104 protein-coding genes, 14 tRNA genes and 1 rRNA gene (1 of these 119 running past the window's edge) are annotated in these 115,343 nt (G+C 47.0%); 67 read left to right on the top strand and 52 right to left on the bottom strand.

Translation table 11 applies throughout. The features are described 5' to 3' along the window. The first annotated feature begins 10 nt into the window (after positions 1–10). A 5S ribosomal RNA gene (gene rrf, locus KIO97_RS05585) occupies positions 11–127 on the top strand. A gap of 367 nt (positions 128–494) precedes the next feature. On the opposite strand, the gene KIO97_RS05590 is transcribed toward rrf, so the two are convergent. The 10 genes from KIO97_RS05590 to KIO97_RS05635 all read right to left on the bottom strand — a co-directional run bounded on the left by KIO97_RS05590 (position 495) and on the right by KIO97_RS05635 (position 11,463). Next, on the bottom strand, positions 495–1,484 hold the full coding sequence (locus KIO97_RS05590; RefSeq protein WP_045377146.1) for a GGDEF domain-containing protein: 990 nt from the start codon (positions 1,482–1,484) through the stop codon (positions 495–497). A 227-nt stretch (positions 1,485–1,711) separates the two neighbouring features. Next, the gene (fis, locus tag KIO97_RS05595; RefSeq protein WP_000462885.1) at positions 1,712–2,008 is read right to left on the bottom strand and encodes a DNA-binding transcriptional regulator Fis; all 297 of its coding nucleotides are present in this window, start codon (positions 2,006–2,008) and stop codon (positions 1,712–1,714) included. A 23-nt stretch (positions 2,009–2,031) separates the two neighbouring features. Continuing rightward, positions 2,032–3,000, bottom strand: coding sequence for a tRNA dihydrouridine synthase DusB (dusB, locus tag KIO97_RS05600; RefSeq protein WP_005530866.1), 969 nt, complete (start codon positions 2,998–3,000; stop codon positions 2,032–2,034). Positions 3,001–3,139: 139 nt separating this feature from the next. Next, positions 3,140–4,027 carry a 50S ribosomal protein L11 methyltransferase gene (gene prmA / locus KIO97_RS05605; protein ID WP_005428804.1) on the bottom strand — a complete coding sequence of 296 codons (888 nt, stop codon included), beginning with the start codon at positions 4,025–4,027 and terminating at the stop codon, positions 3,140–3,142. A gap of 130 nt (positions 4,028–4,157) precedes the next feature. Beyond that, positions 4,158–5,501: an acetyl-CoA carboxylase biotin carboxylase subunit gene (gene accC / locus KIO97_RS05610; protein WP_005440401.1), complete on the bottom strand. Its 1,344-nt coding sequence runs from the start codon at positions 5,499–5,501 to the stop codon at positions 4,158–4,160. Between the two features lie 14 nt (positions 5,502–5,515). Further along, positions 5,516–5,980 carry an acetyl-CoA carboxylase biotin carboxyl carrier protein gene (accB, locus tag KIO97_RS05615; protein WP_005530870.1) on the bottom strand — a complete coding sequence of 155 codons (465 nt, stop codon included), beginning with the start codon at positions 5,978–5,980 and terminating at the stop codon, positions 5,516–5,518. A gap of 60 nt (positions 5,981–6,040) precedes the next feature. Beyond that, a complete protein-coding gene (aroQ, locus tag KIO97_RS05620; RefSeq protein ID WP_005428757.1) occupies positions 6,041–6,490 on the bottom strand; it encodes a type II 3-dehydroquinate dehydratase in 450 nt (149 codons plus the stop codon). A gap of 307 nt (positions 6,491–6,797) precedes the next feature. Further along, on the bottom strand, positions 6,798–8,750 hold the full coding sequence (gene acs / locus KIO97_RS05625) for an acetate--CoA ligase (protein ID WP_005428764.1): 1,953 nt from the start codon (positions 8,748–8,750) through the stop codon (positions 6,798–6,800). Positions 8,751–8,968: 218 nt separating this feature from the next. Then, positions 8,969–9,601 (bottom strand): 3'-5' exonuclease, encoded by a 633-nt coding sequence (locus tag KIO97_RS05630; RefSeq protein ID WP_005440406.1) that lies wholly within the window; start codon positions 9,599–9,601, stop codon positions 8,969–8,971. 35 nt (positions 9,602–9,636) lie between these two features. Next, complete coding sequence (locus KIO97_RS05635; protein ID WP_285381434.1) at positions 9,637–11,463, bottom strand: DUF294 nucleotidyltransferase-like domain-containing protein; 1,827 nt, start codon at positions 11,461–11,463, stop codon at positions 9,637–9,639. A gap of 240 nt (positions 11,464–11,703) precedes the next feature. Between KIO97_RS05635 and KIO97_RS05640 the strand changes: the two genes are divergently transcribed. After that, positions 11,704–12,894, top strand: a complete 1,191-nt coding sequence (locus KIO97_RS05640) for a 3-phenylpropionate MFS transporter (RefSeq protein WP_050905318.1) — start codon at positions 11,704–11,706, stop codon at positions 12,892–12,894. Between the two features lie 143 nt (positions 12,895–13,037). Beyond that, entirely contained in the window at positions 13,038–16,469 is a 3,432-nt protein-coding gene (locus tag KIO97_RS05645) for a hybrid sensor histidine kinase/response regulator (RefSeq protein WP_285381435.1), read from the top strand. Positions 16,470–16,525: 56 nt separating this feature from the next. Here the strand turns inward: KIO97_RS05645 and KIO97_RS05650 are convergent, their stop codons facing one another. The 10 genes from KIO97_RS05650 to aspA all read right to left on the bottom strand — a co-directional run bounded on the left by KIO97_RS05650 (position 16,526) and on the right by aspA (position 27,826). Next, positions 16,526–17,911 (bottom strand): lyase family protein, encoded by a 1,386-nt coding sequence (locus KIO97_RS05650; protein WP_077262103.1) that lies wholly within the window; start codon positions 17,909–17,911, stop codon positions 16,526–16,528. Between the two features lie 16 nt (positions 17,912–17,927). Further along, the gene (locus KIO97_RS05655; protein ID WP_050905321.1) at positions 17,928–18,308 is read right to left on the bottom strand and encodes a hypothetical protein; all 381 of its coding nucleotides are present in this window, start codon (positions 18,306–18,308) and stop codon (positions 17,928–17,930) included. Positions 18,309–18,522: 214 nt separating this feature from the next. After that, a complete protein-coding gene (locus KIO97_RS05660; protein ID WP_005428765.1) occupies positions 18,523–19,008 on the bottom strand; it encodes a hypothetical protein in 486 nt (161 codons plus the stop codon). Between the two features lie 94 nt (positions 19,009–19,102). Further along, on the bottom strand, positions 19,103–20,830 hold the full coding sequence (locus tag KIO97_RS05665; protein WP_045370314.1) for a sodium:solute symporter family protein: 1,728 nt from the start codon (positions 20,828–20,830) through the stop codon (positions 19,103–19,105). A 12-nt stretch (positions 20,831–20,842) separates the two neighbouring features. Further along, positions 20,843–21,106: a DUF4212 domain-containing protein gene (locus tag KIO97_RS05670; RefSeq protein WP_005530890.1), complete on the bottom strand. Its 264-nt coding sequence runs from the start codon at positions 21,104–21,106 to the stop codon at positions 20,843–20,845. 200 nt (positions 21,107–21,306) lie between these two features. Next, a complete protein-coding gene (locus KIO97_RS05675; protein WP_285381437.1) occupies positions 21,307–21,933 on the bottom strand; it encodes a MarC family protein in 627 nt (208 codons plus the stop codon). Positions 21,934–22,062: 129 nt separating this feature from the next. Then, the gene (locus tag KIO97_RS05680) at positions 22,063–22,698 is read right to left on the bottom strand and encodes a response regulator transcription factor (RefSeq protein ID WP_005428786.1); all 636 of its coding nucleotides are present in this window, start codon (positions 22,696–22,698) and stop codon (positions 22,063–22,065) included. A gap of 195 nt (positions 22,699–22,893) precedes the next feature. Next, on the bottom strand, positions 22,894–24,729 hold the full coding sequence (locus KIO97_RS05685) for a protein-disulfide reductase DsbD (protein WP_285381438.1): 1,836 nt from the start codon (positions 24,727–24,729) through the stop codon (positions 22,894–22,896). A 161-nt stretch (positions 24,730–24,890) separates the two neighbouring features. Next, positions 24,891–26,198, bottom strand: a complete 1,308-nt coding sequence (locus tag KIO97_RS05690) for an anaerobic C4-dicarboxylate transporter (RefSeq protein ID WP_005428800.1) — start codon at positions 26,196–26,198, stop codon at positions 24,891–24,893. Positions 26,199–26,374: 176 nt separating this feature from the next. Further along, the gene (aspA, locus tag KIO97_RS05695; protein ID WP_005428778.1) at positions 26,375–27,826 is read right to left on the bottom strand and encodes an aspartate ammonia-lyase; all 1,452 of its coding nucleotides are present in this window, start codon (positions 27,824–27,826) and stop codon (positions 26,375–26,377) included. Positions 27,827–28,250: 424 nt separating this feature from the next. Between aspA and KIO97_RS05700 the strand changes: the two genes are divergently transcribed. Then, complete coding sequence (locus KIO97_RS05700) at positions 28,251–28,769, top strand: FxsA family protein (RefSeq protein ID WP_005428762.1); 519 nt, start codon at positions 28,251–28,253, stop codon at positions 28,767–28,769. A gap of 66 nt (positions 28,770–28,835) precedes the next feature. On the opposite strand, the gene trmL is transcribed toward KIO97_RS05700, so the two are convergent. The 4 genes from trmL to KIO97_RS05720 form a co-directional block, all read right to left on the bottom strand. Beyond that, positions 28,836–29,315, bottom strand: coding sequence for a tRNA (uridine(34)/cytosine(34)/5-carboxymethylaminomethyluridine(34)-2'-O)-methyltransferase TrmL (gene trmL / locus KIO97_RS05705; RefSeq protein WP_005428753.1), 480 nt, complete (start codon positions 29,313–29,315; stop codon positions 28,836–28,838). A gap of 130 nt (positions 29,316–29,445) precedes the next feature. Continuing rightward, entirely contained in the window at positions 29,446–30,054 is a 609-nt protein-coding gene (locus KIO97_RS05710) for a superoxide dismutase (protein WP_285381439.1), read from the bottom strand. A gap of 72 nt (positions 30,055–30,126) precedes the next feature. After that, positions 30,127–31,530 carry an envelope stress sensor histidine kinase CpxA gene (gene cpxA, locus KIO97_RS05715; protein WP_285381440.1) on the bottom strand — a complete coding sequence of 468 codons (1,404 nt, stop codon included), beginning with the start codon at positions 31,528–31,530 and terminating at the stop codon, positions 30,127–30,129. Next, complete coding sequence (locus tag KIO97_RS05720) at positions 31,530–32,219, bottom strand: response regulator (protein ID WP_012126504.1); 690 nt, start codon at positions 32,217–32,219, stop codon at positions 31,530–31,532. Before KIO97_RS05720 ends, cpxA begins: the two co-directional genes overlap by 1 nt. Positions 32,220–32,409: 190 nt before the next feature. Between KIO97_RS05720 and KIO97_RS05725 the strand changes: the two genes are divergently transcribed. The 3 genes from KIO97_RS05725 to pfkA all read left to right on the top strand — a co-directional run bounded on the left by KIO97_RS05725 (position 32,410) and on the right by pfkA (position 35,199). Further along, positions 32,410–32,919, top strand: a complete 510-nt coding sequence (locus tag KIO97_RS05725; protein WP_285381441.1) for a CpxP family protein — start codon at positions 32,410–32,412, stop codon at positions 32,917–32,919. A 123-nt stretch (positions 32,920–33,042) separates the two neighbouring features. Beyond that, on the top strand, positions 33,043–33,951 hold the full coding sequence (gene fieF / locus KIO97_RS05730) for a CDF family cation-efflux transporter FieF (protein ID WP_285381443.1): 909 nt from the start codon (positions 33,043–33,045) through the stop codon (positions 33,949–33,951). A 285-nt stretch (positions 33,952–34,236) separates the two neighbouring features. Further along, positions 34,237–35,199 carry a 6-phosphofructokinase gene (gene pfkA / locus KIO97_RS05735; RefSeq protein ID WP_005425040.1) on the top strand — a complete coding sequence of 321 codons (963 nt, stop codon included), beginning with the start codon at positions 34,237–34,239 and terminating at the stop codon, positions 35,197–35,199. A gap of 88 nt (positions 35,200–35,287) precedes the next feature. Here pfkA and KIO97_RS05740 read toward each other — a convergent pair whose 3' ends face one another. Further along, positions 35,288–36,667, bottom strand: a complete 1,380-nt coding sequence (locus KIO97_RS05740; RefSeq protein ID WP_050905328.1) for an MATE family efflux transporter — start codon at positions 36,665–36,667, stop codon at positions 35,288–35,290. A gap of 229 nt (positions 36,668–36,896) precedes the next feature. Here KIO97_RS05740 and KIO97_RS05745 point away from each other — a divergent pair, with 229 nt between their 5' ends. From KIO97_RS05745 to KIO97_RS05755, 3 genes are all read left to right on the top strand, one after another. Then, positions 36,897–37,187 (top strand): co-chaperone GroES, encoded by a 291-nt coding sequence (locus KIO97_RS05745; protein ID WP_005381516.1) that lies wholly within the window; start codon positions 36,897–36,899, stop codon positions 37,185–37,187. Between the two features lie 74 nt (positions 37,188–37,261). After that, positions 37,262–38,908: a chaperonin GroEL gene (groL, locus tag KIO97_RS05750; protein WP_005425042.1), complete on the top strand. Its 1,647-nt coding sequence runs from the start codon at positions 37,262–37,264 to the stop codon at positions 38,906–38,908. Positions 38,909–39,385: 477 nt separating this feature from the next. Then, a complete protein-coding gene (locus KIO97_RS05755) occupies positions 39,386–39,949 on the top strand; it encodes a VC2662 family protein (RefSeq protein ID WP_005425048.1) in 564 nt (187 codons plus the stop codon). Positions 39,950–40,045: 96 nt separating this feature from the next. Here KIO97_RS05755 and KIO97_RS05760 read toward each other — a convergent pair whose 3' ends face one another. Then, positions 40,046–40,543: an MgtC/SapB family protein gene (locus KIO97_RS05760; RefSeq protein ID WP_285381446.1), complete on the bottom strand. Its 498-nt coding sequence runs from the start codon at positions 40,541–40,543 to the stop codon at positions 40,046–40,048. 94 nt (positions 40,544–40,637) lie between these two features. Then, positions 40,638–41,660: an EF-P beta-lysylation protein EpmB gene (gene epmB, locus KIO97_RS05765; protein ID WP_285381448.1), complete on the bottom strand. Its 1,023-nt coding sequence runs from the start codon at positions 41,658–41,660 to the stop codon at positions 40,638–40,640. Between the two features lie 32 nt (positions 41,661–41,692). Here epmB and efp point away from each other — a divergent pair, with 32 nt between their 5' ends. The 3 genes from efp to KIO97_RS05780 all read left to right on the top strand — a co-directional run bounded on the left by efp (position 41,693) and on the right by KIO97_RS05780 (position 44,861). Continuing rightward, positions 41,693–42,259: an elongation factor P gene (efp, locus tag KIO97_RS05770; RefSeq protein WP_005425036.1), complete on the top strand. Its 567-nt coding sequence runs from the start codon at positions 41,693–41,695 to the stop codon at positions 42,257–42,259. Positions 42,260–42,530: 271 nt separating this feature from the next. Further along, a complete protein-coding gene (locus KIO97_RS05775; RefSeq protein ID WP_005425046.1) occupies positions 42,531–43,934 on the top strand; it encodes an SPFH domain-containing protein in 1,404 nt (467 codons plus the stop codon). A gap of 243 nt (positions 43,935–44,177) precedes the next feature. Further along, on the top strand, positions 44,178–44,861 hold the full coding sequence (locus KIO97_RS05780; RefSeq protein ID WP_005425037.1) for a nitroreductase family protein: 684 nt from the start codon (positions 44,178–44,180) through the stop codon (positions 44,859–44,861). 92 nt (positions 44,862–44,953) lie between these two features. On the opposite strand, the gene frdD is transcribed toward KIO97_RS05780, so the two are convergent. The 4 genes from frdD to frdA are packed head-to-tail and all read right to left on the bottom strand — an operon-like array spanning position 44,954 to position 48,308. Next, positions 44,954–45,331: a fumarate reductase subunit FrdD gene (frdD, locus tag KIO97_RS05785; RefSeq protein ID WP_005425034.1), complete on the bottom strand. Its 378-nt coding sequence runs from the start codon at positions 45,329–45,331 to the stop codon at positions 44,954–44,956. A gap of 12 nt (positions 45,332–45,343) precedes the next feature. Then, positions 45,344–45,727: a fumarate reductase subunit FrdC gene (gene frdC / locus KIO97_RS05790; RefSeq protein WP_005425044.1), complete on the bottom strand. Its 384-nt coding sequence runs from the start codon at positions 45,725–45,727 to the stop codon at positions 45,344–45,346. Positions 45,728–45,729: 2 nt separating this feature from the next. Further along, positions 45,730–46,488 (bottom strand): succinate dehydrogenase/fumarate reductase iron-sulfur subunit, encoded by a 759-nt coding sequence (locus KIO97_RS05795; RefSeq protein ID WP_005425032.1) that lies wholly within the window; start codon positions 46,486–46,488, stop codon positions 45,730–45,732. Then, on the bottom strand, positions 46,488–48,308 hold the full coding sequence (gene frdA / locus KIO97_RS05800; protein ID WP_285381450.1) for a fumarate reductase (quinol) flavoprotein subunit: 1,821 nt from the start codon (positions 48,306–48,308) through the stop codon (positions 46,488–46,490). The genes KIO97_RS05795 and frdA overlap by 1 nt, the downstream gene beginning before the upstream one ends. 449 nt (positions 48,309–48,757) lie before the next feature. Here frdA and epmA point away from each other — a divergent pair, with 449 nt between their 5' ends. The 4 genes from epmA to KIO97_RS05820 all read left to right on the top strand — a co-directional run bounded on the left by epmA (position 48,758) and on the right by KIO97_RS05820 (position 51,913). Then, positions 48,758–49,729 carry an elongation factor P--(R)-beta-lysine ligase gene (epmA, locus tag KIO97_RS05805; protein WP_285381452.1) on the top strand — a complete coding sequence of 324 codons (972 nt, stop codon included), beginning with the start codon at positions 48,758–48,760 and terminating at the stop codon, positions 49,727–49,729. 9 nt (positions 49,730–49,738) lie between these two features. Beyond that, entirely contained in the window at positions 49,739–50,113 is a 375-nt protein-coding gene (locus tag KIO97_RS05810; protein WP_285381454.1) for a VanZ family protein, read from the top strand. Positions 50,114–50,134: 21 nt separating this feature from the next. Further along, on the top strand, positions 50,135–50,770 hold the full coding sequence (locus KIO97_RS05815; RefSeq protein ID WP_005425015.1) for a TetR/AcrR family transcriptional regulator: 636 nt from the start codon (positions 50,135–50,137) through the stop codon (positions 50,768–50,770). 186 nt (positions 50,771–50,956) lie between these two features. Beyond that, positions 50,957–51,913 (top strand): DHH family phosphoesterase, encoded by a 957-nt coding sequence (locus tag KIO97_RS05820; protein ID WP_285381455.1) that lies wholly within the window; start codon positions 50,957–50,959, stop codon positions 51,911–51,913. A gap of 97 nt (positions 51,914–52,010) precedes the next feature. On the opposite strand, the gene KIO97_RS05825 is transcribed toward KIO97_RS05820, so the two are convergent. The 5 genes from KIO97_RS05825 to KIO97_RS05845 all read right to left on the bottom strand — a co-directional run bounded on the left by KIO97_RS05825 (position 52,011) and on the right by KIO97_RS05845 (position 56,429). Then, positions 52,011–53,159 (bottom strand): murein hydrolase activator EnvC, encoded by a 1,149-nt coding sequence (locus KIO97_RS05825; RefSeq protein ID WP_285381458.1) that lies wholly within the window; start codon positions 53,157–53,159, stop codon positions 52,011–52,013. Positions 53,160–53,185: 26 nt separating this feature from the next. Next, positions 53,186–54,007, bottom strand: a complete 822-nt coding sequence (gene cysE / locus KIO97_RS05830; protein WP_005425016.1) for a serine O-acetyltransferase — start codon at positions 54,005–54,007, stop codon at positions 53,186–53,188. A 78-nt stretch (positions 54,008–54,085) separates the two neighbouring features. Further along, positions 54,086–55,123, bottom strand: a complete 1,038-nt coding sequence (gene gpsA, locus KIO97_RS05835) for an NAD(P)H-dependent glycerol-3-phosphate dehydrogenase (RefSeq protein ID WP_005425056.1) — start codon at positions 55,121–55,123, stop codon at positions 54,086–54,088. A gap of 205 nt (positions 55,124–55,328) precedes the next feature. Beyond that, entirely contained in the window at positions 55,329–55,793 is a 465-nt protein-coding gene (secB, locus tag KIO97_RS05840; protein ID WP_005425051.1) for a protein-export chaperone SecB, read from the bottom strand. A 201-nt stretch (positions 55,794–55,994) separates the two neighbouring features. Then, a complete protein-coding gene (locus KIO97_RS05845) occupies positions 55,995–56,429 on the bottom strand; it encodes a rhodanese-like domain-containing protein (RefSeq protein ID WP_005425033.1) in 435 nt (144 codons plus the stop codon). A 487-nt stretch (positions 56,430–56,916) separates the two neighbouring features. Here KIO97_RS05845 and gpmM point away from each other — a divergent pair, with 487 nt between their 5' ends. After that, positions 56,917–58,449: a 2,3-bisphosphoglycerate-independent phosphoglycerate mutase gene (gpmM, locus tag KIO97_RS05850; protein ID WP_005425047.1), complete on the top strand. Its 1,533-nt coding sequence runs from the start codon at positions 56,917–56,919 to the stop codon at positions 58,447–58,449. A gap of 119 nt (positions 58,450–58,568) precedes the next feature. On the opposite strand, the gene KIO97_RS05855 is transcribed toward gpmM, so the two are convergent. The 5 genes from KIO97_RS05855 to rsgA form a co-directional block, all read right to left on the bottom strand. Then, positions 58,569–59,456, bottom strand: coding sequence for a DMT family transporter (locus tag KIO97_RS05855; RefSeq protein WP_045370280.1), 888 nt, complete (start codon positions 59,454–59,456; stop codon positions 58,569–58,571). Between the two features lie 122 nt (positions 59,457–59,578). Continuing rightward, on the bottom strand, positions 59,579–61,459 hold the full coding sequence (locus KIO97_RS05860; protein WP_285381460.1) for a methyl-accepting chemotaxis protein: 1,881 nt from the start codon (positions 61,457–61,459) through the stop codon (positions 59,579–59,581). Positions 61,460–61,745: 286 nt separating this feature from the next. Beyond that, positions 61,746–63,161, bottom strand: coding sequence for an SLC13 family permease (locus tag KIO97_RS05865; protein WP_285381462.1), 1,416 nt, complete (start codon positions 63,159–63,161; stop codon positions 61,746–61,748). 175 nt (positions 63,162–63,336) lie between these two features. After that, positions 63,337–64,194, bottom strand: coding sequence for an archaetidylserine decarboxylase (gene asd / locus KIO97_RS05870; RefSeq protein ID WP_285381464.1), 858 nt, complete (start codon positions 64,192–64,194; stop codon positions 63,337–63,339). 116 nt (positions 64,195–64,310) lie between these two features. After that, positions 64,311–65,375: a small ribosomal subunit biogenesis GTPase RsgA gene (gene rsgA / locus KIO97_RS05875; RefSeq protein ID WP_009707840.1), complete on the bottom strand. Its 1,065-nt coding sequence runs from the start codon at positions 65,373–65,375 to the stop codon at positions 64,311–64,313. 128 nt (positions 65,376–65,503) lie between these two features. On the opposite strand from rsgA, the gene orn reads away from it, so the two are divergent. From orn to KIO97_RS05950, 15 genes are all read left to right on the top strand, one after another. Then, positions 65,504–66,049 (top strand): oligoribonuclease, encoded by a 546-nt coding sequence (orn, locus tag KIO97_RS05880; protein WP_005443758.1) that lies wholly within the window; start codon positions 65,504–65,506, stop codon positions 66,047–66,049. Between the two features lie 156 nt (positions 66,050–66,205). After that, positions 66,206–66,281: transfer RNA gene (locus KIO97_RS05885), tRNA-Gly, on the top strand. A gap of 39 nt (positions 66,282–66,320) precedes the next feature. Next, a tRNA-Met gene (locus KIO97_RS05890) sits at positions 66,321–66,397 on the top strand. A gap of 18 nt (positions 66,398–66,415) precedes the next feature. Continuing rightward, positions 66,416–66,491, top strand: a tRNA-Gly gene (locus tag KIO97_RS05895). Positions 66,492–66,530: 39 nt separating this feature from the next. Next, a tRNA-Met gene (locus KIO97_RS05900) sits at positions 66,531–66,607 on the top strand. 2 nt (positions 66,608–66,609) lie between these two features. After that, a tRNA-Gly gene (locus KIO97_RS05905) sits at positions 66,610–66,685 on the top strand. 42 nt (positions 66,686–66,727) lie between these two features. Beyond that, a tRNA-Met gene (locus tag KIO97_RS05910) sits at positions 66,728–66,804 on the top strand. An 18-nt stretch (positions 66,805–66,822) separates the two neighbouring features. Next, positions 66,823–66,898: transfer RNA gene (locus KIO97_RS05915), tRNA-Gly, on the top strand. A gap of 42 nt (positions 66,899–66,940) precedes the next feature. Further along, positions 66,941–67,017: transfer RNA gene (locus KIO97_RS05920), tRNA-Met, on the top strand. 18 nt (positions 67,018–67,035) lie between these two features. Continuing rightward, positions 67,036–67,111 (top strand) — tRNA-Gly (locus KIO97_RS05925). A gap of 42 nt (positions 67,112–67,153) precedes the next feature. Next, a tRNA-Met gene (locus KIO97_RS05930) sits at positions 67,154–67,230 on the top strand. A 2-nt stretch (positions 67,231–67,232) separates the two neighbouring features. Next, positions 67,233–67,308, top strand: a tRNA-Gly gene (locus KIO97_RS05935). 35 nt (positions 67,309–67,343) lie between these two features. Beyond that, positions 67,344–67,419 (top strand) — tRNA-Gly (locus KIO97_RS05940). Between the two features lie 35 nt (positions 67,420–67,454). Further along, a tRNA-Gly gene (locus KIO97_RS05945) sits at positions 67,455–67,530 on the top strand. 158 nt (positions 67,531–67,688) lie between these two features. Further along, positions 67,689–67,765: transfer RNA gene (locus tag KIO97_RS05950), tRNA-Met, on the top strand. 529 nt (positions 67,766–68,294) lie between these two features. On the opposite strand, the gene queG is transcribed toward KIO97_RS05950, so the two are convergent. After that, positions 68,295–69,422, bottom strand: coding sequence for a tRNA epoxyqueuosine(34) reductase QueG (gene queG, locus KIO97_RS05955; RefSeq protein ID WP_285381466.1), 1,128 nt, complete (start codon positions 69,420–69,422; stop codon positions 68,295–68,297). 298 nt (positions 69,423–69,720) lie between these two features. Between queG and tsaE the strand changes: the two genes are divergently transcribed. The 8 genes from tsaE to hflC all read left to right on the top strand — a co-directional run bounded on the left by tsaE (position 69,721) and on the right by hflC (position 78,895). Next, positions 69,721–70,185 (top strand): tRNA (adenosine(37)-N6)-threonylcarbamoyltransferase complex ATPase subunit type 1 TsaE, encoded by a 465-nt coding sequence (gene tsaE / locus KIO97_RS05960; RefSeq protein ID WP_005438321.1) that lies wholly within the window; start codon positions 69,721–69,723, stop codon positions 70,183–70,185. Beyond that, positions 70,179–71,909 carry a LysM peptidoglycan-binding domain-containing protein gene (locus KIO97_RS05965; protein ID WP_081234810.1) on the top strand — a complete coding sequence of 577 codons (1,731 nt, stop codon included), beginning with the start codon at positions 70,179–70,181 and terminating at the stop codon, positions 71,907–71,909. The genes tsaE and KIO97_RS05965 overlap by 7 nt, the downstream gene beginning before the upstream one ends. An 18-nt stretch (positions 71,910–71,927) precedes the next feature. Further along, positions 71,928–73,946: a DNA mismatch repair endonuclease MutL gene (mutL, locus tag KIO97_RS05970; RefSeq protein ID WP_212581846.1), complete on the top strand. Its 2,019-nt coding sequence runs from the start codon at positions 71,928–71,930 to the stop codon at positions 73,944–73,946. Next, entirely contained in the window at positions 73,943–74,875 is a 933-nt protein-coding gene (gene miaA, locus KIO97_RS05975; protein ID WP_005451402.1) for a tRNA (adenosine(37)-N6)-dimethylallyltransferase MiaA, read from the top strand. The genes mutL and miaA overlap by 4 nt, the downstream gene beginning before the upstream one ends. Positions 74,876–75,069: 194 nt before the next feature. Further along, the gene (gene hfq, locus KIO97_RS05980; RefSeq protein ID WP_005438329.1) at positions 75,070–75,333 is read left to right on the top strand and encodes an RNA chaperone Hfq; all 264 of its coding nucleotides are present in this window, start codon (positions 75,070–75,072) and stop codon (positions 75,331–75,333) included. Positions 75,334–75,371: 38 nt separating this feature from the next. Then, on the top strand, positions 75,372–76,661 hold the full coding sequence (gene hflX / locus KIO97_RS05985; protein WP_005532170.1) for a ribosome rescue GTPase HflX: 1,290 nt from the start codon (positions 75,372–75,374) through the stop codon (positions 76,659–76,661). 45 nt (positions 76,662–76,706) lie between these two features. Further along, the gene (gene hflK / locus KIO97_RS05990) at positions 76,707–77,912 is read left to right on the top strand and encodes an FtsH protease activity modulator HflK (RefSeq protein ID WP_045370270.1); all 1,206 of its coding nucleotides are present in this window, start codon (positions 76,707–76,709) and stop codon (positions 77,910–77,912) included. A gap of 2 nt (positions 77,913–77,914) precedes the next feature. Further along, on the top strand, positions 77,915–78,895 hold the full coding sequence (gene hflC / locus KIO97_RS05995; RefSeq protein WP_005432778.1) for a protease modulator HflC: 981 nt from the start codon (positions 77,915–77,917) through the stop codon (positions 78,893–78,895). 112 nt (positions 78,896–79,007) lie between these two features. Here hflC and KIO97_RS06000 read toward each other — a convergent pair whose 3' ends face one another. Next, positions 79,008–79,193: a DUF2065 domain-containing protein gene (locus KIO97_RS06000; RefSeq protein WP_005432777.1), complete on the bottom strand. Its 186-nt coding sequence runs from the start codon at positions 79,191–79,193 to the stop codon at positions 79,008–79,010. A gap of 173 nt (positions 79,194–79,366) precedes the next feature. Between KIO97_RS06000 and KIO97_RS06005 the strand changes: the two genes are divergently transcribed. After that, the gene (locus KIO97_RS06005) at positions 79,367–80,683 is read left to right on the top strand and encodes an adenylosuccinate synthase (RefSeq protein ID WP_005432780.1); all 1,317 of its coding nucleotides are present in this window, start codon (positions 79,367–79,369) and stop codon (positions 80,681–80,683) included. Between the two features lie 232 nt (positions 80,684–80,915). Further along, entirely contained in the window at positions 80,916–81,551 is a 636-nt protein-coding gene (locus tag KIO97_RS06010) for a tetratricopeptide repeat protein (protein ID WP_010648920.1), read from the top strand. Positions 81,552–81,657: 106 nt separating this feature from the next. On the opposite strand, the gene hmpA is transcribed toward KIO97_RS06010, so the two are convergent. After that, a complete protein-coding gene (hmpA, locus tag KIO97_RS06015; RefSeq protein ID WP_285381472.1) occupies positions 81,658–82,842 on the bottom strand; it encodes an NO-inducible flavohemoprotein in 1,185 nt (394 codons plus the stop codon). A gap of 111 nt (positions 82,843–82,953) precedes the next feature. Between hmpA and nsrR the strand changes: the two genes are divergently transcribed. The 11 genes from nsrR (at position 82,954) to KIO97_RS06070 (ending at position 98,208) form a co-directional block, all read left to right on the top strand. After that, positions 82,954–83,379, top strand: a complete 426-nt coding sequence (nsrR, locus tag KIO97_RS06020) for a nitric oxide-sensing transcriptional repressor NsrR (RefSeq protein WP_005432776.1) — start codon at positions 82,954–82,956, stop codon at positions 83,377–83,379. Between the two features lie 117 nt (positions 83,380–83,496). After that, positions 83,497–85,989 (top strand): ribonuclease R, encoded by a 2,493-nt coding sequence (gene rnr, locus KIO97_RS06025; protein ID WP_285381474.1) that lies wholly within the window; start codon positions 83,497–83,499, stop codon positions 85,987–85,989. A gap of 76 nt (positions 85,990–86,065) precedes the next feature. Beyond that, positions 86,066–86,809 (top strand): 23S rRNA (guanosine(2251)-2'-O)-methyltransferase RlmB, encoded by a 744-nt coding sequence (gene rlmB, locus KIO97_RS06030; RefSeq protein ID WP_005432756.1) that lies wholly within the window; start codon positions 86,066–86,068, stop codon positions 86,807–86,809. 125 nt (positions 86,810–86,934) lie between these two features. Then, positions 86,935–87,621 (top strand): phosphoglycolate phosphatase, encoded by a 687-nt coding sequence (locus KIO97_RS06035; protein WP_045370258.1) that lies wholly within the window; start codon positions 86,935–86,937, stop codon positions 87,619–87,621. 115 nt (positions 87,622–87,736) lie between these two features. Beyond that, the gene (trpS, locus tag KIO97_RS06040) at positions 87,737–88,774 is read left to right on the top strand and encodes a tryptophan--tRNA ligase (RefSeq protein WP_010648934.1); all 1,038 of its coding nucleotides are present in this window, start codon (positions 87,737–87,739) and stop codon (positions 88,772–88,774) included. A gap of 465 nt (positions 88,775–89,239) precedes the next feature. Beyond that, complete coding sequence (locus KIO97_RS06045; RefSeq protein WP_285381478.1) at positions 89,240–92,188, top strand: ExeM/NucH family extracellular endonuclease; 2,949 nt, start codon at positions 89,240–89,242, stop codon at positions 92,186–92,188. A 189-nt stretch (positions 92,189–92,377) separates the two neighbouring features. After that, complete coding sequence (locus KIO97_RS06050; protein WP_005532182.1) at positions 92,378–92,965, top strand: aminodeoxychorismate/anthranilate synthase component II; 588 nt, start codon at positions 92,378–92,380, stop codon at positions 92,963–92,965. A gap of 361 nt (positions 92,966–93,326) precedes the next feature. Further along, the gene (locus KIO97_RS06055) at positions 93,327–94,538 is read left to right on the top strand and encodes an aspartate aminotransferase family protein (RefSeq protein ID WP_005432766.1); all 1,212 of its coding nucleotides are present in this window, start codon (positions 93,327–93,329) and stop codon (positions 94,536–94,538) included. A gap of 108 nt (positions 94,539–94,646) precedes the next feature. Continuing rightward, on the top strand, positions 94,647–95,666 hold the full coding sequence (astA, locus tag KIO97_RS06060) for an arginine N-succinyltransferase (protein ID WP_012126464.1): 1,020 nt from the start codon (positions 94,647–94,649) through the stop codon (positions 95,664–95,666). Positions 95,667–95,694: 28 nt separating this feature from the next. Next, on the top strand, positions 95,695–97,152 hold the full coding sequence (gene astD / locus KIO97_RS06065) for a succinylglutamate-semialdehyde dehydrogenase (RefSeq protein ID WP_050914763.1): 1,458 nt from the start codon (positions 95,695–95,697) through the stop codon (positions 97,150–97,152). Positions 97,153–97,416: 264 nt separating this feature from the next. Continuing rightward, positions 97,417–98,208 (top strand): DUF1338 domain-containing protein, encoded by a 792-nt coding sequence (locus KIO97_RS06070; protein WP_285381481.1) that lies wholly within the window; start codon positions 97,417–97,419, stop codon positions 98,206–98,208. A gap of 226 nt (positions 98,209–98,434) precedes the next feature. On the opposite strand, the gene crp is transcribed toward KIO97_RS06070, so the two are convergent. The 6 genes from crp to KIO97_RS06100 all read right to left on the bottom strand — a co-directional run bounded on the left by crp (position 98,435) and on the right by KIO97_RS06100 (position 104,087). Next, a complete protein-coding gene (crp, locus tag KIO97_RS06075; RefSeq protein WP_005381432.1) occupies positions 98,435–99,067 on the bottom strand; it encodes a cAMP-activated global transcriptional regulator CRP in 633 nt (210 codons plus the stop codon). Between the two features lie 239 nt (positions 99,068–99,306). Then, positions 99,307–100,176: a phosphoribulokinase gene (locus tag KIO97_RS06080; protein WP_005432770.1), complete on the bottom strand. Its 870-nt coding sequence runs from the start codon at positions 100,174–100,176 to the stop codon at positions 99,307–99,309. 124 nt (positions 100,177–100,300) lie between these two features. Then, positions 100,301–100,513 (bottom strand): YheU family protein, encoded by a 213-nt coding sequence (locus KIO97_RS06085; protein ID WP_005432763.1) that lies wholly within the window; start codon positions 100,511–100,513, stop codon positions 100,301–100,303. Between the two features lie 70 nt (positions 100,514–100,583). After that, positions 100,584–101,591, bottom strand: a complete 1,008-nt coding sequence (locus KIO97_RS06090) for a hydrolase (RefSeq protein ID WP_045370245.1) — start codon at positions 101,589–101,591, stop codon at positions 100,584–100,586. A 100-nt stretch (positions 101,592–101,691) separates the two neighbouring features. Continuing rightward, positions 101,692–102,171 (bottom strand): TIGR02444 family protein, encoded by a 480-nt coding sequence (locus KIO97_RS06095; RefSeq protein WP_005432772.1) that lies wholly within the window; start codon positions 102,169–102,171, stop codon positions 101,692–101,694. After that, the gene (locus KIO97_RS06100) at positions 102,168–104,087 is read right to left on the bottom strand and encodes an ABC transporter ATP-binding protein (RefSeq protein WP_005432758.1); all 1,920 of its coding nucleotides are present in this window, start codon (positions 104,085–104,087) and stop codon (positions 102,168–102,170) included. Before KIO97_RS06100 ends, KIO97_RS06095 begins: the two co-directional genes overlap by 4 nt. Positions 104,088–104,264: 177 nt before the next feature. Between KIO97_RS06100 and kefG the strand changes: the two genes are divergently transcribed. From kefG to KIO97_RS06125, 5 genes are all read left to right on the top strand, one after another. Continuing rightward, positions 104,265–104,852, top strand: a complete 588-nt coding sequence (gene kefG, locus KIO97_RS06105; protein ID WP_005432767.1) for a glutathione-regulated potassium-efflux system ancillary protein KefG — start codon at positions 104,265–104,267, stop codon at positions 104,850–104,852. Then, positions 104,836–106,632, top strand: coding sequence for a glutathione-regulated potassium-efflux system protein KefB (kefB, locus tag KIO97_RS06110; RefSeq protein ID WP_228906229.1), 1,797 nt, complete (start codon positions 104,836–104,838; stop codon positions 106,630–106,632). Before kefG ends, kefB begins: the two co-directional genes overlap by 17 nt. Positions 106,633–106,667: 35 nt before the next feature. Further along, a complete protein-coding gene (locus tag KIO97_RS06115; RefSeq protein ID WP_005432753.1) occupies positions 106,668–106,868 on the top strand; it encodes a YheV family putative zinc ribbon protein in 201 nt (66 codons plus the stop codon). A gap of 88 nt (positions 106,869–106,956) precedes the next feature. Continuing rightward, on the top strand, positions 106,957–107,496 hold the full coding sequence (slyD, locus tag KIO97_RS06120) for a peptidylprolyl isomerase (protein WP_285381485.1): 540 nt from the start codon (positions 106,957–106,959) through the stop codon (positions 107,494–107,496). Positions 107,497–107,626: 130 nt separating this feature from the next. Next, complete coding sequence (locus tag KIO97_RS06125; RefSeq protein WP_285381487.1) at positions 107,627–108,568, top strand: isoaspartyl peptidase/L-asparaginase family protein; 942 nt, start codon at positions 107,627–107,629, stop codon at positions 108,566–108,568. A gap of 94 nt (positions 108,569–108,662) precedes the next feature. Here KIO97_RS06125 and KIO97_RS06130 read toward each other — a convergent pair whose 3' ends face one another. Together KIO97_RS06130 and KIO97_RS06135 are read right to left on the bottom strand one after the other, a co-directional pair. After that, the gene (locus KIO97_RS06130; RefSeq protein ID WP_005381455.1) at positions 108,663–108,890 is read right to left on the bottom strand and encodes a SlyX family protein; all 228 of its coding nucleotides are present in this window, start codon (positions 108,888–108,890) and stop codon (positions 108,663–108,665) included. Continuing rightward, the gene (locus tag KIO97_RS06135) at positions 108,887–109,873 is read right to left on the bottom strand and encodes a WD40 repeat domain-containing protein (RefSeq protein ID WP_285381503.1); all 987 of its coding nucleotides are present in this window, start codon (positions 109,871–109,873) and stop codon (positions 108,887–108,889) included. The genes KIO97_RS06130 and KIO97_RS06135 overlap by 4 nt, the downstream gene beginning before the upstream one ends. Before the next feature lie 128 nt (positions 109,874–110,001). Here KIO97_RS06135 and fkpA point away from each other — a divergent pair, with 128 nt between their 5' ends. The 8 genes from fkpA to fusA form a co-directional block, all read left to right on the top strand. Further along, a complete protein-coding gene (gene fkpA / locus KIO97_RS06140) occupies positions 110,002–110,784 on the top strand; it encodes an FKBP-type peptidyl-prolyl cis-trans isomerase (protein ID WP_050911061.1) in 783 nt (260 codons plus the stop codon). A 144-nt stretch (positions 110,785–110,928) separates the two neighbouring features. Next, positions 110,929–111,645: a transcriptional regulator gene (locus tag KIO97_RS06145; RefSeq protein ID WP_005438378.1), complete on the top strand. Its 717-nt coding sequence runs from the start codon at positions 110,929–110,931 to the stop codon at positions 111,643–111,645. Between the two features lie 2 nt (positions 111,646–111,647). Continuing rightward, positions 111,648–112,043: a sulfurtransferase complex subunit TusD gene (gene tusD / locus KIO97_RS06150; protein ID WP_005532205.1), complete on the top strand. Its 396-nt coding sequence runs from the start codon at positions 111,648–111,650 to the stop codon at positions 112,041–112,043. Beyond that, entirely contained in the window at positions 112,040–112,396 is a 357-nt protein-coding gene (gene tusC / locus KIO97_RS06155) for a sulfurtransferase complex subunit TusC (RefSeq protein WP_285381490.1), read from the top strand. Before tusD ends, tusC begins: the two co-directional genes overlap by 4 nt. A 7-nt stretch (positions 112,397–112,403) precedes the next feature. After that, positions 112,404–112,679: a sulfurtransferase complex subunit TusB gene (gene tusB, locus KIO97_RS06160; RefSeq protein ID WP_012126451.1), complete on the top strand. Its 276-nt coding sequence runs from the start codon at positions 112,404–112,406 to the stop codon at positions 112,677–112,679. Between the two features lie 178 nt (positions 112,680–112,857). Further along, entirely contained in the window at positions 112,858–113,232 is a 375-nt protein-coding gene (gene rpsL, locus KIO97_RS06165; RefSeq protein ID WP_004399892.1) for a 30S ribosomal protein S12, read from the top strand. A 100-nt stretch (positions 113,233–113,332) separates the two neighbouring features. Continuing rightward, the gene (gene rpsG, locus KIO97_RS06170; RefSeq protein WP_005438390.1) at positions 113,333–113,803 is read left to right on the top strand and encodes a 30S ribosomal protein S7; all 471 of its coding nucleotides are present in this window, start codon (positions 113,333–113,335) and stop codon (positions 113,801–113,803) included. Between the two features lie 138 nt (positions 113,804–113,941). Next, positions 113,942–115,343 carry the 5' portion of an elongation factor G gene (fusA, locus tag KIO97_RS06175; RefSeq protein WP_005532212.1) on the top strand. It continues 698 nt past the right edge of the window, so the window shows 1,402 of its 2,100 coding nt (coding positions 1–1,402); the start codon lies at positions 113,942–113,944; its stop codon lies off the right edge, out of view.

Here is a 115,343-nt window from a genome sequence, read left to right on the forward strand (position 1 = left end):
AAAGAATTTGCTTGGCGACCATAGCGATTTGGACCCACCTGATTTCCATTCCGAACTCAGAAGTGAAACGAATTAGCGCCGATGGTAGTGTGGGGCTTCCCCATGTGAGAGTAGGACATCGCCAGGCTTTAAATTTGAAGAAGCCCACTCGAAAGAGTGGGCTTTTTTGCATTTGGAGCAAAGTAAATTCATTCCAATGACAAGACCTTGTTAAAGGCGATTCTAAACTTCTTTTACAATTGTTCACTATTCTTTGTTCCGCCTAAACAACTGGCTGCGATGTAGTGCTAACGCACTACTTCTCCGTATCTCACCTTGTTCGACTCCGCAATAACTTATAGGCCTTTCTGAGGCTAACCCACAAACTGTATTAAGAAAGTATTCTTGGTTGTATAGAGTACGCTAGAAGGCCGTGTATAACAGTTTTTAAAGAGGGAAGGTGTATAGAGTGAAATGGGTATGGGGTTGATTAATTTGAAATAAGACAGAGAAAGTTAAGAAACCTTTTGGATTCTTAAGTTGGTAGAGTGCTGTAGTTTCACATCAGGAATACTACCGTGGTGAAGCGTTACTTGGTTGCGCCCCGAGTGCTTCGAGTAATACATAGCTTTATCGGCGTTAACCATGAGCTCCGTAGTGCTAGATACTTGCTCATCATATTCTGCGACGCCAATGCTTACAGTTGTACTGATCTCAATACCATCAACTTTACATGGCGCATTTTGAATCGCCTCTCTTATTCTCTCTGCCACATCATAGGCTTGTATTGCACTAGTGTTAACTAAGATCACAGCAAACTCTTCTCCTCCTAAGCGACCAATAAAGTCACTACCGCGAATTGCTCGCTGGCAGATCTTGGCTACGTGATGGATCACTTGATCCCCAGAGAAGTGGCCGACTTGATCATTAATCTCTTTAAAGTGGTCGATATCGATCATTATGCAGGAGAGTGTTTGAGACGGTCGCAAATGCGAGCTCATAGCCTTATCTAGGCTGGTTAAGAATGCTCGTCGATTCAATACACCAGTTAGTTCATCGGTCTCTGAGAGCTCTTTCAAGCGCTTTTCAAGTAGGTGTGTTTTCGTAACGTCACGGACAGACCAAATTACCCAATTCTCGCCACTTTGTAGGCCTTCTACAGGCTTGATGATTGCTTCAAACCAGGTCTCTTCTGGATTGTCTAACGCCTCTAGTTCTTCTATTGGCATTAGTAGGTGATCTTGTAGTGCGATACTGTATTTGACGACTTTTGGCTCGTTAGAGTGGAGTACATCACCAATATAACCAAGCAACTCAGCGGCTTTGCTTGTCGACAAAACATCGTTCAACTTGAGGTTGGTATAGCTTTGCGCATTGAAGTACTTTGAATGATAAGTGCCACCGAAACTTTCGATATAGCGACCTTGTTCATTGAGGATAAAGACATGATCAGGGAGGGTATTCAAAATGGCATGGAGCCAATCTTCCCTTTCTTTGTAAATCACGAGGTTAGTTCCTTTATCCAATGTAAGTCTTTGATTATATCTGTTTATATTGAGTTCACAATCAATACCGATCACAGTTCAATGTATCAGATTTGACTAATGTTTACACAGAATATGAGGAACGCAGAGCTGGATGGCTTAAAGATACCTGCAGATTCTTGAAGGCAATAAAAAAGGCTTAACCATTGCTGGCCAAGCCTTTTTTACAAAAATACTGTATGAACGTATTAGTTCATGCCGTATTTTTTAAGTTTCTTGCGAAGAGTACCGCGGTTGATACCCATCATAGTTGCTGCGCGAGTTTGGTTACCGCGAGTGTACTGCATGATGGTATCTAGTAGTGGCTGTTCAACTTCAGCTAGAACTAATTCGTATAGTTCTGTTACTTCCTGGCCGTTTAGTTGAGCTAGGTAGTTTTTAAGAGACGCTTTAACAGAGTCACGTAAAGGCTTTTGAGTAATCTGGTCTTGTGACGTTACTGTAGTTACTGTTAATGCTTCTGAAGTCAGATTTTGTTCGAACATATTCGGTCTAGCTCTTCTCTTAATTATGATGCAACGTTATCAAAATAACCCTCTAACGCCTCAAGTTGCAGCTCAGCTGCGTCGATAGCGTTGAAGGTACGGCGAAACTCACTCGCTTGCTCATGCTCTTTTAGATACCACCCAACGTGCTTGCGCGCGATACGTGGACCTAAGAACTCTCCATAGAAACCATGCAGAGCGTTAACATGACCAAGCATAATGGCTTTCACTTCCTCACTTGGAAGCTCATCCATTGTGGTGCCGTTTTCCAAATAGTGATGGATTTCCTGGAAAATCCAAGGACGACCTTGGGCAGGGCGTCCAATCATTAAAGCGTCTGCACCGGTGTACTCCAGTACAAACTTCGCTTTCTCCGGGCTATCGATATCACCGTTTGCGATAACCGGAATGGATATAGCTTGTTTAACCGCTTTAATGCTGTCGTATTCGGCCTCACCTTTGTACATACACGCTTTTGTTCTGCCATGCAGTGCAAGAGCCTGTATGCCGCAGTCTTCGGCTAATTTAGCGATGTGAACACAGTTTTTGTTTTCTGTGTTCCAGCCAGTACGGGTCTTTAACGTTACAGGAACGTCTACCGCGTCCACTACCGCAGTCAAAATCTCTTTGATGATGTCTGGGTATTGAAGCAGTGCAGAACCCGCCAGCTTCTTATTCACTTTCTTTGCTGGGCAGCCCATGTTGATGTCGATGATTTGCGCACCGTTTTCAACACTGAATTGAGCTGCATCGGCCATAAGCTGTGGATCGGAACCGGCAATCTGTACAGAGCGAATGCCCGATTCGCCTTCATGCACCATGCGCTGTTTCGACTTTGACGTTCCCCATAGCTTCGGGTTAGCAGACATCATTTCACTGACGGCCATTCCCGCACCATAGCGAAGACACAACTCGCGAAACGGTCTATCCGTTACACCAGCCATAGGGGCTACGATTAGATTGTTCTTAAGTTGATAGTTTCCGATTTTCAAAACGTCATCACAGTTCTGTACCAGCAAGGGCGCGCATTTTACGCATTTTTTTACTGCGTGAAAAGACTAATATTTGAGCATTTACAAATTGTTTTTGTAATTTGTATGAAATTCAAACAATTAGCCCTGAAAACCTTGTCTAGCCTTGCTTACGACCAGAGATGCGACACCATTCACTTTGCTCTGCGATTGGGTCAATGTGAAGCTCGTCACGGTAATGGTTCGCTACATCTTCTGCTTGAGTGTCTAAAACCCCCGACATCGCAAGGTCGCCATTTGGCTTCACTAGGCTTTTAATGATTGGTGCTAGTTCACGAAGTGGACCTGCAAGAATGTTTGCAACCACAACGTCTGCAATTAGACCTTCAGGCTGGTTTTGAGGTAGGAACACTTCAAGTTGATCGGCTACGCCATTACGTTCAGCGTTGTCGCGAGATGCTTGCAGTGCTTGAGGATCAATGTCGATCCCGATAACTTTTTCTGCGCCTAGTTTGATCGCTGCGATCGCTAGGATTCCTGAACCACAGCCGAAGTCGATTACTGTCTTACCTGATAGATCGAGACCCTCTAGCCACTCAAGACAAAGTGCTGTCGTTGGGTGAGTACCTGTACCGAATGCAAGGCCCGGATCGAGCATTACGTTTACTGCGTCTGGCTCTGGAATTTCACGCCAGCTTGGGCAAATCCATAGACGTTCGCCGAACTTCATTGGGTGGAAGTTTTCCATCCACTCGCGTTCCCAGTCTTTGTCTTCTAGCTGTTCTACTTTGTAAGCAAAATCGTCCGCTAGCATGTTGCTTGCTTTGATTTGAGTGATGATGAAGTTTGTATCAGCTTCTGCATCGTACAGTGCCAGAATGTCAGTATCGCCCCATAAGCGAGTCTCGCCAGGTAGAGGTTCGAATACAGGCGTATCCTGCGCGTCTAGGAATGTTACAGACAGCGCACCAGTCTCTTCCATTAGCATGTCGCCGATTTGCTCAGCGTTTTCATTGGTCGCATTGAGTTTGATTTGAATCCAAGGCATTTGTTTTTGCTCTTAAAGTGAATGAAGTGGCGCAGAGTTTACCAGAACTCTACGATTTGTTTGAGTATAGACTTTATACAAAACAAAAATGCCCACAGATGTGGGCATTTATTATGAGGTTAGCGAAGGCTTATTGTAGGCCTAGCTTCTTCTCTAGGTAGTGAATGTTTGCACCACCGTGCTGGAAGTTCTCATCATTCATGATTGACTCTTGTAGAGTAACGTTAGTCTTGATGCCTTCAATGATCATCTCGCCTAGTGCGTTCTTCATACGTGCAATCGCTACATCACGGTTCTCACCGTAAGTGATCAGTTTACCAATCATTGAATCGTAATGAGGTGGTACTGTGTAGCCTGTGTAAATGTGAGATTCCCAACGAACACCCATGCCGCCTGGCGCGTGGAAGCGTTCAATCTTACCTGGTGAAGGTAGGAAACGCTCTGGGTCTTCTGCGTTGATACGACACTCAATCGCATGGCCGCGGATCTTGATGTCATCCTGAGTGAATGAAAGTGGCTGACCTGCTGCTACGCGTAGCTGTTCTTTAATTAGGTCAACACCGGTAACCATTTCTGTTACTGGGTGCTCAACCTGAATACGAGTGTTCATTTCGATGAAGTAGAATTCACCGTTCTCGTAGAGGAATTCGAACGTACCTGCGCCGCGGTAACCGATTTCTAGACATGCACGAGTACAACGCTCACCGATGTACTTACGCATCTCTTCTGTGATACCTGGTGCTGGTGCTTCTTCAACAACCTTCTGGTGACGACGCTGCATAGAACAGTCACGTTCACCTAGGTGGATAGCGCCGCCTTGGCCATCAGCAATCACTTGTACTTCAACGTGACGAGGGTTTTCTAGGAATTTCTCCATGTAAACCATGTCGTTGTTGAACGCCGCTTTTGCTTCTGCACGCGTCATAGCGATAGCTTGAACAAGTTCCGCTTCAGAACGTACAACACGCATACCACGACCACCGCCGCCGCCAGAGGCTTTGATGATTACTGGGTAGCCGATACGCTTAGCGTGAGCTTTGTTTTTGTCTTCGTCGTTATCTAGTGGACCGTCAGAGCCTGGTACACAAGGAACGCCTGCTTTTTTCATTGCGTTGATTGCTGACACTTTGTCACCCATCATGCGGATGGTGTCTGCTTTAGGACCAACGAAGATGAAACCGCTGCGCTCTACTTGTTCAGCAAAGTCTGCGTTCTCAGATAGGAAGCCGTAACCCGGGTGAATCGCAATTGCACCCGTCACTTCTGCTGCAGAAATGATACGAGGGATGTTTAGGTAGCTGTCGATACCACGAGCAGGACCGATACATACGGTTTCGTCTGCAAGTAGTACGTGCTTAAGATCGCGGTCAGCTGTTGAGTGCACTGCCACAGTCTTAATGCCTAATTCTTTACAAGCGCGAAGGATACGAAGTGCAATTTCACCTCGGTTCGCGATGACTACTTTATCTAGCATAAGGCAAGCCCCGCTTATTCGATTACAACTAGTGGTTGGTCGAATTCAACTGGCTGGCCGTCTTCAACTAGGATTGCAGTTACAACACCTGATTTGTCCGCTTCGATTTGGTTCATCATTTTCATTGCTTCAACGATACATAGAGTGTCGCCAGCATTTACGCTCTGACCAACTTCAACGAATGATTTCGCGTCTGGGCTTGGAGAACGGTAGAAAGTACCAACCATTGGAGAAAGAACTTGGTGACCTGCAGGAACTGCTGCTGGTGCTTCTGCTGCCATTGCTGGTGCGTCTGCTACTGGAGCTGCTGCCACTGGCGCAGGTGCTGCTACTGGAGCTGCTGCGTAATGAACTGGTGCTGGAGCTGCAGGGCCACTACGGCTGATGCGTACTGACTCTTCACCTTCAGAGATTTCTAGCTCAGCAATGCCAGATTCTTCAACTAACTCGATTAGCTTCTTGATTTTACGAATATCCATCTTTTCTTTCTCTTTTATCTTGTGATTAAGACAACCCCAAAGGGCTGCAGAGTGTTTGGTTTACTTTGCCTGCAATTTCGCGATTGCTGCAGACAGAGCGAATTCATAACCTTGTGCACCTAAGCCACAAATCACCCCTTCTGCTTTATCAGACAGGTAAGAGTGATGACGGAACGGCTCACGAGCATGAACGTTCGATAGGTGCACTTCGATAAATGGGATGGCTACGCCAAGTAATGCATCACGCAGCGCGACACTGGTATGAGTGAAAGCCGCTGGGTTGATGATAATGAAGTCCACTTTGCCGTACGCAGCGTGGATAGCTTCAATCAGTTCGTACTCACGATTCGATTGCAGGTGTTCAAGTTCCACCCCAGAGTTGTGAGCTTGTTCAGTCAATGCGTCAACAATCTGTGCTAGGGTGTTGTTACCGTAATGTGTCGGTTCACGCAGACCTAATAGATTAAGATTTGGTCCGTTTAGAACTAGAATCCGTGACTTTGCAGACATTATGTTGCTATCTTCCTTTATCGTGAGTGGAACGTTTATATTCCCAAATATACGATACTTCAGCACGATTTTTTTGTTAAAACCGAGCAAATTTTAAAAAATCGACCAAGATTATAGCTAATTCACAGCAATTAGCAGCAATTTACTGGTCTAATCTCCCAATAGCCCCCGTCGTTTCTGTAACCAAGTTAACAAAAACAACATAATTGCCACGTGCTTTTGGTGGTTTATTTTGCGTCCACGCACAAAAAAGCCACCATATGCAATGGTGGCTTTTAGAGCTAGCGTTTAAAACGGAGGCTGGGGGTTATGCCAGTTCTGCTTTCTCTGCAATTAGCTTGTCTACAACACTTGGATCGGCCAATGTCGAAGTATCACCTAGGTTGCTGGTATCACCCGTTGCAATTTTACGTAGGATACGGCGCATGATTTTGCCGGAGCGAGTTTTTGGTAGAGAGTCTGTCCAGTGCAGTACGTCTGGCGTTGCTATTGGACCAATCTCTTTACGTACCCAGTCTTTCACCTCTTTGTGCAGCTCGGCTGATGGGAATTCACCATCATTAAGCGTGACGTATGCGTAAATTGCCTGACCTTTGATGTCATGAGGGATACCTACAATCGCCGCTTCCGCAATTTTATCGTGTGCAACCAGTGCTGACTCAATCTCTGCGGTACCCATTCGGTGACCAGAGACGTTCAATACGTCATCTACACGACCTGTAATCCAGTAATAGCCATCTTCGTCACGACGAGCACCATCACTGGTGAAGTACATGCCTTTGAAGGTAGAGAAGTAGGTTTGCTCAAAGCGCTCATGGTCGCCGTAAACGGTACGCATCTGACCTGGCCATGAATCAAGGATCACCAAGTTACCTTCTGCAGCGGTTTCTTCGATGATGTTACCCATGTTGTCCACTAGCGCTGGTTGTACACCGAAGAATGGGCGAGTTGCAGAGCCTGGTTTTAGATCGGTTGCACCTGGCAGTGGCGCAATCAAGATACCGCCTGTCTCTGTTTGCCACCAAGTATCAACGATCGGTGAGTTTTCATTACCGATGGTCTTGTAGTACCACTCCCATGCTTCAGGGTTGATAGGTTCACCTACTGAGCCCATTACACGCAAACTTGAACGAGATGTTCCGGCTACCGCTTCGTTACCTTTCGCCATTAGGGCGCGAATCGCTGTTGGTGCAGTGTAGAGAATGTTTACTTGATGCTTATCAACCACTTCACTCATGCGAGCCGTGCTTGGGTAGTTTGGTACACCTTCGAACAGAATGGTTTTCGCACCGTTCGCCAGTGGACCGTAAATTAAGTAAGTGTGACCCGTAATCCAACCCACATCCGCCGTACACCAGAACGTTTCACCTTCTTGGTAATCGAACACGTATTTGAAGGTCATGGTTGCGTACACTAGGTAACCACCTGTGGTGTGCAGCACGCCTTTTGGCTTACCTGTTGAGCCTGAAGTGTAAAGAATGAATAAAGGGTCTTCCGCTTTCATCTCTTCTGGTGGGCACACATCAGAAACGACAGCCGTTGCTTCGTGCCACCAAACGTCACGGTGCTCGTGCCAATCAATATCACCGCCCGTGCGTTTTAGAACGACAACTTTGTCGATGGTTTTTACTTCTGGGTTTGTCAGTGCTTCATCAACGTTTTTCTTCAGTGGTACTGCGCGACCACCACGAACGCCTTCGTCAGCAGTGATAACGATTTTCGCATCTGAGTCGATGATACGACCGGACAGGGCTTCTGGCGAGAAACCACCAAATACCACGGTATGAACCGCACCAATACGCGTACATGCCAGCATTGCGATAGCCGCTTCTGGCACCATTGGCATGTAAAGACAAACCACGTCGCCTTTGTGCACGCCTTGCTCTTTTAGTGCGTTAGAGAACTTACACACTTCTTTGTGCAGTTCATTGAATGTGAGGGTTTTGTCGTCGGCAGGATCATCGCCTTCCCAGATGATCGCGACTTCATCGCCACGCTCGGCAAGGTGACGGTCAATACAGTTTGCAGATACGTTCAGCGTGCCGTCTTCGAACCAGCGAATGTCGACGTGACCAGTATCGAAAGAGGTGTTTTTAACTTGAGTGAATGGCTTAATCCAATCGACAACTTTACCGTGTTCGCTCCAGAAGCCTTCAGGGTCGCTTACCGACTGCTGATACATGGCTAGGTAAGTGTCATTATCCGCATGCGTATGGTTTTTAATGTTTTCTTTTACCGGATAAACGTGGGCTTCGCTCATGGCTTCTCTCCTTGTGCCTTTAATTCTCGACCTTCGTCTTTTGTAGGGCTGTTTCCGTTCTTTCGTCTGTGATTCATCAAGAACGTTGCTGTGCATATAACTGTCAGTCACAGCGCGTATTTCCACAATTAGACTTTAGGATGAGAGTGAGGAATGCGCCGCGATATTGCTGAATTTAAAGCGAATGTGGGAGGTGGATCGAAAGCTGCGTATTGAACCTATTGGGTATAAGGCACGCTCAGGTTTGGTAAATCGCCTTTGGTTAGGCGCACATACACCAAAGCAGCGGATTTTGCGTCTTGCAGAGCGTCGTGTTTGTCTTGAATCGGCAGTTCGAGGTGCTTACAAATCGCATCAAGACTTAAGTCGAAGTAGGCGTTAGGCAAATGACGTTCTAGCTTGTCGTGATAAATCTGGCTCACTTCGATGAGCGGGTTAGGTAGTGGAAAGCCTAAATGCCTCAGACAAGCGAGGTCGAGGATCTTTTTGTCATAGCGAATGTGGTAGCCGACTAAAGGACGATTGCCGATAAAGTCGAGCAGCTTAATGAGCGCTTCTTTTTCGCTGATGCCATCCACCAAATCTTGATGGCGGATATGGTGAATTTTTACCGAGCCTGAATCGAGTGATTGCGGGGCGCGAAGTCGAACTTCGAACGGTTTGCTGGTGATGATGCGATTGTCGATGATTTTGGTCGCAGCGATGGTGACCAGCTCGGCTCGATTTGGGTCCAAGCTGGTGGTTTCGCAATCGAGAGAGACAAATTCGCCTTTTTGCGGCGAACAAAACAGTGGCTGATAAGGTGAGCCCTTCAGCTTGTAATGCCAGTATTTCCTTTGTAGCCAATTCATCCCTGTTACCTCTCGTCTTATTTGCCTAAAAGACTCTAATCACGGATTTGATAGTGGAAGCCTAAGAACTGCTTAAACTTCTTCACCACGTGTAAGCTGTGGCGTAGTAGGTCTCGTTCTGTCCTGTCTAACTGTTTTATGTCGATGTTGTTCAGTGCTTCTTGCTTACTCAATTGCTGGTTCAAACGGATCTTGAAGAACAGCTTCAGTGCCTCATTGAGGTTATCTGCAGTTTCTGGTTCTAAGATGCGTTTGTTTCTCAGTGCTTCGATACGCTCGAAGGTGTTCTTCTCTTCAATCGCGTATTCCAATGCCAAAGTGCGAATGCCATGCACGATAGGGAAGATGCCGCCACGCTTGATATCCAGCCCGTCTTTAGCACTTTTTACGTTGCCAAACAGAGTAAGAGGCACGGAAAATTGCAGAGCAGGGCGAGTGAAATCGGACAGAATCAACATGCGATCTTCCATGCTGTCTCTGAGGTGCTCAGCGATAGGCGCGAGCAACTCTCGATTGCCTGCGACCGAATGGGCATCACTGAAGATGGCTAAATCCATGATTTGTTCAGGCTGCGCTTTAGCGATCCAACCACCGAGCGTTTTAATCCATTCTTGCTGCGTTCGAACCCACTTCGGATTGTTAACCATGACTTTGCCAGGGCAGAGTGGATAGCCCAGTTGCTGCAAGGTGTGGGTGAGGGTTTGCATCACTTCAGCGCAATGTTCCCATTCCAATCCGTCTTGAATGATCAGTGCATTGTCTTGATCAGTTTTGAGGACTTGTTCTCCACGACCTTCCGAGCCAAGCACAATCAGACAACAGTGATCGTGCAGTGCTGGTGGCACCACAAGTTCAAACGCTTTTTCGATGATTTGTTCATTTACAGCAGATATCAGCTCCATTATGAAGCGAGTGCGAATACCGTTGGTCAGTAAGCTGTCCACCAACTGACGCTGTCGATTGGAGGCAAGAGCTAACTCTTCCACGCTACTGGCTCGTGCAATACTGAGTGTCAGTACGTGTGAGTGAGTGGAAAACGCACTAAGGATTTGCGTCATATCCAACATACCGACCGCTTGATTGCCTTCGCACACCATTAGACGTTTCATGCGATTGCGTGTCATGGTGATCATGGCGTTAAACAAGAAGTCACCATCATCCACGTGATAAACAGGGAAGGTCGCAATCTCACTCACTGGCGTATCGAGTGGGTGGCTGTCAAGCATCACGGCATGGAGCATATTGGATCGCGTCACTATCGCGTAGGGATGCGCCGATGGATGTTGCTCTAGGCGTGGGTCACCTTGGTTAAGCTGAACCAAAGCAGCGTCAATGCCATTGTCTTTGAGTGTTTTGGTGACCTGATTGATGGGCATATCAGCAGCTAATAGCATCGGTGGATGATAGATGCTGCTATCGACTTTAGTCAGAATGAATTCGGCAAGGTTTTGCTGTTGCTGAGCCGCTTCAATGAGGGCTTGGCGTTTGGATAAGTTGTTATCGAAGTAGGCGGCGAATTGTCCGTTCTCGTTATACAGCTCAAGAAACACGTCCTTGGGCAGCAAGTACGACAGGGTATCCTCCAGTGCCACATACTGATGGCGCACGCTTTCTTCAAACAAAGAGCGCACATCAAACATGTCGTCATTAGCGTAGTGAGCAAACACTTCGTCTTGATCTTTGGAGCGCTCTTCCACTGCGCCTTTAATTAGCACGTGTAGGTGAGGGTTGTCTTGCCCACAAGCTAAGATGACATCTCGCGTTCGGTAGTACGCCACATCAAGAGACGAACGCAGTCGATTTTGCTGCGAGTCAGTTAGGCGGTCGAACGGTGGAGATTGCATGTTAAATTTGTCAGGCATGAGAGCACCTAAATTTGGTGGGAACACATTCCAAGTCTGACAAATTTCCCTGCCGAAGCCAGACGACTTTGGTCTAAATCGTCACAATCTAATTTTGCATTTCGAGATCCTGTGCCATTGAGGAAACGGTAAGTTGCCGATTCTTCCCTTTTTCTATTACGCATTGCGATCCATAATTCCGCGTCCCAAACGTTTACGTGTCGGAAGTCGTTAGTTTTTTCGTTTTTTAGGATGTCAGTGATGTTGAAACCCTCTCCGTATGGCTGGATTTCCCAGTACTTTCTCGGATTCTTTTTTGCGTATGGCGTGTATCTGCCATTTTGGTCGTTGTGGTTTAAAGAGCAGGGTGTTTCTCCGACGGATATTGGTCTGTTGGTCGGTTTGGGCTTAGCGACGCGCTGTGTGGCGAACATGGTACTTACGCCACGTTTGCATAAGGTTGAGCACATTATGCCAGCGCTACGCTGGTTAAGTTTTGCTGCCCTCGTTTTTGTTGGTTTCCACTTTTTCACTGGCGGTAATTTCTGGTTAATGGCGCTTGCCACCGTCTTATTTAACTTGTGTTGTGGTCCTGTCGTTCCTCTGTCTGATGCGATGGCGAACTACTACGCTCGTTTGAAGATGCTCGATTACGGTCGCACCCGTTTGTGGGGCTCGGTTGCCTTTATTGCTGGCTCGACTGTGGTAGGTTACTTAGTGGCGGAGTTTGGCTCGGACATGATTTTGTACACTGCAATGGTCGGTGTGTTTGTCTCGCTATTGTTTGCGATGCGTAACACCAATCCAATGCCGGTGACACGTGGCGGTCAACATTCCGAGCGTCCAAAACTCTCAGCGTTGCTGACGGATAAACCAGTTGTAAAGTTCCTTGTATTAATGGCGTTAATCCAAGGCAGCCATGCGGCATACTACGGTTTTAGTGCGATTCACTGGAAAGCGGCTGGTCACTCAGAAGACGTGATTGGTTACTTGTGGAGCCTAGGCGTGGCAGCTGAAGTTGCTGTGTTTGCTTTGAGTAAGCGTCTATTTGCTGGCTGGTCTCTGCGTACTTTGTTTGTCGTGGCGGCTGGTGGCGTGATGCTACGCTGGGGAATGACAGCTGCAACAACCTCTATTTTGGCGCTGGTAGTGGTGCAAATGCTTCACGGCGTTACGTTTGCCATGGCGCACATTGCTGCGATTCAATACATCCAGAACTCAGCCGAGAACAAGATGGTGGCATTGCAGGCACTATATAACGCAATTCCACTGGGTGCGTTTATCGCGTTGATGACAGTGATCAGTGGTTGGGGCTACGAGCACTGGGGTGCGAATATCTTCTGGTTGATGGCGGCGATGGGCTTCATTGCACTGTTTATCAAAGTTGAGCCTCAAAATGATGAAAGCAACGTGGTTGATCTCTCAGCCAATACGCCTGAAGCACAGAATTAAGCTTCTGTGACAGAGATTAAAAACTAACCTTTGTCTCTGTTGTGAAAGCAGTGTTAAATGAAACCTCTCCCTTATGGAGAGGTTTTTTTATTCTTTGCTTTAAAAACAGCAAGAAAGGCAAGAAAAGTAAGAAAGGATATCGGATGCAAGGATGGCTGGTGATTCCCGTTTCTTTGGCGTATTTGGGAATCCTGTTTTTAATCGCTTGGTACGGTGACAAACAAAAGAGATGGTTAGCGCGTTGGCGACCATGGATCTACAGTTTGTCGATTGCGGTGTACTGTACGTCGTGGACCTTCTATGGCACGGTCGGACAGGCGAGCAACAACCCTTGGTCCTTCCTACCCATCTATATCGCGCCGATCATCGTGTTTACTATCGGCTGGCGCGTCCTCGCTCGGCTGATCTTGATTGCCAAGCGCGAGCACATCACCTCCATTGCCGACTTCATTGCCGCCCGCTATGGCAAATCACAAGGCTTGGCGGTGGTTGTCACTTTAATCGCCGTGGCAGGCATTCTTCCATATATCGCTTTGCAATTGCGTGGCATCACTATGGGGTTGGAGATCATCGCGCCAGATTTAGCATCTGATCTCAGTTATCAAAACTACAGCGTGTCTTGGTTTGTGGTGGGGGCGATGGCGATCTTCACCATGTTGTTCGGTACGCGTCATATCGATAACACCGAACATCACCGCGGCATGATGATGGCGATTGCGTTTGAATCAGTGCTCAAGTTGGTGGCGTTTTTAGTGGTGGGTGTGTTTATTGTTTGGCTCGCGATGGATACCGAGAGCTTCCATCTCGCTGATATCGCCGCTGAAACCTATGAGTCACCCAACATTCCAACCTTGCTGATTCATACTATTCTGACCATGTTGGCGATTGTCTGTTTGCCACGTCAGTTCCATACCATGGTGGTTGAGAATGAACGTGCGCAAGACTTGCACGTCGCGCGTTGGTTGTTTCCACTGTATCTGATTCTGATGGGCATTTTCGTTCTGCCAATCGCGTGGGTAGGGCAAAGCCTATTGAGTGGTAGCCCTGCCGATACGTACGTGATCAGTGTGCCGATGGCGGTGGGTGCGAATGACATTGCGTTGCTGGCATTTTTGGGCGGTACTTCCGCGGCAAGTGGCATGGTCATCGTCTCGACCATTGCCTTAGCGATCATGGTCTCGAACGATTTGGTGATGCCGCTGATTCTGCGTCGGATGAAGTTATCAAAGCGTAATCATCACCATTTTTCTACGCTGTTATTACGTATACGTCGTGGACTTATTCTACTTCTTTTGATTGGTGCATGGGGCTTTTATCAGGCTTTAGATAGTATCCACTCACTCTCTGCGATAGGTTTTCTCTCGTTTGCTGCGATTACCCAGTTCGCTCCGTCTCTGCTTGGTGGTATGTATTGGCGTCAGGGCAACAAGAAAGGCGTGTATGTCGGTTTGCTGGTGGGTTTCACCATTTGGTTGATTACTTTGATGAGCCAAACCGACATGCTGGCGGGCGATGCAACCAACAACTTGCTGATTTGGCTGATCACGCCACCAGATTTATTGGCAGGCTTTGATATTGCCGTTTCTGACTGGGGTATGATCCTCAGCGTGGTGGCGAATGCTGCCTGTTTTTTTGCGGTATCGCTAGCTACGCGCCCAAGCATAAGTGAACGCTTACAATCGGCTTCATTCGTTGGTACGCCGTTGCCTGAAAGTGAAAACATCAGTTTGTATCAGAGCCGTGTGACGGTCAGTGAGCTGGAGATGTTAGCGTCACGATTTGTGGGGCGCACGCGAGTGAAATCCGCCTTCCAAACCTATTGGAGTCAGCAACGCGAAGAGCTGCTTCCCAATCAACAAGCCCCCTCTACCTTAATTCGACACACCGAACGTGTACTTGCCGGTGTGTTTGGTGCTTCTTCAGCTAAGTTAGTACTTACTTCTGCTTTGCAAGGCAGAAACATGCAGCTTGAGGAAGTGGCGACCATCGTTGATGAAGCCTCAGAACTGTACGATTTCAGTCGTGGCTTACTGCAAGGGGCGATTGAACACATTGGACAAGGCATCGCAGTGGTCGACAAGCAATTAAGGCTGGTGGCGTGGAACCAACGTTATCTGGAGTTGTTTGTCTTCCCTCCGGGGTTGATTCAGGTCGGGCGTCCGATTGCGGATGTGATTCGCCATAATGCTGAGCAAGGTTTATGTGGTCCGGGTGACCCTGAAGACCACGTTCGTCGCCGTGTTTATCACCTTGAGCAAGGCACGCGACATACTTCTTCTCGTGTGCGTCCAGATGGTCGCGTGATTGAAGTGCAAGGTAACCCAATGCCCGGTGGCGGTTTCGTGATGAGCTTTACCGATATCACCGTGTTCCGCGATGCGGAGCAAGCTCTGAAAGACGCTAATGAGACACTAGAGGAACGCGTTCGTGCTCGTACTCGTGAGTTGGAACAACTGAACAAACAACTAGTGGCAGCGACGCAACGTTCTGAACATGAGTCGCAGTCTAAGTCGCGCTTCTTAGCCGCGGTGAGTCATGACTTGATGCAGCCGCTGAATGCCGCACGACTGTTTGCTTCTTCGTTGTCGGAAGTGGCCAAAGACAGTGAAACCCAAAAGCTATCGACCCACATTGAGAGTGCGTTGGGGGCGGCGGAAGATTTGATTGGTGACTTGCTGGATATTTCACGTTTGGAATCGGGCAAGTTGGACGTCAATGTGCATGGTTTTGCGGTTAATGATGTGTTGGCAAACTTGAATGCTGAATTCAGCGCACTAGCGAAACAACAAGGCATTGAGTTCACCATGATCCCATCGTCTTTGATGGTGAAATCCGATCCGAAATTGCTACGCCGTGTGGTACAGAACTTCCTTACCAATGCATTCCGTTATAGCCCGAGTGGTAAAGTGGCGCTTGGTGTGCGTCGCGTACAAGGCCGAGTGCGTATCGATGTGTGGGATAACGGCATGGGCATCGAAGAAGAGAAGCAACAAGAGATCTTCGAAGAATTTAATCGCGGTACTCAAGTCCGTTCAGACCAAGGTTTGGGGTTAGGTTTGGCTATTTCGAAAGGTATTGCTCAAGTGCTGGGGCATGAAATATCCATGCGTTCTTGGTTCGGTAAAGGCAGTGTGTTCTCGATTACCTTAGATAAGGCAGAGAAGGTGCACATTCCGGCGGTCAAAGCGGTGAAGAGTGCACAATCCGATTTAAGCCATATTCGTGTCCTATGTGTTGATAACGAGCCGGATATTCTTGTTGGGATGGAAAACTTACTCTCGCGCTGGGGCTGCGACATTCGCATTGCGACTGATATTGTCGAGAGTCTTAAAGCATTGGAAGACGACTGGCTGCCGGATGTGATCTTCTCCGATTACCGTTTAGATAATGGTCGAACGGGATTGGAAGTGTTGCAGCAATGTCGTTTGCGTCTTGGGGACCGCTTTGAAGGGGTGATCATCAGTGCCGATCGAACCGATGACATGATGGAAGGCATTAAAGCCAATGGGTTCAGTTTTATCGCCAAACCGGTGAAACCTTTGAAACTGCGTTCGGTACTCAATCGAGTCGCCTAGAAAAAAAGACCTCCGATTGGAGGTCTTTTGCTTTAAAGGGGTAATCGGCCAGTGACTTATTCTGCCACCCCGCCTTGAGTCAGTTTGGCTGGATCGAGCAGTCTTTCTAATGTTGCACGATCCAAGTCCGTTTCTTCTTCTGCGACATCAATGATAGCGCGACCTTGTTTGTAGGCTTTCTTCGCTACTTCGGCTGCTTTTAGGTAGCCAATCACGGGGTTAAGTGCGGTGACCAGAATCGGGTTCTTCGCCAGTGCAACATCAAGGTTGTCTTGGCGCACTTCAAACGTCGCGATGGCTTTATCTGCTAAAGCTACGGCGCTGTTCGACAACAGTTCAATGCTTTCTAGTACATTGTGCGCAATCACTGGCAGCATCACGTTTAGCTGGAAGTTACCCGATTGACCGGCAACGGTAATGGTCGCGTCGTTACCAATCACTTGTGCAGACGCCATAGCAGCTGCTTCTGGAATCACTGGGTTCACTTTGCCTGGCATGATAGAAGAGCCCGGTTGCAAACCTTGCAGTTCGATTTCACCCAAGCCTGCGAGTGGACCTGAGTTCATCCAGCGAAGATCGTTTGCGATCTTCATGATCGCAACTGCTGCTGTTTTGAGCTGTCCCGATAGGGCAACGATCGCATCCTGACTACTGAGATTGAAGAAGAAGTTTTTGCTGGAAGAAAACTCGATGCGCGTTGATTGCGCTAGGTTATCCGCAAAGAGATCAGCAAAGCGCGGATCGGCGTTGATCCCTGTGCCCACAGCTGTTCCACCTTGGGCTAACGCTTTCACTGCTGGCAGTGTTTGCTCAATGGCTTGCTTAGCATGCTCAATTTGGAACTGCCAGCCGCCAAGCTCTTGGGCGAAGGTAATTGGCATCGCATCCATGAGGTGCGTGCGACCTGTTTTCACCACATCTTTCAGTGCTTGCTGCTTAGTCTCTAGTGTTTCACTTAAGTGAGACAATGCAGGCAGTAGCTGTTTTTCAATCGCAATTGCAGAGCTGACTTGAATCGCAGTAGGCACTACGTCGTTACTGCTTTGACCCATGTTGACGTGATCATTTGGATTGACCGTTCCGCCTAGATGCTCAGACGCCAGTGTTGCAATCACTTCGTTAGCATTCATGTTTGAGCTGGTGCCCGAGCCAGTTTGGAATACATCGATAGGGAATTGGTCGAGGTGTTTACCATCAATGATGGCTTGCGCAGCATCGGCGATGGCATTGGCAATATCACCTTCTAGCAAGCCAAGTTGGGCATTGGTGAGCGCAGCGGTTTGTTTGATGTGGGCGAGTGCTTGGATAAAGCCGGTCGGCATGGTGTGTTTGCTAAAAGCAAAGTTATCGACAGCGCGTTGAGTTTGGGCTTGATACAAAGCGTTGGCTGGGACTTTGACTTCGCCCATGCTGTCCGCTTCGATACGGAATTCCGTGGTCATGGTAGGTTCCTTTTGTTTAATCGAGAGGCGTCTGTATCAGACGTAATTGTTGTTGTAATGAGAGAAATTTCACGTCGCCATCCTCAAATTGGTAGTAGTAACGTTTGAGGCAAAGTAATGGTGTGTGAACAGAGTCGAGGCAGACTCGGCGGAAGATGCGGCTACGGGCTGGGTCTTGAATGGCATCCAGTAGATGGAAGTAGACTCGGCGCAAATACAGTTCACACAGCAACAGGTTCTGGTGCTCTGCATCGTGATCGTAGATGGATGACAGCACCATTCCCCAATGGACGTAATCATGAATCACATCGGGTTCGAAACCACTTGGCGCATACACGTGTAGGAATCGGTCTTGCGCTTTAAAAAATGCATTGTAGATGGCTTGGCTGCTGTCCATAGTTACCTCGATACTTTAGATAATGATAATTATTATCAATAAATTGTCGATTAGCAACCACAGCTTTTTTAAGGAAATAACACAACAAAAAAAGCCGATACTCGGACTCAGTATCGGCTGAAGTAAATGAGCTCAATCCCTACAACTGAGCTCGGTAGTTTTCGCGAGATAGGGCCGACCTCAAACAGCAGTGCTTGTTCAGAGGCCGATAAACTTACTGCTCTGTAAACAAGGTCTCGTATTTCACAAACGCGGTTTGCGTTTCACCGTAGTAAAGTGTGCCTTCCGATTGAATCGCAACACGTAGCCAACTGTCTGCTGATGCTGGCTTAGGTAAAGTGATGATCCAGTTTTGCCCGTCTTGGCCCGCTGGCGTCATATCGATGGGCTGTGCGTTTTGCTCTTGGCTATCCACCACTGATAGCTTCACCCCTTCCAGTGGATAAGCCGCATGCAAAGACAACTCTAAGCTATCTTGCGTCAGCTTTTCTGAGCGAAACTTCACTTTAAAGTCGCCGTTCTCCATATCACACAAGCCACTGGTATAACGGCAATTCGATTTGCTGATCAGCTTGTAGCTTTCCCCTTCTTTAGCGGCATGAGGCTTTTCACTCAGAGCCATGTCAGTACCGAAATAAGCTATCAAAGACAAAATTGGGGCGATCAACAGAGCGATAATAAAGTGCTTGTTTTTGAACATGTTGGCTTCCTTGCTACAACGTCATAAGGTTAAATTAACCTAATCTAGCGAATAAAAAAGCCCCAAGCGGGGCTTTTGTGGTTTGGGTTATATTTTAGTGGTCTACTGCACCGCCAGCGCCTGCTGGTACACGTACGTGCTCGACAAGGTCTTTTACTTCTTGTGGTGTTTCTGCTGTTACTCTTGATACAGCGAACGCCACAACAAAGTTAAATACCGCACCAATTGCACCAAATGCGTTTGGCTCGATGCCTAGGAACCAGTTCTGACCCCAGCTTTGTAGGTAAGTCCAGTCAGATACAAACAAGATGCCTTTGTGCTGGAACACGTAGAATAGCGTGATACTGATACCAGCAATCATACCTGCGATTGCGCCTTCTTTGTTGATGCTCTTACTGAAGATACCCATCATCAACGCAGGGAAGATGGAAGATGCTGCCAGACCGAAGGCGAGGGCTACCGTACCGGCGGCAAACCCTGGCGGATTCAAGCCTAAGTAACCGGCGACTGCGATGGCGACTGCCATGGAGATTCGACTCGCGAGTAGCTCTTTCTTCTCGGATATATTCGGATTTATCACACCTTTGATTAAGTCATGGGATATTGCGGACGAGATGGCTAGTAGTAGGCCTGCCGCCGTCGATAGCGCTGCCGCTAGACCACCTGCTGCGACAAGTGCGATTACCCAGTTAGGTAGCTTAGCAATCTCTGGGTTTGCCAATACCATGATGTCACGGTCAACTTTCAGCTCGTTGGTTGCTGGGTTTGACGTGTACTCAATCAGACCGTCGCCGTTCTTGTCATCAAAGCCTAGTAGACCTGTTTTCTCCCAGTTCTTGAACCAGTCAGGACGCTCATCGTAAGCAAGGTGCTGACCAGGAGCTGGGTTAACGGTATCCATTAGGTTTAGACGCGCCATTGCAGATACTGCAGGTGCTGTAGTGTAAAGGATAGCGATGAACACAAGTGCCCAACCTGCTGATGTACGAGCATCACGAACCTTAGGTACAGTAAAGAAACGGATGATTACGTGTGGTAGACCCGCAGTACCGATCATCAGTGACATGGTGTACACAAACATGTTTAGTGTGTCGCCACGAACTTGGGTGGTGTATTCACTAAAGCCGAGCTCGGTGACCACTTGGTCGAGCCTATCGAGCAGATAGACATCGGTGCCTTGGATGGTACTACCCAGACCGATCTGTGGTAGTGGGTGACCTGTGAGTTGCAGAGAGATAAATATTGCAGGAATAGTGTAAGCCAAAATGAGTACGCAATATTGAGCAATCTGCGTGTAGGTAATGCCTTTCATGCCGCCCATAACCGCGTACATGAATACGATACACATACCGATCAGTAGACCTGTTGAGTAATCCACTTCTAGGAAACGACCAAACGCCACGCCTACGCCTTTCATCTGACCGATAACGTAAGTCACCGATGCGATGATAAGACACACAACCGCTACGATACGCGCTGCGTTAGAGTAGAAACGCTCACCTACGAACTCTGGCACGGTAAACTTACCGAACTTACGTAGGTATGGGGCAAGCAGGAGTGCAAGCAGTACGTAACCGCCTGTCCAGCCCATTAGGAATACCGAACCGCCGTAACCCATGAAGGCAATCAAGCCCGCCATAGAGATGAACGATGCTGCTGACATCCAGTCTGCTGCGGTCGCCATGCCGTTAGCGATCGGGTTGACACCGCCACCTGCTACATAGAATTCTTTGGTTGAGCCCGCACGAGCCCAAATTGCAATACCGATGTAGAGGACGAATGTCGCGCCAACCACTAGATAGGTAATAGTTTTCAAATCCATCTGAGTTACTCCTTACTCATCTACGCCGAATTCACGGTCGATTTGGCGCATCTTCCACGCGTAGTAGAAAATAATACCTAGGAAGGCATAGATGGAGCCTTGCTGAGCAAACCAGAATCCGAGTTTGTATCCACCTAATTGAAATTGATTGAGTTCGTCGACAAATAAAATGCCGCAGCCGAAAGACACCACGAACCAGATGACCATCAGGGTAATCATGAGCTTCACGTTTTTGTCCCAGTAGGCTTTGGCTCTTTCTTCGCTTTCAAATGCCATTGCCGTCTCCTTACGATTGGTATTGTTGTTAAAAAAATGTTTCAACATGAACATTAGCAAGGTGGTGGCAAGAACTCTTTTCAACTTTAGTCGGGACGCTAAAAAGCAAAAACGCCCATTTTTAGGGCGTTTGAGAGGAGGTGGAGATAAAAGTGTGATGTTAATTTGATGTTAAATTAGCCAAAGGTCTAAGAGTTTTATCAATTAACATAGAAATCTTTTATACCAAGCAGCAAATTATTCAGTGCAACGGCAGCAAGGATAAGCCCCATCACGCGGCTGATGATGGCTGCGCCAACGTTACCAATCACTTTTTGAATTGTGTTTGCACCCAGTAACAAGAAGAGGGTAACCAGAAGGACTGCCATCATGACGCCTGCGGTCATCGCCTGGTCGACAAAAGAGTAGCGGTTGTTATCGGTGAGCATCACGATGGCCATCATTGCTCCCGGTGACGCAATCGAAGGGATAGCAAGAGGGTAAACGGCTAAGTCAGCAAGATCAGAGTGGCTGATTTCTTCACCCAGCTTTTGTTCTTGTTCTGGTTTGCTCTCACCAAAGATCATCGACAGTGCAAACAGCAATAACACTAAACCACCAGCGGCTTGAAAAGCAGGTAATGGGATTTGCATTGCTTCCAGTAACAACTGACCGGCAATAAGAAAGAACAGCAATACACCCATCGAAATGGCAATGGCTTTTAACGCGACGAGACGACGCTGTTTTGCCGTGAGGTGTTGAGTTTGTGATAGGTAAACGGGTACTGAACCAATCGGGTCAATGACAGCCCAGAGAACGACGAATTGAGTGACGAGAATACTTAGCAAAGTATGACCTCCCAGAGTTAGCGGTTTAACAGAGGGATGAAAAAGGCTGCGTGGTGCAGCATTATTATTTTAACGTTTGTTGTTCTTTTTGCGTCATATAAATGTGAATTAGATATATTTACTAACACATTACTGCTCGGGTTCCATTTGCTGCAGTAGGATGACGGCTTGAGTTCGATTCTTCACGCCCAGTTTGCGGAAAATTGCGGTCATGTGCGCTTTGATAGTTGCTTCAGAGACATTGAGCTCGTATGCGATTTGCTTGTTGAGTAAGCCATCGGAAAGCATGCCTAGCACTTTGTATTGCTGAGGGGTAAGTGCGGCAATTTTCTCTGCCAAGTCATTACACGCCGCGTTATTGGTGATCAAGCCTTCTGGGAAGTATGGATCGCCATTAAGAACTTGGTTGAGGGCATTGACCAGCTCACGCATGTCACTCGATTTTGGAATAAAGCCAAATGCACCGTGGCTTTTCACTTGCGTGACCACGCTTGACTCTTCGCTGGCAGATACCACCACCACCGGAATATCTGGGTATTCAGCGCGAAGGTGAATCAACCCCGACATGCCATTTGCGCCGGGCATTTTGAGATCCAATAACACCAAATCTGGCTCTTCTTCTTTTTCCAGCAACGCGAGTAGAGCATCCAGCGTATCCGCTTCGAGTAGGTTGGCACCACTCACTGCCATGTGTACTGATTGGAACAAGGCATTGCGGAACAGGGGGTGATCATCAGCGATGATAATGGTGTAGGTCGAATCCATGACGTTAAACACTTTTGACTATTTAGTTAATGGAATTATTGTCCACCTTTAAGAAGGTGGACAATATTTATCCGCTAAAAGTCTGAACTAAATCGACTTTTATTAGAAAAATTGCATATAAACGCAACTTTCGCGGTTTTATTGGAACAACAAAAAACGCCAGTGAACAATCACTGGCGTTTGAATGATTCATAATCAGAATCGATTAATGTGCTCTAAGAAAGGCTCTGCTTGCATAAAGCCCGTCAAACGAGCGTTTGAAACGTGTTCGCCATTGGCATCCCAGAACTCAATCGTTGGTAAACCAAGTACATTCATATGCTTAAGCAGCTCGATGTCTTGCACTTGGTTCTTGGTCACGTCCGCTTGTAGAAGAACAAAGTCTTGCAGCTTGGCTTCGACACTTGGGTCATGGAAGGTGTACTTCTCAAACTCTTTACATGCCACACACCAGTCGGCGTAGAAATCCAGCATTACTGGTTTGCCAGCTTGCTTCGCTTGAGCAAGTGCAGTCTCAAGTTCTGCCACGTTAGCAATGCGAGTAAAGCTCACTGTTGCTTGCTGAGTTTGTGTAGTGGTGTTGCCACCAAACCAGTAATTCAACGCTGGTTGAGCAGAAGCAAACAGACCTAGTACTGCGATGATACCCACAGCGCTTTGTTTCCAGCCACCAAACTCTAGACTGTTTTTGATGTGGTATAGCCAACCAAAAGCCGCGATGCCCAGTGCAGACCACAATGCCGTTGCCCACATTTCTGGCATGATGCGCTCAAGTAAGAAGATAGGCGCAGCCAAAAGAATGAAGCCGAATAGGGTCTTAACGCGATCCATCCAACCGCCTGCTTTTGGCAGAAGTTTGTTGCCGAATACAGCAACAAGAATCAGTGGAATACCCATACCCATTGCCAGTGCGTAAAGCGCGATACCACCCGTCAGCAAGTCACCACTTTGTGCAACGTAAAGTAGCGCACCAGACAGAGGTGCAGTGGTACATGGTGAGCACACCAGACCTGAAATCGCACCCATGGCGAATACGCCTGCGCTGCTTCCGCCTTGTTGTTTGTTGCTGAGGTTGTTTAACCACGTTTGGACGCCACTTGGTAATTGCAGGTTATAAACGCCAAACATAGACAGTGCGAGTGCCACGAACAGCACACTCAAACCAATCAGTACATAAGGGTGCTGCATCGCTGCTTGGAACTGCATGCCCGCAGAGGCGACGACAAGACCGAGTAGGGTGTAAGTCAGCGCCATGCCTTGCACATAAACAAACGACAAGCCTAGCGCACGGCGTTGGCTCAGTTTGCCACTGCCAAGCACGATGCTAGTCAGGATCGGGTACATAGGCAGGACACATGGCGTAAACGCCAAGCCCACACCAAGTGCTAGGAACAATAATGGCGTCCACCAGTTATCTGCTAAGTTGGCGGCAAGGCTATCTTGCTGTGTTACTGGCGCCGATAATGTATTGCTAGACGTAGATGATTGCGCCGCTGGTGGCGTTACTGTTGGTGCTTGCTCTGCTTTTGGTGCAGTTGTCGCCGCTGTTGAATCTGAGTTCGATGAAGTAAACGCACTGATAGGTATCACGCGAGTTTCTGGTGGGTAACAGAAGCCTGCTTTGGCACAGCCTTGGTATTGCACCACCACGCGTGCACCGTCTTGCCAGTCATGCATTGGCACGTTAACAAACAGTGGCTGGGTGTAGATATGCACATCACCAAAGAATTCATCTTTATGCGGCGTGCCTTCTTCCATTTGCAGTTCGCCTAGCGACACCTTCTCGCCCGCGACTGACAAACGTTCTTGATACAGGTAGTAACCATCACGTACCTGCCAATCGAGCATCAGTTTGCCGTCTTGCTGGTAGTAGTTGAACGGGAAAGCCTGATCGACAGGCACAAAAGAATCGTTGCTGCTGCCAAAAGCGTTGTTTTGGTTATTACCAAACTGGTCGTTACCAAACAAGGCCATGGACGGCGCAGAAAAAGTAATAAGCCCTAAGAGTAAGACGGAGAGTAATGCACGCATAAAAGGTTCAATTCATCTTAGATAATTGCCGTTAGTGTAACTCAATCAGACCCGCTGGCTAGCCAATAAGTTTCATGGAAGTGAAGATTTGTTAAGCAAAAACGTGAGCCTCAGGCAATAAAAAAGGGAGCCGAAGCTCCCCGAGTAAGACTCTGTTTCTACTAGATCAGTAGACCACCGAATGCAAAGCCAAGTGCAACCGCTGAAGCGATGGTTGCTACACCTGGTACAAAGAATGGGTGGTTGAATACGTACTTACCAATACGAGTTGAACCCGTGTCGTCCATCTCAACCGCTGCTAGAAGCGTTGGGTAAGTTGGCAGTACGAATAGCGCACTTACTGCTGCGAAAGACGCAACTGCGGTAAGTGGCGCCACGCCGATTGCTAGTGCTGCTGGCATAAGCGCAACAGTGGTTGCACCTTGCGAGTAAAGCAGCATTGAAGCGAAGAATAGAACAAGTGCTAGCATCCATGGGTAATCTGCTAGTAGAGCGCCAGCCACTTCTTTGATGCCGTCAACGTGTGCGTTAACGAACGTAGAGCCTAGCCATGCCACACCAAGAACACACACACACGCTGTCATACCAGAGCGGAATGTTGCTGCTGCTGGGATTTTACCTGCATCGATTTTACAGCTCATTACGATAGCTGCCGCTGCTGCTAGCATTACCGTCATGATCGCTTCGTTACGACCAAGCGCTGGGTTTTCGATAAGACCAACAGAGCCAGAGATTGCTGCTGCGTAACACACTACGAATGCGATTGCGCCTAGGAAGATGAAAGTTGCTTTCTTTGCTGTTGGCAGGATTTCGCGTTTCGATTCTGTGTTTAGCTTAATAAGGCCTTTTGCTAGACGGTCTTGGTATTCAGGATCGTCTTTCAGCTCGCTACCCATGAAGTTCGCAACAAATGCACCGATCATACAAGCGATAAATGTAGTTGGGATACATACCGCTAGTAGCGTTAGGTAATCAACGCCAAATGGGTGCAACATTGCTGCAAACGCCACAACAGCCGCTGAGATAGGCGACGCTGTGATAGCGATTTGCGAGGCAACTACCGCGATAGACAGTGGACGAGAAGGACGAACACCTTGGCCTTTCGCTACTTCTGCAATAACTGGCAAAGTAGAGAATGCTGTGTGACCTGTACCCGCAAGTAGTGTCATTAGGAATGTCACGATAGGTGCGTAAAAGGTGATGCGTTCGGGATGTTTACGCAAAAAGTCTTCCGCAACCTGAACCATCCAGTCCAAACCACCCGCTACCTGCATTGCAGCGATAGCAGTAATTACAGACATGATGATCAGTATTACATCGACAGGGATGAAAGACTGGCTTGTCGGTACGCCTAGGATTAAAGACAATGCAATTACCCCAGCACCACCGGCAAAACCAATGCCGATACCACCGATTCTTGCTCCCAAATAAATGAAGAGCAGAACCACGAAGAGTTCGACCATTACCATATTGATACCTCTTTTAGTTTTTAATGATTCTGATTTTTTGAACACTCAGGAACAGGTGTAAATGTTCAGAAAATCAGAACCCGATCGGCTTACGGCAATAAAAAGCACATAAAAATTGTGGTTAACCGTATCAGAGCCTAAAAAAGGGCCCCGTTTGGGACCCCTTTCACCAGCGATTACTCGTAGCGTTTCGCTTTATAAGTCGGATGCATGAAGTTTTCAACCGATAAGATGTCATCTAGCTCTTCAGCAGTTAATAAACCGCGTTCTAGAACCACATCACGTACGCTCTTACCTGTTTCAGCACAGATCTTACCAACGATATCGCCTTCGTGGTGACCGATGTATGGGTTTAGGTAAGTCACGATACCGATAGAGTTGTAAACGTAGTTTTCGCAAACTTCTTTGTTCACAGTGATGCCATCGATACATTTGTCACGCAGGTTCACACACGCGTTGTGTAGCAGAGAGATAGACTCAAACACGCTTTGTGCGATAACTGGTTCCATTACGTTAAGTTGTAGCTGACCGCCTTCTGCTGCAAAAGAAACCGTGTTGTCGTTACCTAGAACTTTGAAGCAAACTTGGTTTACTACTTCTGGGATAACTGGGTTTACTTTAGCTGGCATGATTGAAGAGCCTGCTTGCATTTCTGGTAGGTTCAGTTCGTTAAGGCCTGCACGTGGACCAGAAGAAAGTAGACGAAGGTCGTTACAGATCTTCGATAGTTTCACCGCTAGACGTTTCAACGCGCCGTGCGTCATTACGTAAGCGCCACAGTCAGACGTTGCTTCGATTAGGTCTTCTGCTGCAACCACTTCAACGCCAGTTACTTCTGCTAGGTGTTTCACTGCTAGCGCTTGGTAACCTGTTGGTGCGTTTAGACCAGTACCGATTGCGGTTGCACCTAGGTTGATTTCTAGTAGTAGCTTAGACGTGTAGTCTAGGGCACGAATTTCTTCGTTTAGCGTTACTGCCCATGCGTGGAACTCTTGACCTACCGTCATAGGAACCGCGTCTTGCAGCTGAGTACGACCCATCTTCAACACGTCTTTGAATTCTTGTGCTTTAAGCTCGAATGCGCCTTTTAGGTATTCGATCGCTTCCATCAACTGATGAACACTGTTGTAAACCGCGATACGGAAGCCCGTTGGGTACGCACAGTTTGTTGATTGGCTCTTGTTAACGTGATCGTTCGGGTTGATGAACTCATATTGGCCTTTTTCTTTGCCCATCAGTTCAAGTGCAACGTTCGCGATAACTTCGTTAGTGTTCATGTTCACTGACGTGCCTGCACCGCCTTGGAATACGTCCGAAGGGAACTGATCCATGCACTTACCTGTTTCAAGGATCAAATCACACGCTTCTAGGATGTAGTTAGCAACGTCTTTTGGAATTGCGCCTAGCTCTTTGTTTGCTAGTGCTGCGGCTTTCTTAGTCATTACCATGCCGCGTACAAATTCAGGTACGTCAGAGATGGTAGTGCTTGAAATGTTGAAGTTTTCGATAGCGCGAAGTGTGTGGATGCCGTAGTAAGCATCGGCAGGGACATGACGTTGGCCTAATAGATCTTCTTCAATACGAGTGGCTTGGTTTGCTGTCTTTGGAGCATCAGATAGTGTAGCCATAACAGGATCCTTAGATAATAATTCTGATATTTAAGTTATTTATTAGCCATTTCTGCAATCTAGAATCCGTTCATCAGAGTTTTTGGCTGGGAAAACCGTCCTGACTTATGTGGCACATCATACTGCACCTAGCGCATAAAAATAGTAACTTGATCACCTTTTTCGCTTTTAATGCGTCAATAATTTGCAAAGTATGAATGGGATATTAATAACCCTTTGGTGGTAGGTGTTTTTCCTCGACAAACATGGATTTTAAGAGTGCGAAATTAGCACTTTTCAACGACCCATTTTTATATATGCACCTTTGTTCAAAGGGCAATTTTGCATCAATGGATTCTCCTAAGTGTGAACACGCTTTTTTACAACGATTCGTTTGAGCTTAGTAGGCTTTTGCCATTACACTGAATTGAACAAAGGAGGGCATGTGTTTCCTATCTTATTATTGGCGTTTATTTTCGTCCCGATCATCGAAATCGGCCTATTTATTCAGGTGGGGGGCTTTTTAGGTCTCTGGCCTACGATTGCTTTGGTATTGATCACGGCATTTGTCGGTGCGTCTTTGGTACGCAGCCAAGGCATCCAGACCTTGATGTCAGTGCAAGGTCGTTTAGAGCAAGGTGAAATTCCGGCTCAGCAAATTTTTGAAGGCGTAATGCTGGCAGTTGCTGGTGTGTTGCTATTAACGCCAGGCTTCATGACCGATGCATTAGGAATGTTAGTGCTGCTGCCTGCACCACGAGCAGCGATTGCGAAATACTTAATGAGTAAGATGGTAGTGAAGACCATGAACGGTGGCGGCTTCCACGCTAATTACTCAAATCAAGGTCCATTTGAGCAGGACCCGTTCCGTCGTGACCCATTTGATTCTCAATCGGATAACGGTAATACCTTTGAAGGTGAGTACGAGCGCAAAGACGACGATGATCGTAACAAGCTCAACTGATTCATTCAGTAAGAAAAACAAAAGGGCGCATATAGCGCCCTTTTTGATCTCTGTAGTTTGCAGCGCTTACATTGCGCCTTCAAAACCCATTTGACGCCACGCTTCAAACGCAATGATAGCAACAGCGTTAGATAGGTTTAGGCTGCGAGCATCTGGCATCATTGGAATGCGGATACGTTGCTCCATTGGCAAACTTTCAATCACTTCTGCTGGTAAGCCACGCGTTTCTGGACCAAACATTAGCACGTCACCTTCTTGGTACTTCGCATCTACATGATGACCTGTTGTTTTGGTCGTGCATGCAAACAGGCGGTAGTTGCCTTGTTTCTCTTTCTCTAAGTATTCCAAGAATGCTTGATAATCTTTATGACGCGTCACGCGAGCCAAGTCGTGGTAATCCAAACCTGCGCGGCGGACTTTCTTCTCTTCTAGATCGAAACCCAGTGGCTCAATCAGGTGGAGATTCGCACCACAGTTAGCACACAGGCGAATGATGTTGCCGGTGTTCGGCGCGATTTCTGGTTCGTATAGAGCGATATCAAACATGGTATTGAATTAGATTGGTCAAAACAGGCGAGCAGTATATACCCAAGTCACCATGATAAGCGAGATTCAACACAATGACGGGTTATAGAAGAGGACAACCACTCCAGTGTGTTGTCCTTATTTCGATAAATTAACTCAGAGCGCGAGCATAGTTCTCTTCCACTGCGCGCCAGTTGACGACATTCCACCATGCGTCGATGTACTCAGGGCGACGGTTTTGGTAGCTGATGTAGTAAGCGTGCTCCCAAACATCCAATGCTAGAACTGGTTCGCCTTGTACCGCGGCCACATCCATTAATGGGTTATCTTGGTTGCTGGTGGAGGTAATGTGAATCTCGCCATCCTTTACGATTAACCAAGCGAAGCCTGAGCCAAAAGTATTGATAGCTGCTTGTGCGAATTCATCTTTGAATGTTTGGAAGTTGCCAAACTTGTCGTTGATGGCTTGTGCTAGAGAGCCTTGAGGTTCACCGCCACCATTGGGTGACATGCAGTTCCAGTAAATGATGTGGTTGTAATAGCCGCCACCGTTGTTGCGAATTGCTGGGCTGTGTCGAGAAATGCAAGCGAAGATGTCATCGAGGGGCTGAGTCTCGAGATCACTGCCTTGAATGGCAGCCATAAATTTATCGTAATAAGTCTTATGATGTTTGCTGTAGTGAACTTCCATGGTTTTCGCATCGATGTACGGCTCTAACGCGTCGTAGCGGTATGGAAGCTCTGGGAAAATATGCGCCATTGTAAATCCTCCTAAATGGAGGATTTACTTTAATGTTAATGAAAATCATTATCAACTTTGATCTTTGTAGGGTTATTTCGCCTCACTGATCAACGGCAGGGTAATGGTGACGCGTAAACCACCCAATGGACTGCGACTTGCGATGATCACGCCACTGTGCTGGCGGATAGCACTTTCGGTAATGGTTAAACCTAAGCCTGTGCCTCCTGAGTGACGATCGCGCGCGGTCGATACCCGATAGAAAGGACGGAAAATCGCTTCGAGCTCTTCTTCAGGAACGCCTTCACCATTGTCATCGACCACAATGCTGAGAGTGTCAAATGAATCCTGAATGTCGATCTTCACTTCGTCTTTACCATAGTAAATCGCGTTGCGGATGATGTTCTCTACCGCGCTCATCAACAGTTTAGGGTTCCCCGAGATACTGCGATCAGGTAAAGCTGAGTAGCTAAGCGTTTTACCCATTTGTTCGGCTTCAAACTGCGCGTCTTTGATGATCTCTTCCCACAGACTGGCAATGGGCTGAGTCTCACGCGTCATATGACTGTTTACTTGCATACGTGATAGTTCAAGCAGTTCAGCAATCATCTGTTCTAAACGCTGAGCTTCGGTATCAATGCGAGTTAGCTCTGGGCTTTCACCTTGCTTACGAGTTGCTAAAGCACTTGCCATGCGCAGACGAGTCAGAGGTGATCGTAGCTCGTGTGAGATGTCTGAAAGCAAACGTTGCTGACCAGAAATCATCTGATTTACCGCTTCAACCATTTGGTTAAAGCTGGTACCCGCTTGGCGAAACTCCGTTGTGCCTTTTTCTAGGTTCGGGTCGATAACAAACTCACCTTTGGCCACACGCTGTGCCGCGGTTTCCAATCGTCGGGCTGGTTGGCTCAATGCCCATGCTAACCATAACAATAGTGGTGTACTTACCAACATGACGGCGAGGAGCAATTGCAATGGGTGGTCGAACAGACGCAGCATGATCGGTGGCGGTTCATTCCATTTAAAGCCGACGTACATCAACAGGTCAGAATTGGCGATGTTGATCGGCACAGGGCCTGCAATCATGTAGCGACCGTAGAGTTTTTGTTTCGGCTGTGATTGATCTTCAATGCTGGTGACAAAGTTTTGCAGTGCACGAAGCTTAAAGTCTTTGTGGCTCGAGGTGCTCAGTACATTCCCTTCGTGATCGGAAAAGAAGATGCGTGGACGCGGATCATGTTTACTGCGTCGTTGCCCTTCGAGGCTGAACAAGATCTTACCCAGGTTATCTTGCTTGCGGTATTTCTTCTCAATACCGTCACGTATTTCAAGCATGCGCTGATAATGTTCTTTCGGAATGTCGCGAGCTTTACGTGGATCCAAGTGCGGTAATGACAGCACCGCCATCAGAACCAAAAACATGGTGAACCAAAAGATGGCAAAGATGCGTCCATACAGGCTATTAATCTTCGGCAGTTTGAAGCGTGACGGGCGCATTAATCCTCCTCAATCAACATGTAGCCACGCCCACGTAAGGTTTTAATGCGCGGTTTACCGTTGCTTTGATCTGGCAGTTTCTTACGTAGGTTAGACACATGCATATCGATCGCACGGTCAAAAGCGGCCAAGCGCTTGCCAAGTACATCAAGACTCAGTGCTTCTTTGGTCAACACTTGCCCTGGGTTTTGCACAAAGTGGGTTAGAAGGGCGAACTCTGTGGTGGTTAAGTCCATTAAAGCATTGTCGCAATAGGCTTCTTGCTTACCTGGGTAGAGTTTGATTTCTTGGTACTCAATGCAGTCACTGTTTTTGCTGCTCTTTTGAGTGCTGCTGGTACGACGCAAAATCGCACGGATGCGCGCCAGTAATTCGCGGTCACTAAATGGTTTAGGTAGATAATCATCGGCGCCAAGCTCTAGGCCGATAACGCGGTCTATCTCTTCGCCTTTCGCCGTTAGCATAAGGACTGGCGTTTCCCAGTTTTCTCGCAGGCGCTTTAGGGTTTCCATTCCATTGAGTTTCGGCATCATGACGTCGAGCAAGATAAGATCGATCTCGCTATTTATAGCTGCTAGGCCAGCTTCGCCATCATTTGCTTCCGTGACGTCAAAACCTTCAAAGCTCAGCACTTCTTTCAGTAAGCTGGTTAGTTCGGTGTCGTCATCAATCAAAAGAATCTTCGCCATTTCAGTTCCTGTTTATCAATCTGGTCGCTTTAATATTACATGCTAATGATGAGCAACGATGAGTGTGAAAATCACTCTTTACGATTCTTTACGCTCTCTATACGTCGCTTTACCTAGCAGGTCGTATTCTACACTCAAGCGCTGTGAGAACAGCTCAGAAGAATCACTAACCTGTGTAAGGAATCTCATTATGAAAACTGCAAAGAAATTAGTACTAGCGGCTGTTGTTCTACCTCTAACTTTAGGTACAGCGAGTGCATTCGCATTCGGCGGTAAAGACCACAAAGGTGGCCATGGAGACTGCGGTAAAGGTATGGATCGTGGCATTATGCGTCAACTAGACCTAACGGATGCACAAAAAGACCAACTAAAAGAAATGCGTGAAGCAAACAAAGCAGAAATGAAAGCGAAATTCGCGGATGGTAAAGAAGCACGTATGGCTGAGCGTCAAGCGCACCACGAAAAGGTTCAAGCGCTATTATTGGCTGATAACTTTGATGAAGCCGCAGCGAATGACCTAGCAAAAGAGATGGTTGAGAAACAGACAGAACGCCGCGTTGCGATGCTAGAGAAGAAGCACCAAATGCTGAGTGTTCTGACTCCTGAGCAAAAAACAAAATACGTTGAGCTACAGAAAGAACGTCATCAAGAGTGTGGTGAGAAGTTCAAAAAGCTTACTAAGAAGCACCATGAAAGCTAATTGCTAATAAATCAAATGAAAGAGGTAGCCAGAGTGCTGCCTCTTTTTGATCTTGGCGATTTCATACTCATTACATGATTCTCAAGGTATACTCAAAACAAGGTTTGAGTTAACTATTTGATTATGAAACAGCAATACGCACGTTTAGTCACGACGGCTGCTTGGACGGCTACTATTGTCGCGACACTTCTTTTGATTGTTAAAGTCATCACTTGGTGGGTCACTGGCTCGGTCAGTCTACTTGCATCCTTAATCGACTCGATGCTGGATATCGCGGCTTCGGTAGTAAACCTTATTGTGGTGCGCTATTCCTTACAACCTGCCGACAGAGAGCATACATTTGGTCACGGTAAAGCAGAGTCTTTAGCGGCCTTGGCGCAAGCCATGTTTATCTCGGGTTCTGCCGTGTTCTTGATTCTTAATGGTATCGAACGCTTCTTCCGTCCACATGAACTCAACGCTCCAGAGCTCGGTGTTTACGTCTCTCTATTCGCTATGGTGGTGACCTTTGGACTTGTGATGTTCCAAAAGCATGTCGTGCGCGTCACGGGCAGTCAGGCGATCGCCGCCGACTCGCTGCATTACCAAACTGACTTGTATATGAATGGCGCCATTATGGTGGCATTGGGTCTAAGCTACTTTGGTGCCACTCAAGCCGATGCTGTTTTCGCGATTGGTATTGGTATCTTTATTTTGTACAGCGCTTTCAAGATGGTCAGCGAAGCGATTCAGACCTTGTTAGACAGAAAATTGCCTGATGAAGAACTAGAACAAATCCGCTCAGAGTGCTTGAAAGTGAATGGGGTATTAGGTGTGCATCAGTTGCGTACGCGTATGTCTGGTCCAACGCGTTTTATCCAGTTACACCTAGAATTAGATGACAATTTACGTTTGATCGAAGCACATCATATTGCCGATAAAGTAGAAGACAATTTGCTGGCTCTTTTCCCTGAGGCGGACGTATTGATCCACCAAGATCCATTATCGGTTGTGTTTGGGCCAGAGAAAGAGCAGAAGGCGCAAGATTGGTAGCGGTCGAAAAATCAGACGGTGTCTGACGACAAACAGGCGCTTATTGGCTATCTTTCCATCACTACTTATTAAGAATCGTGATCCTGATGTGAATCAACGAAGTTGCAAAGAGAAACTGTAATACTCTTACATAAGTAGAAAAGTTACATAAAAAAGTGTGTTTTCATTGGTATTCCTGTAGAGGAAATGTAACATAACGCACAGTTCTGGATTATGCAGGTTGCTTGGTAACAAGGGGCCTAGAAGAAAATTAAATAAATTGATTGCCAAAGATCGAGGGTGAGCATGATTAAGAAGATCGGTGTTTTAACAAGTGGCGGTGACGCACCTGGTATGAACGCTGCAGTACGCGGCGTAGTTCGTACAGCACTATCTGAGGGATTGGAAGTTTACGGTGTTTACGATGGCTACCTAGGTCTATACGAGGGCCGCATCGAGAAGCTAGATCGTTCTAGCGTTTCAGATGTGATCAACAAAGGTGGTACATTCCTAGGCTCTGCTCGCTTCCCTGAATTCAAGGAAGTGGAAGTACGCGAACAAGCGATTGAGAACCTGAAAAAACACGGTATCGATGCACTAGTTGTTATCGGTGGTGACGGTTCTTACATGGGTGCTAAGAAACTGACTGAAATGGGTTACCCATGTATCGGTCTACCAGGCACAATCGATAACGACATCGCAGGTACAGATTACACAATCGGTTACCTAACAGCACTAAACACAGTTATCGATGCAATCGACCGTCTACGCGACACGTCTTCTTCTCACCAGCGTATTTCTATCGTAGAAATCATGGGTCGTCACTGTGGTGACCTGACTCTGATGTCTGCAATCGCAGGTGGCTGTGAGTACATCATTACTCCAGAAACAGGCCTAGATAAAGAGAAGCTAATCAGCAACATTCAAGATGGCATCTCGAAAGGTAAGAAACACGCAATCATCGCGCTAACTGAGCTGATGATGGATGCAAACGAACTAGCGAAAGAGATTGAAGCGGCGACAGGTCGTGAAACTCGCGCAACGGTTCTTGGCCACATCCAGCGTGGTGGTCGTCCAACAGCATTCGACCGTGTTTTAGCATCTCGCATGGGTAACTACGCCGTTCACCTACTGATGGAAGGCCACGGCGGCCGTTGTGTTGGTATCGTGAAAGAGCAATTGGTTCACCACGACATCATTGATGCAATCGAGAACATGAAGCGTCCAGTACGCAACGACCTATACCAAGTTGCTGAAGAGCTATTCTAAGCTCGCTTGATAAAGTCAAAATCAAAAAAAACCGCGGTCATCCGCGGTTTTTTATTATCTAACATTCAGTTAGGTTGGCGTTTCTGGATTAAGAACCTGATGGTTCAGTTAATGCTAAGCGACGCTCACGTAGAGCGAACAGATAACCCAGTAATCCACCCAGTATGTTGCCCAGTGCAATACCAATAAATAAACCTTCGATGCTGTACAGTTGGCTGCCAATCCATGCCGCAGGCAAAGTGAAGACAAATAAGCGCATAAAGCTCCATTGGAAGGCTCGCAGCGGTTTGTGCATCGCGTTATAGCCACTGACTAACATCATCACAATGCCTTGGAAACCATAGCTAAATGGCACGACTAAAAGGTAATGCCACAGCAAGTCTTTTACTGCCGTTTCTTGGGAGAACAGCGCGGCGAGAGGAATACTGAGAGGCACCATCATCAAGAAGATAAAGCCTTGAAACACCACCGCAAAGCGCATACTGAGGAACCAGCCTGCGAATGCTCTTGCAGGGTTATTGGCACCAAAGTTTTGCGCCATAAACGGGGTGAGTGCAGAGGTAAGGGACATCAGCACCAGAATCAAAATTGACTCAATACGCTGCGCCGCGCCATAAGCGGCCACCGCTGCGGTACCGTGACTGGAAAGTATCATCATCAGAATTGCCCCAGAGAGTGGCGTCATGGCATTCGATAGGGCGGCGGGTGTGCCTATCTTAAGTGTTTGCTGCCAGTCTTGTTTGATGAGCGACCATTGCGGTGCGGCAAGCAGTTTTTCGCGTTTGATCAATACATAGAAAGAACCGCATAACGCACCAAACCAACTGAATGCACTAGCAATCGCGGCGCCTTGAATGCCGAGCTCAGGGAAAGGGCCATAGCCAAAGATCAGTAAAGGGTCGAGAATGCCGTTAATCAGCCCTGCGAGCATCATGATCTTCGCAGGAGTTTTGGTGTCACCTGTGGCTCGAATGGCACTGTTGCCCGCCATTGGAATCACTAACAGAGGAATGGTCAAATACCAAACCTGCATATACTGCTCAATCAGTGGGATGGAGTCTTCTTTTGCGCCTAGGAAGCTAAACAAAGGTTCGATAGTAAAGAAGCCCAATGTCGAAGCGATAGTGACTAGAGCAACGGCAAGCAGTAAGCCATGACTGGTAAAGCGAGCGGCTTGGGAAGATTGCCCTTGGCCAAGTAAGCGGCCGATATTGGTCGACAGGCCCATCCCAATGCCCATGGTGATGCAGTTCACCGCAAAGGTGACTGGGAAGGTATAACTGATCGCCGCCAGCGCTTCGGTACCCAATAGCGAGATGAAAAAGGTATCGACCAAGTTAAACATCAAAATCGCGATCATGCCCATCGTCATCGGGATGGTCATTTTGCGTAATGTGTCGGGAATGGGCGCGGTCAGCAAACCATGTTTGTCTTGGGCCTGATTGTCCGGCTTGTTCTTTTCCAGCATTTTTGATGTCTATCTGGTGAGGGAAGTGCAAGGATACAAGAAAGCCGTTGCCTCGGCGAGTGAGCATTTCGCGCGCAAACCGTTGCTTGGCTGCTGGTTATTTTAACTAAGTCACAAAAAATTCACGTCTACCCCTTGGGATCGCTGGGTTTGCCCCTTATATACAGATCACGTGCCCCAGAGCGGGCAATTATCAAATAAACATGGAAACTTTCAGGAGAGACGACCGATGAACATTCGTCCATTACATGACCGAGTTATCGTAGAACGTAAAGAAGTTGAATCAAAGTCAGCGGGTGGCATCGTTCTAACTGGTTCTGCTGCGGAAAAATCGACACGTGGTGTTGTTCTAGCTGTAGGTAAAGGCCGCATCCTAGAAAACGGCACAGTGCTACCATTGGACGTTAAAGTTGGTGATACCGTTATCTTCGCTGAAGGCTACGGCACTAAGACTGAAAAAATCGACGGTAAAGAAGTGCTAGTAATGTCTGAAAACGACATCATGGCGATCGTTGAGTAATAGCAATCATTGAGTAATTTTTTGCTCAGATTCAAAAACGAAATCGAAAACAGAATTTAGAAAGGAAATCAAAGATGGCTGCTAAAGACGTTAAATTTGGTAATGACGCACGAGTTAAAATGCTAGAAGGCGTAAACGTTCTAGCTGACGCAGTAAAAGTAACACTGGGTCCTAAAGGTCGTAACGTAGTTCTAGACAAATCTTTTGGTGCACCAACGATCACTAAAGATGGTGTATCAGTAGCGCGTGAAATTGAACTGGAAGACAAATTCCAGAACATGGGCGCACAAATGGTTAAAGAAGTTGCGTCTAAAGCAAACGACGCAGCGGGTGACGGTACAACAACAGCAACCGTACTAGCGCAAGCAATCGTAAACGAAGGTCTAAAAGCAGTTGCAGCGGGTATGAACCCAATGGACCTTAAGCGCGGTATCGACAAAGCAGTTATCGCAGCGGTTGAGCAACTAAAAGAGCTATCTGTTGAGTGTAACGACACTAAAGCAATCGCACAGGTTGGTACTATCTCTGCGAACTCTGACTCAAGCGTAGGTAACATCATTGCTGAAGCAATGGAAAAAGTTGGCCGCGACGGTGTTATCACTGTTGAAGAAGGTCAAGCACTACAAGATGAGCTAGACGTAGTAGAAGGTATGCAGTTCGACCGCGGTTACCTATCTCCTTACTTCATCAACAACCAAGAAGCAGGCAGCGTTGAGCTAGAAAACCCATTCATCCTTCTGATCGATAAGAAAGTATCGAACATCCGTGAACTTCTTCCAGCACTAGAAGCAGTAGCAAAAGCATCTCGCCCACTACTGATCATCGCTGAAGACGTAGAAGGTGAAGCACTAGCAACACTAGTTGTGAACAACATGCGTGGCATCGTTAAAGTAGCAGCAGTAAAAGCACCTGGTTTCGGTGACCGTCGTAAAGCAATGCTACAAGACATCGCTATCCTAACGGGCGGTATCGTGATTTCTGAAGAAGTGGGTCTAGAGCTAGAAAAAGTAGCACTAGAAGACCTAGGTCAAGCGAAGCGCGTTGCAATCACAAAAGAAAACACAACCATCATCGATGGCATGGGTGAAGAAGCAATGATCCAAGGTCGTGTTGCTCAAATCCGTCAGCAAATCGAAGATGCAACTTCAGACTACGACAAAGAGAAACTACAAGAGCGCGTTGCTAAGCTAGCAGGCGGTGTTGCAGTAATCAAAGTTGGTGCAGCAACTGAAGTTGAAATGAAAGAGAAGAAAGACCGCGTAGAAGACGCACTACACGCGACTCGCGCAGCGGTTGAAGAAGGCGTAGTTGCTGGTGGTGGTGTTGCGCTGATCCGCGCTGCATCTAAGATTGTTGACCTAGAAGGCGACAACGAAGAGCAAAACGTTGGTATCCGCGTTGCACTACGTGCAATGGAAGCACCAATCCGTCAAATCACGAAGAACGCAGGCGACGAAGAGTCAGTAGTAGCGAACAACGTGAAAGCGGGTGAAGGTTCTTACGGCTACAACGCCGCAACAGGCGAATACGGCGACATGCTAGAGATGGGTATCCTTGATCCAACTAAAGTAACTCGTAGCGCACTACAATTCGCAGCATCAGTAGCAGGTCTAATGATCACAACTGAAGCGATGGTTACTGACCTACCACAAAAAGATGGCGCAGGTATGCCTGACATGGGTGGTATGGGCGGTATGGGTGGTATGGGCGGCATGATGTAATTTGCTGCTTGTCTTGTCACTCTAACGCCTGATAGCGGCATCGAAAGTGCTCATTTACGTGCGTAAACTCCGCGCTTTCTCTTTGCTCTAAGACGTTATAGCTTAAAGACAACCGACCAAACCAAACTATTAAGCCGAGGTGAATGCCTCGGTTTTTTTGTATCTGCGTTTTTGGTGTGAGAAAGGAAAGTAGGTGCTAGAGGTGGTCAATCTCCACTTTTGCTTCCAAATATGAAATTTTATCCCTTTATTTACTAAGTGTAATTGTGTGAGTGAAATTGGTTTAAAAATACGCAATTGTGTGGCTATTGTGCGCAAATGGTCAGGGAAAAAGCAGAAAAATAAGTTTGGTGAATTAATTGCTTTATTCTTCAAGCGGTTAAATATGACTTCCAGCTAACATTTATCGAGATAAAGTGGAGCAAAATCTGTACATTACACTATGTTGTAAATTAACAATCCCCAATGGAGATGAAAATGAAAAAGCTAATGACGTCACTGGCTGTTGCAGCCGCTATTGCTTCACCTGTTGCCCTTGCTGACAGCACGCCAGTTATGTTCTCGACTATCGATAACACTAACGCACCTTCTAACTCTTCTGTTGGTGGTGTTCGTCTTGCGGTTCTTCACGGTCAAGTGAACGAAGTGAAAGGTGTCGACTTCTCTCTACTAGGTATGTCTGAAACAGACCGCACAACGGGTGTTAACTTCGGCCTTTTCTTTGGTGCGTCTAAAGTAAACCAAGAAATGAAAGGTGTTTCTCTAGGTCTATTCAACTGGAACCAAGGCCAAACTACGGGTCTTAACCTAGGTGCGGTAAACGTGACTAACAACGTTGAAGGTCTAAACTGGAGTGCTGTGAACTACTCTGAAGGTTACACAATGGCAGACATCGGTCTGGCAAGTATCTCTAAAAAATCTAACTTCCAGCTAGGTTTCTTCAACATGACAGACCAAATCGACGGCGTTCAAATTGGTCTTCTAAACTGTGCGGACAACGGCTTCTTCAAGTGTTTCCCAATCGTGAACTTCGCTAAATAATCAGCGAGCTTCGCCAAAAGTTAAGTAACCTTCCTAACTTAACGCCAGATACAAAAAGACCCCAGCATGATGTTGGGGTCTTTTTTATTGAGCTGCCTATTTGATTAAACGCGTTGATGTTTTTCGTTGCTGCATTTTCTGGTGCACACCACGACGTAGCGCTTTGACCCGATTTTCGGCTCGGTCCACGCCGAGCAAAACGGTCAGTGCCAATACGGTAATGATGATCGACTGCGATAAGTAACCTAAACCAATCATCAAGCCCAATCCTGCCAATACCCAAATCACGGCTGCAGAAGTTACGCCATGGATTTTGCCGTCTTGAGTCATCATCACACCGGCACCTAAAAAGCCAACACCCGTGATGATTTGACCCAACACGCGAGCTTGATCTAATGTATTTGGCGAGAGCGATACCGCCATTGACATAAATAGGTAAGTACCTGAGATAACTAAAATTGCGGTACGAATACCAACGGGTTTACCTCGTGTCTGACGTTCTATACCGATCATCAAACCATTGATAGCACAGCAAAGTAATGCCGCCCAACTGAATGGGCCAAGATCGAAATAGTGTTCAAAAGTTGTTTGCATCTTAACCTCCAAATTTGCGGAGTATGCATAGATAAGACCGTTCGATCGAACAAAAGCTTTTGCTCGTAACGACAACCTTTATACGGCTAGCAACTTACTCTAGATGCAGATCCAGAGGTGTTTTACTTGGACGACCGCCAATTTCACGGGTTAGCTTAGGTACTAGGTAACCGGAAACTCGCGTGACCACACCACGCATGATTGTTTTGGCTTCTTCATCGGAAATAAAGTAGTGCGCCGCACCTTGGACTTTATCTAATACGTGCAAGTAGTAAGGCAAAATGCCCGCATCAAACAAGGCTTCGTTTAATGCAACTTGTGCTTCAATGCTGCTGTTGACGTCTTTAAGCAATACGGCTTGGTTTAGCAATGTCACTCCGGCTTGCTTAAGTTTCGCCATTTGAGCGGTAAATTCAGCGTTGATTTCGTTAGCGTGGTTGATGTGCGTCACCAACACGATTTGCAGACGAGAAGCGCGAAGTAGTTGGCATAGCTCATCAGTGATACGAGCAGGAATCACCACTGGCAAACGGCTGTGAATACGCAAGCGTTTGATGTGTGGGATTTGTGCGATGTGCTCTAATAACCAGTGGATCTCATCGTCTTTTGCCATCAAGGGATCGCCACCAGAGAAGATCACTTCGTTAAGCTCTGGTTGCTGCGCCATGTACTCTAAGCACTTTGTCCATGCTTGCTTGCCGCTTTTATTCTCTTGATAAGGGAAGTGACGACGGAAGCAGTAACGGCAATTCACCGCGCAGCCACCTTTCACGATCATCAAGGCGCGGTTGCGGTATTTGTGCAGCAAGCCTGGGATGTCGTTGTCTTGTTCTTCCAAAGGATCATTGGAATAGCCTTCATGGACCTCAAACTCTTCGCTCAAAGGTAAAACTTGGCGCAAAAGTGGATCGTAAGGATTGCCTTTTTCCATCCTATCGACAAAACTTTGCGGTACACGCTGTGCAAACAGCTTGCGTGCAGCAAACCCGTCTTGCCATGGCGATGGATCTATTTCCAACATTTCCAGCAATTTTGCAGGATCAGAGATCCCATTCGCTAACTGTTTGAGCCAGTTTTGCTCAACAGATTCGACTTTTCGGGTTATTATGTGCGGCATTGAATTTAGCTCTAAGAATGTAAGAGGAAAAAATGGCTACAGTTAGCACCAATGAATTTAAAGGCGGCCTTAAGTTAATGCTTGATAACGAGCCTTGTGTAATTCTGGAAAACGAATACGTTAAACCAGGTAAAGGCCAAGCGTTCAACCGCGTTAAAATTCGTAAACTTCTTTCTGGTAAAGTGCTAGAGAAAACATTCAAGTCTGGTGACACTTGTGAAGTGGCAGACGTAATGGATATCGACCTAGATTATCTATATTCAGACGGCGAATTCTACCACTTTATGAACAACGAAACTTTCGAGCAGATCGCTGCAGACGCGAAAGCAGTTGGCGACAACGCTAAGTGGTTGGTAGAAAACAACACTTGTATGATCACGCTTTGGAACGGTAACCCAATTACTGTGACTCCACCAAACTTCGTTGAGCTAGAAGTTACAGATACAGATCCAGGCCTAAAAGGTGATACTCAAGGTACTGGTGGTAAACCAGCGACGCTATCAACTGGCGCTGTTGTACGTGTTCCACTATTCATCGCAATTGGTGAAGTGATCAAAGTTGATACTCGTACTGCTGAATACGTAGGTCGTGTGAAGTAATTCACCCAAACGTACTCGATGAAAAAGGTCGCTTCGGCGGCCTTTTTTATTACCTGTCATTCTCCTCACCCTCATCCCTACCGTCAAAAATCGATATCTGCCGCAAATTATCGGTGATTTTGTATTATTCGTAAAAATCTTATTAATTCCATGAATCTTTCGATTATTTCTTAATGTCACAATTTGATACATTAGTCCTCGTTGTCAGAGAGTTGCATAGCAATTTGATTTTTATCGATTTAACTCAATGACAACCCAAAAGGAGAACAAAATGGAAAGCAGAGGCTTAGGACGAGGTTTAAAAGTGGAAGAGAGACGTCAGTTACTACATAAAGGATTGAAAGCAGCCGTATTTGGTATTCCGCTGCTGGCAATCGGCTTAACGATTAATAGCTCAGTGCTGATGACCGATGCGGGTTACAGCTATGTGCACCAGAACAACATTACCGGTGAATTGGACGTATTCACGGAGCCGGGCATTCATTTTCGTATGCCGTTTTTGTCCAAAATCACCAAGTATGACCAAGTGATCACCGTGTCATTTGGTAACAGTAAGGGCGAGGATTTTTATCAACGCCTTGATGCAGTGCAGGTTCGCTTTGCCGATACCTATATTGGTCAGATCCCAGTGACATTCCGCTTCAAGCTCAGCAATGACCCTGAAGCGGTTAAGAAGATGCATAAAGAGTTCCGTAACAACAGCAACCTTATCGATGCACTGCTGGTGAAGAACGCGCGTAATGTGACGGTGATTACCGCAACCCAGTACACGGGTGAAGAGTTCTTCCAAGGTGGTTTGAACCAGTTCAAATCCAAATTGGGTGACCAGCTGCGTGAAGGTATTTATCTGACTGAACGTCGTCAGGTCGAAGTGGAAGAGCTAGACCTTGCTCCAGTAGGCGCGAATCAGTCGAACGCGAACCAACTGCAACGTACTAACCAATTGGTGTGGAAAACGGTTCCGGTTGTGGATGGAACGGGGCAACCAATCCGACAGGATAACCCGCTACAGCAATACGGTATTCAAGTGACGCAGGTGACCATCGGTGACCCGCAGCCAGAGAAACAGCTTGATCAGTTGTTGGCAGATAAGAAGCGTCTAGTTGCCGACCGTATTCGTGCGATTCAGGAGCAAGAGACCTCCAAAGCACAAGCAGAGACTGAGCAGTTACGTAAAGAGATTCAACGTACTCGTGAAGTACAAGATGCTCAGCGTAGCAAAGAGCTCGCGATCATCGCACAGCAAAAAGAAGTCGAAGTTGCGCGTCAAATTGCGGAGCGTGAAATTGTTGAAGTAGAGAAAACTAAGCGACTGGCTGAGGTGGAGAAAGAGAAAGAGCTAGCAGTAGCGGAAGCTAACCTAGCGATTCAAAAAGCCAATGCTTTGTCTGCGGAATTTGAAGCAAAAGCGATTCTTGAAAAAGGTCGTGCAGAAGCGGAAGTCTTGAAAGCGAAGTATGCGGCACTGGGTGCAAACCGAGAAGTGTACTTGGCAGAGTTGAACCGAGATGTGGCGAACTCGCTGTATAACAACCTGCAAAACTTCCAAGTGCAGATGCCACAAAACTACATCGGTGGTGGTGAAGAAACAGGTCTTAAAACCAACCTTGATGTCATTACTGGCTTTGGCGCATTGGGCTTAATGGACCAAACCAAGAAGGTCACACAGCAATAAGATCATGGGTGGTCAAAAGCTAAAAAAGCAAAAAGATCATGGGTGACCAAAAGCTCTGACAACTGTACAAATCAGAGTAATGCAGAGGCTGATACGTGTTATCGGCCTCTCTTTTTTGTTGGTTATCTATTGCTGAATATTTGCGCTTTATCTCAATATCACATTGATTTTAAGAAGATAAAAAGGCGAGGGTGAAATTTGTGGCTATAGTAAATCGACACCCAACAAGCGCAAGGAAGCACTATGTCGAATCAAGAACAACATCACCCACTCAATGATTTTGTTGAATACCCACCACAAGAAATGGCAGCAAGAGCTGTACATAATCTTGAGCAACTTCAACGCCGTCATTCCATTCGCAGTTTCTCTGATCGTCCAGTGGCGAAAGAAGTGATTGAGCACTGCATTCGAGCAGCAGGTACAGCTCCGAGTGGGGCAAACCATCAGCCTTGGCATTTTGTTGCGATTAACTGTGCGGAAGTGAAAGGGCAGATCCGCCAAGCCGCTGAAGAATTAGAACGTTCTTTCTATGAAGGTCGAGCTGGGCAAGAATGGTTAGATGCACTGAAGCCACTCGGTACCAATGCCAGTAAGCCTTATCTAGAAAAAGCACCGTGGTTGATTGCGGTGTTTTCGCAGAAGAAGGGCGGCATGAGTAACGATGGGGAACAAACTAACTATTACGTGCACGAGTCAGTCGGGATTGCCACAGGCTTTTTACTTCAAGCACTGCACAATGCAGGTTTGGGGACGTTGACACACACGCCAAAGCCGATGAGCTTCTTGAGTAAGATTTGTGGGCGAGACAACGATGTCGATCGTCCATATATGTTGATTGTGACCGGTTATCCGGAAGAAGACGCAACCATTCCAGAACATGCAATGCACAAAAAGTCACTGGATGAAATCGCGACCTTTATTGAATAGTGTCTAAAACGAATAGCGCTGACGATAAACACAAATAACAGGCAATAAAAAAGCTGGCGAGGTGCCAGCTTTTTTCATTTTCCGTCAGCGTCTTAAATCATGAAGATAAAGACAACAGCCAGTGCAGAGATAAGACCTGCAAATGCGTAACATGCGATCTTACCTACCACACCTGTGTGGAATTTAAGGTCGTGCATGCCGTGGTGTACACGGTGCATTGCATGCCACATTGGCAACGCTAGCGTACCGATGATGAACAGTGCGCCAATGATGCTAGTTGCGAATTCAGACACGCGCTCGTAGCTCATTGCTTCTGCATCAATCACACCTAGTGGAACTAGGATGCCGAGTACGAGTACCGTGATTGGCGTGATCATTGCGAACCAAGTACCACCGGCACCAAATAGACCCCACCAGATTGGCTCATCAGAACGTTTCGGTGCTGTATTAACACTATAATTCGGTTTCATTACTCAAGCTCCTTACATCACGATGAGAACGATCAGTGAGATGAACGCAACTGCTGCCCACTGAGTCAGAACGATGATTTTCTTATCCACTGGTTTGCCTTTCAGACGAATTGGCATAACTTGTGGCATCATGCTGAAGAAAGTTTGTGCGTGGAATAGGCTACCTAGTAGTGCAACGATGTTGATCGCTACCACGATAGGGTTTGCCATGAACTCCAACCAACCTTGCCAAGCTTCTGGGCCTTTCACTAGTGAACCTAGACCGAAAGTCAGGAAGATAGTGAATAGGATAAGAGGAAGCACAGTTGCTTCACGTAGCATGTAGAAGCGGTAGAAAGGATGGTTCTTCCACCAAGTGCGTTTTACTTCACGAACGTAAGGTTTACGGTTGCTCATCCTTATGCCTCCACTTTTTTCGGTGAACCATCAGGTTTCAACATAGCAATTACGAAGTCCATAGAAGACTCTACTTTGCCTTGGTTTACTGCCGCTGCAGGATCTACGCTCTTCGGACAAACTTCAGAACAGTAACCTACGAATGTACAACCCCAAGCGCCGTTTTCACCATTGATCAGCTTCATGCGCTCATCTTTACCGTTGTCACGGCTGTCTAGGTTGTAACGGTGTGCCAGAGTCAGCGCTGCAGGACCGATGAACTCAGGGTTCAAACCGAACTGAGGACACGCTGCGTAGCAAAGACCACAGTTAATACAGCCAGCAAACTGCTTGTATTTCGCCATTTGCTCAGGCGTTTGCAGGTTTGTGCCGTCTTCTGGTTTGCGGTCGTTACCAATGATGTAAGGTTTGATAGCTTCTAGGCGCTCGATGAACGGCGTCATATCAACGATCAAGTCTTTCTCGATTGGGAAGTTTGCTAGTGGCTCGATAGTCACGCCATTCGGGTAATCACGTAGGAAGCTTTTACAAGCTAGCTTAGGCACGTTGTTTACCATGATGCCGCAAGAACCACAGATCGCCATGCGACAAGACCAGCGGTAAGACAGATCTTTATCTAGGTGATCTTTGATGTAGCCAAGCGCATCAAGCACAGACATGGTTTCATCAAATGGAACTTCGAATGTTTGCGTGTATGGTTCCGCGTCCTTCTCAGGGTCGTAACGCAGAATGTCTACTTTTTGAATGCGGTTTGATGACATTATGCTTGCTCCTCTGCCTTCTTCGCTTCTGCTTCAGCGGCTTTTTCTGCTGCTGCTGCTTTCTCTGCTGCTTCACCGTATAGACGGGCTTTAGGCTGAGATTTAGTGATCTTCACGTTGCTGTAGTCGATGCTTGGTGCAGCATCTTCTTGGAAGAAAGCGAGTGAGTGTTTTAGGAAGTTCTCGTCATCACGTTCAGTGCAACCGTCGTCTAGACGTTGGTGCGCACCACGAGATTCTTTACGCAGGATTGCAGAGTGAACCATCGCTTCTGCGACTTCTAGACCGTAGCCCACTTCAATAGCGTATAGAAGGTCAGTGTTGAACACTTTGCCTTTGTCTTTGATGCTGATTTTCTTGTAACGCTCTTTCAGCTCAGTGATCTTTTCAATCGTTGCTTGCATCAAATCTTCTTGGCGGTAGATACCACAACCTGCTTCCATGGTGTGACCCATTTCAGTACGGATATCTGCCCAGTTTTCATCACCTTCTTGGTTCATTAGAGCAGCAATGCGGTCTTCAACTGCTTTCACCTGAGTCGCGATAGACTCTTCGTTCCAGCCTTTGAATTCTGCCGCGCGTTTCACCGCTTGTTCACCTGCAACGCGACCGAATACTACGAACTCAGCCAGTGAGTTAGAACCTAGACGGTTTGCACCGTGAAGACCAACAGACGCACATTCGCCAACCGCGAATAGACCTTTAATACGAGTTTCACATTCGCCGTTGGTTTCAATACCACCCATGGTGTAGTGAACCGTTGGACGAATTGGAATTGGCTCTTTTGCAGGGTCAACGTTCACGTAAGCTTTCGCTAGCTCACAGATGAACGGTAGACGCTCTTGTAGGTACTCTTCACCTAGGTGGCGAAGGTCTAGATGCACTACATCACCAAGAGGGTGTTTAATGGTGTTGCCTTTCTGTTGTTCGTGCCAGAAAGCTTGAGAAACTTTGTCACGTGGACCAAGTTCCATGTATTTGTTCTTAGGTTGACCCACTGGAGTTTCTGGGCCCATGCCGTAGTCTTGTAGGTAACGGTAGCCGTCTTTATTGACGATGATACCGCCTTCACCACGACAACCTTCAGTCATCAGGATACCTGTGCCAGGAAGACCTGTTGGGTGGTACTGAACGAATTCCATATCACGTAGAGGAACGCCGTGACGGTAAGCCATCGCCATGCCGTCGCCCGTTACGATACCGCCGTTGGTGTTACAGTGGTAAACGCGACCTGCGCCACCTGTTGCTAGTACGACAGACTTCGCCTTAATCGTTACTAGTTCACCTTCAGACATGTGGATTGCAATCAGACCTTGTACTTCACCTTCATCAACAAGCAAGTCAACAACAAAGTACTCATCAAAGCGCTTGATGTTGTCGTACTTCATCGACGTCTGGAATAGTGTGTGAAGCATGTGGAAGCCAGTTTTATCTGCAGCGAACCAAGTACGTTCAACCTTCATACCACCAAAGCGGCGTACGTTGACTTCACCGTTCTCTCTACGACTCCATGGGCAACCCCATTGCTCCATTTGGATCATTTCGCGAGTCGCGTTCTCTACAAAGTATTCAACAACGTCCTGTTCACATAGCCAGTCACCACCGCCAACAGTGTCGTTGAAGTGGTTGTCTAAGCTATCTTCATCCTTGATAACTGCTGCTGAGCCACCTTCTGCAGCAACCGTGTGGGAGCGCATTGGGTAAACTTTAGAAATAAGTGCTACTTCTAAGTCCGGGTTTGCTTCAGCCGCTGCAATAGCAGTACGAAGACCAGCGCCGCCTGCGCCGATGACTGCGATATCTGTGGTGATAATTTGCACAGTTATCCTCCAGTGTGTGATTGCGGAAATCCGCTTGTTATTGTGAGTGTGAGGGAAGGGTTTTAAGGCAATCCCTCAAAAGTAGTAGGGTTAGTGTAGGGGAGCCTTATGGCAGAAAAATTGATGTATTTGGGTTTTTTCTCCGGTAATGCACACAAGAGCATAGAAATTCTAGGTTATGTGACTGCTATCACGGCACGAAACGGTTGAGGCATAAACGTAAACTCGGTCAATGTTACATAGGTGTTGCGCGACATTACCCTCATTGATAATAGGATTAATTGTGAGTGTTTTTTGTACTGTGGAACGTGAAATACTTGCTTCAATTTTAATCGAGTTTTATTCGTATTTAGACGGATGAAATTAAGATGAATCCCCTATCGATGAACTAGGCAAAGCGTGCCAAAATTGCTATTTTCCTCGCTCACTAATGTATTGAGAGTCTTGTTATGCAAACGACCTGGCAACCTACCGCTTCTATGGAACAACTTCGTCAACGTGCTGCGTTGATCACCGCTATTCGTCAATTTTTTGCCGAGCGACAGGTGATGGAAGTTGACACGCCAGCCATGAGCCACGCCACGGTGACCGACATTCATTTGCATACCTTCCAAACCGAGTTTGTTGGACCGGGCTATGCCGATGGCAGCAAACTGTTCTTTATGACCAGCCCTGAATTCCATATGAAGCGCCTGCTAGCAGCGGGCAGCGGCTGTATCTACCAAATCAACAAAGCGTTTCGTAACGAAGAGAATGGTCGTTATCACAACCCCGAGTTCACTATGCTGGAGTGGTACCGGATTGGTTTTGATCATCATAAGTTGATGGATGAGATGGATAACCTGCTTCAACTGGTGCTGAAGTGTGGCGCGGCAGAACGTATGACTTACCAGCAAGCTTTTATTGATGTGCTAGGCGTGTGCCCATTAGAAGGCTCGATGCAAGACCTAAAAGTGGTCGCGGCTAAGCTAGGGCTAAGTGACATTGCCGAGCCTGAAGAGGATCGCGATACCTTGCTGCAACTACTGTTCAGCATTGGTGTCGAAGCCAAGATCGGTCAGCAAGTGCCAGCATTTGTTTATGACTTCCCTGCATCGCAGGCGGCGCTGGCCAAGATCAACCCGCAAGACAACCGAGTGGCGGATCGCTTTGAGGTGTACTTCAAAGGTATTGAGTTGGCGAACGGCTTCCACGAGTTGGATAACCCGAAAGAGCAATTGGCGCGTTTTGAACAAGATAATGCTAAGCGTCTGGAAATGGGCTTGAAGCCACAGCCGATTGATTACCACTTGATCGGCGCATTAGAGGCGGGCTTACCAGAGTGCGCAGGCGTGGCGCTCGGCGTTGATCGCCTGATCATGTTGGCATTGGGTTGTGACCATATCGATCAAGTGACCGCTTTCCCATTCCCTATTGCTTAAGGATTGACGATGAACCAGACCGCTGCCCGTTTAGTATTGCTTAGCTACGCGACATTAATAACGTACTTGTCTTTGAGTTCAGGAGAGTTGCAAGATTGGGGTAACATTGCTTACTTGGACAAGATGCAGCATGCGATGGCATACAGTGGTTTTGGTTTCTTGGCAGGCTTCTGTGTCGCAAATTGGCGTCAGCGTTGGATTGTGGCACTGAGTATTCTGTTATTCAGTGCTGTGATTGAAGTTTTACAAGGTTATGTGGGGCGCCAAACGTCTTGGCACGACTTGATTGCGAACTCGATTGGCATTCTAACTGGTCTGCTATGTTACCGTATTTGGAGCCTCTATCGACCTAGGTTGGTGAAGTCGCTATACTCGATTCGATAATGAAGAGGGAATACGATAACCATGAAAACGCGCGACAAAATCGTCTATGCCGCACTGGAGCTGTTCAACCAACATGGTGAGCGCAATATCACAACCAATCACATTGCTGACCATATTGAAATTAGCCCAGGCAACCTTTACTACCACTTCCGCAACAAGCAAGAGATTGTGCGTGAGATCTTCGCGCTTTACTCTGCGGAATTGCTAGAACGCTTTACCCCAATTCAAGGTTCTCAAGAGAGCCTGACCATGCTGAAAAGCTACCTCGACTCGATCTTCACTTTGATGTGGAAGTACCGTTTTTTCTACGCGAACCTTCCAGAAATCCTTTCTCGAGACGAGCAACTGCATGATGAATACATTGATGTTCAAGAGAAGTTGCAAGCCAACCTCATTGCAATCATGCAAGAGTTTGTGTCTTTGAAGCTGTTGAGTGTTGATCAAGAGCAGCTAAAATCACTGGTTTGTACACTGCACCTTATCGCGTGTAGTTGGTTAGCTTACCAATCGGCGATGTCACCAAAGACTCAAATCACTGAGCAAATGGTGAAACAAGGCATGCTGCAAATGCTTAACGTCGTTAAGCCAGTGGCGACCGAGCAGGGTATGGAGCAATTGCTGCTGCTTGAAGAAGCGGTGAGCCGACTGCACAGTTAATACTATTTTCCCTCCTTATTAAATCTAGAAAATGAGAGTATGGCTCTACGCTTAAAGTTTAGAGCACAGCTCTCATTTTCAGCTCCTTCCTTGAGTTGACTTGCTGTGTTCATTTCGCACAATAGGATTCATACACCCTAAAAGCATCCGTTGGGGTATGACTCTCGATAAAGGAACTATCGTTCAATGAACTACGACATTTTTAATGGCGATGCCGACGGCATCATCGCATTGCTGCAATTGCGTTTGGCGGACCCTATTGGCGCTGAATTGGTGACGGGCGTAAAGCGCGACATCAAGCTGGTGGAAAAAGTGGAAGTGCAAGCGGGTGATGAGCTAACAGTGTTGGATATTTCAATGGAAAAGAACATGGTAGGTCTGGAGCAAGCTTTGGCTCAAGGCGCGCATGTTTTTTACGCCGATCATCATAAAGCGGGAGAGATTCCTCAACACGGAAATTTGGACGCGCACATCGACCTTGATGCCAATATGTGTACCGCTTTGATTGTCGACCAGTTGCTGGAAGGGCGATTCCATACTTGGGCGATCACTGCGGCTTATGGCGATAACTTGATTGCTAAAGCCGATGCGTTGGCAGATAAAGCTGGACTCAGCGCAGAGCAAAAAGCGCAGTTAAAAGAACTTGGTACACTGATTAACTACAACGGTTACGGTTCTAAAGTCGATGACCTTCATTTCCACCCGGCGGATTTGTACCAAGCGTTAAAGCAATACGTTTCACCATTCGATGCGATTGCAGATAAAGCCTCACCTTACTACCAATTGCAATCGGCTTATCAGCAAGATATGGATGCGGCACTCGCCGTCCCTGCGACTCATGAAAGCGCTAAGCTTAAGTTGTTTGAATTGCCAAACAATGCGGCATCACGCCGAATCAGTGGTGTTTATGGCAACTGGCTTGCAAACCAAAATCCAGACTCTGCACATGCGGTGTTAACGGAAAATGCCGATGGTACTTACACCGTTTCTCTTCGTGCCCCGCTGAATAACAAGCAAGGTGCCGTGGCGGTGTGTGGGCAGTTTCCAACGGGCGGTGGTCGAGAAGCCGCTGCGGGCATCAATGCATTAAGCAAAGACGATGTCAGTGCTTTCATCGACGCAGTAGAGACTTACTACGCCTAGCATTGTTCTGAATGCGAATACGATAAAGGAGCCGAGTGGCTCCTTTGTTTTTTGGTTTCGTTATGGCACTGCTTAGCGCCGCGATGATAAACGGCTGCTATAAACGCTTTAACCAAGATTTCGGGTTTTGCGCTTCACTGTTACGGCGAATCTCGAAGTAGAGTGAGGCACGGTCTTGACCTCCGGTATCACCCGCTAGGGCAATCACTTCACCCGCAGTCACCTTATCGCCTTCTTTCTTAGTTAACGCTTGGTTGTAGCCGTAAAGTGTCATGTCGCCTTTGCCGTGGTCGAGCAGTACCACTAAGCCATAGCCACGTAAGTATTCGGCGAAAACGACAGTGCCTGGGTACACCGCTTTAACTTGTTGACCGTAGCTGGCGGACAGCACTATACCTTTCCAGTTAACTTGACCGGTTTGTTTGGTGCCGAAGTTATGCAGCACGCGGCCTTTCAGTGGCCATGGCAGCTTGCCACGTTGTTTCGCGATACCATCCATTGGTACTGCGTTACGTTTCGCGGCCTTGGCAATCTCTGCTTTTAGACGGGTTTCGTTGCGTTGTAATTCGGCTAGGTAACGCTTGTCGTCTTTGATGCTTTTTTGAATCTTGTTCAGCGTACCTTTGCGTTGCGACTGTGTGCTTGCCAAAGATGAGCGCTTTTCCGATTGCTGCTTAAGCAAGGTTTCAATTTGTGCTTTCTCTAGCTCAAGCTGATTCTTGTTGTGTGCCAACTCTTGGGTCGTTTGGGTGATCGCATCAATGACTTTTGCTCGCGCTTTAGCAAGGTGCTGGAAGTACTGGCTGATGCGGTCTTCCTCGACGCCTTCATTAAGAAGGTGTCCATTGGCTTTGGCTCGCTCGGTCACATAGTAGGTTTGCAGCAACTGTTTCAGCTCTTCTTCTTGCGCCTGACGCTGAGCTTCTTGCAGAGCAATCTTCTCTTCCAACTTATTGATGTTTTGATCGGCTTGCGCCAAGTCGGTTTTGGTCTGTTTGATCTCGCGTTCTAATTTAGAGATACCAAGTTCTTGGTTTTTCAGCGACTTTTGCAGATCGTTAAGTTGCTTTTCTTGAGAAGTCAGCGATTTTTTCTGGCGATTGATTTCGCTAGATACGCCTTTGAGCTCTTGCTGGCTGGCAGCAGAAGAGGTGAGGGGATATGTGGCAGATAAAGCACAAGTTAATAAAATAGCCGAGCGTAGCACTGGGTGATTTTGTTTTCGCACTTGAGAGTTACCTACCACATTATTGTCAAAGGATCAGATGACGATTAAATACCATCCCCGTGGATAAAGCTTTGCGATTTGCCATTAAAGCCTTGATCCATATCGAGAGAAGGTTTGTCCGTTTTCGGACGACCAACAATTTTTGCAGGCACACCAGCCACGGTTGTGTGTGGCGGCACTGCTTGCAATACCACGGAGCAGGAGCCAATTTTGGCGCCTTCGCCCACTTCGATATTGCCAAGAATCTTTGCACCTGCGCCGATCATTACGCCTTCGCGAATTTTCGGGTGACGGTCACCGCACTCTTTGCCGGTACCACCAAGGGTGACGTCCTGCAAAATAGACACGTCGTTTTCGACAACGGCCGTTTCACCAATCACAATGCCGGTTGCATGGTCTAGCATGATACCACTACCAATGCGCGCTGCAGGGTGAATATCAACCTGACATGCAACAGAAATCTGGTTTTGTAGGTAAGTTGCAAGAGCGTGACGACCTTGCTTCCACAACCAGTTAGCCACTCGGTAGCCTTGCAGGGCATGGTAGCCCTTTAGGTACAACAACGGCATTGAGTACATTGAAACAGCTGGGTCGCGATTCACCGTGGCACAAATGTCACAAGCGGCGCCGTCCGTAATCGTTGGATCAGCGGCAAAGGCTTCTTCTACCACTTCACGTACTGCCATTGCTGGCATGGAGGCGGTGTTCAATTTGTTGGCCAGAATGTAGCTCAATGCGGCACACAAGCTGTCATGCTTGATGATGGTTGCATGATAAAAGCTCGCCAGCATCGGCTCTTGCTCTGACATTTCACGGGCTTCTGAAACGATCTTGTCCCAGACTTTTTGTTTTTCGCAGTGTTTCATTCTCAATATCCTGAGTGGTTCTTCCGTGACCCGACAACTTCTATTCTTCTCAGATGAGGTGCAAAGGGCGGTAGATTGCTACTTTCCTTCGGCTTTTTTGTCACGAGCAAGTAAATCTTGCGCTGCCAGGCGTGCATCTTTTCCTTGATACAATACTTGATAAATTTGGTCAACAATTGGCATCTCTACGCCCATGCGCTGAGATAGCATCCAAACTTCCTTGGTGTTGCGGTAGCCTTCGACCACCTGACCGATTTCTTCTTGTGCTGTGTCGACGTCTTTACCTTGGCCTAGTGCCAAACCAAAACGGCGGTTACGTGATTGGTTATCGGTACAAGTTAAGACGAGGTCGCCCAAGCCAGCCATACCCATAAAGGTTTCTGGTTGTGCGCCTAGTGCGGCACCAAGACGGCTCATTTCTGCCAAACCACGTGTAATCAGTGCTGTACGGGCATTGGCACCAAAACCGATACCATCAGACATACCTGCACCAATGGCAATAACGTTCTTCACTGCACCACCAAGTTGCATGCCGATAAAGTCGTTGTTTGCGTAAACACGGAAGGTTTTGCTGCAGTGGATTTTCTCTTGTAGGTCGGCAACAAAAGCTGAATCTGGAGAAGCCACTGAAATTGCGGTAGGCATGCCCATCGCTAATTCTTTAGCAAACGTAGGTCCAGACAGTACCGCTAGCGAATAGCTGTCGCCAATGATGTCGAACGCCACTTCTTTTAGTAGACGACCCGTTTCTGGCTCAAGGCCTTTGGTTGCCCAACAGATACGAGAATCTTCACGTAGGAAAGGCTTACAGCTGTTGAGGACGATACCAAAAACGTGGCTAGGAACCACAACTAACAAGTCACGGCTTGCTTGAACGGCTTTTTCTAAATCCGACTCAATAATCAAGCTTTCTGGGAAATCAATACCAGGTAGGAATTCGTGGTTGGCACGATCTGCTTCAAGGCGTGCCATGTGCTCTGGCTCGTGACCCCATAGGATGACGTTCGCGCCGTTACGAGCAAGGGAAATTGCCAAAGAAGTGCCGTATGAGCCAGCACCAATCACCGTCATTGCGATGTCTTTACCGTAAGCATTGTTGGTATTTGCTTGTGTCATGCTACCGCCTAATTGTCTTTCTACTAGTAGAATCTAGTCCATAATCGCTAGAGTTTACGCTCTCAAGGGGTTAGGAACTAGGAACTTTTATCAGAAATAAAAAATGCACATTGCATCGCAGAGAGGACGCTTTGTGCATTTTCTTCAGGTATATGACGTGTGCTCATTCTTTATGAAGGGCAACACGCCACTTACAAAACGTGAATTACGCTTCAGCTTCGCCTTGTTGAGCTTGCTGTTGTAGGTAGTTCATGAATAGTGCGTCGAAGTTAACTGGCGCTAGGTTCAGTTGAGGGAACGTACCTTTAACTACTAGGCTTGAGATAGTTTCACGAGCGTATGGGAATAGGATGTTCGGGCAGAATGCGCCTAGGCAATGTGCAAGTTGACCTGCTTCCATTTTCTCAGCAGTGAAGATACCACCTTGTTGAACTTCACATAGGAACGCAGTTTCTTCTTCGTTCTTAACAGTAACGGTTAGACGTAGAACAACTTCGTAAACCCCTTCACCAAGCTCACGGCTTTGAGTGTCTAGGTCTAGTTTAACGTCTGGGTTCCACTCTTTTTGGAACATTACTGGAGAGTTAGGCGCTTCGAAAGAAACGTCTTTTAGGAAGATGCGTTGAATTGCAAAGTTTTGTTGTGCGTCTTGTGGTGCTGCTTCAGCCATTTTTAAATCCTTAATAAACATTTGTTGGGTCTAGGATTCTCTAAACCCAGAAATATGGTTTGTCCTGAGACTAACTGAGCAAATCTACCTTGACTAGATGAAGCGCGTATTACGTGCAAAGCATCACAACTTAGTGCTTCAACTGCTTTCTATTTGCTCAGTTTATATAAACGAGGCTGGCAAAATTGTTTTACCGCGACCTTATTTCTTACCACGTACTAGTGGAAGGTTCGCTTCGTTCCATGCAATCAAACCGTTTTTCAGTAGGCTTACGTTTTCGAAGCCTGCTTTCGCTAGTAGGTTTGCACTTTCTTGAGCGGTTTGACCCGTTTTGCATACCACAATGATTGGGTCTGATTTGCGGTTTTCAAGGCTACCAAAGTTACCTGCTTTGATATCAGACGGCAAAATGTGAAGTGCGTCGGTGATATGACCTTGTTTGAACTCATCCTTAGAGCGGATATCCACCACAACACCGTTTTCACGGTTCATAAGGTGAGTCAATTGGTTTACGTTAATCTCTTTGTATGCGGCTGTCGCTGATTTCACGAGGTTCATGATAAATGCGACAAGAAGACCTACCCAAACCAAAGATAGAATCATGTTCTGTTGGAAAAAATCAATGTACTCTTGCATGTCTTGAGCTCTTGCAATGTTGACGGAAAAATAAAGCAGGAGTATAGCGGGGATAGTCGCCTTAGGCGAGAGGGTTAAAATTTTCTAACGAATAATTGAGATCTAAGCGCTTCAGGTGAGCCTCGTACGGGCTGTGCATTCCTGCAATCTTATTATCGCTTCCTCCTATCAATTCAATTGGCGTAATTGACTTCACTTCTGGTTGAAAAAGCGCACAATGAATGACAACAAAAAGTTTTTCACCAAAGTATTTCGGTGGTCGTACAAAGCATCTTGAAAGTGACTATGCTTGTGGAACACGTTTGCTGACTAGGTCGGATTGCTTGCTAACTTGTAAGATAGCAACAATAAATCGCAAACATTATTTGATCTTAACCTACAGTTTTGGTTAAAAAGTGTAGTAAAATTACGCTAGTTTTGTTTCAAGGTTAGATGGAGCAGCGAAGCTCTACACCGAAAGTTACTTAAATTTGATGAGGTCATCACTATGTCTGCTAAGAAGCCATTGGCTCTAGTTATCCTTGACGGTTACGGTTACCGTGAAGACACAGCAAGTAACGCAATTGCAAATGCTAAAACACCAGTAATGGATGCACTGATTGCGAATAACCCTAACACTCTAATCTCTGCTTCAGGTATGGACGTTGGTCTACCTGATGGTCAAATGGGTAACTCAGAAGTTGGTCACACCAACATCGGTGCAGGTCGCGTTGTATACCAAGATCTAACTCGTATCACTAAGTCTATCGCTGACGGTGAATTCGCTGAAACAGCAGCACTAGTAGAAGCTATCGACTCTGCAGTTAAAGCTGAGAAAGCAGTACACATCATGGGCCTAATGTCTCCAGGTGGTGTTCACTCTCACGAAGATCACATCTACGCAGCGGTTGAAATGGCGGCAGCTCGTGGCGCTGAGAAAATCTACCTACACTGCTTCCTAGACGGCCGTGACACGCCACCACGTAGTGCTGAAAACTCACTACAACGTTTCCAAGACCTATTTGCGAAACTAGGTAAAGGTCGTGTTGCTTCTCTAGTAGGTCGTTACTACGCAATGGACCGTGACAACAACTGGGATCGCGTTCAAGTTGCTTACGATCTTCTAACTCAAGCTAAAGCTGAGTTCACAGCAGAAACGGCAGTTGCAGGTCTAGAAGCGGCTTACGCTCGTGAAGAAAACGATGAGTTCGTTAAAGCAACGGCTATCAAAGCTGAAGGCCAAGAAGACGCAATCATGCAAGATGGCGATGCAGTTATCTTCATGAACTACCGTGCTGACCGTGCACGTCAAATCACTCGTGCATTCGTTCCTGCATTTGACGGCTTCGAGCGCGCTGTATTCCCAGCAATCAACTTCGTGATGCTGACTCAATACGCAGCTGACATCCCTCTAGCTATCGCATTCCCACCTGCGTCTCTAGAAAACACTTACGGTGAGTGGCTATCTAAACAAGGTCAAACTCAGCTACGTATCTCTGAAACAGAGAAATACGCGCACGTAACCTTCTTCTTCAACGGTGGTATTGAGAACGAATTCGAAGGCGAAGAGCGTCAACTTGTTGCTTCTCCAAAGGTAGCAACTTACGACATGCAGCCAGAAATGAGCTCTCCAGAGCTAACAGAGAAGATGGTTGCGGCTATCAAGTCTGGTAAGTACGACACTATCATCTGTAACTACCCGAACGCAGATATGGTTGGTCACACTGGTGTTTACGAAGCGGCTGAGCAAGCTATCGAAGCACTAGACGAAAGCGTTGGTAAAGTGGTTGAAGCAATCAAAGAAGTTGGCGGTCAGCTACTGATCACTGCGGACCACGGTAACGCAGAGATGATGATCGACCCAGAAACTGGCGGCATCCACACTGCTCACACTAACCTACCAGTACCTCTAATCTACGTAGGTGACAAAGCGGTTGAGTTCAAAGAAGGCGGTAAACTGTCTGACCTTGCACCAACAATGCTTTCTCTAGCAGGTCTAGAAATCCCTGCAGAAATGTCTGGTGAAGTGCTAGTTAAGTAATTAACTGACGATTCAGAATGATAAAAGCCCGAGCTCGACTCGGGCTTTTTTATGTCTACGATTCTGTGTTTAGTAAGGTGGCGGGTGACTATGGTCAACAGACTCCAATTAAACCTGAGCTATTGCACTAGGATGCCAGTGCCTATGACCGCCAGAGCAGCGCCAAACCAAGCGAATCGATTCGGGCGTTTCTTGGTGTAAACCCACAGTAGTGGCAGCAACATGATCGGCGTTGTTGAAGAAAGCAGAGCCACCATCCCGACGTTACCTTCACGCAGGGCATATAGAATCAACGTCATACCCACCGCCATGGCTAAAAAGCCGTTTAATGCGGTAATGCCAAAAACTTTCCATGTGATGGTTCGAGTCGCGCGAGCGACTTTTGCGCCAATTAACCAAAGTGCGCAATGTGCGACGAAAGCACTGATCATGCGAATCGCGGAAGCGGCGACTGGATCAACACTGGTTTGCATGACAGGTTTAGCGATGATGCCGCCTAGAGCCTGACACATAGCGGCAGTTAAACCGAGCCCGACGCCAATCCAAACGTTGCCTTTGATCTCTTCTAGCGCGTTGCTGGTTTGCCCGCGTCGACCATAGAAAATTGCCATCACTACACCGCTGAAGACCAAGGCTGCTCCAATCAGCTCCATACCCGTCATGCTTTCGCTAAACAGGAAGTAACCCAGAATGGCAGAGAAGACGGCATGACAAGAAAACAACAAGCCTGCTTGGCGTGGCCCCATGCGGTTCAAACAAGCGAATAACGCGGTATCGCCAATAAAGATACCAATCAAACCGGACGCCATCATCGGCGTAATGTGTTCTGCCGATACACTGAACCAGCCACCCGTTATCCACGCCATTGTGGAGAGGATTACTGCGGTACAGCCCATACGCCAACGGCTATAGGCAAACGCACCGAGATGTTGAGCGGGAACAACAGAAATTAAGCTAGAAACAGCCCATAGGAAAGCGGCACACAGCGCCAGCCATTCATAACCCATGATTGCGAGACATCCTTGTAGAGCAGGGTAAGGGTCTAATATGCATCAATTTATAGAGATGTAAAAGAGCATCTTATCGCTAATAAAAAAGCAGCTCGTTGAGCTGCTTTTGATAGGGCGCGTTACACTTTAAAGCGACTGATGTTCTCACGCATGGTATTAGCGGTATCGTACATCTGGCGTGCGCCTTCACTGCTCTTAAGCGATTGTTCGGCAATCATGTCGGCATCGTCTTTAATGCCTTGTGTGTTGCGGCTGATATCTTCACTTACCGCGCGTTGCTCTTCTGCAGCGCTTGCGATTTGCATCGCCATGTCGTTGATCTCAGTAATCGAGTTAGTAATGCTGGTTAAGCTGTCGTGTGCTTGCTGAGCGTAGTCCACGCTGGTATCCGCTAAACTGGTGCTGGTCTGCATGCTATTGACTGCCAGCTTGGTGTTGTTTTGCAACGTTTCGATCATGGTGCGGATTTCTTCCGTTGAGCCATGAGTGCGCTGGCTAAGTACGCGTACCTCATCAGCAACCACAGCAAAACCACGGCCTTGCTCACCAGCACGAGCCGCTTCAATTGCTGCGTTGAGTGCTAACAAGTTGGTTTGCTCGGCAATACCCTGGATCGTTGATAGGATTTGGTTGATGCTCTGCGTGTTCGCTTCTAGCTCTGAAATCACGCTCGCAGCATCACTGACTTGTTCAGCCAGTTCTACAATCGCTTCACGGTTTTTCTGGATGACGTTTTGCCCTTCCATACAAGCAGATGCGGAGTTTTGCGAAGCACTTGCTGTTAGCTCTGCGTGGCTCGCTACTTCTGCTGCTGTCGCTGACATCTCATGAATAGCAGTAGCAATTTGGTTGACGTCATTTTGCTGATGTTCAACACGACCCGCTGCCATTGCAGATAGCTCGTTTGCTTGATTTGCTTGTTCCGAAAGTTGCTCACTGTTTTCAACAATATTCTTCAACATGGTCTGCATTTGAGCAAGGAACTGGTTCACGTGAGTGGCAAGTTCCCCAATCTCATCCATGCGCTCGATCTTGATGCGCTGAGTAAGATCTCCTTCGCCCTGTGATAACTCTGAAAGCGCATCAGACAGCGTTTGAAGTGGCTGCAATAAACGAGTGATTATGTAAGTACTGATTGCCGCAATAATCAGATACAACATAATCGAAGCAATAGCGGTAAATGTCACTTGCTCAGAGACAGAAGCAAACGCCATTTGTTTGTCTTGAACAATACCTAAAGACCAATCGGTGTTCGGCACTTTCGCCACGTAAATCAGCTTATCGCCTTGGCTCGGCCATTGAATCGTGTCTAGCTTCGCATCACCGGCCAGCGTCATCATCGTGCTATGAGTTAAGGCTGGGTTGAGTTCTGTCAGCGGTTTTTGGCTGAGCTTTTCATCTTTGTAAGCCACTAGGTTATTGTTGCCTTCAACTAGGAAAGCAAAGCCATCGTTATCAAGCTGAATGTTAAGCACTTCAGTGATGATGTCAGTTACCGCTAAGTCAGCGGCAAGCACGCCTTTCTTACCTTGATTAAAAGCTTTGGCAAAGCTAACCACAATGCTGCCATCGAAGTCTTGGTATGGCTCTGTGATGATCAACCCTGATTTTGCCATCGCATCTTGGTACCAAGGACGAGTGCGTGGATCGTAATCTGCAGGCCATGATTCCGTCTTATCACCGTAGGCGATTGAGCCGTCAGAGAAGCCAGCGTAGACCGATAAAAACTTACCAGCGCGCTTGGTCAGTAGCATCTCGCGATCGGCGTTATCAGTGCCAGCGATTATGTTTTCATTCGCGAGCATCATGTCGCTGCGAATCGCTAGCCAATCGCTGATATAACGGTTGGTCGATTGAGAGATGTTTTGAATTTCTCGATTAAGGGTAGAAGTGGTTTCTTCGCGTAATTGATTGACGGAAACCCAAGCTTGAACGCCACTAACAATGGCGATAATGACTGCAATCGCAATCTGTATTTTAAGTTTGATGGTATTTCTCATTGCCTTACCTTCATAAAACAGACAAAAAGATCAATGTCACGAGTCGTGACTTCAAAGGGTGTGAGACGATTCAAGCACTGAAAGTTACATGAAAGGCTGTAGCTAATTTATCGACGTTTTACGTGAAAACTTGAGATAAATAGCGTGATTTCTATTCAATGTTTTGATTATAAAAGTGATTTTTCTAGATTCGAAAATCGATATGGATTTCGCAAATATCGCTGTGGGTTGAAAGTGCTGGAAGGAAAGAGTCTGGGGTGGCGTGAACCACCCCGAAGTTAGCGTGTTAGAACAAGATAATCACAGCGCCATAGACGATGAACAGGCCAACCAAGCCGATAATCAAACCGACTTTTGCCATGTCTTTGCTTTCAATTAATCCTGTTGAGTAAGCAAGTGAGTTAGGTGGTGTAGAGACTGGCAAAATCATACCAAGTGATGCCGAGAAGGCGACCACAACCAACAAGCCTTGTAGGCCACCGATAGCAACCAGACTCGGCATAGAAGCTCCAATTGCTGCTGCAATCGGCATCAACAAGTTCGCGGTAGCAGTGTTGGACATAAAGTTGGCCATCAGCCAACACACGATCGATAGGGCGACGACGACCGCAAATGGAGACAGGGACTCATAATCTATTGCGTGAGCGAGGGCTTCTGCCAAGCCAGTTTTATCTAGTGCAATACCAATGGCGATACCACCGGCTACCAGCCATAACACATCCCAGTTGATAAGCTTGAGCTCTTCTTTGCCCATGATGCCCGTCAAGGTGAACACCGCAAGTGGAATAATGGCGACGACATAGGTATTCATGCCGTGCACTTTGGTTGTCATCCACAGCAGGATGGTCATGGCGAAGGTGACGTAAACCACGATCGCGCGCCAGCTTTTCTTAAATTTACCATCCAAGCGCAGCTTCATTTCTGGTTCGCTAGAAGGGAAGAGCTTTTGCAATAGGAACCAAGCCAGCGTCAGTTGCACTAGGACAAAAGGCAAGCCCATCATCATCCAAGATAAGAAATCGATGCTGTTTTCTCCGGTTAAATATTGCAAGGCAATCGCGTTAGGCGGGGTACCGATTGGCGTTGCGATACCACCCGTATTAGCGGCAATAGGAATACACAAAACCAGCGCTTTGATCCCCAAGTCTCCTTTTGGTGCTGAAGCAACAATGGGACCAAGGAGTGCTAGCATCATAACGGTCGTCGCAGTGTTCGACATAAACATCGAGAACACGGCGGTGATCAGCATTAAGCCTAACATGATGAACTTAGGCTGAGTGCCAAACGGCTTAAGTAGTACACGAGCAAGGTTGTTATCAAGCTCGTATTTAGAGGCCGCAATAGCGAGAGCGAAGCCGCCCATGAAAAGGATAATGATAGGAGAGGAGAAGGCGGAGAAAATATCGGTGTAAGCAATTAACTCACCCAAATCATGCCCCGCTGGTGGATTGCGAAATAGGTGTAAGCCTTTGTCCGATATCATGATCAATTCAAGTGCGATGATAAGAATCGAAGTAGCGAATACGGGAACTGGTTCTAAAACCCAAAGTAGTGCAGCAAGAAGGAAAATAGCCAGAAGGCGATGTTGAATTAGAGTGAGATCTTCAATTGGAATGGTATCTATCGGCATCATTAAGACACCGAGTGGAATCAAAAAACACACCAGTAACTTGACCAGTGTGTCTGCACTCATCTTTGGCATTGGCAGCCCCTTTTATAATCATCCCTCGACGCAGAATAATTGATTGCGCTTTTAGGTACTTAGAGGCAAGTACGAGTTTGAAAAAGAGAGGCGAAATTTCGAACAGAGTTTTGCTTTTCGTCAATAAAAAAGCCCCTGCGAGCGGAGGCTTTAAAATCAGTTTGAGCGGAAAAGCTTACTGCTGGTGGGCGTAAGGAGTACCCATTACGGTTGGCTTACCATTTTCCATGCTTTCATCGAATGCGATAGCATCTTTTGCGAACAGGTTGATAACGGTTGAGCCAAGCTTGAAGCGACCCATTTCTTCGCCTTTCTTCAAGATAACTGCTTTATCACCTTCTGCAGGGTAATCCCATTTGTAAACCGAGTTTCCACGTGGTGGCGTGATAGTGCCAGCCCATACTTGTTCGATGCTACCTACGATGGTTGCACCAACCAGTACTTGTGCCATTGGACCAAACTCAGTTTCAAAGATACATACCACGCGTTCGTTACGTGCAAATAGGTTTGGCACGTTCTCTGCGGTTAGTGGGTTTACCGAGAATAGGTCACCAGGTACGTAAATCATCTGACGCAACGTGCCGTCACATGGCATGTGTACACGGTGGTAATCACGAGGTGATAGGTACAAGGTTGCGAAAGAACCGTCTTGGAACTCTTCCGCTAGTTTTGCGTCACCGCCAAGTAATTCTTGTGCCGAGAAGTTATGACCTTTAGCTTGGATAAGCTGGCCGTCTTCAATTGGACCGAATTGGCTTACACATGCGTCCGCAGGGTGAGTAATCACGGCATCGCCTTCAGCAATTGGGCGTGCGCCTTCCTTTAGCTCACGTACAAAGAACTCATTGAAGGTTTTAAAGTGTTTAGGATCGGAGTGCTTCGCCTCATCCATGTTCACGTTGTATTGCTTGATAAACCAGCGAATGATTGCTGTTGTTAGACCGCCAGCCTCAGCTGAAGCCAGTTTGCCCACTAGGCGTGTCAACCCATGTTGTGGGATCCAGTACTGCAGTCCAACTTTAATCTTGTCCATCTTTAATTCCGATACTTCTGTTTGATTCTCGCTTTAGGGCGCGTGATGTTACTGAAATTTAATCTGCTTGTCAGTATTAGGTGATGATTTCTTACACAGTTGCAGTCTTAACTCAGCTACAGATCCGCTTTCTTACTGCGTGAGTACTGACGGTTTGCTTTGTTTTCACTCATGCTTTCTAGGATGCGATGGTAGTTTTCAAAACGGACTTCACTCACTTCGCCTTTTTCCACGGCTTCTCGCAAGATACAGCCAGGATCGTCGTTGTGCTTACAGTCGCGGAACTTACACCCACCAAGATAAGGACGGAATTCAACGAACGCTTTGGTCACTTCTTCTGCTTCTAAGTGCCACAAACCAAATTCACGTACCCCTGGAGAGTCAATCAGATCGCCGCCAGTAGGGATGTGGTACAAGCGAGCAGCTGTAGTGGTGTGTTGACCTAAGCCTGAGTTCTCAGAGATCTCGCCTTCTTCAACTTCTTGCTCAAGTTCTGGCATTAACGCGTTCACTAGACTTGATTTACCTACACCAGATTGCCCAACGAAGATGTTGATACGGTCGCGTAGTTGCTCTTCAAGTTCTGCAATGCCCTCACCTGACTGCTTACTTACAAACAATACTTTGTAGCCAATACGTTTGTATTCTTCTAGCCACTCTTCGTACATTGCTCGATCTTCATCAGCAAGCAAGTCGATTTTGTTGAGTACCAACAGCGGGGCAATGTTCAATGTTTCGGACGCTACTAGGTAGCGGTCGATGATGTTGAGTGAAAGCTCTGGCAAAACCGAAGAAACGATCACCATTTGATCGATGTTCGCGGCGACGGGTTTCAAACCATCATAGTAGTCAGGGCGAGTCAGCATGGATGTTCTAGGTTCAACGGCTTCAACAACACCAGAAATACCAGCCATTGATTCTAGACCTTCGCGCCATAGCACGCGATCGCCTGATACCAGTGATTCGATACCACGACGAAGGTTACAGCGCTGCACTTCACCAGTTTCTAAATCTTCGATGTCAGCGTGCTGACCGAAACGAGTGATAACGAGACCCTGTTTACTTGCGCCTAGCATGTTCTCATCCCACTGGATGGACTCTTCTTGCTTCTTTAGGCGTTTTTGTTGGTTGCTGCGTACGCGGCGCACCTGACCTTTGGTTAACTTTTTCTTTTTTGCCACAATCTTGTACTTAATGTGAGTTAACTCAGTTGATTAAACGGAATCTTCGTCAATCGAGTGAGTATCGTGTTTCAAGTATTTTCAGGTATAGTACCTCTTTTATCGATAAACAAATAGGCGGCGTAATCATGTCCTTTAGCGATCAAAACCTGATTTGGGTGGATTTAGAGATGACAGGGCTCGATCCTGAAACGCATAAAATCATCGAAATTGCTTCTATCGTCACGGATAGTGAATTGAATATTTTGGCTGAAGGTCCTGTTCTTGCTGTCCATCAGCCAGAAGAAGAATTGGCTAAGATGGACGACTGGTGTACTAATACACATACGGCAAGTGGTTTGGTTGAGCGTGTTCAAAACAGCCAAATTTCAGAGCAAGATGCTGTTGCGCAGACCATTGAGTTTCTCGAAAAATGGGTACCAAAGGGCGTTTCTCCAATTTGTGGTAACAGCATTGGTCAAGACCGTCGTTTCTTGTACAAACATATGCCTGAGTTGGAAGAATACTTCCACTACCGCTATTTGGACGTGAGTACGCTAAAAGAGCTGACTCGCCGCTGGAAACCAGAAGTGTTAGACGGTTTTTCGAAGCAGGGCACGCATCTGGCATTGGATGATATCCGTGAGTCGATTGCTGAGCTAAAGTACTACCGCGAAACGATCTTTAAGATCTAACTGTTAAGGCTGCGATCCAAATTGTTGTAATTAATGAGCGTTTTGCTTGCTTTTTCATCTGTCAGCAAAAAAATAAAGTTTTTTTGAACGAAGGACTTGCATCACAAAAAAATGCTCTTATAATTCGCAGCCCTGAACGACGGAAACGTTGTTGATGCGACACTAGCTCAGTTGGTAGAGCGCAACCTTGCCAAGGTTGAGGTCACGAGTTCGAACCTCGTGTGTCGCTCCAATTTAATAGCTCTCATTGTGCTTAACAATGAAATACGGACGCGGGATGGAGCAGCTTGGTAGCTCGTCGGGCTCATAACCCGAAGGTCGTCGGTTCAAATCCGGCTCCCGCAACCAATTCTCTCTCGAGAATATGCGACACTAGCTCAGTTGGTAGAGCGCAACCTTGCCAAGGTTGAGGCCACGAGTTCGAACCTCGTGTGTCGCTCCAATTTGATAGCTCTCATTGTGCTTAACAATGAAATACGGACGCGGGATGGAGCAGCCTGGTAGCTCGTCGGGCTCATAACCCGAAGGTCGTCGGTTCAAATCCGGCTCCCGCAACCAATGCGACACTAGCTCAGTTGGTAGAGCGCAACCTTGCCAAGGTTGAGGTCACGAGTTCGAACCTCGTGTGTCGCTCCAAATTAAGAGGCCCTCATCATGCCTAAAATGGTGAATTACGGACGCGGGGTGGAGCAGCTTGGTAGCTCGTCGGGCTCATAACCCGAAGGTCGTCGGTTCAAATCCGGCCCCCGCAACCAATTCTCTTTTGAGAATATGCGACACTAGCTCAGTTGGTAGAGCGCAACCTTGCCAAGGTTGAGGTCACGAGTTCGAACCTCGTGTGTCGCTCCAAATTAAAAGGTTCTCATCATACCTCAAATGGTGAATTACGGACGCGGGGTGGAGCAGCTTGGTAGCTCGTCGGGCTCATAACCCGAAGGTCGTCGGTTCAAATCCGGCCCCCGCAACCAATTCTCTTTCGAGAATATGCGACACTAGCTCAGTTGGTAGAGCGCAACCTTGCCAAGGTTGAGGTCACGAGTTCGAACCTCGTGTGTCGCTCCAAATTAAAAGGCTTTCATCATGCCTCAAATGGTGAAATACGGACGCGGGATGGAGCAGCCTGGTAGCTCGTCGGGCTCATAACCCGAAGGTCGTCGGTTCAAATCCGGCTCCCGCAACCAATGCGACACTAGCTCAGTTGGTAGAGCGCAACCTTGCCAAGGTTGAGGTCACGAGTTCGAACCTCGTGTGTCGCTCCAATTTGATAGCCTTCATTGTGCTTAACAATGACATTGCGACACTAGCTCAGTTGGTAGAGCGCAACCTTGCCAAGGTTGAGGTCACGAGTTCGAACCTCGTGTGTCGCTCCAATTTGATAGCCCTCATTGTGCTTAACAGTGACATTGCGACACTAGCTCAGTTGGTAGAGCGCAACCTTGCCAAGGTTGAGGTCACGAGTTCGAACCTCGTGTGTCGCTCCAGCTTTATAGCTTTCATTGTGTTTAACAATGAATTGCGACACTCGCTCGTTTATAGAGTAAAAACTTGTCAAGGTTGAGGTCACGCCTTTCTGTTATAGATAGGGTAACCTCGTGTGTAGCTCCAGTTTCTATTATCGTATTAATCGATAATACACGGACGCGGGATGGAGCAGCTTGGTAGCTCGTCGGGCTCATAACCCGAAGGTCGTCGGTTCAAATCCGGCTCCCGCAACCAATTCACATCGCTCTTTTCATAATGCTGCGAAGCATGAACCCCTGAAAAATAATATTTTAATCCGCATCAGTCGATGTCGGACGATTTCGTTTGTGTTTTAAACATGAGACGACTTGTCTGAGCTGCGAATATTCTGGTGTTCGGAGTGCTTTCTGCTTATTAATTAACAGAGTTATCCACATATCTTGTTCTGTGGATAAGTTGGTTGATAAAGTGTTTTCAGCTTGGATTTTATGGGCTAGAAAGAAAGATCTTTTCTTTATGCAAAAGCCATGAAAGTTTCCCTTTATTGTATAAGTGTATGTTTTTTAAAGGTAAACTTTGTTTTATTGCGGATCGGGTGCGTTAAATCAGGATCATTATTTTGTGTTTTTTTGATCCTAATCATTTCTTCAGGTTGTGTTTAACTTTTTTCTCTTCCCTGAAATCTTGCAATTCTCTAATTTTTTTCCACATTACAGAATTGAGAACAAGGTCATAAATTGATCATGTAAAAAGAGTTTTCAATCTCTTGCATATGAGCTACGCGTTATGCGTCTCTCGGAAGGCCTTTTTCGACGATTCTAATTAAACGCTTCTTCTTCGTCTCGATAGAGTCTGATTCAGCGGTAGGAATTTGGCTGAGTTGTTGTCCTAGAGCCCAATTAATATGTTTATCCAGTAACTCACTTTCACCACGACGGGCCTCTAGAGCGTCAATCGTTCTTTGGCTGTATTCTGTATTACCAAGTGCGACAGAAATATTACGCAGCCATTGCAAGTGTCCAATGCGACGAATCGCAGAACCTTCCATTTGTTTTAGGAAAGTTGGTTCATCCCAATTAAACATGGTGACGAGATCTGGGTCTTCAAAACTGTCGCGGCGATGGAAGTCTTCTTGCTCGGTTATGTCTGCGTATCGATTCCAAGGGCAAACGAGTTGGCAGTCATCACACCCGTAGATGCGATTTCCCATTGGCTTGCGGAACTCTTCAGGAATAACACCATCAAATTCGATAGTGAGATACGAGATACATCGTCTAGCATCCACGACTTTTTCATCGACGATTGCTTGTGTCGGACATGATGTGATGCACGCTTTACACTTGTCACATTGGTCAACACTTGGTTCGTCTACTGGTAATGGTAAGTCGATAAGTAACTCGCCAAGGAAAAACCAAGAGCCACAGTCCTTATCCAATATGAGAGAGTGCTTGCCCGTCCAGCCTAACCCGGCTTTTTGAGCCAGTGGGCGTTCAAGGATAGGGGCTGAGTCGACAAAGGGGCGATAGCCATATTGGCCGACTTCTTGCTCAATAAGTTTGCCAAGTTTATTAAGCTGCTTTCTGACCAACTTGTGATAATCACGGCCAAGCGCATAGCGACTGATGTATGCGTGGTTCTTATTTGCCAAATTGGAAGCAAACTTGGCTTCTGGTGGTAGGTAATCCATGCGCACGCTGATGACGCGTACTGTTCCCGGTAGAAGTTCATTTGGCCTGGCGCGCATCATGCCGTGACGAGCCATCCAGTCCATAGAGCCATGATAGCCAGCATCAAGCCACTTTTGCAGAGCGGCCTCATGTTCACTAAGATCAACATCGCAGATACCGACTTTCTGGAAGCCGAGCTCTTTACCCCAAATTTTGATTTGTTGAGCGAGTTGTTCGTAGTTCATGTTTTATCACCGAGATAAAAGGGGGGCGGATCTTACCGGATCTTATGGATGGGCGCCACCAGAAAGTCTAGACAGAAAGTCGAGAAATAGGTTTTGAAACCATGTCATCAAAAGTTGACGTAGGCATGAGTAATTTTGCTTATGCATTCAATAGAATCAGGTAATTAGGTTTTGTCTTTTTTGGTCATTTTTTCGCATATATGACATTTGAGAGCTTGTCTCTCAAAACCAACACAGTTTACTATTCCTGTTCTTTTGATTTTTATATAGTCAACGATCATTAGTTAGAGAAACATCAATGAGCACGAAACAATTTAATCTTAAAGATGAGCATGAAACGGTAGCACTGGGCACCGCATTGGCTCAGCTTTGTTCTCAACAAACCACCATTTATTTGCATGGCGATCTGGGTGCAGGTAAAACAACCTTCAGTCGTGGTTTTGTCCGTGCTCTTGGTCATCAAGGAAATGTAAAAAGCCCGACCTATACTTTGGTTGAACCTTATCAATTGGATAAGTGGCAAGTTTACCACTTTGATCTTTACCGACTGGCTGATCCGGAAGAATTAGAATTCATGGGGATTCGCGATTACTTCACGGATGATGCGATTTGTTTGGTGGAATGGCCAGAAAAAGGGCAAGGAATGCTGCCACAACCGGATCTTGATGTGGATATTCGCTACCAGGGCGAGCAGCGCGTAGCCGAATTAACGGCGAACAATGAATATGGTGTGCAGTTACTCAGTCGATTGGAGCTATGTTGAGTCTTTCAAAATTTAGAGTAGTGGCGGCATTTGTCGCCACTTTTCTCCTTATCATCCCCAATTTAGCATTTGCTAACGTCGTAAAAAGTTTCCGAGTTTGGCCTTCACCTGATGAGACTCGTGTCGTCATCGATCTGAATGCGGAAGCTGACTATTCCTATTTCTCTTTATCTAGCCCGGATCGCTTAGTGGTGGATCTCAAAAACACCTCTATGCAAGCTAAGTTGCCTGTTACGGTAACCGACAGCCCAGTGTTAAAGCGCGTTCGTAAGAGTTCGCCGCCCAACAAAGACACATTCCGTTTGGTGTTCGAGCTGAAGAAGAATGTTAAAGCGGAGCTATTCACGCTTAAACCAACACCTGCTGGACAATATGGCCACCGCTTAGTGATCGATTTGCCGCATGGTGCAAAGAAATCCACACCAGCAACCAGTGCGACTAAACCGAGTAAGCCAGCGACACCGAGCAAAGACATGAGCACGGTGCAACGTGCACAAGAAATTCTTATCGTGATTGACCCAGGTCACGGTGGTGAAGACCCAGGCTCGATTGGACCATCACGCCGCAAATACGAAAAAGACGCGGTACTGAGCATTTCTCGCAAGCTTTCTGCTCAGTTAAATGCAGTACCGGGGATCAAAACACGAATGACGCGCAGCGGTGACTACTTTGTTAACCTTAACCGACGCGTTGCAATTGCTCGTGAGAACAATGCACACCTGCTAATTTCAATCCACGCTGATGCATTTACTTCACCAAAGCCGCGCGGTGGTTCGGTGTTCGTATTAAACACGCGTCGTGCAAACACCGAAATTTCACGTTGGGTCGAAAACCACGAGAGACAATCTGAATTGCTCGGCGGATCGGGTACGGCGTTTGTGAGTAATTCAAATGACCGCAACGTCAACCAAACCTTATTAGATCTTCAGTTCAGCCATTCGCAGAAGGAAGGCTATAAATTAGCAACAAACATTCTAGGTGAGATGGGCAAAGTTGCTCGTCTACACAACTCGAAACCAATCAATACCAGCTTGGCAGTTTTGCGCTCTCCGCAGATTCCGTCTGTTTTGGTTGAAACGGGCTTTATCTCGAACCCAACGGAAGAGAAGCTGCTGTTCCAACGCTCTCACCAAGACAAGTTAGCGCGAGCGATCACTAAAGCGGTAGTGCAATACCTGAAAGATAACCCGCCAGAAGGTACGGTGTTCTCGTCTTCTTCTAAGCCTTCGGTTCACACAGTAAAGCGTGGTGAGTCATTGTCTGTGATTGCTCAGAAATACGGTACGTCGACCAAAGCAATCATGAGTGCGAACAAGCTTAAATCAAGCGGTTTGGCGGTTGGTCAGAAGTTGAAAATTCCTGGTACTGGTGCGGTGTCGGTTTCTGTTCCGAATACCCCAAATACTGTTGAGACCGAGACGATCACACATACCGTTAAGTCTGGTGAGTTCCTCGGTAAGATCGCTAGCCATTACAAGGTGAAGATTGCGGATATTCGTCGCGAGAACAATCTGAAATCAGACACAGTTTGGGTTGGTCAGAAATTGAAGATCACGGTCGCAGTGAAAGACAAGCCAATCCGCAAGCACAAGGTTGCTCGTGGTGAATACCTAGGTAAGATTGCGTCGAAATACGGCGTGAGTGTTTCCAGCATCCGCAAAGCGAATAACCTGCGTTCTGATGAACTCGCCGTGGGACAGGTGCTGATCATTCCAAATAAATAAGTGAGCTTATAACTCATCATGACCATTAAGATTTTGCCTGCTCGGCTGGCAAACCAAATCGCGGCAGGGGAAGTGGTTGAAAGGCCCGCCTCTGTCGTGAAAGAACTGGTAGAAAACAGTCTCGACTCTGGTGCCACTCGAATTGATATTGATATCGAGAAAGGGGGCGCTAAGCTGATTCGCGTGCGCGATAACGGCAAAGGGATTGTGAAAGATGAGTTAGGTCTGGCGTTGAGTCGTCATGCCACCTCTAAGATCCACACATTGGACGATCTTGAAGCCATCATGAGTTTGGGTTTCCGTGGTGAGGCGCTAGCGAGTATCAGTTCGGTATCGCGCCTGACCATGACCTCTCGTCCAGCGGCACAAGAACAAGCTTGGAGCGCCTATTCGGAAGGGCGCGACATGAAGGTTAAGTTGCAACCGACCGCACACCCAATTGGTACGTCGGTTGAAGTGCTCGATTTGTTTTTTAACACCCCCGCTCGTCGTAAGTTCCTTCGTACTGAGAAAACTGAATTTGCTCATATCGATGAATTATTGAAGCGCATTGCATTGAGCCGCTTTGATGTCACTATCAACGTGCGCCATAACGGCAAAATGATTCGCCAATACCGTGCGGCAAAGAACCAGCTTCAAACCGAAAAGCGTATTGCTGCAGTATGTGGTAATGCCTTTGTGCGTAATATGCTACGTATCGAGTTGGAGCATCAAGGTCTTAAGCTGCATGGCTGGATTACCACGCCAGAAGGGGCGAGACAGCAGAGTGACTTACAATACTGCTACGTGAATGGTCGCATGATGCGTGACAAGTTGATCAACCACGCGATTCGCCAAAGTTACGAAACCAGCTTAAAGCCGGATCAGTTCGCCGCGTATGTATTGTTTATTGAGCTCGACCCGCACCAAGTGGACGTTAACGTGCACCCTGCTAAGCATGAAGTGCGTTTCCATCAAGCCCGCTTAGTGCATGACTTTATCTATCAAGCTTTGGCAGATGCGCTTGCACAAAGCTCAGTGATTGATAAACCCCACGTCAACGAATCCGCGTTCCACCATGCCGATCCTGTTGAATCTTTTGAGGCGAGCACGGCAAATCAAGAACCAGTCAGCGCACCAGAGCCTGTGACCTCTCCTGTGCCAGAGCAAGTCTATCAAGCGATTGATAACACTCCAGCTTATCCGGGGCGTTCAGACTATGAAGCGAAACCTCGCGATAGGGCACCAAGTGACGCTTCTGTACGAGAAGCGCGAGCGGTGGATTCTTTTAAGCGAACAGATTGGATTGAATCAAAGCCTGCGCCTAAACCAGCTTCAAGTAAAGAACAACGTCATGCCGAGCCTGCACCAAGTAAACAAGAAGTTCGTGCTTATCACGAGTTGCTTCAGACGCCTGATTTTGAGCCTCAAAAAGAAGCGCCAAAAGCGTCAGTTAGCCCATCGGCAGAAGCTGCTTTACCGCCAGTTACGGCATTAAGTAAAGCGCTGGCTGTGGTGGACGAGCAGTTTGTCTTGATGAGCAGCGATAGTGGTGTGGCTTTGGTTGCACTGCCAAGAGCAGAGTTCTATCGAACCAAAGGTCAGCTCACACCGAGCGATGGAGCGTTAAAAGCTCAACCGTTACTGGTGCCATTATCGGTGAAGCTAGAGCCTGAGATGGTTCAGCTCGCGCAGGATTATCAGCAAGACTTTGCTCAGTTGGGCATCCAGCTTAAAGCGAGAAATGATAAAGCTCTGATGGTTATGGGCGTGCCATCACCACTGCGTCAACAAAACTTACAAAACTTGATACCAGATCTGTTATCTTACGCGCAAACTCGCGTGCGGGGAGAGGGAGCAACGGCTCAGCTGTTATCAGAGCTGATAGATTGGCTTGCTTTGCAGGTCACCACTGTTAAGAGCCACTATACTCTTTCCGAAGCCATTCAAATTATTGCGGAACTTGAACAGTTAAGACATGGTCAATTGCCATTAGAAGACACAAAATTTGTGTCTGCTGTTGATTTCTCTGCCACGATTGCCAAATTAAGACCATGACAGACAAACTACCTTTGGCGCTATTCCTAATGGGGCCAACCGCATCAGGTAAAACAGAACTAGCGATTCGCCTTCGCCAAAAGTATCCGGTTGAGATCATCAGCGTGGATTCGGCGTTGATCTACAAAGACATGAACATTGGTACGGCGAAACCTGATGAGCGCGAGCTGAGTCTAGCGCCACATCGTCTTATCGATATTCTTGATCCAAGTGAATCATACTCTGCGGCGGACTTCCGTCGTGATGCACTACAGGCAATGGATGACATTGTTGCAGAAGGAAAAATTCCGCTACTAGTCGGCGGAACCATGTTGTATTACAAGGCCTTACTTGAAGGCTTATCACCACTTCCTGCTGCAAATCCTGAAATTCGTCAGCAAATTGAGCAAGAGGCATTGACTAAAGGTTGGTCGGTGTTGCACGATGAGCTGAAAGAGATTGATCCTGTGTCAGCTGCGAGAATCCATCCTAATGATCCTCAACGTTTATCTAGGGCATTGGAAGTATTCCGCATTTCAGGTAAAACTCTTACTGAGTTGACTCAAACAAAAGGCGACAGCTTGCCTTACCGAGTCAAACAGTTTGCAATAGCTCCCAAGGACAGGGCAGAACTTCACCGTCGAATTGAACTACGTTTCGATAAGATGATGGAAGCGGGTTTTGAAGAGGAAATGAAAGCGTTGTATGCGCGCAAAGATCTTCACCCTGATCTTCCTTCTATCCGTTGCGTCGGCTACAGACAGATGTGGGAGTACTTAGATGGGGACTGCACACGTGACGAAGCCGTTTTTCGTGGCATATGTGCAACTCGTCAATTGGCCAAGCGTCAAATCACCTGGTTACGCAGCTGGAATGATTTAACTTGGTTGGATAGCGATAACATTGAACAGGCACTTGAAACCATGTCAGAAGCAATAGCATCTGATTGAGATAGCTGTGTATAATGTGATCGTTTTTGCGTGAACGCACTCTCAAAGGATCTGTTATTGGCGGTTTTTATACTATGCTGCTAATTACTTAGAGTGCATTTTTGATTCGTTTAGCTCAGATGCAAAAAGCAGTACCTTTTGCATTGCACCACTAGCTAAATAATTACAACTACAAATTAAATAAGGAAAATAAAATGGCTAAGGGGCAATCTCTACAAGACCCATTCCTAAATGCGCTACGTCGTGAGCGTATCCCGGTATCTATCTACCTTGTGAACGGTATCAAACTGCAAGGTCAGATCGAATCTTTCGATCAGTTCGTGATCCTATTGAAGAACACTGTTAACCAAATGGTGTACAAGCACGCAATCTCTACCGTTGTTCCGGCTCGTCCAGTGAGCCACCACAGTGGTGATCGTCCTCAAGGTGACCGTCCACAAGAGAAATCTGAAGATTAATTCTTCATTTAGTATTGCTAAAATAAGGAGTTGATTGCTTGTTTGACCGTTATGAATCCGGTGAGCGAGCCGTACTTGTTCATATCAACTTCACGCAAGAAGGTGAATGGGAAGACTTGGCTGAATTCGAAATGCTGGTATCTTCCGCTGGGGTAGAGGCGCTGCAAGTTGTGACTGGCAGTCGTCAATCCCCACACCCGAAATACTATGTCGGAGAGGGTAAGGCGCAAGAAATTGCTACTGCGGTACAATTAACTGGTGCTGAAATTGTGATTTTTAATCACTCCCTCTCTCCTGCCCAAGAACGTAACCTCGAAGCACTGTGCAAATGTCGAGTCCTCGACCGCACCGGTCTCATCCTCGATATCTTTGCTCAACGAGCACGAACACACGAAGGTAAGCTGCAAGTCGAGCTAGCCCAACTTCGTCATATTTCTACTCGTTTAATTCGCGGTTGGACGCACCTTGAAAGGCAGAAAGGCGGCATCGGTCTACGTGGGCCAGGTGAAACCCAGTTAGAAACCGACCGTCGTTTATTGCGTGACAGAATTAAAGCTATCCTTCGTCGTCTTGAAAAAGTCGCGAAGCAGCGTGAACAAGGGCGTCGTGCCCGAAACCGAGCTGAAATCCCAACGGTTTCTCTCGTGGGCTACACCAACGCGGGTAAGTCTACACTCTTCAACCGTATTACAGAAGCTGGCGTTTACGCGGCAGATCAACTGTTTGCTACTCTTGACCCAACTTTACGTAAGATAGAGTTAGCAGATGTAGGGCCTGCAATACTTGCAGATACCGTTGGTTTTATCCGACACCTACCTCACGATTTGGTTGCAGCCTTCAAAGCGACCTTGCAGGAAACGCAAGAAGCTGACATTTTGTTACATGTTGTTGATGCCAGTGACGAGCGTTTTCGTGAGAATATTCAAGCTGTTCATGAAGTCTTAGAAGAGATCGACGCACATGAAGTGCCGACACTCGTAGTAATGAACAAGATTGACAATCTAGAAGAACAGAAACCACGTATAGAACGTGATGAGGAAGGCGTGCCTCGTACGGTCTGGGTTTCCGCGATGGACGGATTAGGCATTGATCTTCTGTTTGACGCGCTGACCGAGCGTTTAGCGTCGCAAATGGTTGAGCATCAGTTGCGAATTCCTCCACAGTATCAAGGACGATTCCGTAGTACATTCTTCCAAATGAAGTGTATTCAACGTGAGGAATATGACCAGGAAGGTAACTTGTTGATCAATATTCGAATGCAACAGGTAGATTGGTCTAGACTTGAAAAAAGAGAAGGGGCAGTTTTAGTCGACTTTATAGTCACTTAAAGGACTGCTACAGTATAACGTCATATCAAATGATGGAGCTTTCTAATGGCGTGGAATGAGCCTGGAAATAACAACGGCAACAATGGCCGCGATAATGACCCTTGGGGTAATAATAATCGTGGTGGCCAGCGTCCTGGTGGCCGAGATCAAGGTCCGCCAGATTTAGATGAAGTGTTCAGCAAACTGAGTCAAAAGCTGGGGGGCAAATTTGGTAAAAAAGGCGGCGGCGGTGGTTCACCTATCGGCGGTGGCGGTAGTGCGATTGGCTTTGGTGTCATTGCAGTTATCGCGATTGCGGTGTGGTTCTTCGCTGGCTTTTACACCATCGGTGAAGCAGAGCGCGGTGTCGTGCTGCGTTTAGGTAAATACGACCGTATCGTGGACCCAGGTCTGAACTGGCGTCCTCGTTTTATCGACGAATACGAAGCGGTTAACGTGCAAGCGATTCGTTCGCTACGTGCATCAGGTCTAATGCTGACTAAAGATGAAAACGTAGTAACGGTAGCGATGGACGTTCAATATCGTGTTGCTGACCCATACAAATATCTATATCGCGTAACCAATGCGGATGACAGCTTGCGTCAAGCAACGGATTCTGCGTTACGTGCGGTAATTGGTGACTCACTGATGGATAGCATCCTAACAAGTGGTCGTCAGCAAATCCGTCAAACGACACAAGAAACGCTAAACCAAATCATCGATAGCTACGATATGGGCATCGTGATTGTTGACGTGAACTTTCAGTCTGCGCGTCCGCCAGAGCAAGTGAAAGATGCGTTTGATGATGCAATCGCAGCACGTGAGGATGAAGAGCGTTTCATCCGTGAAGCAGAAGCTTACAAGAACGAAATCTTGCCTAAAGCAACTGGTCGTGCAGAGCGTTTGAAGAAAGAAGCGCAAGGTTACAACGAGCGTGTAACTAACGAAGCACTTGGTCAAGTAGCTCAGTTTGAAAAACTACTACCTGAATACCAAGCGGCACCGGGTGTAACTCGTGACCGTCTGTACCTAGACACGATGGAAGAGGTTTACTCAAGCACATCGAAAGTGCTGATTGACTCTGAATCTAGCGGTAACCTTCTTTACCTTCCAATTGATAAATTGGCTGGTCAAGATGGTCAAACAGACACTAAACGTAAATCGAAATCGACTTCAACGTACGATCATATCCAATTGGAATCTGAGCGTTCGCAAGAAGACACTTCGAACACGCAGTCTCGTTCAACTGGTACACGTCAAGGGAGATACTAAGAATGCGTAAGTTAATGATCCCTGTACTGGTCATCGCACTGGCATTAATGCTGATGTCACTGTTTGTGATTCCTGAAGGTGAACGCGGTATTGTGGTTCGATTCGGTCGTGTCTTAAAAGACAATAACGACATCACTCGAATTTACGAGCCGGGTTTGCATTTTAAAATGCCGCTGTTCGATCGTGTTAAAAAACTGGACGCACGTATCCAAACAATGGATGGCCGTGCTGACCGTTTCGTAACGTCTGAGAAAAAAGACGTAATCATCGATACCTACGCGAAGTGGCGTATTGAAGATTTCGGTCGTTACTATCTAGCAACTGGTGGCGGTAACACGCTGACAGCTGAAGCACTTTTAGAGCGTAAAGTAACTGACGTTTTACGTTCAGAAATTGGTTCGCGTGAAATCAAGCAGATTATTTCAGGGCCACGTAAGAAGAGCCAAGATTTGGTCGGCGAAGTTGAAGGTGAACTAACGACTGAAGCCGCTCTTAAAGCTCTAGAAATTGATGGTGAACGTGATGTGATCATGTCTGAAGTTCTCAGCGATACGCGAGAAAGTGCGATGAAAGACCTTGGTGTTAGGGTTGTTGATTTTCGTATTAAGAAAATCAACCTACCTGATGAAATCAGTGAGTCGATTTACCGTCGTATGCGTGCAGAACGTGAGTCAGTAGCGCGTAAGTTCCGCTCTCAAGGTCGTGAGAAAGCAGAAGTCATCCGTGCACAAGCTGAGCTTGAAGTGGCAACGATTCTTGCAGAAGCAGACAAAACAGCTCGTGTAACACGAGGTGCAGCAGATGCAGAAGCGGCGAAGATCTACGCAGATGCGTACAATAAAGATCCTGAGTTCTTCAGCTTCCTACGCTCTCTAAAGGCTTACGAGAAATCGTTCAGCTCTAAGAGTGACATCCTTGTTCTGGATCCGAAGAGTGAATTCTTCCAATACATGAACAATGCGAAAGGCGCAGAAGCGAAATAAGCTCAGCGTTCAAGCAAATTGAAAAGGCTCCGTGATGGAGCCTTTTTTGTATCTCTATTTTGCACCTATCGGTGTGTGCTAAACAGACTTGAGATAGGATTCAGAAGTGCGATTAACTCATCATGATAGCGATGACAGCACCGGCCACTACTAAGCAACCACCAATGCGACGTAAATGGTTATCAGGTTGTTCACTCAACTGAGCCACCATGTTACGCCAGCCATTTGGGGCGACCAACGGCCCAATACCTTCAACAATCAATACTAGCCCTATCGCTAGCCAAATAGACTCAGACATCATGATTCCTAGTTGAGTTATGAAAAGTAAATATTATCAGTGATGTAGTGATTTCGAAATGAACAAGGTTGGCGAGTTTGCATTCTAGTATCAACTCTGTGAACAAAAAATGACTGCAAGAAGAGTGATTCGGTGCTAGAATCCATTTTTAACTAGCAATCAGACTTGGAAAGATGGGAAATAACGTAGTCGTTCTAGGCACCCAATGGGGTGACGAAGGTAAAGGTAAAATTGTAGACCTTTTAACTGAAGATGCAAAATACGTGGTACGCTACCAAGGCGGTCACAATGCAGGTCACACACTTGTAATTGACGGTGAAAAAACCGTTCTTCACTTAATTCCATCAGGTATCCTTCGCGATAACGTAAAATGTGTTATCGGTAATGGCGTTGTACTATCGCCTGAAGCACTTCTGAAAGAAATGAAGCCTCTTGAAGAGCGCGGTATCCCAGTACGTGAGCGTCTTTTCGTTTCTGAAGCTTGTCCTCTAATTCTTCCGTACCATATCGCTATCGACAACGCGCGTGAAATCGCTCGTGGCGCGAAAGCTATCGGTACAACGGGTCGTGGTATCGGTCCAGCATACGAAGATAAAGTTGCTCGTCGCGGTCTACGCGTTGGTGACCTTTTCGATAAAGAAATGTTCGCTGAGAAACTGAAAGAAGTAATGGAATTCCATAACTTCCAACTAGAGCACTTCTACAAAGCTGACACAGTAAGCTACGATGAAGTTCTTGAGCAGTGCATGGGTTACGCGGATCTACTAACTTCAATGGTTATGGACGTAACTGACGAACTAGACGCAGCACGTAAGCGCGGCGACAAGATCATGTTCGAAGGTGCTCAAGGTACGCTACTAGATATCGACCACGGTACTTACCCGTACGTAACTTCTTCTAACACGACTGCTGGTGGTGTTGCTGCAGGTTCTGGTTTTGGTCCTCGTCACATCGGTTACATCCTTGGTATCACTAAGGCGTACTGTACTCGCGTTGGTTCAGGTCCATTCCCTACAGAACTATACGACGGTCTAGATAAGCAAGATCCAGTTGGTAAACACCTAGGTGATGTTGGCCACGAGTTTGGTGCAACGACTGGTCGTCTACGTCGTACAGGTTGGTTTGATGCAGTAGCAATGCGTCGTGCAATCCAAATCAACTCTCTAACAGGTATGTGTCTAACTAAACTAGACGTTCTTGATGGTCTTAAAGAGATCAAGATCTGTACTGGTTACAAGATGAAAGATGGCGCTATCCTAGAAGTTTCTCCAATGGCTGCTGAGTCATTCGAAGAAGCAACGCCAATCTACGAAACAATGCCTGGTTGGTCTGAGACAACATTTGGTGCTAAATCAATCGATGCGCTTCCACAAGCTGCTCTTGATTACATCAAACGTATCGAAGAACTAACAGGTGTACCAGTAGACATCATTTCTACAGGTCCTGACCGTAACGAAACAATCATCAAGGTTCACCCATACGGTGCTTAATTCCTGATTGTTCAGACAGTTGTAAAAGCCAGCGTTTATCGCTGGCTTTTTTGTATCTGTGAGTTAGGTTCATTACTGAAAAATGCGACTCACTGTGGCAAATATTTGCCGTTAAGCTTAGGTAGGAGGCAAAAATTGCCTAAAGCTTAACTGACCTTTGCCGATAAGGTTATCAAGCAGAGGAGATCCTTGGCTGATCTTTGGTTTCTTAGATACCTTAAAGAGTACATTTATGAAGTTACGAACAGTGGCTGCTTCACTGTTATTGATGCTGAGTGCGACATCGGCTAAGGCAAATGTTGCCGATGTAGGGGCGCCTGTCCCCATCTACACCGAAGCAGAGCTTATAAAGCTTATTGAGCAGAATAAGCACCTAGAGCGCGTGCGCGCTGATAACTGCCAGTTGGTAGAAGATATCGTGGCACGTGCGACGCGCATTAACTTGCCGTCTTATGAATTCCTTTATGGCGATATGTTGGCGTGGGGCGTGTGTGTAGAACAAGACGTAGAACTCGGTCTTTACTACATGGAAAACGCAGCCCACCAAGGTTTGCCAGCTGCACTAGAGCAGCTAGGTCGCTATTACTCTCGTGGTACTTTAGTCCAACAAGATAAGGAACGTGCAATCCCATACCTGCGAGAAGCGGCGGCAATGGGCAATCTAAATGCGCGTATTCATCTTGCTGAGCTGCTGTTGCGTGATTACGGCAGTCCGCTCGACTACGAAGATGCTTACCGTTGGTTGTACAACTCGGTGACTGCCGATCAAAGAAAACACAAGCGTATTGCGATGCTGAGAAGTGGTCTTGAGCAACGTATGCCGCAAAACATTATTGCGCGTGCTAAGCGCCGCGACACCTTCTGGTAGATGTACTCTTAAAATACCAGTAACTTCATAAAGCTCTGCCAATACATACAACAAAGCCCACATCATGTGGGCTTTGTTGTTTTTCCCGAAGCGTAATCGTGAGTGATTAAACGACTTTGTGTGGGCCGAAGCACTCGTAGTGGAATTGGTCTTGCGCTACACCAAGCTCAAGCAGCTGCTTCGCGACGTGCTGCATAAAGCCAACAGGGCCACAGAAGTAGACTTGCACGTTGTCTTGCTTAAGGGCGGCTTCAATTTCCTTCAGGTTTACAAAACCACTGAAGTGGAAATCTTCACCCATCTTGTCATCTGCTGTTGGTTGGTTGTACCACACTAGCGAGTTCATGTTTTCTTTTGCATTCACAAGCTGGTTTACGTGCTGTTTGAATGCGTGCTGTTGACCGTTTTCTGCTGCATGCACCCAGGTTACTGACGCTTGGTGCTCAGAAAGGCTCTCAAGCATTGATAAAGTCGGAGTTAGACCAACGCCCGCTGACACCAAAACAACTGGTGTAGAAGCATCTACGTCCATAAAGAAGTCACCTGCCGGTGCTGCGAGCTGCACTTTGTCGCCGATGTTCAGATCATCGTGCAGGAAGTTAGACACTTTGCCGCCTTGTTCGCGTTTTACCGAGATACGGTAAGTGTTCTCTTGAACTGCAGAGGATAGGCTGTATTGGCGAATCTCTTGGTTTTCAAACTTATCGCTGTTGATGTAGATACCTAGGTATTGCCCCGGTTTGTACTCAGAAACCATTTCACCATCGGTTGGTTTGAAAACAAAGCTACAGATGTTTTCACTTTCAAGCTGCTTGCCCACCAACTCAAATTCGCGCAGCCCACGCCAGCCGCCTTGAAGTGCCGCATTCTCTTGGTAGATTTGCTCTTCACGTTGAATGAACACGTTCGCAAGCACGCCATAAGCTTCTGCCCATGCATCAATCACTTCCTGACCCGGAGATAACAATTCGTCGATCGTCGCCAGTAGATGTGTGCCAACGATTTGGTACTGATCTTTAGTGATCATAAAACTGGTGTGCTTGTGGGCGATCTTCTCTACTGCACCAAGCAGTGCTGGCAGGTTATCGATGTTGGCAGCATAAGCACAGATTGCATTAAATAGAGCTTCACGTTGGTCACCATTACGCTGGTTACTCATGTTGAAAATGTCTTTTAACTCAGGGTTATGGGTGAACATGCGATCGTAAAAATGAGCAGTTAACTTCGGGCCAGTTTCAGCGATAATAGGGGCGGTTGCTTTCACGATATCAATGGTTTGGTTGCTGAGCATAATGGATTCCTATTTAAAGTTGTATTTGTAATGCATGTTTAAAGTTGTATCTCAAATGTATCTTTTGATCAAGAAAAGAATTACAATTTTGCTATTAGAGAGGATAGCAATATGCAGTTAACCAGCTTTACCGACTACGCGCTCAGAACCTTAATCTACTTGGCATCATTGCCAAAAGATGAGCTAACAAATATTACCGAAGTGACTGATTTATTTGGTGTATCACGTAACCATATGGTGAAAGTGATCAACCGTCTTGGACAGCTTGGTTATGTACATACAGTGCGCGGTAAGAACGGTGGCATTCGTTTAATGAAAGCACCGCAAGAAATCACAGTCGGTGGTGTGGTGCGTGATTTAGAGCCATTAGATTTGGTGAATTGCTCTGTTGAATTCTGCCATATCACGCCGGCATGTCGTCTAAAAGAAAAGTTAGCGAAAGCGAAATTGGCCTTTCTTGCAGAACTGGATGACTGCACGATTGAAGAGCTACTGAGCGATAATTCAGAACTGCTGATCTTACTTGCTCGTCCTTAGCCTTCTTAACGCTTTATAAATCTTCTTACTGACACTCTTTTTTAAAGCAATTTCTGTAGCTTATCGAGAGACTCGGATATACTAGCTCTATACCTTCCTTGCTAGATAGGCGTGCCTATGTCAGACAACATTCCAAACGATCCTTTCGCAGATCGTGAATCCAAAAATTACGAAAATCCAATCCCAAGCCGAGAGTTCATTCTTGAGTTTCTAGAAGAAGCAGGCGTACCGATGAATCGCAATGATTTGTTCGAAGCGCTGAAACTTAAAGGTGAAGAGCAGTACGAAGGTTTACGTCGTCGACTGCGCGCAATGGAGCGTGATGGCCAACTCGTGTTTACGCGCCGTCAGTGCTACGCGTTACCAGAAAAACTCGAGATGGTGAAAGGTTACGTAATTGGCCACAAAGATGGCCATGGTTGGGTTCGTCCAGAAGGCAGTGTCGGCAAGGATAATGACATTGTACTGCCGCATCACCAGATGAAGCACATCATCCACGGTGACTACGTGCTAGTGCAACCAACTGACAACAGCAAGCGTGGTCGTCGTGAAGGTCGTCTTGTGCGTGTTTTAGAAGAGCGCAATATGCAGATTGTGGGTCGTTTCTTCCTTGAATACGGCTACTCATACGTTGTGCCTGATGACTCTCGTATCAGCCAAGATATTCTGATCCCAAATGAGCACAAAGCGGGGGCTCGTATGGGTAACGTGGTCGTGATTGAGATTACTGACCGTGGCTCTCGTTCACGTGGCATGATGGGTAAAGTGGTTGAAGTCCTTGGCGAAAACATGGCGCCGGGCATGGAAACGCAAATTGCAATTCGTACCCACCAAATTCCACACGATTGGCCAGAAGCGGTTGATAAGCAAATTGAAAACCTGGGCGAAGAAGTTCCAGAAGAAGCGAAAGTAGGTCGTGTCGACCTGCGTGACTTACCGTTGGTGACCATCGATGGTGAAGACGCTCGTGACTTCGATGACGCCGTTTACTGTGAGAAGAAAAAGAGTGGCGGTTGGCGCCTATGGGTTGCGATTGCTGACGTAAGTTACTACGTACGTACAGACTCTGCGCTGGATAAAGAAGCCATCAACCGTGGTAACTCGGTGTACTTCCCATCGCAAGTGGTGCCAATGCTACCTGAAGTGCTATCAAACGGTTTGTGTTCACTTAACCCACAGGTAGATCGCTTGTGTATGGTGTGTGAGATGACCATCTCTGACACTGGTAAACTATCGGGCTACAAGCACTACGAAGCCGTGATGAACTCGCACGCTCGTCTGACTTACAACAAAGTGGGCGCGATTCTAGAAGGGGATGAAGAACTACGTATGCGTTATCACGCTGTCGTTCCTCATCTTGAAGAGTTGCACGCGATGTACAAAGTACTTAAAGAAGCGCGTGATAACCGTGGTGCGATCGAATTCGAAACCGTTGAAGCTAAGTTCATCTTCAACGCGGATCGTAAGATTGAAAGCATCGAGCCAGTGATTCGTAACGACGCACACAAGATCATCGAAGAATGTATGATCCTCGCGAACATCGCTTCAGCGTCTTATGTTGAGAAAGCGAAAGAACCAGCGTTGTACCGTGTTCACGAATCTCCGGGTGAACTGCGTCTGCAAGGTTTCCGTGACTTCCTAAGTGAGTTAGGTCTGGATCTGAAAGGTGGTCTAGAGCCATCACCAACCGACTATGCCGATTTGGTAAAACAAATCGCAGAACGTCAGGACAAAGAGCTGATTCAAACCATGTTGCTGCGCTCAATGAAGCAAGCGGTCTACAACGCAGACAATGCAGGCCACTTTGGTCTAGCGCTGAAACGTTACGCGCACTTCACGTCGCCAATTCGTCGTTACCCAGACCTGCTGTTGCACCGCGCAATCAAGTACCTGATTGCTAAAGAAGAAGGCCGTAACCAGGATCGTTGGACGCCAACCGGCGGTTACCACTACTCGTTTGACGACATGGACTTCTATGGTGAGCAATGTTCGATGACAGAGCGCCGTGCAGACGACGCAACTCGTGAAGTGGCTGATTGGTTGAAGTGTGAATACATGCAAGACCATGTTGGCGACGAGTTGGATGGTGTTATTGCAAACGTGACCAGCTTTGGTTTCTTTGTTCGTCTGACAGAGCTGCACATCGATGGTTTGGTGCATATTTCGACGTTAGCGAACGACTATTACCAATTTGATCCGATTGGTCAAAGACTTATCGGTGAAAGCTTCGGTAACATCTATCGCCTAGGCGATGCGGTGAAAGTGAAAGTGCTTGCGGTTAACTTAAATGACAAGCAAATTGACTTTGAATTAATCGAAACAAGCCGTAAGCTACGCGGCAAAGGTAAGACTGCGAAGAAACGCGCAGCAGATGCCAAACGCAAAGCGAAAGAGAAAAAACGTGCGGCAACAAAAGGCGGCACTCGTGCAACACCTGCGATTGAACCAACCAAGCGACCAGAGCCTGCAGTAGCAGAAAAGCCTCGCCCAAATGGAGCAAAACGCAGTGACACTGAAGGCGCTAAAAAGCCGAAAGTGAAAAAAGCACGCAAGAAAAAGCCACACAGTAAGCCGAAGAAGACTAAGCGTACTAAGAGTGACGCAGAGTAGGCTGAATCGCCAATCTAGTCTGGATTTAAACGGGTAGATTGGCGCAGGCAATACGACCAGAACAACAGGTTAAACAATGAGTAACGAATTTATCTACGGCATTCACGCAGTGAAGGCGGTATTGGAACGCGAACCAGAGCGTTTTATCGAAGCGTATGTTTTAAAGGGTCGTCAAGACGATCGCCTAATGCCAATCCTGAACGATCTTCAGGTGTGTGGTGTTTCGATTCAACAAATGACACGTAAAACGCTGGACGACAAAGCGAACGGTGCTAACCACCAAGGCATTATTGCTCGTGTTAAAGCGGCGAAACAGCTTAATGAAAATGACATTGATGGCATCCTAGCGCAGCACGAATCACCGCTACTATTGGTATTGGACGGCGTGACGGATCCGCACAACCTAGGTGCTTGCCTACGTAATGCAGACGCAGCTGGCGCTGCGGCGATCATCGTACCGAAAGATCGCTCTGCACCAATGAACGCAACCGTAAGCAAAGTCGCTTGTGGCGCGGCTGAAGTCGTGCCATTGATCCGAGTGACAAACTTGGCTCGTACTATGCGTACACTGCAAGAGCAAGGCATTTGGTTTGTGGGCACGGCGGGTGAAGCAACGCACGACATCTACCAAGCAAAACTGACGGGTCCTCTTGCTATCGTAATGGGTGCAGAAGGTGACGGCATGCGTCGTCTGACTCGCGAAACCTGTGACGATTTGATTAAGATCCCAATGGCTGGTAGCGTTTCAAGTTTGAACGTATCTGTGGCATCAGGTATTTGTTTGTTTGAAGCGGTTCGTCAGCGTATTGCAGCAAAGTAATTGCTAGACAAACTTCTAATAAACAAATAGTTACTGCAAAGTCAGACATAATGATAAAAACAAAGGATGGGGTGCCATCCTTTGTCGTTTTCACCGATTTATAAATAAAAATCTTCAGGGAAGTTATGACTCAACAAGATATTAAATTCATCGCCTTCGATCTTGATGGTACGTTGCTTGATAGCGTGCCAGATCTCGCAGTCGCGGCTGACCAAGCAGTGCAAGCGCTTGGCTTTCCATCGGTTTCAGAAGAGCAAGTCCGTGATTATGTGGGCAACGGCGCAGACGTGTTGATCGGTCGTGCATTGAGCCAGAGCTTAACCATCAACCCAGATCTGAATGCAGAGCTTCGTGCTAAAGCACGTGTACTGTTTGATGACTACTATGATCAAAGCGGTCACAAACTAAGCCACCTTTACCCAACGGTAAAAGAGACACTGGAAGAGTTACACAAAGCCGGCTTTGTTATGGCATTGGTAACCAACAAGCCTTCGAAGTTTGTGCCAGATGTTTTAGAAAAGCACGACATCGCAAAATACTTTGTTGATGTGCTAGGTGGCGACGCGTTCCCAGAGAAAAAACCAAACCCAATCGCACTGAACTGGTTGATGGAAAAGCACCAAATCCAGCCAAGTGAAATGCTGATGGTCGGTGACTCGAAGAACGACATTCTTGCAGCGAAGAATGCAGGTTGCGCCTCATTTGGTCTGACTTATGGTTACAACCATGGCGAGCCAATTTCAGCGTCAAATCCAGATTTCGTCGCTGACAGTTTGGCAGAATTATTGGACGTTGTAGCGGTTTCTGCATAACGGCTACAAAAGAGCTTCCAAAATACTCGTTAATGAGTACACTGAGTAAACCGTGCGCCTATCGCTGCACGGTTTTTTCATTTAATTAGATTAAGAAGTCAAAGGAATCATTCTAATGAGCAAACCCATTGTATTGAGTGGTGTTCAACCTTCAGGTGAACTAAGTATCGGTAACTACTTGGGTGCTCTACGTCAATGGCAGCAGATGCAAGACGATTATGATTGCCAATACTGTGTGGTAGACCTTCACGCGATTACGGTTCGTCAGGACCCTAAAGCGCTGCATGAAGCGACTCTAGACGCACTGGCGATCTGTCTGGCAGTTGGTGTTGACCCGAAGAAGAGCACGCTATTTGTTCAGTCACACGTACCAGAGCATGCTCAACTTGGTTGGCTTCTTAACTGTTACACCCAAATGGGTGAACTGGGTCGTATGACGCAGTTTAAAGACAAATCTGCACGTTACTCAAACGACAGCTCAAGCCAGTTTGGTGATGTAAACGTTGGCCTGTTTGACTACCCAGTACTGATGGCGGCAGACATCCTGCTTTACGGCGCACACCAAGTGCCTGTAGGTAGCGACCAGAAGCAACACCTAGAGCTAGCGCGTGATATTGCTAACCGCTTCAACAACATCTACTCACCAGAGCAGCCAATCTTCCAAGTGCCAGAGCCTTACATTCCGACGGTAAACGCGCGCGTAATGAGCCTTCAAGACGCAACCAAGAAGATGTCTAAATCTGATGACAACCGTAAGAACGTTATCACGCTGTTGGAAGAGCCTAAGTCGATCATTAAGAAGATCAACAAAGCGCAAACCGACACAGAAACGCCACCGCGTATCGCTCACGATTGGGACAACAAGGCAGGTATCTCTAACTTAATGGGTCTGTACTCTGCGGCAACAGGCATGAGCTTTGAAGAGATTGAAGCGAAATACCAAGGCGTTGAAATGTACGGTCCATTCAAGAAAGACGTTGGTGAAGCGTTGGTGACTATGCTTGAGCCAATTCAAGCTGAATACCATCGCATCCGCGCTGACCGTACTTACATGAATGAAGTGATGAAGCAAGGCGCTGAGAAAGCATCGGCACGTGCGGCTGAAACGTTGAAGAAAGCGTACGAAGCAGTAGGTTTTGTTGCTCGCCCATAGTTGCTAAAGAACATTCAGAATTGAAAAGCTCCACCATTGGTGGAGCTTTTTTTATGTCTAGAAATCTGAGATCTTAAATAACAGAAAGGTTATTTTTAACCGTACTGAAAAAGGAAGGAAATAATAATTTCCTTTATTCTAAATTAGTATTGATTAATGCTTTAAATTGCGTTGCTAGAATGGAATGAATTCAGATTAAATACTCATACATTCACATAACATACTGAGTGTTATAAAACCGAGTAATAAGTCTAATTATTGATATTTATATCCTTAGTTGCTGTATTTGTTACAAAAGCTGTTTAAAGGGGCAGCCCTGGCATAATTTTGCGTATTCACGTGTGATATATTTCACGGCTTTTGCTGGTGTTTCTTATTTATTTCATAAATAAACCTGATAGTAGGCACAAATGGTGGGCTCTGCTCAGGGCTTAGTTTGCATTTAAATAAATATCAGGTACGACAATGGATACGTTAATCAAACCCTCTTTACTTGCACTGACGATTGCCAGCGCGCTTAGTGCCAATGCTAACGCAGAAATTATTCTCTCCCAGTATGTTGAAGGCGGTTCCTACAACAAAGCGGTGGAAATCGCGAACACGGGTGATGCAGCGGTAACGCTAACCGGTTACGAGCTGGCGAAATCATCAAACGGTGGTGGTACTTGGAGCAGCACATTCGATCTTAGCCAAGTGACGCTACAAGCTAACCAAGTGTATGTACTGGCGCATGGTGACGCTAGCGACGCCATCAAAGCCGTTGCAGATCACACGGAGAAAAGCGTCACGAACTTTAACGGTGACGATCCGATCGCACTGCTTAAAGATGGTGAAGTGCACGATATCATCGGTGTGATGGGTGACGTAGATTTTGGTAAAGACACCACATTGGTTCGTAACAGTGATGCACTAACCCCTTCGGCTACCTATGATGCATCTCAGTGGACAGCATTTGAGAAAGACAATATTGACGGTCTTGGTGAGCTAAATGCGACTGAGCCACCAGCACCATTCGCTTGTGAAGTCGACGGTCAGCAACCTAACTTCACTACCATCCAAGATATTCAAGGTGAAGGCGATACGTCTCCATTCATTGATGGTTACCCATACATCACTGACGAAGATCATTTCGTAACGGGCGTCGTGACTGCTGTTACCACTGGCCTAACCAAAGGTTTCTACCTACAAGCACTAGAAAGTGACAACAACGATAAGACCTCAGAAGGCTTGTTTATTCATACTGATGCGGCAGACACGGCGCTGAAAGCTGGTGACGTTGTTTGTGTTAAAGGTAAAGTTCAAGAGTACTACAGCAATACTCAGCTAGCTTCTGATGCTAACAGCTATGTGAAAACAGGCACATCAGATATTCCTCGAGTTACCGATCTTGTTATCAAAGAAGGTGAGACACTGCGTGATGCGCTAGAGCGTCATGAAGGTATGCAAGTTGAACTAACCTCGGCAAGTGACTTGTTTGTAACTCGCAACTTCTCTTACGACTACGACTCTCGCCGTAACAACATGATGTTGTCTCATGAAGCGCCATTGTTTAAGCCGACTCAATTACACGCAGCAGAGAGCGATGCAGCCGTTGAGCTAGCAAAAGACAACGCAGCGAACCGCGTATACCTAGAATCTGATGGCAAAGCACCAAACGGCCAAATTCCTTACTACCCAGATTTTGCTAAAGACGCAGACCAAGATGGCTCTTCTGAGCAGCACATTCGTCTTGGTTCGCGAGTAGAGGGTCTACAAGGCGTGGTGGCATACAGCTACAACGAGTACCGCCTGATTGCGACCAATGAAGTCGATAACACCAACTTCGTCACTTCAGGTGAAGGCTTCGACGTGGCTCGTAAAGATGCGCCAGCGATCGCGGATTCAGATTTGCGCATCGCCAGCTTCAACGTACTGAACTATTTCAACTCTGTGGCTGACAGTGGTCATGAAAACCCAACTGGACAAAACCGTGGTGCGACTAACCTAGACGAGTTCCTGATCCAACAAGCGAAAATCGTTGCGGCGATGAACAAGATGGACGCTGACATCATTGGTCTGATGGAAGTCGAGAACAATGGCTTTGGTGATAGCAGTGCTGTGAAGAACTTGTTGGATGCATTGAATGCTGAAATCGAAGACACAGAAGATCATTACACTTACGTTGAAATCGCGGATCAAGACAAATACCAAGATGAGTACTTTGGTAGTGATGCGATCATGGTGGCGATCCTATACCGTGCAAACGAAGTGACGCCAAAAGAAGCAGCGAAAGTGATTGTGACGCCAGAGCAGCACATCGAAGAAAACACCATTACACGTGGTGACGATGCAGAAGGCAACCCAGCTTACGACAAATACCAACGTCATAGCTTGCTACAAACCTTTACGGTGAAAGAGACAGGTAAAGATCTATCTGTTGTTGTTAACCACTTCAAATCGAAAGGTTCTGAATGTATTGAAGAGTGGATCGCAGGCGTAGAAGACTCTGAGCCAGCGGATCTGCAAGGTAACTGTAACAACTTCCGTGTTTCTGCTGCTAACGTTGTGGGTGATGCTCTGAAAGGCATTGAAGGTGACGTGCTAGTGATGGGTGACCTAAACGCCTACGGCATGGAAGATCCTCTGCTTACACTGACCGATTACTCGAAAGAGAAATACGGCCGTGACATCTACACTGCTGCTTACACAACCATTGGTGGTGGTGAGCTTCAAGTCGAGAAGACCAAAATTGAAAAAGGCTACGGTTACCATAACCTGAATACGGTACTTCACGGCGCAGACACTTTCTCATACACCTACTCTGGTGAGCTAGGTAACCTAGACCACGCATTGGCTAGCAACAGCTTGGCACAAAAAGTGGTGGCGATTGAAGATTGGCACATCAACTCACTAGAAAGTAACTTGTTCGAATACAGCAGCAAGTACACCGGTGATATGCCGAAGTACAAAGATGCGTTCTCGGCGTCTGACCACGATCCAGTGATCATCGCGATTGATTTCCCAGATACAGATATCGACCTTCCAAGCTCAGGTGAAAACCTAGCAGTGGAAGTACGCCTGCCGCCAAACGCAGTTGTCGGTGACATCGTGACAGTAAGCCTAACGGAAGCAACTCAAGCGGCGTCGTCAACCTCTGATGCTGATGGTTACGAAGCGAGTACAACTCTGACACAAGCGGACATTGATGCTCGTAGCGTGAGTGTGGAGTTCGACAAAGCACCAACAGAAGGTCAGTACGTTCTAGAAGAGAAAGTGACAGACTCTACGGGTAATACGGTTAAGTTCAGCGATTCTCGCGATGTTACGCTAGAGCCGTCGAGCACGAACCCATCAGACGATGATGATGGTGGTTCATTTGGCTTTGGCGCGCTAATTGCGCTGTTAGGTCTAGGCTTATTCCGCCGTCGCCGCTAAACGAATTTATTTCCTGACAAACAGTTCCTAAATAGCTGTAAAGACCAAAGGCCAGCCTATGCTGGCCTTTTTATTCAGCAAAAACTTGCCTTTCTTGCTTGGTATAGCAAAATACCGCCCTTGATTGTCACGAACGTGGCGATTCACTACGTAAGCATTGCCAAAACGGATTGGAGCAACCGACCTTTTATGTTGTTGATCATCGATAACTACGACTCTTTTACCTACAACCTTTACCAATACTTCTGCGAGCTTGGTGCAGACGTAAAGGTGGTGCGTAACGATGAAATCGATATCCAAGGCATTGAGGCGCTCAACCCAACTCATTTGGTGATCTCTCCAGGGCCATGTACCCCTAACGAAGCAGGTATCTCTCTACAAGCCATTGAACACTTTGCTGGTAAGTTACCTATCTTGGGCGTTTGCCTTGGTCATCAGGCGATTGCACAAGTGTTTGGAGGGGAAGTCGTACGTGCTCGACAAGTGATGCACGGCAAGACATCACCAATTCGTCACAACGGTCGCAGTGTGTTTAAAAACCTTAATAACCCATTGACGGTAACCCGCTACCACTCTCTGGTGGTGAAAAACGGCACGTTACCAGATGTGTTTGAATTGACCGCTTGGACAGAGCTGACTGACGGAACCATGGATGAAATCATGGGCTACCAGCATAAAACCCTGCCAATTGACGCGGTACAGTTTCATCCTGAGTCAATTAAGACAGAACAAGGCCACGAACTACTCGCAAACTTTCTCGCGCGTAAAACGATCTGATCGCGATCACCTTTCTTAACAAATTCTTCATATTTTCTATCTGAGAAGGCGAATGCAAAACTATGCGTTCTGCCAATTAGGTGGGGTCTATTCATTTTTCTCATTTCTTTCTAGCCATTGTCATACATGGTTTTTATAAAAAATTGCTTCTCTATTTGCGTTTCTTGGTGCATAAATAATCATAGATAGTGAGTATGAGGTGTTGCGCTTGGATGCGAAAAGAATAAATCACTATTGAAATGGTTAATCAAATGTAAATACAATGCCGTATTAGCTTAAATGCAAAACATTATTTGCTGGCAAAGAGTGCCGGTTAAATTCGCTTATCTGCTAGGCATGCGGTATCAATAAGGAATGTGCAATGACAACGGAAAACAAAGTAGAGCGCGGTTTATTCGATGAGGTAATGGTACCTTGCTATAACCCGATGGAAATGATCCCTGTAAAAGGTGAAGGTTCACGCATTTGGGATCAGAACGGAAATGAATACATCGACTTTGCTGGTGGTATTGCGGTGAGCTGTCTTGGTCATTGTCACCCAGTTATGGTGAACGCATTGACTGAGCAAGGTAACAAGCTTTGGCACCTAAGTAATGTTATGACTAACGAGCCAGCACTGCGATTGGCGAAGAAGTTAACAGAAGTCAGCTTTGCTGAGCGCGTGTTCTTCGCTAACTCTGGCGCAGAAGCAAACGAAGCGGCACTAAAGCTAGCACGTCGTTACGCAGCAGACGTTCATGGTACAGAGAAATCTGAAATCATCGCATTCAAACAAGGTTTCCACGGTCGTACTTTCTTCACGGTAACAGTAGGCGGTCAAGCGGCTTACTCAGACGGTTTTGGTCCTAAACCTGGCGATGTGACACACCTTCCTTACAACGATATCGAAGCACTTCAAGCACACATGTCGGATCGCACTTGTGCCGTAATGATGGAGCCTCTGCAAGGTGAGGGCGGCATCATTCCACCAACACCTGAGTTCGCTCAAGCAGTTCGTGAACTGTGTGACAAGCACAACGCACTGTTGATCTTCGATGAAGTTCAAACTGGTAACGGTCGTACGGGTCACTTCTACGCATACCAAGGTCTAGGCATCACGCCAGACATCCTAAGCACAGCGAAATCACTGGGTGGTGGTTTCCCTATCGGTGCTATGCTAACGACGGCAAAACTGGCTGAGCACATGAAAGTGGGCACGCATGGTTCAACTTACGGCGGTAACCCACTAGCGTGTGCGGTTGCAGAAGCGGTTGTTGATGAAGTGACAAAACCAGAAGTATTGGCTGGCGTACTAGAGCGTGAAGCGATGTTCCGTGAAGGTCTGGAGAAGATTAACGCGAAATACAACATCTTCTCTGAAGTGCGTGGTAAAGGTCTACTGCTTGGTGCAGCACTGAATGAAGAGTGGCAAGGTCGTGCGCGTGACGTACTGGTTGCTGCAGGTAAACAAGGTCTCATGGTATTGGTTGCGGGTGCCAATGTCGTACGTTTCACACCATCACTCGTTATCACACAACAAGAAATCGAAGAAGGTTTGGCTAAGCTGGATAAAGCGATCGCTACGCTGGTTTAAGCGCGATCTCCGCTTATCGTCAACCTAAAAACCCCCATCAAGGATCTCTGATGGGGGTATTGTTCCTACAATATAGTTAGGATCTTCTTGCATCTGGAGGGAGTATTGATGCTAGTAGTTCGCCCTATCGCAATGTCGGATTATGACGCGCTGCACACCTGTGCGGTTGAGTCAGGTCATGGATTTACATCTCTACCGGTTAACGAAGAACTGTTAACCAATCGAATCAAGCACTCAGAATACAGTTTTGGCAAACCTGACGTGAACGAAGCCGGTGATGAAGGCTACCTAATGGTGGGCTTTGAATCTGAAACTGGTGAAGTCGCAGGTACCACAGGTATTGAAGCTTCGATCGGCTGGGATGTGCCTTTTTATTCTTACCACATCAGCAAAGTGGTGCACTCGTCACCAAAGCTTGGCGTAAACAACGTGGTGAAGTTGCTGACGTTTGGTAATAACTACACGGGTAACAGTGAAATCTGTACCTTATTTCTACGTGAGAAATTCCGTGGTGGCTTGAACGGGCGCCTGATGTCCAAGTGTCGTTTCTTAATGATGGCAGAGCACCCAGAACGTTTCTCGGAAACCATCTTTGCTGAAATGCGTGGTGTTTCAGACGAGGAAGGTAATTCACCATTCTGGCAGTGGCTTCAAGAGCATTTCTTCTCTATCGATTTTACGCTTGCGGATTACCTAACAGGTATCGGCAAGAAAGGCTTTATCGCCGACTTGATGCCGAAGTTGCCAATCTACATCAACCTACTGAGCCCAGAGGCACAAGCCGTGATTGGCAAAGTGCACGATAACACGCGTCCAGCATTGAAGTTGCTTGAGCGTGAAGGCTTTACCAACCGTGGCTACGTTGACATTTTCGATGGTGGCCCAACGGTGGAGTGTGACCTACGCAATATCGAATCGGTACGCCACTCATTCCGCGCGCAAGTCAAAATCTCGGAGCACACCAGCACAAAAGACTTCTTGATGTGTAACTCGTCATTCGAGAACTTCCGTGCCGCCGCTGCAAAAGCGGCGTATGACGCAGAAACGCAAAGCGTAGTGCTAGCCCCAGAATTGGCGGATGCACTCTTGGTTGAGGAAGGGGACTTTGTTCGCCTTCTTCCGCAGTAACTGACGACAGAATTTAAGGATAGAAACAATGACACATTGGATTGCAGGTGAATGGGTACAAGGTCAGGGTGAAGCATTTACGTCTCTGTCGCCTTACAACCAAGAAGTGATCTGGCAAGGCAACGGCGCAACAGCAGAGCAGGTTAACCAAGCGGTATCTGCGGCGCGTGAAGCGTTTGTTGATTGGAAGAAGCGCCCATTTGCAGAACGTGAGGCTATCGTGTTGGCTTTTGCCGAGAAAGTAAAAGAGAACAGCGAAAAAATCGCCGAAGTGATTGCCAAAGAAACGGGCAAACCAATCTGGGAAACTCGCACTGAAGCGGCTGCAATGGCAGGTAAAATCGCGATCTCTATTCGTGCTTACCACGATCGTACTGGCGAAGCTGCACGTGAAGCCGCGGGCAACCAAATTGTATTGCGTCATCGCCCATTAGGCGTGATGGCGGTGTTTGGTCCTTATAACTTCCCAGGTCACTTACCAAATGGCCACATTGTGCCAGCACTACTGGCAGGTAACACCGTGGTCTTCAAACCGTCTGAGCAAACGCCATGGACGGGTGAACTTGCTATGAAGTTGTGGGAAGAGGTTGGTCTACCAAAAGGTGTGATTAACCTAGTCCAAGGCGCAAAAGAAACTGGTATTGCGCTGGCGGATGCGAAAGGCATTGATGGCGTGCTGTTCACTGGTAGTGCAAACACAGGTCATGTTCTCCATCGTCAATTTGCTGGTCAGCCGGGTAAGATGCTGGCGCTTGAAATGGGTGGCAACAACCCGATGGTTATCTCGGATAACTACGGCGACCTAGACGCAACGGTTTACACCATCATCCAATCTGCCTTCATCAGTGCAGGACAACGCTGTACCTGTGCTCGTCGTCTGTACATTCCATTTGGCGACAAGGGTGATGCAGTCATTACTAAGTTGGTGGAAGCGACACGCAATATTCGTGTAGACCAACCATTTGCAGAGCCTGCGCCATTCATGGGACCGCAAATTTCGGTAGCGGCAGCCAAGTTCATTCTCGATGCACAAGCGAACTTGCAATCACTGGGTGGCGAAAGCTTGATTGAAGCGAAAGCGGGCGAGGCGGCGTTTGTTTCTCCAGGCATCATCGATGTGACGAACATTGCCGAATTGCCAGATGAAGAGTACTTCGGTCCACTTCTACAAGTAGTACGCTACGAAGGGCTAGAGAAAGCGGTAGAACTGGCGAACGATACGCGCTTTGGTCTATCGGCAGGTCTGGTTTCAACCGACGACCAAGAGTGGGAATACTTCGTGGACCACATTCGTGCCGGCATCGTGAACCGCAACCGTCAGTTAACGGGTGCAAGTGGTGATGCGCCATTTGGTGGTCCGGGTGCCTCAGGTAACCTACGTCCAAGTGCTTACTACGCAGCAGACTACTGTGCGTACCCAATGGCATCAATGGAAGGACAAGAGACGGTCTTGCCTGCAACATTGAGCCCAGGTGTAAGCCTGTAATAGAGAAATACGAAGCGGTGACAAAGTATCGCCGTTTCTCTCTGCCGGAGCTATTTACCAAGTTAGGATTCTGGTAAGCGCGCTGGCAAACGCCAAAGGCGAGCTTAAGACTCTCCAGCGCGTGTTGACTGACTGGCACTTATGCCGCACATACCGTCACAGGTTGATGACCGCTCGTTCGTGATTCTGGACAGCCCACGGGCTGTGAACGAGCGGTCAACTTCTTCTTACCCCTAACTCTACATTTCATAACAAGGAGTCGTTATGACGCCCGATGTGTTATTTGAACCGCTATGGCAAGACTACATTCAACGTCTGTGCCCTTCTGCTGCTAAAGTCCATCAACTTCTTCAAGAAGATGAGCCTCTGATTAATGACCATATTGCGCTACGTACGTTTAATGTCGCTCCCCTAGGCATTGAAACGTTAGCGAAGCCATTCTTGGCGGTGGGTTACAAAGCCTGTGGTGACTACGTATTTGAAAGCAAAAAGCTGGTGGCAAAACATTTTGAGCACCCAGATCCGAAGCAGCCAAAAGTCTTCATCAGTGAATTGAAAGTGGATGAGTGCTCACTAGAGCTACAAGCCATCGTTCATAAACTGGTAGAGCAGGTTGATGCTTCTAAACTGACAGGCAGTGACTTCTTGTACGGCGGACGTTTGTGGGACCTAAGCTATGCTGACTTCCAAACCTTGGCGAAAGAGAGTGAATACGCTTCTTGGCTTGCAGCGCATGGTTACGGAGCGAACCACTTCACAGTGAGTGTGAATCAACTCAATCAGCATGAAGAAGTGAAGCAAGTGAACGACCACCTACGCACAGTAGGCTTTACCATCAACGAGAATGGCGGTGAAGTAAAAGGCACGCCAGAGGTACTACTAGAGCAATCGTCGACCATGGCAGACAAAGTGCCAGTGACCTTCACTGAAGGCGTTGAGGTGATTCCCGGAGGTTTCTACGAGTTTGCTAAGCGCTACCCAATGGATAACGGTGAGTTGTACCCAGGATTTGTGGCTGCATCGGCAGATAAGATCTTCGAGAGTACTAACGGTTAAAGAAGAGGCGAGAACGGGCTACGCCCTCTAGATGCGGGAACGCTTCGCTGCGGGAGGTTTTAACCCTCGGAATCTGAGAGGGCTATATCTCGAAGGACGAAGTCCGATCCCGAAGCGCAGCGTTCCCAGTTCTCGATTCTTTGTCTTCCGTTCTCGTCTCTTAAAAACAAAAAAGCCACCAAACTTGCATTTGGTGGCTTTTAAATTTTTTAAACGTTAATCGAGATTAACGAGTCCCGTAAACAACGATAGTTTTACCGTGCGCAGAAATTAGGTTCTGCTCTTCTAGCATCTTCAAGATACGGCCTACTGTCTCACGAGAACAGCCAACAATTTGACCGATTTCTTGACGAGTGATCTTGATTTGCATGCCGTCTGGGTGCGTCATCGCATCTGGCTGTTTAGCAAGGTTCAGAAGAGTCTGAGCGATACGACCAGTTACGTCTAGGAACGCTAGGTCACCCACTTTTTGGCTAGTAACTTGTAGACGACGAGCCATTTGCGCAGAAAGGCGCATTAGGATGTCTGGGTTAACTTGGATAAGTTGACGGAATTTCTTGAAAGAAATCTCTGCCACTTCACAAGGAGATTTAGCGCGAACCCAAGCTGTACGCTCTTGGTCTTCTTCGAATAGACCAAGCTCACCAATGAAGTCGCCTTGGTTTAGGTAAGAAAGGATCATTTCCTTACCTTCTTCGTCTTTGATAAGAACCGCAACAGAACCTTTAACGATGTAGTACAAAGTCTCTGCTTTTTCGCCCGCGTGAATTAGCGTGCTCTTTGATGGGTACTTATGAATATGACAGTGTGAAAGAAACCACTCTAATGTTGGGTCGGTTTGAGGTTTACCTAGAACCATAATATCTCACTTCCTCTGCAGGGTACGCTTGCGCTATCCATATTTTAGCTAAGCCTGAATTGGCTTACTAGAATAAGAGCACTTTTTATATGCTGCAAGCTCTCTTGTGTTTCGGTTAGAAATAGTATCCTTTTTCGGAAACGATTTCTTGATTTTAATCGTGCCATGATTGAGATTTTGTAAGCAAAACTGTGCACATGATCACGGTATGAAAAGTAAACACTCAATTAACGAGGTTTTTAGCCAATTTTCCCAGTTTCGATGAGTTGCTGCAGAATCGGCCTCACTATGAGCTCCATTGCAAAGCTCATCTTACCGCCTGGAACCACAATGGTGTTATGGCGAGACATGAATGAGCCATCAATCATCGCCAGCAAATACGGGAAGTCGACATTCTTGATACCGCGTAGGCGGATCACCACGAAGCTTTCATCCAAACTAGGGATGCCTTTGGCGTTAAGTGGGTTGGAAGTATCAACGGTCGGTACACGCTGGAAGTTGATATGTGTGCGAGAAAATTGCGGGGTAATGTAGTTCAGATAATCGTCCATCGAGCGCACGATCGAATCCATTACCGCTTCTCTTGAGTGGCCACGATCGCGCGTGTCACGAACGAACTTTTGAATCCATTCCAAGTTCACGATTGGCACCATGCCAATCAGAAAATCAACGTGACGCGCCACATTAACATCGCCATCCACCACGCCACCGTGTAAACCTTCGTAGAACAGTACATCGCTGTTTTCAGGCAGATCTTGCCAAGGTGTAAAGGTGCCCGGCATTTGGTTGTATGGAACGGCTTCATCAAAGGTGTGCAGATAGCGGCGCACGCTACCAGTGCCATCTTCACCAAACTGACGAAAGAACTCTTCTAGGCCCGGAAAGTCATTGGCTTGTGGCCCAAAGTAGCTGATGTGTTTGCCTTGCTCACGCGCTTTACGGATTTCGACATCCATCTCTGGACGTGTAAAACGGTGGAAGCTGTCACCTTCAACCCACGCTGGTTTGACGTTCATCATATTGAACATCTTGCGGAAGGCTTCAGAAGTGGTGGTAGTACCGGCACCGGACGAACCAGTAACCGCAATGATTGGGTGTTTCGCTGACATGACAAACCTTGTCGAAAATTACTTACCTGTAAAGTGCAGCACGCGTATGCTGCACGGTCGATAACCCACTATAGCACGTAACAAGCCCTTGTCATCGAGTGGGATACGGTAAAATGTGAAGGGTCTAAAACTTTGCTTTTAGTTGGATATCAACCGTTTCATGAAGCTCAGAAAATACGATGACCGCTTCGCCTTTCTCTAATTGGGATTTGACCTGATCGATTTTACTCTGCAGTGAAACTTCAACTGAGCCGTAGTCGGTGCCTTCACGAAGAACGAATTCGCGGATCAGGTTTTCTAGTGTCTCTGGCGCAATGTCTTGCCATGGAATGATCATAAATACCTCAAACTTTTATGATGTTTAAGCGCGCCTCTTAGGTTATGGATGTCTCGCGCGCTCAGGTAGTTTACTGTGTTCGCGGCACGGATACAGCAGAAAGGTACTCAGCGGCGATACTTTCGTAGTAAGCCGGCAGTGCTTCTTCTAGCCAGAACTTCGGCTTTAATGCGCTACCTGTTAGGAAGCCTACGTGACCACCATGTTCGTAAAGTCGGTAATCGATGTTGTCTGGCAATACGAATTTCGGGATCACTTCTTCGGTCATAAAGGGATCGTCTTTGGCGTGGATGATCAAGGTTGGCAAGGTGATCTGCTGCAGCTTGCTTAAGCCTGAACATTGATCGTAATAATCTTGCGCGTCCTTAAAGCCATGCAGAGGCGCGGTGATCAAGTCATCAAACTCATACAAGCGAGTGACGCGTTTGATCGAGTTGTACGACAGGGCTAACTCTCCGTGGATCAAATCGTGCTTCTGTAACGCATTGCGCTTGAGTGAGGAGAGCAAGTAACGTCGGTAAACTTTCGAGAAGCCTTGCTCAATACGATTTGCACATGCTGCCAAGTCCAGTGGTGCAGAGACAATGGTCGCGGCACTTAAGATGGGATCGTCTTTGTACTCAGCCAAGTAGTTCGCCAACATGTTACCGCCAAGGGAAATGCCGACCGCAACTTTAGGGTTGTTAGGGAATTGCTGATTGAGCTGCTCAAGAAAGAAGCGAGCATCCGTTACTTCGCCGGAGTGATAAGCGCGGGCTTTTTTGTTTGGCTTCCCGCTGCACCCACGAAAGTGCATCATCACTGACAGCCAACCCGATTTAGAGAAGGCATTCATCAAACCATTCGCATACGGGCTATAGAAGCAGCCTTCCAAGCCATGAAAGAGGACGAAGATTGGTTTATTGTGAGCGGCTTCAGAATCTGGCTGCTGTGACCAGGCCAAATCAAGGAAGTCACCATCTGGTGTATCGAGTGTTTGCCAAACAGGCGTAAATAACGCTTTCTTGCGGATAAAGCGCGGCAATAGCGTCTGGAGATGCGGGTTCTTAATCCCGGCGGCTGCGAAAAATTGTGTCATACCTAACTGCTCTTATATGGTCCTTCAATGTTCGCCGAAGAACTTATTAATATAATCCTTTACAGCTTTAGTATAGATATTTTACTGGTTTATGACTGATTTATGGATATTGAATGTTTGGAACTGGCATGGAGAATGCCTGTTGTAAATGTTCACCACCCAACTGGCGACAGTATCTCAGCGTCAGTGGTTCGCCGTCATTCTTGACTAATTTGAGTGAGTTGACGCAGTCGACTAGGTCGGACTGTTGCTGTTTTTCGAGCTGCAATTCGAACTGTAATGCTTCGCGATAAAGCGCATCATTAACTTGTGATTTGAGGTGGCGACGAAGTTCACGGTAAGAGTGGAGCAGGGTTTCACTTCGACCAAGACAGCCTTGCACCAAGTGCCAGTCTTGCTCTTGGAAAATTACCTGCTGCTCATCGAGCCATCTGAGCAGCAGTAATAGGTTCACGTTACCGTGATAGTTGTTTTGCAATGATAGGCACGCTTCCTTCACTTCTCGCACACCATAAAATTGCAGACTGAACTGCCAAAGGTGTTCTAGGGTGAGAGTGTATTCTGCGTGCTCGTTTGTCATTGATTAAACTCTAGTTCCATCTGCTCAAGTGTTTCTTGGGCAGACATCCATTCCATTTCTACTTCTTCAAGATCTGCTTTGCTAGAAGCTTGAAGCGCCAACACTTCGTTAAGTTTAGCTTTGTTTTCGGCTTCATACAGAGAGTTATCCGATAACTGTTCTTCTGCTTTCGCCAGTGCTTCGCCTAACTTATCCATTTTGTTTTCCAACTGTGTCAGCGTTTTGCGAATTGGTGCGGTCTGCTTACGAAATTCTGCTTCGCGTCGCTTTTGCTCTTTTTTGGCCGCTGCACTGTTGGCGTTATCTTTCACTGGCTGAGCTGCTTGTGCTTCTTTACGCTCGGCTTTTTGTTGCTCGGTCAACCACTTGTAGTAATCGTTCAAGTCACCGTCGAATGGTGCGACTTGGCGATCGTGCACAAGGTACAAATCATCTGTTGTTGCACGCAATAGGTAGCGGTCGTGCGAAACAATCACCATGGCACCTTCGAATGTTTGCAGTGCCATGGTCAATGCTTGGCGCATGTCCAAATCTAAGTGGTTGGTCGGTTCATCGAGTAGCAACAGGTTCGGTTTCTGCCACACAATTAATGCCAATACCAAACGTGCTTTCTCACCACCAGAAAACGGTGCAACTTTCTCAAGCGCTTTATCACCTTGGAAACCAAAGCTACCTAGGTAATCACGTAGTTGCTGCTCGGTTTGATCCGGCGCGATTTGCATCATGTGCTGAAGCGGTGTTTCTTCTGGGTGCAGTGTTTCTAGTTGGTGCTGAGCGAAGTAACCGATCTTCACGCCTTGCGAGTAAGTTAGATCGCCGCCTTGCGCTTTTAGCTCACCAGACAGCAATTTGATCAAGGTTGATTTACCTGCGCCGTTACGACCAAGTAGGCCAATACGGCTACCCGGCACTAGGTTAAGGCGGATCTTCTCTAGGATCAGGTTGTCACCGTAGCCTGCTGATACTTCATCCATCATCATGATTGGGTTTGGTAGCGCTGCAGGATCGCGGAACTGGAAACTAAATGGGTTATCGAACTGCGCTGGCAGTACCTTCTCCATACGCTCCAGCGCTTTAATACGGCTTTGTGCTTGGCGCGCTTTTGATGCTTTGTAACGGAAGCGGTCAATGTAGCTTTGCATGTGCGACATCTGTTTCTGTTGCTTCTCGAACATCGCCTGTTGAAGCACCATCTTTTGTGCGCGTTGGTTTTCGAATGACGAGTAGTTACCCGTGTATTCGTTCAACTGCTGGTTCTCGATGTGAATGATGCGACCAACGATCGGGTCCAAGAAGTCACGGTCGTGCGAGATCAGAATCAGCGTACCAGGGTAGTTTTGTAGCCAGCGCTCTAGCCACATTACCGCGTCCAAATCCAAGTGGTTGGTTGGTTCGTCGAGTAACAGTAGATCAGAACGACACAATAGCGCTTGAGCCAAGTTAAGGCGCATACGCCAACCACCCGAGAACTGAGTTAGGTTCCAGCTCATTTGCTCTTGGCTAAAGCCCAGACCATCAAGCAGCTCGGCAGCACGTGCGCGAATGCTGTAACCGCCAATGGTTTCAATCTTGCCGTGGATCTCCGCAACTAAGGTGCCGTTGTCTTTCTCTTCGGCGACAGCCAGTTGAGCTTCAAGATCGCGGAACTCACGATCACCATCAATCACGTATTCCAGTGCACTACGGTCGAGTGCTGGCGTTTCCTGTGCAACCCAAGCCAATTCCCAATGTTGAGGTTGGCTAAATGAGCCTGCATCAATCGACAGTTCATCTTTTAGTAGGGCAAACAGAGTTGATTTACCACAGCCGTTTTTACCAACCAGACCCACTTTGTCACCCGGGTGAATGGTTGCAGATGCTTGGTCTAAAAGAGGTTTACCGCCACGCAGTAACTGAATATCAGAGAAGGTAATCATAGAGTTTTAATTCACTTTGCGCAGTGCGCGTTTCTTGGTCGTTGATCTCGCGGTGAATAGTAGGGGTATTGGCGGGAAAAGTCGATCTCTGCGCTTTAATTGCATTATGCTATACAAAAAAGTATAACAAACTGATAACGATAATTTTCCCTGAGAAATCAACACAAGGACGACCATTTGGCTGTTGCTACGCCCATTCCTCCGAGGGTTCTGGTTATTTATGCTCACCCAGAACCGCAAAACTCCATTGCCAACCAAGTGATGATTAAAAAAATCGAATCACTGGGTCATGTCACCGTGCACGATCTTTATGGCGCGTACCCTGATTTCTTTATTGATGTGAACTACGAACACGATCTGCTGATGACGCACGATGTGATCGTTTTTCATCATCCCCTCTATATGTATTCCTGTCCCGCACTGTTGAAAGAATGGATGGACCGTGTGTTGGGCAAAGGCTTTGCGTTCGGTGATGGTAGCGCATTAGCGGGTAAGTACTGGCGCAGTGTAATCACTACTGGCGGTAAAGAGGATGCGTTCAGCCCGATGGGGTACAACAAATACCCGTTGGAACAAATCCTCCAGCCGTTCGAACTGACCGCAGCTTTGTGTCAAATGCATTGGATTGAGCCTTTAGTGCTGTACTGGTCGCGTAATGTATCGGATATCGAACGTTATCAGCATGCTGAACAATATCGTCAATGGCTGAACAACCCCCTTAGAGAGTGGGATGAGCAAGGAGGTCGACATGGCGATAACCAGTGAGTTTCTTCAAAGTAGTGTGGTATTCCTTTCTGCTGCCGTTATTGCGGTGCCGATTGCCCAGCGGCTGGGGCTGGGGTCTGTGCTTGGCTACCTGATTGCAGGTGTTCTAATTGGTCCTTGGGGGCTGGGGTTAATCAGTGATGTGGATGCGATTCTGCACTTTGCCGAACTCGGGGTGGTGTTGCTGCTGTTCTTAATTGGTTTGGAACTGAACCCTAAAAAGTTATGGCAGATGCGCGGACCCATCCTCGGTCTGGGTGGCGCCCAAGTTATTGTCACCACGGCGGTGATAGGCAGCATTGTCAGCCTGTTTGGATTGAGCATGCAAGTGAGCTTAGTGATCGGTATGGGCTTGGCACTCTCGTCCACCGCGATTGCACTAAAAGTGATCGAAGAGCAGGGGCAAGCCGGCACGGAAACCGGACAATCTGGTTTTGCTGTGTTGCTATTCCAAGATATTGCCGTCATCCCGATGCTTGCCATGTTGCCATTACTTGCTGGTGGGCAAGGTGGTGGCGATTGGTTAGATGCTATTTGGGTGTTAGGCAGTGTGGCTGCGTTATTAGTTGGCGGTCATTTCCTCTTACGTCCTCTGTTCCGTTTTGTGGTGATGAGTGGTGTGCGAGAACTCTTCACCGTTGCCGCCCTCTTAGTCGTACTTGGCATTTCTGTTGCGATGCAAAAGCTGGGATTGTCGATGGCACTCGGTACTTTCTTAGCAGGTGTGTTACTGGCAGAAAGTGAATACCGTCATGAACTAGAAATCGCGATTGAACCGTTTAAAGGTCTGCTACTTGGCTTGTTCTTTATTGCTGTGGGTATGGCAGTGAACTTGGGCTTATTAGCACTTCAGCCGTTTGCGATCATTAGTGCCGTGATTGCCCTTGTTGTAGTCAAAGGTTTGGTGCTGTATGTCTTGGCTCGCACTGCTCGAGTTCGTGCGAAGTCGCGCAGTCGTATGGCGGCGATTTTGAGCCAAGGTGGTGAGTTTGCGTTTGTGATTTTCACTGCGGCAAGCCAAGAAGGTATCTTAACCAAAGAACAAGTTGCTTTCTTGTTGGTGGTGGTGAGCTTGTCGATGGTGACCACGCCGCTGTTGCTCATGGGGCAGAAGAAGTGGTTTGCGCACACACTTAACCAAGAAGAAGAGAGCGTGACGACCAATGTGGTGGATCGTCGACCACGAGTGATCATCGCGGGCTTTGGTCGTTTTGGTCAGATTGTCGGCCGCTTGATGTACGCCAATAAGATCAAAGTAACAGTACTAGAAAGTGACGCGAGCCAAATCCACTTGCTGCGTAAATACGGTTATAAGGTGTTTTATGGTGATGCGACTCAGATTGATTTGTTACGTGCCGCGGGGGCAGATAAAGCAGAAGCTTTAGTGATCTGTACCGACTCACCAGATGAGGTGATGGCGATTGTCGACATTTGCCGTGCGCACTTTCCGAAGTTGAAGATCCTTGCCCGTGCTCGCAGCCGCGTAGAAGCCTACCAGTTAATGAACCACGGCGTGCAGAATTACTCGCGTGAAACCTTTTTGGGTGCTTTAGATCTAGGTCGCCAAGCGCTCGTAGAATTAGGCATGCACCCGTATCAAGCAAAGCGGGCAGAAGCACATTTTCGCAAGCTAGATAATGCTATGCTCAAAGACTTATTGCCTCAGCACAATGAGGACAAAGAACTTGCTCAACGCTCGAAAGAAGCACGTAAAGAACTAGAAGAAATCTTCGGTCGTGAAATGGAAAGCGACCAACAGTCGCCAAATCATTGGAAGTAGTACCCGCGCAGCATCAAGCGGGAAAAGGAACAAAAGTGAAAGCCAAGAAACGTTTTATCGCGGGTGCAAGCTGCCCGCAATGCAGTCAGCAAGATACTCTACGCTGGTGGATTGATAACAACATTGAGCTGGTTGAGTGTGTCGACTGCGATTATACCGAGCAGCGTAAACCGCAATCTGTAGAAAAAAATAAACACTCAGAACAAGAAATGATCGGGATTTTTAAGCCTGAGTAATTGAACTTCGTTAATTGATCCCCATAATACTATCATCTCGGTACTTAACCCCATTCTGGTTAGGTCAATTAATCTCCCTGGAGTTAGTATGAAAATTGAAAAGAACGTTGTTGCAAGCCTTGCATACAAAGTAATGTTGGAAGACGGTGTTGTTGTTGATCAATCAACTTCTGAAGCACCTCTTGATTACCTTCACGGTCACAACAACCTAATCACTGGTCTTGAGAAAGAACTAGAAGGTAAAGTGGCTGGCGACAAGTTCTCAGTAACAGTAGCTCCTGAAGATGCGTACGGCGACCACAACGATGCACTAGTGCAACGTGTTCCTGCAGACGTATTCCAAGGCGTTGACCAAATCGAAGTTGGCATGCGTTTCCTAGCAGATACTGACCAAGGTCCAATCCCTGTAGAAGTAACTGAAGTAGACGGCGACGAAGTTGTTGTAGACGGTAACCACATGCTAGCTGGCCAAACACTAACTTTCGAAGTAGAAGTTATGGCTACTCGTGAAGCGACAGCTGAAGAGATCGAACACGGTCACATCCACCAGGGTGGTGGCTGTTGTGGCGGTCACGACCACGATCACGAAGGCGGCTGCTGTGGTGGCGGCGGTTGCGGTTCTCACTAATCGCACGCTCTTCACTAGATAACGCTATCTAGCAAAGCTTTAAAAAGCGCAAGTTGAGGTTTCAACTTGCGCTTTTTGTTTATCTGGGGTGTAGTGCCAACCATACAAGGAATAACAGTTGGACAAAGCGATGACGAAACCTTTCTCGATTGCCATTCATGGCGGTGCAGGCACTATCTTACGTGAACAGATGAGTGATGAACTGCAACAATCCATCTTGGCGGATTTAGAAGCTGCGGTAAAAGCGGGGCATCAAATCCTAGCAACAGGCGGTGAAGCCTTAGATGCGGTCGTGGCGGCAGTGAAAGTGTTGGAAGACTCTCCCAATTTTAATGCGGGTAAAGGCTCTGTGCTGACCCATAACGAGATGGTCGAAATGGACGCTTCTTTGATGGATGGTCGACACCAAGCCGCAGGAGCAGTCGCTGGAGTTCGTCATATCAGAAACCCAATTGAACTCGCTCGTGACGTAATGCAAAACAGCAACCATGTATTGTTGATGGGTGAGGGCGCAGAAAAGTTTGCTTTTGAACAAGGTCATGAGTACACCGAGCAAGATTACTTCTTTACTGATCGCCGTTATGAGCAGTTGCTGTCTATGCGTGAGAAAGGATTGTTTGCTCTGTCGGAATCTCGTTACCCAGATGACCGTAAGCACGGCACGGTTGGTGCGGTGGCATTGGACCAACAAGGCAACTTAGCCGCTGCGACCAGTACTGGTGGCGTGACCAACAAGAAATACGGACGAGTGGGAGACTCCGCTCTGATTGGGTGTGGCACCGTGGCAGAGAATGGTGTTGTTGCGGTTTCCACTACGGGTGTTGGTGAGTTCTTTATTCGTAAACGTGTTGCCGAAGACGTTGCAGCACGCATGCGTTATTTGCAAGAAAACGTCCACACGGCTTGTGAACATATTATCCAAGGTGAACTTAAAGAGATGGGCGGAGAGGGCGGTCTAATCGCTATCGATGCACAAGGTGAGTTGCACTTTGCGATGAACAGTTCTGGCATGTACCGAGCTGGCATCAATACGCAAGGTGAGTTGAGCGTGAAAATCTACGCAGACGAATAGTTTCCTCCCCCTCATTCCTAAGCTGCATTTTGAAGTAGCTAATACAACAAAGCCCAGAACTCGTTCTGGGCTTTATGCAATTTGTACCTGCACTTTAATAATGCGGTGGTGGTGTTTCTTCCGATGGATCGGCTAAATTCGACGAGTCCATATTTTTCACTTTACCTACCACATATTTCATCTGATCGAGCATCTTGGTAATTTGCAGTTGCTGCTGCGACAAGGCGCCGTTCAGATCTTCAATAGTCTGTTCTTGGAACGCAAGCTGACATTCTAAGTCATTAATGCGTGCTTCCAATTGCTGAATGATTTTCTCTGTCATGATTCGTTCTCTAGCTGCCAAGCTTGGGCAATGCCCGCAGAAGTGGCAGTAATTACACGTTGCTTGGAATCAAAGGCTGCATCATACACGACCGCACGGGGAGGGCGAGTATCTTTTTTCGGCTCAACTTCAAATCCATCCACGCGTTTGCCTGTTTGGGTATTCCACACCATCACACGACCGGAAGGTGTGCCAGTTACTAACCAGTTGCCATCATCGGAGAAGCGCGCCGTCGAGAAGATTAACTGACGAGACCAACTGCTCAGTTGCGTGACTTCTTCGCCAGTCTCTAAATTCCAGATGATGGCTTGGTTGCCACCGTCTGAGGTCATGGCCAGTTTTCCATCTCTCTGCAAGGCGACTCGAACAACGCGCTGGTCGTGTTCAAAGGTACGCAATACTAGCCCGGTTTCGGTATCCCACAGATACGCTTTGTAGTCGTTGCCACCAGTTAGAGCGAAGCGACCGTTGGGCGAGATAGCGACAGAATTGACTTTTTCTTGGTGCGCAAGGAACTCTAGCCGACGACCAGTGACTAAGTTGACGTGAATCGCTTTACCGTTGGACAGTCCAAGTAACACCTGTTCACCGTTACTGGTGATATCAACGTCTCGAATCAGCGCGTCATCGATAGACCAAAGTCCTTCGGCTTGAGTCCACCCGAGATCCCACACAGCGAAGTTCATTTGGCTAGCTGTGACTGCATAACGACCATTGTCCGAAATGCGAATATGGGAGACAACATTGGCAGCTTGATCGAGTTCACCCAGCTTTGCGAGTTGTTTGTTTTGCTCCAAATCCCAAAGAACCAATTGGTGCTCTTTGGAGTACAGCAGCGCAAATCGACCATCTCGGCTGAGCGCAAAGCTGGTGGAACCTTGTGGTTCGAGTGACCAACGTTGAACATCGCGATCGGTAAAAAAGCATCCATTTAACGTGGTGATGACAATTAAATATAGGAATAAATGAGAAATTCTTTGCATCACATCTAATAATCCGGTTTGTGTCTTAAGACATATAGCTAGTATATTGGTATAACGATTGTCTTCACTAGTCTCATAGAAGATTTGTGCACAACAACCAGTGGCTAAGCCATTATTGGGAGAATTTAATGAAATCAGTTTTAAAAGTGTCGCTACTTGCTGCAACAGTAATGCTAGCGGTAGGTTGTCAAAAAGAAGAAACAAAACCAGAAGCAGCACCTCAAGCAGAGCAAGTTCAAGCAGAAACTGGTAAAGCAGTTCACTTTAAAACAGACGATGACAAAGCGGCTTACGCGATCGGTGTTTCATTTGCTAACTACCTAAGCACTAGCATTGAAAAACCAAGCGAGATTGGCATCGACCTAAACAAAGACCTGGTTCTTAAAGGTATTGAAGACGTATTCAAAGGCAACGCAGCGCTTAACGAAGAAGAAACTCGTGCCGCTCTAGAATCTCTAGACAAGCGTGTTGCTGAAACAATGCAAAAGCAAGCGGCTGAGAAAGCAGCTGAAGCGAAGAAAGCTGGCGATGATTTCCGTGCTGAATTCGAGAAGCAAGAAGGCGTAGTGAAGACAGAATCTGGTCTTCTATACCAAGTAGAGACTCCAGCTGAAGGTGAGAAGCCAAAAGATACTGACACAGTTCAAGTACACTACAAAGGTACTCTGATCGATGGTACTCAGTTCGACAGTTCTTACGATCGTGGCGAACCAGCAACGTTCCCACTAAACCGCGTAATCCCAGGTTGGACTGAAGGTGTTCAGCTAATGCCTGTAGGTTCTAAGTTCAAATTCGTTATCCCGCCAGAGCTAGCATACGGTGACCAAGACACACCAAGCATCCCTGCTAACTCAACGCTAGTATTCGAAGTTGAGCTACTGAAAATTGAGAGCGACAACGCTGCTCAATAATTATCCTTAGCGATAACTCAATGAAAAAAGGTCCGTTTTACGGGCCTTTTTTGTTCTAGGTCACTAGTTGGTGAGTTTGCTAGGTTGCCTTTCAAATTTTCTGATAAACTTACACCAATTTGTTGATTTTTCGCTCGAAGGCTTATGACAACTACAGAAACAATAAATGCGGAAATGTTGCTCGAAATGGAATCTGTCAACGTGATGCCATTTACCGAGCACGATAAAATCATCTTGAGATCTTACGAAGCGGTCGTTGACGGCATTGCCAGTCTTATCGGTCCGTTCTGTGAGATCGTTCTTCACTCACTGGAAGACCTCAATACCTCTGCAATCAAAATCGCTAACGGTGAGAACACCGGTCGTCAGGTAGGTTCTCCTATCACTGACTTAGCACTTAAGATGCTGAAAGACATCGAAGGTTCTGAGCGTAACTTCTCACGTTCGTATTTCACCCGCGCAAAAGGCGGCGTATTAATGAAGTCGATCACCGTTGCGATTCGTAACGGCGAAAACCGCGTGATTGGTTTGCTTTGTATCAACGTCAACCTTGATGCGCCTTTCTCTCAAGTGCTGCAATCTTTCATGCCAACGCAAGAAGCGAAAGAAGCGGCGTCATCCGTTAACTTCGCAAGTGATGTTGAAGAACTCGTAGACCAAACGGTTGAGCGCACGATTGAAGAGATCAACGCCGATAAATCGGTATCGAACAACACCAAAAACCGTCAGATCGTCATGGAGCTGTACGACAAAGGTATCTTCGATATCAAAGACGCCATCAACCGCGTAGCAGATCGGCTGAACATCTCTAAGCACACCGTTTACCTATACATTCGTCAGCGTAAAACTGAGGACGAATAAGCGTGAGTGGATTAACTTACACACTGGTCGTGAATGGTCCGGTTTACGGCAGTCAATCGGCACGCAGCGCATATCAATTCGCACAAGCGGTCATTGAACAAGGGCATACTCTGGTGAGTGTGTTCTTTTACCAAGATGGCGTCACTAATGGTACGGCTTTGAGCGTGCCTGCCAACGACGAGTTTGACCTAACCAAAGCTTGGCAATCACTCGCACAACAACACGATATTCGTTTGGAAACCTGCGTTGCAGCAGCTTTACGTCGCGGCATCGTCAGCGAAGATGAAGCGAATCAACATGGTCTTGAGCAGAACAACCTAGCTACAGGATTCGAGCAAGCCGGTTTGGGAAGCTTAGCCGAAGCCATGTTAACCCAAGATAGAGTGGTGCAGTTTTGAGTCAGCTAACTTACCTATTTCGTAGCGCGCCTCATGGTAGCAATGCAGGACGTGAAGGTGTGGATGCGCTGCTAGCGGCATCTGCGTACTGTGAGGACATCACCGCCCTATTTGTTGGTGATGGTGTTTACCAATTGCTGCTTGGGCAAGAGCCTAATGGCATCTTAAGCAAAGACTACGCACCAATGCTCAAGCTGTTCGACTTGTACGATATTGAGCAAGTATTTGTTTGTGCCGATTCGCTTGCCGAGCGTGGCTTGGCTCAAGCCGATTTAGTCATTGATGCAGAGGCTCTAAATACTGAGCAACTAAAAGTTAAACTGCAACAAGCGGGCAAACTGCTGTCATTCTGAGGAAGCCATGTTACATATCATCAAATCCGTAGCTGCATTAGACGATGCAATGGCACTGTACAGTGAGCAAGATGATGTCTTGTTGATTGAAGATGCCGTGTACGCTGCGAACCCTCAGCATAAGGCGTTCAGCAAGGTAAAAGGTCCATCAGTGTATGCGCTGCAAAGCGATATTGAAGCCCGTGGCATGAGCAATCGCATCAGCCCATCTATTGAAGTGGTTGGCTATACTGGCTTTGTTGAACTAACAGCAAAACAAGCCAAATCTCTGACTTGGGATTAACCCTTCTTTCCTGTCGATTGAGCTTTACGGATTAATTGTCCTAATTGAACAAAAAAGATCCGTATATTTCTTGACACACCTCTCACTGCTGCATAGAATTTTGCGTCCCTAACTGCCAACCGCTGTTAGGGATAGATTTTTCACAAAGCTTACTTTCAAGTAAATCAGGAGCTAGTTAATGGCAACTATTAACCAGTTGGTACGTAAGCCACGTGCAAAGCAAGTTGTTAAAAGCAACGTGCCTGCACTAGAAGCGTGCCCACAAAAACGTGGTGTATGTACTCGTGTTTACACTACTACACCTAAAAAACCTAACTCAGCACTTCGTAAAGTTTGTCGTGTACGTCTGACAAACGGCTTCGAAGTTACATCGTACATCGGCGGTGAAGGTCACAACCTTCAAGAGCACAGTGTTGTACTAATCCGTGGCGGTCGTGTAAAAGACCTTCCGGGTGTACGTTACCACACTGTTCGCGGTGCACTTGACTGTGCTGGCGTTAACGACCGTAAACAAGGTCGTTCTAAGTACGGTGTGAAGCGTCCTAAGTCTTAATGGATTCCGTTAAGTAAGGCCAAACACTAAATTATTTTTAATTTTTTGAAAAAACTGAAAAGTTTTGGATAAAACCTGAAGAAGACAACGGAGAAAATCCATGCCACGTCGTCGCGTCATTGGTCAGCGTAAGATCCTTCCAGATCCAAAGTTCAAATCTGAACTGCTGGCAAAATTCGTTAACATCCTAATGGTTGACGGTAAAAAATCTACTGCAGAAAAAATCGTTTACACTGCACTAGATTCTATGGCTGAAAAGTCTGGTAAAGACCACTTAGCTATTTTTGAAGAAGCTCTTGAAAATGTTCGCCCAGCGGTAGAAGTTAAATCTCGCCGTGTAGGTGGTTCAACTTACCAAGTACCTGTAGAAGTACGTCCGGTTCGCCGTAACGCACTTGCTATGCGTTGGTTGGTTGAAGCTGCGCGTAAGCGTGGTGAAAAATCTATGGCTCAACGCCTAGCTGCTGAAATGCTAGACGCGTCTGAGAACAAAGGTACTGCGGTTAAGAAACGTGAAGACGTTCACCGCATGGCTGACGCAAACAAAGCGTTCGCTCATTACCGTTGGTAATACCTTTTCAGTGCTGCAAGGTTCCTTGCAGCACTTCTTTAGTTCCTATGCCTATGCTAGGAACTATTGCTATATCTAGGGGATAGCATTTTTTAGTTATAGCAATAGTCCCTATCTCTAAGTTAAGAGGATTCAATCGTGGCTCGCAAAACTCCTATTGAGCGCTACCGTAATATTGGTATCGTCGCTCACGTAGACGCAGGTAAAACAACCACAAGTGAACGTATTCTGTTCTACACTGGTCTTTCTCATAAAATCGGTGAAGTTCACGATGGCGCTGCTACCATGGACTGGATGGAGCAGGAGCAAGAGCGTGGTATCACAATCACCTCTGCGGCAACCACTACTTTCTGGCGTGGTATGGATGCACAATTCCAAGACCACCGCATCAACATTATCGATACTCCTGGACACGTTGATTTCACGATCGAAGTAGAGCGTTCACTGCGCGTACTTGATGGTGCCGTTGTTGTGTTCTGTGGTTCATCGGGTGTTGAACCTCAATCTGAAACTGTATGGCGTCAAGCTGACAAGTACCACGTTCCTCGTATGGTATTTGTTAACAAGATGGACCGTGCAGGTGCTGACTTCCTACGCGTTGTTGATCAAATCAAAAACCGTCTTGGTGCGAACCCTGTTCCGATCCAACTTAACGTTGGTGCGGAAGATGACTTCAAGGGTGTTATCGACCTAATCAAGATGAAGATGATCAACTGGAGTGAAGCTGACCAAGGTACAACCTTCACTTACGAAGAGATTCCTGCAGACATGCAAGAGCTTGCTGAAGAGTGGCACAACAACCTAGTTGAGTCAGCGGCAGAAGCTAGCGAAGAGCTAATGGACAAATATCTTGAAGAAGGCGAACTAACGGAAGCTGAAATCAAGCAAGCACTGCGTACACGCACACTAAATAACGAAATCGTACTGGCCACTTGTGGTAGTGCTTTCAAGAACAAAGGTGTTCAAGCGGTACTCGATGCAGTGGTTGAATTCTTGCCATCACCAATCGACGTTCCAGCGATTAAAGGTGTGGATGACAACGAGAAAGAAGTTGAGCGTCATGCAGATGACAACGAACCGTTCTCAGCATTAGCATTCAAGATCGCAACTGACCCATTCGTAGGCACGCTGACCTTTATGCGTGTTTACTCTGGTGTGGTGAACTCTGGCGACGCAGTCTACAACTCTGTGAAGCAAAAGAAAGAGCGCTTTGGTCGTATCGTACAGATGCACTCAAACAAGCGTGACGAAATTAAAGAAGTTCGCGCGGGCGATATTGCAGCAGCAATCGGCCTTAAGGACGTGACAACAGGCGATACGCTATGTGACCAGAACCACAAAGTGATTCTGGAACGTATGGAGTTCCCTGATCCAGTAATTCAGATCGCGGTAGAGCCTCGCTCTGTTGCCGATCAAGAGAAGATGGGTATTGCACTAGGTAAACTAGCGGCAGAAGATCCATCATTCCGCGTAGAAACGGACGACGAAACAGGTCAGACACTGATCTCTGGTATGGGTGAGCTTCACCTAGATATCATCG

Origin of the sequence: Vibrio sp. B181a, from assembly GCF_030248375.1 — a bacterium.
GTDB lineage: Bacteria > Pseudomonadota > Gammaproteobacteria > Enterobacterales > Vibrionaceae > Vibrio > Vibrio campbellii.

Excerpts from the sequence above, each read along its gene's own strand:
- fis (WP_000462885.1), bottom strand. The coding sequence starts at position 2,008 with ATGTTCGAACAAAATCTGACTTCAGAAGCATTAACAGTAACTACAGTA.
- prmA (WP_005428804.1), bottom strand. The coding sequence starts at position 4,027 with ATGCCTTGGATTCAAATCAAACTCAATGCGACCAATGAAAACGCTGAG.
- accC (WP_005440401.1), bottom strand. The coding sequence starts at position 5,501 with ATGCTAGATAAAGTAGTCATCGCGAACCGAGGTGAAATTGCACTTCGT.
- accB (WP_005530870.1), bottom strand. The coding sequence starts at position 5,980 with ATGGATATTCGTAAAATCAAGAAGCTAATCGAGTTAGTTGAAGAATCT.
- aroQ (WP_005428757.1), bottom strand. The coding sequence starts at position 6,490 with ATGTCTGCAAAGTCACGGATTCTAGTTCTAAACGGACCAAATCTTAAT.
- acs (WP_005428764.1), bottom strand. The coding sequence starts at position 8,750 with ATGAGCGAAGCCCACGTTTATCCGGTAAAAGAAAACATTAAAAACCAT.
- KIO97_RS05630 (WP_005440406.1), bottom strand. The coding sequence starts at position 9,601 with ATGAATTGGCTACAAAGGAAATACTGGCATTACAAGCTGAAGGGCTCA.
- KIO97_RS05635 (WP_285381434.1), bottom strand. The coding sequence starts at position 11,463 with ATGCCTGACAAATTTAACATGCAATCTCCACCGTTCGACCGCCTAACT.
- KIO97_RS05640 (WP_050905318.1), top strand. The coding sequence starts at position 11,704 with ATGTTGAAACCCTCTCCGTATGGCTGGATTTCCCAGTACTTTCTCGGA.
- KIO97_RS05645 (WP_285381435.1), top strand. The coding sequence starts at position 13,038 with ATGCAAGGATGGCTGGTGATTCCCGTTTCTTTGGCGTATTTGGGAATC.
- KIO97_RS05650 (WP_077262103.1), bottom strand. The coding sequence starts at position 17,911 with ATGACCACGGAATTCCGTATCGAAGCGGACAGCATGGGCGAAGTCAAA.
- KIO97_RS05655 (WP_050905321.1), bottom strand. The coding sequence starts at position 18,308 with ATGGACAGCAGCCAAGCCATCTACAATGCATTTTTTAAAGCGCAAGAC.
- KIO97_RS05660 (WP_005428765.1), bottom strand. The coding sequence starts at position 19,008 with ATGTTCAAAAACAAGCACTTTATTATCGCTCTGTTGATCGCCCCAATT.
- KIO97_RS05665 (WP_045370314.1), bottom strand. The coding sequence starts at position 20,830 with ATGGATTTGAAAACTATTACCTATCTAGTGGTTGGCGCGACATTCGTC.
- KIO97_RS05670 (WP_005530890.1), bottom strand. The coding sequence starts at position 21,106 with ATGGCATTTGAAAGCGAAGAAAGAGCCAAAGCCTACTGGGACAAAAAC.
- KIO97_RS05680 (WP_005428786.1), bottom strand. The coding sequence starts at position 22,698 with ATGGATTCGACCTACACCATTATCATCGCTGATGATCACCCCCTGTTC.
- KIO97_RS05685 (WP_285381438.1), bottom strand. The coding sequence starts at position 24,729 with ATGCGTGCATTACTCTCCGTCTTACTCTTAGGGCTTATTACTTTTTCT.
- KIO97_RS05690 (WP_005428800.1), bottom strand. The coding sequence starts at position 26,198 with ATGGTAATGGTCGAACTCTTCGTGGTTCTGCTCTTCATTTATTTGGGA.
- aspA (WP_005428778.1), bottom strand. The coding sequence starts at position 27,826 with ATGGCTACACTATCTGATGCTCCAAAGACAGCAAACCAAGCCACTCGT.
- trmL (WP_005428753.1), bottom strand. The coding sequence starts at position 29,315 with ATGTTTGATATCGCTCTATACGAACCAGAAATCGCGCCGAACACCGGC.
- KIO97_RS05710 (WP_285381439.1), bottom strand. The coding sequence starts at position 30,054 with ATGGCGCATATTTTCCCAGAGCTTCCATACCGCTACGACGCGTTAGAG.
- cpxA (WP_285381440.1), bottom strand. The coding sequence starts at position 31,530 with ATGCGCCCGTCACGCTTCAAACTGCCGAAGATTAATAGCCTGTATGGA.
- KIO97_RS05720 (WP_012126504.1), bottom strand. The coding sequence starts at position 32,219 with ATGGCGAAGATTCTTTTGATTGATGACGACACCGAACTAACCAGCTTA.
- KIO97_RS05725 (WP_285381441.1), top strand. The coding sequence starts at position 32,410 with ATGAAAACTGCAAAGAAATTAGTACTAGCGGCTGTTGTTCTACCTCTA.
- fieF (WP_285381443.1), top strand. The coding sequence starts at position 33,043 with ATGAAACAGCAATACGCACGTTTAGTCACGACGGCTGCTTGGACGGCT.
- pfkA (WP_005425040.1), top strand. The coding sequence starts at position 34,237 with ATGATTAAGAAGATCGGTGTTTTAACAAGTGGCGGTGACGCACCTGGT.
- KIO97_RS05740 (WP_050905328.1), bottom strand. The coding sequence starts at position 36,667 with ATGCTGGAAAAGAACAAGCCGGACAATCAGGCCCAAGACAAACATGGT.
- KIO97_RS05745 (WP_005381516.1), top strand. The coding sequence starts at position 36,897 with ATGAACATTCGTCCATTACATGACCGAGTTATCGTAGAACGTAAAGAA.
- groL (WP_005425042.1), top strand. The coding sequence starts at position 37,262 with ATGGCTGCTAAAGACGTTAAATTTGGTAATGACGCACGAGTTAAAATG.
- KIO97_RS05755 (WP_005425048.1), top strand. The coding sequence starts at position 39,386 with ATGAAAAAGCTAATGACGTCACTGGCTGTTGCAGCCGCTATTGCTTCA.
- KIO97_RS05760 (WP_285381446.1), bottom strand. The coding sequence starts at position 40,543 with ATGCAAACAACTTTTGAACACTATTTCGATCTTGGCCCATTCAGTTGG.
- epmB (WP_285381448.1), bottom strand. The coding sequence starts at position 41,660 with ATGCCGCACATAATAACCCGAAAAGTCGAATCTGTTGAGCAAAACTGG.
- efp (WP_005425036.1), top strand. The coding sequence starts at position 41,693 with ATGGCTACAGTTAGCACCAATGAATTTAAAGGCGGCCTTAAGTTAATG.
- KIO97_RS05775 (WP_005425046.1), top strand. The coding sequence starts at position 42,531 with ATGGAAAGCAGAGGCTTAGGACGAGGTTTAAAAGTGGAAGAGAGACGT.
- KIO97_RS05780 (WP_005425037.1), top strand. The coding sequence starts at position 44,178 with ATGTCGAATCAAGAACAACATCACCCACTCAATGATTTTGTTGAATAC.
- frdD (WP_005425034.1), bottom strand. The coding sequence starts at position 45,331 with ATGAAACCGAATTATAGTGTTAATACAGCACCGAAACGTTCTGATGAG.
- frdC (WP_005425044.1), bottom strand. The coding sequence starts at position 45,727 with ATGAGCAACCGTAAACCTTACGTTCGTGAAGTAAAACGCACTTGGTGG.
- KIO97_RS05795 (WP_005425032.1), bottom strand. The coding sequence starts at position 46,488 with ATGTCATCAAACCGCATTCAAAAAGTAGACATTCTGCGTTACGACCCT.
- epmA (WP_285381452.1), top strand. The coding sequence starts at position 48,758 with ATGCAAACGACCTGGCAACCTACCGCTTCTATGGAACAACTTCGTCAA.
- KIO97_RS05810 (WP_285381454.1), top strand. The coding sequence starts at position 49,739 with ATGAACCAGACCGCTGCCCGTTTAGTATTGCTTAGCTACGCGACATTA.
- KIO97_RS05815 (WP_005425015.1), top strand. The coding sequence starts at position 50,135 with ATGAAAACGCGCGACAAAATCGTCTATGCCGCACTGGAGCTGTTCAAC.
- KIO97_RS05820 (WP_285381455.1), top strand. The coding sequence starts at position 50,957 with ATGAACTACGACATTTTTAATGGCGATGCCGACGGCATCATCGCATTG.
- cysE (WP_005425016.1), bottom strand. The coding sequence starts at position 54,007 with ATGAAACACTGCGAAAAACAAAAAGTCTGGGACAAGATCGTTTCAGAA.
- gpsA (WP_005425056.1), bottom strand. The coding sequence starts at position 55,123 with ATGACACAAGCAAATACCAACAATGCTTACGGTAAAGACATCGCAATG.
- secB (WP_005425051.1), bottom strand. The coding sequence starts at position 55,793 with ATGGCTGAAGCAGCACCACAAGACGCACAACAAAACTTTGCAATTCAA.
- KIO97_RS05845 (WP_005425033.1), bottom strand. The coding sequence starts at position 56,429 with ATGCAAGAGTACATTGATTTTTTCCAACAGAACATGATTCTATCTTTG.
- gpmM (WP_005425047.1), top strand. The coding sequence starts at position 56,917 with ATGTCTGCTAAGAAGCCATTGGCTCTAGTTATCCTTGACGGTTACGGT.
- KIO97_RS05855 (WP_045370280.1), bottom strand. The coding sequence starts at position 59,456 with ATGGGTTATGAATGGCTGGCGCTGTGTGCCGCTTTCCTATGGGCTGTT.
- KIO97_RS05860 (WP_285381460.1), bottom strand. The coding sequence starts at position 61,459 with ATGAGAAATACCATCAAACTTAAAATACAGATTGCGATTGCAGTCATT.
- KIO97_RS05865 (WP_285381462.1), bottom strand. The coding sequence starts at position 63,161 with ATGCCAAAGATGAGTGCAGACACACTGGTCAAGTTACTGGTGTGTTTT.
- asd (WP_285381464.1), bottom strand. The coding sequence starts at position 64,194 with ATGGACAAGATTAAAGTTGGACTGCAGTACTGGATCCCACAACATGGG.
- orn (WP_005443758.1), top strand. The coding sequence starts at position 65,504 with ATGTCCTTTAGCGATCAAAACCTGATTTGGGTGGATTTAGAGATGACA.
- queG (WP_285381466.1), bottom strand. The coding sequence starts at position 69,422 with ATGAACTACGAACAACTCGCTCAACAAATCAAAATTTGGGGTAAAGAG.
- tsaE (WP_005438321.1), top strand. The coding sequence starts at position 69,721 with ATGAGCACGAAACAATTTAATCTTAAAGATGAGCATGAAACGGTAGCA.
- KIO97_RS05965 (WP_081234810.1), top strand. The coding sequence starts at position 70,179 with ATGTTGAGTCTTTCAAAATTTAGAGTAGTGGCGGCATTTGTCGCCACT.
- mutL (WP_212581846.1), top strand. The coding sequence starts at position 71,928 with ATGACCATTAAGATTTTGCCTGCTCGGCTGGCAAACCAAATCGCGGCA.
- miaA (WP_005451402.1), top strand. The coding sequence starts at position 73,943 with ATGACAGACAAACTACCTTTGGCGCTATTCCTAATGGGGCCAACCGCA.
- hfq (WP_005438329.1), top strand. The coding sequence starts at position 75,070 with ATGGCTAAGGGGCAATCTCTACAAGACCCATTCCTAAATGCGCTACGT.
- hflK (WP_045370270.1), top strand. The coding sequence starts at position 76,707 with ATGGCGTGGAATGAGCCTGGAAATAACAACGGCAACAATGGCCGCGAT.
- hflC (WP_005432778.1), top strand. The coding sequence starts at position 77,915 with ATGCGTAAGTTAATGATCCCTGTACTGGTCATCGCACTGGCATTAATG.
- KIO97_RS06000 (WP_005432777.1), bottom strand. The coding sequence starts at position 79,193 with ATGTCTGAGTCTATTTGGCTAGCGATAGGGCTAGTATTGATTGTTGAA.
- KIO97_RS06005 (WP_005432780.1), top strand. The coding sequence starts at position 79,367 with ATGGGAAATAACGTAGTCGTTCTAGGCACCCAATGGGGTGACGAAGGT.
- KIO97_RS06010 (WP_010648920.1), top strand. The coding sequence starts at position 80,916 with ATGAAGTTACGAACAGTGGCTGCTTCACTGTTATTGATGCTGAGTGCG.
- hmpA (WP_285381472.1), bottom strand. The coding sequence starts at position 82,842 with ATGCTCAGCAACCAAACCATTGATATCGTGAAAGCAACCGCCCCTATT.
- nsrR (WP_005432776.1), top strand. The coding sequence starts at position 82,954 with ATGCAGTTAACCAGCTTTACCGACTACGCGCTCAGAACCTTAATCTAC.
- rnr (WP_285381474.1), top strand. The coding sequence starts at position 83,497 with ATGTCAGACAACATTCCAAACGATCCTTTCGCAGATCGTGAATCCAAA.
- rlmB (WP_005432756.1), top strand. The coding sequence starts at position 86,066 with ATGAGTAACGAATTTATCTACGGCATTCACGCAGTGAAGGCGGTATTG.
- KIO97_RS06035 (WP_045370258.1), top strand. The coding sequence starts at position 86,935 with ATGACTCAACAAGATATTAAATTCATCGCCTTCGATCTTGATGGTACG.
- trpS (WP_010648934.1), top strand. The coding sequence starts at position 87,737 with ATGAGCAAACCCATTGTATTGAGTGGTGTTCAACCTTCAGGTGAACTA.
- KIO97_RS06045 (WP_285381478.1), top strand. The coding sequence starts at position 89,240 with ATGGATACGTTAATCAAACCCTCTTTACTTGCACTGACGATTGCCAGC.
- KIO97_RS06050 (WP_005532182.1), top strand. The coding sequence starts at position 92,378 with ATGTTGTTGATCATCGATAACTACGACTCTTTTACCTACAACCTTTAC.
- KIO97_RS06055 (WP_005432766.1), top strand. The coding sequence starts at position 93,327 with ATGACAACGGAAAACAAAGTAGAGCGCGGTTTATTCGATGAGGTAATG.
- astA (WP_012126464.1), top strand. The coding sequence starts at position 94,647 with ATGCTAGTAGTTCGCCCTATCGCAATGTCGGATTATGACGCGCTGCAC.
- astD (WP_050914763.1), top strand. The coding sequence starts at position 95,695 with ATGACACATTGGATTGCAGGTGAATGGGTACAAGGTCAGGGTGAAGCA.
- KIO97_RS06070 (WP_285381481.1), top strand. The coding sequence starts at position 97,417 with ATGACGCCCGATGTGTTATTTGAACCGCTATGGCAAGACTACATTCAA.
- crp (WP_005381432.1), bottom strand. The coding sequence starts at position 99,067 with ATGGTTCTAGGTAAACCTCAAACCGACCCAACATTAGAGTGGTTTCTT.
- KIO97_RS06080 (WP_005432770.1), bottom strand. The coding sequence starts at position 100,176 with ATGTCAGCGAAACACCCAATCATTGCGGTTACTGGTTCGTCCGGTGCC.
- KIO97_RS06085 (WP_005432763.1), bottom strand. The coding sequence starts at position 100,513 with ATGATCATTCCATGGCAAGACATTGCGCCAGAGACACTAGAAAACCTG.
- KIO97_RS06090 (WP_045370245.1), bottom strand. The coding sequence starts at position 101,591 with ATGACACAATTTTTCGCAGCCGCCGGGATTAAGAACCCGCATCTCCAG.
- KIO97_RS06095 (WP_005432772.1), bottom strand. The coding sequence starts at position 102,171 with ATGACAAACGAGCACGCAGAATACACTCTCACCCTAGAACACCTTTGG.
- KIO97_RS06100 (WP_005432758.1), bottom strand. The coding sequence starts at position 104,087 with ATGATTACCTTCTCTGATATTCAGTTACTGCGTGGCGGTAAACCTCTT.
- kefB (WP_228906229.1), top strand. The coding sequence starts at position 104,836 with ATGGCGATAACCAGTGAGTTTCTTCAAAGTAGTGTGGTATTCCTTTCT.
- slyD (WP_285381485.1), top strand. The coding sequence starts at position 106,957 with ATGAAAATTGAAAAGAACGTTGTTGCAAGCCTTGCATACAAAGTAATG.
- KIO97_RS06125 (WP_285381487.1), top strand. The coding sequence starts at position 107,627 with ATGACGAAACCTTTCTCGATTGCCATTCATGGCGGTGCAGGCACTATC.
- KIO97_RS06130 (WP_005381455.1), bottom strand. The coding sequence starts at position 108,890 with ATGACAGAGAAAATCATTCAGCAATTGGAAGCACGCATTAATGACTTA.
- KIO97_RS06135 (WP_285381503.1), bottom strand. The coding sequence starts at position 109,873 with ATGCAAAGAATTTCTCATTTATTCCTATATTTAATTGTCATCACCACG.
- fkpA (WP_050911061.1), top strand. The coding sequence starts at position 110,002 with ATGAAATCAGTTTTAAAAGTGTCGCTACTTGCTGCAACAGTAATGCTA.
- KIO97_RS06145 (WP_005438378.1), top strand. The coding sequence starts at position 110,929 with ATGACAACTACAGAAACAATAAATGCGGAAATGTTGCTCGAAATGGAA.
- tusB (WP_012126451.1), top strand. The coding sequence starts at position 112,404 with ATGTTACATATCATCAAATCCGTAGCTGCATTAGACGATGCAATGGCA.
- rpsL (WP_004399892.1), top strand. The coding sequence starts at position 112,858 with ATGGCAACTATTAACCAGTTGGTACGTAAGCCACGTGCAAAGCAAGTT.
- rpsG (WP_005438390.1), top strand. The coding sequence starts at position 113,333 with ATGCCACGTCGTCGCGTCATTGGTCAGCGTAAGATCCTTCCAGATCCA.